Here is an 83077-nt window from a genome sequence, read left to right on the forward strand (position 1 = left end):
ACTTTTTCATATTAGTTATTTATGGTTTTAAATATATTCAAGTGTAAAAACTAAGTCGTTCCATTGCGCTACAGACGGTCGATGCGCCGGGGAGGAAGCTGAGCCTCCTCGGCACGCGCCTGCGGGGTCTCAGCCTTTCCTCTATTTCCCGCAGGAGTCGACCGTCCTCCGCTCCATTTCACTTCATTTTTAAACCTTTTTCTAAAATACAAATACGAACGATGATGTAAACCAACCGCATAATTGTTCGTGTTTACTGTTAGCTGAAATGTTTATATCCCAGCCTCTTTGTATTTTCCTATGCATAACCATCCTTTATCTGGTAACACTACTTACGTACATAAATGGGTTAAAGAAGAAAGGAAAGGGGTATTAGTAAAAATCCCTTAATACATTTATTTGTGTACATAAATGATTATTAATTCTTTTAGGCGTTAATTTCGGGACTTTTTAATGCCTCTCTTGTTTGTACATTAACTTTCCATCTATCCATCTAATATGTACATCCTTTCGTTTACTTATAAAGAATTAATTAACATTTATTGGATACAATTAATAAGGACTAATGACTAGGAGGTAATTTTTTTGAGTGATAACAAAGAAATGGAGAAGAAAAACGGACAAGATCAGGAACGAGAAACGTTGACGACACGTCAAGGTCATCCAGTATTAGATAATCAAAATATCCGTACTATTGGTGATCGCGGACCAGCTACACTCGAGAATTACCACTTTATTGAGAAAATCTCCCATTTTGATCGTGAAGAGGTACCAGAGCGTGTGGTACATGCACGTGGGTCTGGAGCTTTTGGTTATTTTGAAACTTACGGAAAAGTTGGAAATGAGCCAGTAGAAAAGTATACTCGCGCAAAAGTATTTTCAGGCGCAGGGAAGAAAACACCATTAATGGTTCGCTTCTCTACAGTTGCAGGAGCTAAAGATTCACCTGAAACAGCACGCGATCCTCGTGGCTTTGCAGTAAAAATGTATACAGAAGATGGAAACTGGGACCTTGTTGGGAACAACCTTAAAATATTCTTTATTCGTGATGCTATGAAGTTCCCTGATATGATTCATGCATTCAAAGCAGATCCGGCTTCAAACGTTCCAAACCCACAGCGAATGTTTGATTTTGTTTCCCGTACGCCTGAGGCTACACATATGATAACCTTCCTATTCTCTCCTTGGGGAATTCCTGCTACATATCGTCACATGCAAGGATCTGGTGTAAACACTTATAAATGGGTTAATGAACAGGGTGAGGCAGTTTTAGTGAAATATCATTGGGAACCAAAACAAGGTATCCGAAATTTAACACAAGAAGAGGCCGAATCCATTCAAGCTAAGAACGTAGGTCATGCAACACAAGATTTATATGAATCAATTGAGCGCGGTGATTACCCAGAATGGGAGCTTTATGTGCAAATCATGGAGGATGATTATCATCCAGAACTCGACTTTGATCCTCTCGATGACACAAAGCTTTGGCCAGAGGATAAATTCCCATGGTTGCCAGTTGGTCGTATGGTCCTCGATCGTAATCCAGTCGATTTCCATGCTGAAATTGAGCAAGCTGCTTTTGGAACTGGAGTACTTGTAGATGGAATGGATTTTTCTGATGATAAAATGTTACAAGGGCGTACTTTCTCTTACTCTGATACACAACGCTATCGTGTTGGCGCAAATTATTTAAAAGTACCAGTAAATGCACCAAAAGCACCTGTCCGTACGAATCAACATCGTGGGCAAATGGATGTACGTGACCCGAAAGAGTCTGGTGAAAATCCACATATTAACTATGAGCCATCCATGCTCGGAGGTTTTAAAGAAGCAGGTAAAGAAAACCGTGTTCCTCATCAGCCAAAGTATAATGCAGCGGCAATGAGTGCTCCAATAGACAGACCTAATAACTATGGACAAGCCGGACACACATACAGAAGTTTTGAAGATTGGGAACGCGATGAATTAATAAAAAATCTATCTGAAGCACTGGCAATCTGCGATAAAAAAATTCAAGATGCGATGATTGAACACTTTACACAAGCAGATGAAGATTATGGTAATCGCGTGAAGGCAGGCATCGAATCAAAAATGAAAGAAATGAAAGAAATGGCTAAGGAAAATGTACCTGGACGTGAAGCAGGTATATCAAAATATGGTGAAGGTACAATAGATGCAAATCAAGCTACCAAAGATGCAGTAAAGAAAAGCCATGAGGCAGATCCTTATTAATGGAAATACGCGTAAGAAGAGATAAAAGAAGGAAGAGATTTCGCAATTAATATCAGGCTAATTTGTGACACATTTCGCATAAGATTTGTGTCCTTTTTTGATGTCTTAACAAAAAGTTAGAGCTAGTAACAAACCAATGGTTTCTACCATTACAGATATTAATGTAATCAAAAATTTAATGCTTAGCCTTCTTTTTCTCTAAACATCCTAATAATTGACATACCTTATGAAATATGATATTAAATTAATAGATTAGCACTCACGAACTTTAAGTGCTAATATTATTACATAAGAATGAAGAGAAAGGGTGTATAAAAATGATCGAAACAAAGGAATTTAAAGCAGAATCGAAACGATTATTAGAAATGATGATTAACTCCATCTATTCACAAAGGGAAGTATTCTTACGTGAGTTAATCTCAAATGCTAGTGATGCAATTGATAAAATCTACTATAAAGCTTTAACAGATGATACCATTAATTTTGAAAAAGATAATTATTTTATTAAAATAACAGCAGATAAAGAAAAACGGACATTAACTATTTCCGATACTGGAATTGGGATGACAAAGGAAGAGCTGGAATCGAATTTAGGTACAATCGCCAAAAGCGGCTCCCTTGCTTTCAAAAAGGAAAACGATTCGAAAGATGGCCATGACATAATTGGGCAGTTTGGGGTTGGATTCTATGCTGCATTCATGGTAGCAGATGAGGTAACAGTAATTACTAAATCATTAAATAGTGATACTGCATATAAATGGATTTCAAAAGGTGCAGATGGTTATACCATTGAAGAAACAGAGAAATCGGCAATCGGTACAGATATTATCCTGACAATTAAGGAAAATACCGAAGAAGATCAATACGATGAATATTTAGAAGAATATCGCTTAAAATCGATTATTAAAAAGTACTCAGACTTTATCCGTTATCCAATTAAAATGGAAGTGACTTCAAGTAAATTAAAAGAAGGCACAGAAAACGAATACGAGGAAGTTAGGGAAGAGCAAATTCTAAATAGCATGGTTCCTATTTGGAGAAAGAATAAAAATGAATTAACAGATGAAGATTATCAAAATTTCTATGAAGAAAAACGCTATGGCTATGACAAACCGTTAAAGCATATTCATGTTAGCGTAGATGGTGCAATTCGTTATAACGCGATCCTTTATATTCCAGAAAAAACTCCTTTTGATTATTATTCTAAAGAATATGAAAAAGGTTTGGAGCTTTATTCAAATGGCGTTTTAATTATGGAGAAATGCGGGGACTTACTGCCCGAATACTTTAGCTTTGTAAAAGGTATGGTCGATTCAGAAGATTTATCTCTTAATATTTCAAGAGAAATGCTGCAGCATGATCGCCAATTGAAGCGTATTGAAAAGAATTTAACAAAGAAAATTAAAAGTCAGCTTCTAAGCCTACTAAAAGATGAAAGAGAAAAATATGAATCTTTCTATGAATCATTTGGTAGACAAATAAAATTTGGTGTCTACAATGATTTCGGAATGAATAAAGAAATGCTACAAGATCTTCTACTTTTCTATTCTTCAAAAGAGAAAAAATTAGTATCATTAGATGAATATGTAGAAAGAATGCCAGAAGATCAAAAATTTATATATTATGCATCTGGAGATTCTATTGAACGTATTGATAAGCTTCCACAAACGGAATTAGTTAGCGATAAAGGATATGAAATTCTGTATTTAACAGATGATATTGATGAATTCGCCATTAAAATGATTGCTAATTATAAAGAAAAAGAATTCAAATCAGTATCTAGCGGTGATTTAGGTCTTAACCAGGAAGAAGAAAAAGAAGAAAAAGAAGCAACAGAGGAAAATAAAGCATTGTTTGATTATATGAAGGATATTCTTTCCGATAAAGTGAAAGGCGTAAAAGTATCAACTCGTTTAAAATCACATCCTGTTTGCTTAACTGCCGAAGGAGAAGTCTCCATTGAGATGGAAAAAGTCCTAAGTATGATGCCAGATAATCAAAATATCAAAGCAGATAAAGTTTTAGAAATTAACAAGAACCATGAAATTTTCCAAGCGTTAAGAGAGGCTTTTGAGAATGATAAAGATAAAGTGGCCCTTTATACAAACCTTCTTTATAACCAAGCATTACTAATTGAAGGTTTATCCATTGAGGATCCAGTAGAGTTCACAAACAATATTTGTAAACTAATGAAATAGACAACGAAAACCGCATTTTCAATTGGAAAGTGCGGTTTTTCTTCTTTATATCCTTCCCAATTTTTCCATTTATAAAAAACATCTTCTTCCTGTTAAATTATGTTTTACTATTTAAAACGAAACCGCTATACTTATAAAAAAACAATCAGAGATGGGGAACAATTATATGGCAGAATTAAAAGGAATAGAGATATTGACGATTGAAAAAAATTCCTTTGTCATGCACCCAACCCTAATATGGGATGAAAAACAAACATTATTAATAGATACAGGAATGCCTGGATATATGGAAGACATAAATTTAGTTATGGCTAAAGCAAATAAATCATTGGAAGATTTAACAGACATCTTGTTAACACACCAGGATATTGATCATATTGGAAGCTTACCAGAAATATTAACAGCATGCACACAGCATTTAACCATATATGCACATAAAGAGGATATCCCTTATATAGAAGGAAATCAACCTTTATTAAAAGCAAATCCTGCTAAATTTAATGAAGAGCAATGGGAAGCATTACCAGACTCATTAAAGTTTATTTATCTACACCCACCAAAGGCCCAAGTTACCAATTCACTAGAAGATGGTCAATTACTACCTATTAATGAAGGACTTGAGATAATTCACACACCTGGCCATACACCGGGGCATATAAGCTTATTCCATAAAAAATCAGGGACCTTGGTTGCTGGTGATGCATTAACTGCTGTAAACGGAAAGCTTCACCTACCTAATCCAGTACATACGCCGGATATGAACCTTGCCATTCAATCGATTGAAAAGTTTCTAACCTATCCAATTACAAAAATTGTGTGTTATCACGGTGGAATTGTATCTGATAATGTGATGGAACAATTACATGGTCTAGTAAAGTTAAAAACAATCTAAAAAAAGATGCCTTATCTAAAATATCTCTAAAACCATAAATAATAGAGAATGGTTCAGATAGGCATCTATTTCAAATGAAGATTTTTATAAAAAGAATTGAATCCCCCGAATTCCAAAATAGCCGCCGAATAAAAGCAATATTAGACCTGAGATCTTGCTGATAAAGGTAATTAGCTGTTCGGAGACAACCGTTCGAAAGAAACTCGATAAAACCGAAACAGTGAGATCCCAGATGGCAACACCAAATAACATACAACCTGTATACAATAATAAGGTGCTTGTACTTAAATTATGTATAGTAGTGGCTAATATAGATCCATATATTCCTAGCCAGAAGATAATCGACAGCGGATTCATTATACTCATAAGCAACCCAGTTATAAACGATCGAAACATAGAGTTAGTATCCTTACTGCTTCTTGAGATTGTACTTGTTTTTGTCATGACTCCTTCTATACCTGTGTAAATGAGGACAAAAGCACCAAATAGCCACAGAAAGGTTTGTACAATAGGGATATTAGCTAATTTTGCTACTCCAAAATATACGAGAATGATGAAGAAAACGTCACCCAATAGAGAACCTAGTGATAGAACCCAAGCATGACGAAAACCATATCTAAGACCTCTGTTTATAACTGCAGCATTCACAGGCCCAATCGGTGCTGCCAATGATAAACCTAAGGCAATATAATATAAAATACTATCCATTAACGATCCTCCTAATATAAACGTCTATATTAAACGTATTCAAAAAAGGAAGCCTGTACCACTTATTCAGGAAATTTTTTTACATGAGCAATTAAGGTTTCCATCGGTTTGAATCAACAATATTAAATTGTGGGGTTAATCCCTTGATTTCAAAGTATTCTTTAAAAAATAGACGAATAATGATATAATAGTTAAATAATAGAAAATACTGAAAACACCCATTTGCCTATAATTATTCTTTAGTAGGAGACTTAACGATGAATAGTATGAAAGATAACGATACACCATCTAATGATTTTTTTCGTTTGCTGGTGGAGCATGTAAACGACTGGATTTGGCAAATTAATGAACAATGGGAATTTACATATTCCAATTCCATCGTAGAAGAGACATTGGGATATTCCGCTAATGAATTACTTGGAAAATCGATGTTTTCTTTCATTAAAATAAATGAAGTAGAATCAGTTCAAGCAATTGTCTTGAGCGCTATGGAGAATAATAGTTCCTTACAAAATCTAGATTTCACGATGATTCACCGCAATGGGCATGAAGTATTTATCGAGACAAATGCGAATCCCATAATAGATAATCAAAATAATACTATCGGATATAGAGGCATAAATCGAGATATCACCTTATGGAAGAAAAATCAAGATCGTCAACAACAATTGCTAGATATTATCGAAGCTTCTCCAGACTTAATTGCAACAGCGGATAGCTTTGGAAATACCACCTATTTAAATCCTTCTGCTAGAGCTTTTCTTGGCATTCCTGAGGGAATAGAAGAATTACATTCCGTTAACGCACAGTTATGGACAAATAAAATTGTTGACATAAACGAAAACGAGCTTTCTGCTGAGAAAAGTATTTGGAGGGGAGAAAACACTCTTTCTAACTCTATGGGGAAAGAAATTCCTGTTTCGCAAATAATTGTGACCCACAAGGCTAACAATCAAAATATTCATTTCCTTTCAACGATTGCAAGAGATATTTCGGAAAGAAAGGCATATGAAAAGATTATAAAAAGACAAGCTTTATATGATACACTGACAGAACTACCGAATCGACGGCATCTATATAAAACCATTTCAAGATTAATGGATAGTAAGGATAAGGAGAAAACTTTTGCTTTGCTATTCATAGATATTGACGATTTTAAACAAATTAACGATACACTAGGTCATAAATATGGTGATCGAGCACTAAAGCTTATTGCTGCAAGGATGAAAGGTTCTGTAAGGGAGAATGATTTTCTATGCCGTTTAGGTGGAGATGAATTTATTCTCCTAGTAGAAGGTATGAACACAAAACAAGAAGTCGAGGATTATGCAAAAAGATTGATTTCGATTTTTAACCATCCACTCAGAATGGATAATAAGCTACATTCTATTACTTGTAGTATCGGCATAAGCATCTATCCTGATCATGGGAAAGATATAGAAACATTAATGCAAAACGCTGACAAAATTATGTATCATATGAAAAAACAAGGGAAAAATGGCTTTCAAATAACACAAACTAATGGAGGATGATTCAATAGCACATGCTAATGAATCGTTTTTTATGTTTAGGTATATATTACTAACTGCTCAGCAGCTCCACTTAATAATTTTCTGATTCCCTGTGCTAAACCTATTATTTTAAAGGATACTTGCTACTATTTTCATATAATAAAAGTTGCAAAATTGTCCCAACTTGTCTAACTATTGAAGGATTTTGTAGAATATGATCGAAAAATAATCAAAAAGAATGTATAATAGGTACTTAGGAAAGTAGATTCTGAAAGAGGGAGGATCATTAAAATGGAATGGACCCTAGCCATTTTGTTTATTGCAGCAGCCATTTTGCTCATTACTTCCGTTATTAAAGCAAAACAAACGTCAAAATCAGAGCAACGTGAAATAGATGTAATTCACCTTTCTGTGATGGAAGAAATAGCACAGTTGCAAAAACAAATTCGTCATCTTGAGCTGGACATAGAAATAATGGAAAAAGAATCTGGCGTTCAACTTGCTTCTAAGGACCGTACGGTTTTAAGAGAAGTACTTGACTTGCATAGACGTAAGTATTCAGTTGAAAGTATTGCAGCTCAAAAGAAGCTTACTCAAACTGAAGTAGAAGAGATGTTAGCTCCTTACTTACTTGGAAAAGAAGAAAGGAGAAGTGTTTTACAATGAAACCAACGATAATCACAAGTTTCGCAGCAGGACTACTTTTAGCAACATCTGTTAGTGGAATTGTCTATTTCTCTACAAAAGATGATTCTGTAAAGGCAGAAGAAAACAAAGTGGAAAAGGTAGACAAAGTGACGGAAGATGTAGCAAATACACCGACTGTAGAAGAAATGAAAGAAATTTTAACAAGCAGCGGATATGTTGTTCAAACTTCAGAAGAAGCGAAACAAAAGGAAGAAGAGCAAAAACAAGCATCTGAATCCAATACTTCTGAAGAAAAGAAAGAGGACAAAGAAGAAGAGCAAGAAGAGGAAGTGAAGACAGTCACTGTTACTGTTTCAAGCGGTATGACTAGCTATGATGTAGGAAGCATTTTACATGATGAAAAAATCATTAAAGAAACTGCCTTGGAATTCTCACAAAAAGTAGATAAAAAAGGCGTTGCAGAATACTTAAAGCTTGGTTCATTCAAAATAAAAAGCGATATGTCAACAGATGAAATCATTTCCAAAATTTTCAAGAAACAAAGCTAATATATAAAGGGTTGTTCAAAAAGGGTACTCTCTTTTGGACAATCCTTTTTTATGTAATAAATGGTTCAAATTATTCTGTTTCTATAGATTGATTCCCCAAACCTTGTTTTTTATGCCTCATAGACTAAAGAGAAGGGAGAATCAAAAAAATGCAAAAGAAAAAAAGGAATAAAAATCCGATAAGAATCTGTCTGCCAGGTGGTTATCGCTATTGTGGACCGGGTTGCAGCGGTCCTGGTGCGCCAATTAATTATGTAGATTCCTGTTGCCAAAGACATGATCAATGTGTTGACACATACGGTTCCTGTCGATATTGTGATGAAAGATTACTGCACTGTGTCCAATCAAGATTAAGAGAACATAGTCAAGAAGGCAAAACAGCCAGATTAATTTCTGATTTTATGCGATTTCGACTAGAAATTAACGGGGGCTGGAGAAGGAATCGATAATATCTTCTTATTTACGATAATATACTGAAAATAAACGATCACAGTATAAAGGAGTAAGGAAATAAACTAATCCCATCTTCTAGAAGAAAAAATGAATGGAAAGACAATCGGATATAAATAAATTCCATCATTATTGTCTTTTTGGTGGTTTACTTGTCGTTTCCAGTTTGTATGAAACAAGAAAAAAATCCTGTTCTACAAAAACAATATCTCTACATGATCCCTGCATGAAACAAACAAAAAAAAGTCATCTTACTTTCCGAAGGCTCGTTAGTAAGATGAGTCTTTTTTAATGTTTCCATAATACATCTGTTATTTTACTATCAAATAGATTTGTATCTATATTACATGTTTCATCATCAATGCCATATTGCCAGCCATATGCAAGAGAACCTTCTGGAGCATCCACTTTAAATTCTGGTGCATCTTGTTCAGTAGTAATTCCAATGTTTGGAGAAGCAGACCATAGATACGTATTTTCCTTTATTTCTCCCTTATTTTCAACAGCCTCATTAAAAGCATTTGTAAGTGCCTCTCCTGAATCAAAGATACCGTAGATTGCAGGTTCGTAAGAGGAATTGCTTACTTCGTCATACCACCCCTCAATAAAGGCTGCATCGACTGGATAGTTTGGCTCTATGTCAGCAAAAATCGCAACACCATCAGGAGTACTTAGGTCATTAGCTAATGCAATCGCTTTTTTCGCTTCACTAACACCATTATCATAGCCAGTTGCATCAGTGAATCCGTTATAGATTAGAAGGATATCTGCCTCATTGGAGTGAATTAAATCAATTTGTTCCCCTGTTAGACCGTGTGAAACCCCATCATTTGTACCTAAATAGCGTGCAACAATTTTTGGGGTTCCAAAGTTATCTCTCACACAAGCATAGAAATCCTCCGTTGTTTCACTAGCGGAATCAATTCCCCATAAATAGGAAGTCTCCTCATTATTATCCGTATCTCCGTTATTATCGTTGCTATTTTCCTCATTATTGCTATCGTCACTATCATTTGAATTTTCATTATCATTATTTGTGTTTTCTTGTTTTCCATTTGTATTAAGCTCATTTGTGACATTTACATCAACTGTTAAATCTAAGTCATTTAATATTTTATTTGCTAATTCCGCTTTATTATTAGAAAGAATATTGTTTGTAATCGAGTTAGTTGTTGTACCATTTACCTGCCCTTTTAACAGATTCTCTATGGCATTATTAATGGTAACAGATGCGTCATCTTCTGTTTTATTATCAATTGTATTTTCAATCGATGCATTTGTATCCTCTATATCATTCGTTACTTTATTATCAATCGTTGCTTTCGCTTCACTGCTTACAATATTTTGAATATTATTTGTTACAGATATATTAACATTTCCTTGGCCGCTTTCCGTTGTAGCAGTGCCTTGTGAATCAACCGAATTACTTGGTTCTTTGTCTGCTTCCACACTCTTTGTATGAAAAAGCAATACAGTTACAATGCCGGAAAATAGAATCAAGAAAGTAGCAGCTGCTATGAGAAGGTATTTCTTCCAATCCATTCTGTCACACCTTTCCTAATTTACTTACCATATAAAGTATGTAAACTAGGCTGTTTGGGTGTGGGCTATTTAGAAGTTATGCAATACCATCCATAGCAGATCAAGAGAGAATGGTTTATTTATTAAAATGAGGTTTTAGAATATCTTTTAATATAGTCGCACTTTGATGAAATTTTTCTTGCTCATCTTCAGCTAGTTCCAATTCAACGACTTCACGTATTCCTTCTCTATTTATTACTGCAGGTACACCTATATAGACATCCTTTTCTCCATATTGGCCATCTAAATAGGCAGATACGGTTAATACACTATTTTCATTACTTAAGATTGCCTTTGTAATTCGCACAAGTCCCATAGCAATCCCATAATAAGTAGCACCTTTCCCTTCAATAATTTTGTAGGCTGCGTCACGCACATTCACAAAAATTTCGTCTAAATCCTCCATTTTATATTCAGCCGCTCTTTTCATTAGCTTATAAACAGGAATACCGGCAACATCTGCTGAACTATAGGCTGGCAGTTCACTGTCGCCATGCTCTCCAATAATATAGGCATGGACACTAGTTGGAGCAACTTTAAAGTAATCTCCAAGTAGAAAACGGAACCGAGCAGTATCCAAAATTGTCCCAGAGCCAACAACTTGATTTTTCGGAAGTCCACTATATCGCCAAGTTGCATAGGTTAAAATGTCTACTGGATTTGTTGCAACTAAGAATATTCCATGAAAGCCACTTGCCATCACTTGATCGACAATCGATTTAAATATTTTTAAATTCTTTTCCACTAAATCAAGACGTGTTTCACCAGGTTTTTGATTAGCTCCAGCACATATAACAACTAGATCCATCTCCGTGCAATCCTTATACTCTCCATATTTAATACTTATTGGGTTAGGAGCAAAGACTTTGCCATGATTCAAATCCATTACATCTCCAAATGCTTTATCTTTATTAAGATCAATTAACAATAATTCATCCACAATCCCTTGATTCATTAACGCAAATGCGTAACTAGATCCTACAAAACCTGTGCCAATTAAGGCTACACGGCTAACTTTATTACTAAGCATCCTTCATTCTCCTTTTGAACATATTTTAACTGTATCATTTGTTATTTTAACGGGAATTATGTATCCACATTAATGAGAGAGGGGGAAGGCAAATATTATCTGAACGAAAAAAAAGAAGCCACTTTAAAGTAAGCTTCTCTGAAATTCCTTAGCGTTTTCTTTTTTTAGAGTCTGCTGCAACGGCTGCTTTTTTTACAATCTTTTCAAATTCTACATTTGCTTGAAATACATCCTCTTTTAATTGAATAACCGATAGTATTTTTCCTTTGCGTCCTTTAATTTTTATTTCTTGTTCAACATTTGGGATTTCTTGCCGGAGTTGAGTTAATACATTTGTGCTATTATCAAAAAAGTGAACAGTTACCAAGTTATTTCACTCCTTTATTCGAATTTTTCTCATAATAAAATAAATATGATTTATGAAATAAATTAGAACAAAAACAATATTGTCTTATGGGACAAATTTGCTCCTAGAGGAAAAAGATTACGGACCAACTTCACTTGTTTTCGCTTATAATGAAAGAAGACTATATAAAGGTGAGGGACCCACACATGAAAATTTCCTTTCAAAAAACAGGAGATCCAACAGACCAACTGATTACCAGTTTAAACAAATGGGAGAATGATCCAAAGCTAATCCCATTAATCCATCCTTGTCGGAATAAAGAGGATGTAGAAAGCTATGTACGGATAACAAAAGAAGAAATCAATAAACGGTTAACAACATACCATATGTATGAAATATATCTAGACAATATACTGGTAGGGGAAATGAATTATACAGTTGACCCAGTCCATTTGTATAAAAAAGAAAGAGGGACTGCATGGATTGCTATTACAATAGGGGAAGAAATCGCTAGAGGGAGAGGAATAGGCTCCACTTCGCTTAGATATTTAGAAGAACAGATTAAAAAGCAGGGTCTAAAAAGAATAGAATTAGGGGTATTCGAATTTAATAAAAGTGCTCAAAAATTATACAGCAAACTTGGCTACCAAGAAATCGGGAAAAACAAACAATTTACCTACTATCAAGATAGAATGTGGGACGATATCCGCATGGAAAAATACGTATAAAAAAAATAGGGAATGTAATGCAAAAAGCTAACATTCCCTATTTTTTAATATTGACGATACACGTAAGGATCATCGGGCTCATTTATTGTTTTCCAATCTGTAACTTTAAGAATCGGAATGGTTTTCTTAAATGGTTGATAGTAAATGGTTTCAAGCTTTCCAGTTACCTGTAGCCACTGGTCATTGTCTTTTTTCATATCATCTGGAATATCCAGAAGCATGCCAAATACGCCAGCATCTGCAATGCAATGTATGATGCCAAATCGCAGCAAGAACAGCTGATTATTCATTAAATCTTCTTCCTTATACGAAAAACCAGTAATGGTAATTTCCCGATCCATAAATTGTCCTGGATAATTATAAATCGTTTCTAAATCATTTAAAAAATTATCTTCTCCCAAAGTAATTTCTTTTAGATTCTTTAATTTATCCAAACCCTTATCCATTACTTCTGCATAACCTTCTTTTCCATAATAACTGCTTGTATTAGGCTGCAAGAATTGATGCTGGCTATACTCATCTCCTTCATCATATGCAGGGAAATACAAACCTTTTTTTTCTACAATATTGGAGTCAAGGGTTGCTACTGGAAGCATTAACCCCGTTAGTATTGGCAGCATTAATGCTACAATTGTTAATCCACGTTTCCAAAAGCTATTTTCTTCATGGGAATGATCGTGTCCACAATGTTCACAAGAATCATGATCATGGTTATTTTTATCCTTTTTCATATAGTTATAGACACATATAATTGTAAAGAGTACAAATATATAAATGGCCGATTCTGATATATATGAATATTTCATATTAATATATTTTGAGATATCGCCAGTAGCATGTAAATGCAAAAATAAATAAGTAAAGCCGATTAACACAAATATACGAAGCATTTTTTTTCACCTCTTTATAGAAAAATGGTTACGAGAAACACGATGATGGTAATAAGACTTGTCAGTAAGATAACAAACTTAGCTTTAAACGTACTTAAGAGCATCAATGTATTCTTAATATCTAACATTGGACCAAATACTAGGAATGCAAGAATTGATCCTACTGAGAAGCTGTTTCTAAAGCTCGCTGCCACAAATGCATCTGCTTGGGAACAAAGACTTAGGATATAGCCGAGTCCCATCATAACTAGATGAGAGGATGCCTGCCCATGTCCTATTGATACAAGGGTAGATGTTTTCACAAATGTTTGTACAGCGGCAGCAATGAACGAACCAATCACTAAATATTTTCCTACAGAGAAAAATTCGTCTATAGAATGTTTAAACATTGCTTCGATTCGTCCTTTAAACGAATGATAGTGCATATGTTCTGGCACATGATTTTTTAAGGGCGACTGTTTCACTGTTTTTTGCAAAGCAAGTCCAACTAGAATCGAACAAATAAGCGCAGCAACCGACCGAAGAATCACCATTCTCCAGCTGTTTCCAAATGCAACATAGGTGGAAAAAATAACTACCGGGTTAATAATCGGGCCAGTGAGCATAAAAGCAATACTTGCTGGCAGTGGTACACCTTTTAAGATTAGCCTTCTTGTAATTGGTATTATTCCACATTCACATGCGGGAATAATGCTTCCAACTAATGAAGCAAATAAAATCGCAAGAATTGGATTCTTCGGCATGATTTTCGCAATAAATTCTTCTGAAACAAAGATTTGTATGATTCCAGAAATAAGAACACCAATTAATATAAAGGGTAGTGCCTCAATAATGATACTTATAAAGATCGTATTTAATTGTAATAGTGTTTCCACATTCATTTTTAAAAGAACACCTACTTTTTCGTTAGATTACATGAATTCATTATTATAAGGAACAATGATTAAAATCAGATGAAAACAAAAAATACCCATATCGCCGATTTTTAATTAGTTATTGCAAACGAATTCATAAACCCTTACATTAATAGTGATAGGATGAACGCCACAGAAGAGAAGGTGAACAAAACTGAAGACAAAGTATTTGCTCTATTTCCTTGTACTATTCCAGATGTTAATCATGGCTGCATGTAGTGCTCAGAAACCAAAAGAAGCAGGTGATCTTAACCAGAGTGAAACAAATCAAGAACAAAAAAATATCGATTTTCCTTCTGACTATTTAACGGATATAGTGGAAACAGCAAAAAAAGGAATGACAGATACAAGTCCCTTTAACGTATTTTCCAATACGATAGAACAGGTAGAAATGCAATGGGAAGAGCCAGTTAGAACAGACCATGTAGGGAATGGCTTTTACGCTACCTATGATAAAAAGAATACCGTGTTTGGTTTTACTGCAAAAGGAGAGATTTATGATATTCGTTCCTATAAAAAGCAATTACAGGTATTCTCCTTGTCTGATTTAAAAGAAGTAATAGGAGAACCAGCAGAAATAAGAACAGGTGAAGGGGAAAAAATAATTGTTTATAACCTTTCAAAGGAGATTCAGCTTAAATTTATCATCCTGAATGAAACAGATAAAGTGGACCATCTATCTGTTTATAATGAAGAGAGAGGGGAGCAAGCTGGCTATGTATTAGATTTAAAGGGAAACTCTGATCAGCTAACAAACAAGCAATGGCAAGCGATGCAAACTTGGAGGAGTGATATCGTGAACTTTAAAGAAAATCAGCCTAATTTATACATAAATGGACGAAATGAAAAGAAGATTTCTTTAACCTTTGATGATGGTCCTGATGAAATCATGACACCAAAAATAATTGAAATATTACAAAACCATCATGTGAAAGGAAATTTTTTCTTTATTGGCAGTGAAGCAGAAAAGTACCCACAAGTTGTTAAAAATGCCTATGAAAACGGTAATTTAGTATTAAGTCATAGCTATCATCATGTTGATTTGACTACTTTAAGCAATGCTGAACAAGCAAATGAAATAAACAATGCAGGGCTTGCTATTCAAACAATTATTGGGAAAGAGCCGGCGATGATTAGACCACCATATGGGGAAACAAATGAAACCTTAATAGAAAATGCCAAAGATAAAGGCTACTCTGTGATAATTTGGTCAATCGATACACTTGATTGGTCACAAAAGGATCCTGAAAATATTATCAAAAATGTCACAGATAATTTGCGAAACGGCGATATTATTTTAATGCATTCAGATTCAGAAAAAACAGAAACAGCAAAGGCATTACCTACAATCATTAAAGCCGTTCAAAAAAAAGGATTTGAAATTGTTGGCTTGGATGAATTGTTGGGGGTAGAGGCATATCAGTAATTAGAAATTATGTTAGTGGTAAAGGAAAGATGAAACTTTAAAACGAATGATTAATATAGTTTCTATTAATCATTCGTTTTAATAAAAGCAAACTCTGACACTTTCAATCATATAGAAGGGGACAGTATGATTACTGAAATCCTAAATGTAATAACAGAAGAGAGGCTAACGAAATGAAAGAAAAAGAAAGGCTTGCATTTATAAAAAGATATTTTCCCCATTTCGTGATTAAAGAAGTAAAAGTAAATAATAGGGGGTGGGACAACGATCTAGTTATTATTAATAATAACTTAGTCTTTAGATTTCCTAAATCGGAAGAAGTGGCAGCAAAAGTAAAAACAGAAGGCGAAATTTTAACAGCAGTAAAAGCGAGAAATCCACTGTTGGTAATACCTGAATTTGAGTATATGCATGAAGATGACAAAGTTAAAGGTGTAAAATATCCTCTGATTGAAGGGAAATCTTTATCTGAATATGCTCCTAATACCATTACTTGTCATTTTGAGAACGCCAGATTGGTTGGCGACTTTCTCACAAAATTACATAGTGTCGAAGTAGCACAATTAAACAGTAGTATGTTAACAAGCCTTCATAACCATTCTTATTGGGAGTCTTTCTACAAGAAAGTAGAACGACAAGTATTTCCATTTTTAAAGTACAAACAGCAAGAACAGATTGCCCATTTATTTGAGCGCTTTCTAGAAAGCTATGAAGACATACCCGCTAAGAAAGTTATCATTCATGGAGACTTAACGACCTCAAACATTATTTATAATGAACAGAAGGGGAGGATTAGTGGCATTATTGATTTTACAGATGCACAAATTGGAGACCCTGCTTTTGACTTTGCGGGTATCTATTGGGCATACGGTCCAGACTTCACGAAGAATGTATTATCCTGCTATCAATCTTCCGAAAAAACAGAAGCCATATTTAAAAGAGTAAGTAATTTTTACGGGCTACAGCCAGTATTTCATGAATTACTTTATGCACTGGAGAATCAGTATAATATAAATTGGGAAACTGCATTAGAGCGGTTTAATTGTCTCTATGAGTTTATTAATGCTAGATGAACTCCCTAAATTAGTAAAAATAAGATATAATAATGAAAAATGAAGAATATATGAATAACAAAAATGTTATTAACCATAGCATTTGATAGGAGGTTTACAAAAAATTGTGGAGATTAGTAAACGGTAAATTAATTCAAGAAACGGATCAATCTAGAGTCAAATTTAGAACAAACATTAGTAAAGAAATCATCGATACATTAAGCAAAATGGCTGAAGAAAATGATACGCACATAAATTATTTATTTGAAAACGGTCTAAGAAATTTACTAGCAAATAATATGATTCAATTCTCAAAAGAATCCAGACCAAAGGATCGAGTTCAATATAAAACAACTTACGATAAACAATTATTGGAGAATGCGAAACAATTTGCAAAATCAAATCATTTGTATTTGAACGATATTTTAGAATACAGCACGAAATTTATCGATTTAAATGATATTAAAGATAAACAGTATAAGAATAGAGTAGAGAGAATGTAGTCTTACTATATTCTTATATTTATTACAACGCCCCGAACATAATATATATTATACACAGCAATTCAAATATTAATAAATCTCATCTCAAAATAAAGTATACTTTAGATAGTGAGACAAAATAAAAAAATTATCGTTTATTTCGAACATTTAATCATTCAATATGCATCCAATACTACTCAGCTATTTTATTGTAGATAATAATATTATTATACATTTACTAAAACCATTTATCTATTAGTTGTTTAAATATTTAATATAAACAATTCTTAGCTTGCTATTTAAAATCAGCAATCATTCCATTTTCGCAATACTATATATAAATTTGGCTTATAGATGCTCAGCGGAACCATTTCTATACATCTCTTCTCTCGTCAAGTTTACATAATATTAGCATTTAACCTTTGCATATAAAAAAACAGAGAACAGATTTAGTTTCTGTTCTCTGGGTATCTCCATCAACAATCGCTTAGTTAAAGCGTCTTTTTTTCTGCGATTAATTTATGATAAAAAGTTGCATTAGACGTATAGATATACGGAGTTAACCATAAGAAACCGATTCCTAGAGACAATAGACATAAGAAGCCCCATCCAATAAAGCTTAAGTTTAACAGGAAGAACTTCCATTTGTAACCAACCATTCTTCTTCTGCTTTCTGTAATTGCTTCAAAAATGGATAGCTCTGGATGATCTTTTAAAATCATAAATGTCTGTGAATATGCTAGCCCTTTGATAATTCCCGGAATTAATAATAATAAAGACCATAAGAATGTAAATATACCTATCATGATAGTCGTACCAATGGATTTTAGAGCTAACCTTGCATCCGTATATATCGTAAAAACCTGCGGAATTTCAGGACTTTTCTCTCTAACGATATCGAGATAAAACCAACTAATTGCTATAGTTAATGGGATTAAAATAATACTAATAATGGCATTTAATATGGATGCTAATGGTGGTGTATAATCTTGATTAAACCAATTTAAAATGCCTCCACTAGCATAAACTTCAACAGAGAAATTTATTACCGTACTTAAAATGAAATATAGGAATGTAAGACCTACTACTTTTCCCCATTCCCCTTTTAATGATTGTCTTGCCTCATACTTAATTGCTGAAATTTTCAATGCATATCCCCCTTTATATATATGTAAAAAGACAGATGTACTTATTTGCTGTCTATTTTATTATAGTAATTATATTGGAATACGAAAATGTTTTTTTGACAAAATACCCCAATAATTAATTTTATATCTATTGATGCGCTGGCTTCTTCCCTCCTCTTTTTCTTTTGCACACACTTTTTCCATAAACTTCTATGTATGGTCCTGCCACCTCTCCTCCTTCTTATATACTTCCTCTATTTAATACGAACATTATAGAGAAAGGTTTCATTATTTTTACACCGTATTCAAGCAACTTGTTTTTAGTTAACTAACTAATTAGATGTATCGCTATTGTTCATACCGTAATTTGTCACCATAAATGAACTATTCCTTTGGGATATAAGATTGCTTTAAGCTTTTTTCTTGTATATATACTGAAATAAAAAGATAATTAAAGAGAAAAATTATATATATTTTTTAGGAGGATCGTACGATGAACATACATATTAGCAAAGCTGCTTTAACTTGGTTTAAAGAAGAAGTAGGGTTAGATACGGGAAGTTATGTGCGCTTTTATCCAATGATTTACGGAAATAGTCCCGTTCAAGAAAACTTTTCACTTGGCTTTTCCATCGAGGCACCTGTTGATGCAATAGCAAGTAGTGAAGCAGAAGGAATTCATTTTTACGTAGAGGAAACAGATGTTTGGTACTTTAATGGGCACGACTTATATGTAGAATTTAATGAAGCAATGGATGAAGTGGAATATCAATATAAATTACCAAAAATAAAAGGTTGAAATATATATAACCGCCGATAAACTGGCGGTTATATGGAATTACATATTAGATGATACAATTTCGTTTTACTAGTTAATTTTTTTAAATTCTTCTATCAATCTATCATTTGTAATCTCGTCAGAATGATGTAAAGTGATATTTGCTCCTAGACTATTAAAAGCTGCTACTGCATTGTCGTATCCTCGTTCAATATGTTCAATCCCAGTAATCGTTGTTGTTCCTTCTGCGATAACACCTGCAAGAATAAGGCATATTCCTGCGCGGACATCGGAAGCATTAACTAATGCTCCATGTAAATTTGATTTCCCTTTAATATGTGCAACACCATTTGTTACCTCTATACTAGCTCCCATTTTGTTCAACTGATATACATGATTAAATCGGTTCGGATATATAGTTTCCCGAAGTATACTTTTTCCAGTCGCTTGTGTTAGCAATACGGTTAAAGGCTGCTGCAAATCCGTAGGAAATCCTGGAAACATAGCGGTTCTTACTCTTGTCGCTCTAATTCGACCATCTAAAAAGGATGTAATATTATTTTCTTTTATTTCAATGCCTACACCAATCTCTTTTAATTTCGTTATACAGGAAGTAAGATGTTCTGGAATAATATCTTTTACTGTAATCGTGCCTCCCGTAATCCCAGAAGAAATCAGAAATGCTCCTGCAATAAGGCGGTCAGGAATAACGCTGTAGGTACAGCCATTTAATTGCTTAACACCTTTAATTTTGATTGTATCTGTACCTGCACCGATGATTTTTGCACCCATTTGATTTAAAAATAACGCTGTATCTGTTACTTCAGGATCTCTTGCGGCATTTAATAGAATAGTTTCCCCTTCTGCTAATACGGCTGCTAGCATACTATTAATTGTCGCCCCTGATGTAATTGTATCAAAATAGATTGTTGCACCTTTTAACTTAGAAGCTTCTACTTCATAATAATCTTTATAAAAAGTGAATGATGCTCCTAGTTTTTCTAATGACTTTATATGCTGATCAATTGGTCTGCTTACAAAATCATCTCCGCCTGGATATCCTAGTGATACTTTTTTAAATTTAGCGAGTAATGCTCCAATAAAATAATAGGCTGTTCTGAATTTACCAGATTTTTCAGGTTCAATTATTGTATTATTTATTTTAGTCGGGTCAATATGGACGTCTCCTAAACTATCTCGATTCATTACACATCCAATTTCATCTCCAATTTGACGAAGCACTCCAAAATCTGCGATGTTTGGGATGTTTTTTAAAATTACGGGTTCACTAGCTAAGCATGCTGCCGCAAGAATTGCGAGTGAGCTATTTTTCGAACCAGGTACTGTTAAGGAACCTTCTAGCTTAGAAGGTCCTTCTATGTTTATCCATCTCATTATAAATCTCCTATTCCACTCATTCTAATCAATGTAAATCCGCAAAAATGATTTGCGCTTTTTTCTTTTTTATCTCTTGAATTGTTTTTTCTGGAGCACCTAGATCTGTGATAAGAATATCTATATCCTCCATTGGTATGGATTGCATAAACATTTCAAGCCCTATTTTTTCATGGGGTGCAAGGCATACTACTTTTTGGGCAACACTTGATACTGTTTGGGCAAATGCTGCGGCTTCAGGAGTCGACGTACTAATTCCTTTCGCATTAACTCCTCCTCCTGTTAAAAAACAAATATCTAAAGAGAATTTACGCATCATTTCCATAGCAAGACAATCTATCATACTACCAGAAGAAACCTCCCTTAATTTTCCTCCGATTAGATAAGCACTTATATTTTCTTGTGTTCTAATATGTTCTGCAATCTTTAAGGAATTTGTGACGATTGTATAAGGGATATCCTTTGGCAAATACTTTAGCATTCCATAATGAATACCTGCTCCTCCAAGAAAAACAGTATCATTTTTTTTAATAAAAGAAGCTGCTAATTTTGAAATAGCATTTTCATGTGGAGCCCCTACTCCATATCTGATTGATTCTTTCTGTGGCATTGTTCGTACTTTAGGGGTTGGTCCATGAAGAATAGCACCACCATATGTTTTTTGAAGCAAGCCTTGTTCTTCCATAATCGTTAAGTCTCTTCTTATCGAATCAAGAGACATCTCAAATTGAATTGCTAAATCTTTGGCTATTACTTTGCCATCTCTTTCTATAAGTTCTAAAATTCTTTTTCTTCTTTCCTCCGCTAACATACTCTTCCCTTTCACATTAAGATATAAATATAAATTTATATTATTCCGTTTTATTAAGCATTGTCAATTTTATTATTCATTTTTCTTCTTTTTTATTACGTATTGTTCATTTTTCCCGCACCAAGAACATATGTTCCTAACTTTATTTAACAATCATGTTTATGTATTGCTATATAAAAAAATTGCTGCATAAAAGCAGCAATTTCAATCTGTAATGTTTCCCTGAATTAAAGCTCTATATCATATTCCATTCGCTTCGCAGTTTCTGTCATCAATTTAGTACCTACCAAACGCTTTCCAAGATGAAAAGACATATTTATTCCTGCGGAAATCCCTCCTGAAGTAATAATATTCCCTTCATCTACAAATTTAACGTTTTTCACTACATTTACTTCGGGATACTCGTTTTCTAACCTGTCTAGACTTGCCCAGTGTGTTGTTGCTTTTTTTCCATCTAACAAACCTGCTTTTGCTAACAATAATGCACCAGTACAAACAGACGTCATAAATTGTACCTCTTCCATTTGCTGTGATATCCAATGAATAACACTTTCCTTCTTTATTTCGCTCTCTCTTGCCCCAAGCCCTCCTGGAATAATTAAAATATTAAAGGTTGGCATCGTTTCGAAGCTAAAATCAGGGTGCACCTTCAAGCCATTTCTCGCATGTATCATTTGTCCGTTCTCTGAAATGGTATGCACAGAAAATGGTTTCGTCCCATCTTCACTTGTCGTGACAGAGAATACTTCAAATGGACCTGCAAAGTCTAGAACCTCCACATCATTAAATAGAAAAATGCCTACTTTCCACTGTTTATTTTCCATTTTACCCTCCCTAAATCTTTTCTTTCATCATTATAGCTAATAATCCCATTAAGAGGAGTAAATTCTAATAATAAACTTGATAACCTTCTTAATTTTTGAAAAAATAAAACTAACTAAAAGGAAGGCAGGCTACAGAATGAAACAACAAAAAAGAGTGAGAGATTACTGGATAACAGTTGGTAGACTAGAAACAGGCAGTAATAATGCCATTACAGATGTTGATGGTGTTACTGTTGGTCATGTTACATTAAGCAATGGTGATATACAGACAGGTGTAACGGCCATTTTGCCACATCAAGGAAATGTTTTTAAAGAAAAAGTAATCGCTGCAAGCCATGTGATTAATGGTTTCGGCAAAACGATGGGCACCATTCAAATCAATGAATTAGGGACAATTGAAACACCTATCCTCTTAACAAACACATTAAGCATTGGTACTGCTGCTGATGCACTCATTGAATATATGCTAAATCAAAACGAGGAAATTGGCAGATCGACTGGAACCGTCAATCCGATTGTCTGTGAATGTAATGATATGTTCCTAAATGACGTAAGAGCACGAAACATTACAAAAGAACATGTTTTCGAGGCTATCGCTAATGCATCTATTGAATTTGAAGAAGGTTCTGTTGGTGCTGGGAGAGGAATGCTTTGTTATTCATTAAAAGGTGGAATTGGTACATCCTCTCGGTTAATGACAATGGAGCATGGGACATATACAATTGGTGTGTTCGCTCTAACTAATTTCGGGATATTAAGTGATTTAACAATAGCGGGGAATCCAATTGGGCAAGAACTAAAAGAATATCTTCTCCAGGCAAAGAATGACAAAGATCAAGGTTCTGTCATTATTATTGTTGCGACAGACCTTCCAGTGTCAGAGAGACAATTAAGCCGCATCATTAAGCGGGCTGTTTCTGGTCTTTCCCGTACTGGCTCCATCATAACAACAGGTAGTGGTGAAATCGTCATTGGTTTTTCAACAGCAACAAAAATACCTCACGAAAAGCCAGCTTCAAGCGTTCCTGTTTCGACAATCCATGAAGAAGATATTGATTTAGCTTTCAGAGCCGTTGGTGAGGCTACTGAGGAAGCAGTGCTCAACTCCTTAATCACTGCAACCCATGTAACTGGTCGAGAAGGAAATGAGCGTCCTGCCCTTAAAGATTTAATCGATAAATATGCAATTAGTCTTAACTAGTAAAAAACCAGACGCCTGTTTTCATACACCGCGTCTGGTTTTTCTTATTTATATTTTCCTTCAAAGATTGTTTCGACTAACGGACGACGATTGGAAGGTAGCTCACGTGCTTGAAAATCTTCTGGCAATGCATCCTTCTCTCCTTGATATCCAATGGCAATTGCTACTTGAACATTATACTCTTCTGGAATATTTAATACTTCTCGTGCTTTGTCCTTATCAAAGCCACCAATTGCATGTGTTTTTAATCCTTCTTTGATTGCCTGTAAGGATAAGAATCCCCATGCAGTTCCACTATCAAATGCATCCATCCGATTTTGGTTATCTGATATAAGCACCGCTAACACAGGCGCATTTTTGCACCACTCTAAGTTTCTTTCAAAAATAAATGAATGAAATAGTTCACGTTCTGCTTGGGTACGAGCAAGGATAAACCGCCATGGCTGCGAATTATTAGCAGATGGAGCCCAACGAGCAGCCTCGAAAACACGCATTAACACTTCTTCTGGCACTTCTTTTTTTAAAAAAGAACGGGGAGACCAACGATTGATAAAAATGGGATCAATCTCATGGTCTGGTTGACGTAATTGTTGTATTTCTTTTTCGTTCATTAATAATCATCCTCAAAAATTTTTTCAGTTCCCTTCCATTTTAATTTTTTCAAAATTACAAATCAACTAATTGATTTCCCTATTTAATAATTACATGCTCATTTTAACAGGGGTTAGTCTAAATAAGCAGTCTCCTCTGGATGATGTAAATGTTTAAAAGCTAAATAAATTTGTGATTCTGTATTTCTTGGTATGGATAGACGCGGAAGTTCATTTTCCGCAAAAAAAGCCACGGAACTTGTTTCCATTCCTTCTTTCGCCTCTCCACCTATAATCTCACATTGAATAAACATCTTATATACATGGTATGGAGAAGGTGGATGAGGATGGCACTTCTTGTCTATTACCCCAATTAACTTAACAGCTTTCACATCGAAACCTGATTCTTCCTGAACCTCTTTTACCGCAACTTCTGCCGGAGTTAACCCAATATCTCCCCATCCTCCTGGTAGCGCCCAGGACTGATCTGTTTTTTCTTTTACCATTAAAATTTTCTCGTCTTTAAAAACCACTGCTCGGATATCCACTTTTGGAGTAGCATAACCTGTTTCATTTGCAAAAAGTTCACGAATGATTGACGTATCAACTTTTGTATATTCCGACATCATTTCTATACTCATTTTTCTAATCTCTTCAAATCGTTCTAAATCATATATATCTTTTGAATACGTCAAGCCTGCTTGAGCAATCGCTTGAAGTTGCTTTGCCCACTGTAACCATTTTTGTTCCATACTATGCCTCCCTTTTTATATTTTAGACAATACCAATCATTTCCTTTAACAACCAAACAATTGTATAAAATAAGATGATGACTAATAAAGCTAGAACGAGCATAATCCATACGCCTCTTTTCCTTGCTGAAAAATAAAAATCACGATCCATATATTTATTCATTAATGGATTATACTGACAGACTTTATCCCATAGAGAAAAAAGCCATCCATACATCATAAAGCAAAAAGCGGTAAAAATTGTTAATTTTAGCCACAAGGGTGGGACGAGAATAATAGCCCATGTTGTACTATTGATTAACATAAAATAGCCATATAAATAACTTGAATTTCGAACCACAATTTTAATAAACAATTCGATCAAGCCATTAATTGGAGTACGCTTTTTAAAAATTCGTTTGGAGTTCCGGAAAAGTAATGGTTTTTTTCTTCTTATCACCACTGGCTTTTCTATTTGCGGCGAAGCCATAAAGATAAATTGAGTAATACTCGATTTTCTTTCTTGCTCCATTTCAATATGTATGTCGAGTGAACCTTTTTTCCCTATCGCTTTCAGACTTAATAGAATCGACAAAATAAGTACTGAAATAGAAATAACATAAACTGGAAGATGATAACCACTATCTATAATACGATACATCCATTGACTGCACCAATTAAAAACCAGAAACAAACAAAGTGTGATGATACTTTTTCGAAAAGTAGAGACAACTTTTCTGATTGGATATTTCAGAAATAGGAGGCACGCTTGTAAAGAACGAAAATAAACAAATAAGACGATAATCTCCTGCCAGCTTAACAAATAATAATTAAGCAAAAAAGGTAGAAGACAACTAAACCCTGCACATATGACAAGCAATTGTTGAAGAAAAGAATAAAGATAAGCCCTTCTTTTTAAGCCACTTAGTAATTCAGGCTTTTTCACCAAAAATACTTTGTCCGCTTCCACAATAAAGGTCCGTATATTTCCGCTCCATGAAAGAAGGTAAAGGAAGAAAAACGGGATGATAAAAGGAATGTTATCAAGCCATTCAGGTAATTCCTTCCACCATGAAAAATATACTGCTGTACAAAAAATAACTGCAGGAATAAGAATATATAAGACTACCGTCCAATCAGCCACAGAACGAAAAACCTGACTTTGAAACTTCCAATTTCTTATTACACGATCATAAAATAGCTGCCTACTTTTCATTCTTAGTACCTTCCGCTAGCACATGAAAGCAATCATACAAGGAGCCATCTGGCAATTGGCACTGTCTTCGTATATCCTCTAGCGTGCCTTTGGCAACGAGGTGTCCATCATGAATCATAAGAAATCGATCGCATATCTTTTCTGCTGTATCTAATACATGTGTAGACATCAGGATTCCAGCGCCACGCTTTCGTTCCGCTTCAATCGATCCTAGGAAATGCTTCATCGCATTTGGATCAAGTCCCATAAATGGTTCATCAATAATATATAATAAAGGATTCGTTATCATCGCAAGAACGAGCATTGCTTTTTGCTGCATACCTTTTGAATATTTCGTTGGGTTTTCATGTGCATGTTTAGATAGCTTGTACTTATCCAATAACGTATTTGCCTTTTCCTTATAAGCTAGTTCTTCTAAACCTTCCATTGCCGCAACAAAATCAAGATGTTCCCATAAAGTTAATTCATCATAAAAAATCGGCCTTTCTGGTAAATAAGAATAAGTGATACCATCTTTGGATGAAATCTCTCCATCTAATTGGTCCATTAAACCAAGCAGACTTTTAATCGTTGTGCTTTTGCCAGCCCCGTTTGGTCCTATTAAGCCAACCAACTCCCCTTTTTCAATTGCGAAATGAATGTCTTTGATGATGTCTTTCTTTTTTTCATAGCCAGCTGATTCTATCGCTACACGTAAAAGAGACATGTCCACACCCTCCCTCTCTTGTTACAAGTACATACGAGTGAAAAGAGGAAAAAGTTTCTATATTGAATAAGAAAGATGTATTTTTTCCCATATAGATACAACTTGCCAATAGTAATAAAGTGGAATGGTTATACAATAATATTATGCAATAGTTCGTGTTTGGAAAGAATTATATAAAAAAGTCCGTTGTTATTACCCGCGGTCTGAATACACTCATTTTCCATGGGCTATGGGCTTTGCCTGTGGGGTCTCACCTTTCTCGCTGATCCTACAGGAGTTTTTGTGTATTCAGACTGCTCAGTTCTTCCATAGAAATAAAGTTTTTCTATTTCCATAATCGTTTATAGAAAAACAATCTAAAGTTCTATTACTTCTTTTTCTGCAATATGATTCTCATAGAAAGTAGCGTTAGCAGTATATACGTAAGGAACTAACCAAAGAAAGCCAATTCCGATGGAAAGGATACAAAGTAGTCCCCAGCCAATAAAGCTTAGACCTAACAAAAAGTACTTCCACTTGTATCCATCCATTCTTCTTCTACTTTCAGTAATTGCTTCAAAGATTCCAAACTCTGGATTATCCTTTAACAGCAACATCGTTTGGGAATAAGCTAACCCTTTAATAATTCCAGGAATAAGGAACAATAAGGACCATAAAAAGGTAAAAATGCCAATCATGATATTTGTGCCAATCAGCTTCACAGATAGTGCAACATTTGTATAAATGCTAAAAATTTGAGAAACTTGTGGATTTTCAGTACGTACTAAGCCAAGATAAAACCAAATAATGCCTACAGTTAAAGGAATATACAAAAGAGAGATGATAAAATTTCCAAATTCAGAGCCGACAGGAGAGTATTCCTGATAAAGCCAATTATGTATCCCACCACTAAATAAAATATCAACGATTGTTGTGAGAACCATACTAACAAAGAAATAAATGAAAGATATGAAGACACCTTTTCCCCAATATCCTCTCAGAGCTTGCCTTGCTTCTGTTTTAATTTGTTTTATTTTCATTTCTATTCCTCCTTATTCCAAATTAATGAAACCATCCTCCTGTCATTCCTAAATATAAATATGCGTAATATTCCCATTTATGAAAAGGAAAAAGGCTATGCTTAGCAAGAGAATAAAAAAGATAGATGCAGTTAGGTACATTACCTTTCTGCATCTATCTTTTTTTCTTTCATTTATACAGCTTGACTATCCATTTTCACAATCATTTTGCTTCCGACAAGCTTGACTAAATCTACCACTCGATTTGAATAGCCCCATTCATTGTCATACCATGCTAGTATTTTCACTTTATTGTGGCCGATAACCATTGTCGATAAAGCATCAATAGTTGCAGATTCGGTCGTTGTATTAAAATCAATAGAAACTAAAGGCTCCTCCGTAATAGCAAGAATACCTTTCAAATTCCCCGTTGATTCCTTCTCAAAGGCTCGATTAACTGATTCTCTCGTCACATTTTTTTCTAAATCAACGACTAAATCTACTAAAGAGACATTCTGTGTTGGCACTCTTAATGCCATTCCATGGAGTTTCCCTTCTAAGTGTGGAAGAATCTCTTTCAAAGCCTTTGCAGCACCTGTCGAAGTTGGAATAATATTTTGCCCACAAGATCTTGCACGCCGTAAATCATTATGTGGATTATCTATATTGTTTTGATCATTTGTAAAGGAATGAATCGTTGTCATTAATCCATTCTTTATCGTAAAATGTTTATCTATAACCTTAGCAATTGGCCCTAAACAATTGGTTGTACAGGAGGCATTCGAAATAATATGGTGTTTATCCATATTTAATACCTCTTCATTCACTCCCATTACGATGGTTGCATCAGCATTTACCCCAGGAGCTGTAAGCACTACTTTTTTCGCGCCGGCATGTAAATGCATTGCTGCTTTATCTCTATTGTTAAATTTCCCCGTAGCTTCTACAACGATATCAATATCCAGTTCACTCCAAGGTAATCTTTCTGGATTGCGATTATTTACTATTAGAATCTCTTGACCATCTATTAGAATCGAATGATCCTTAGTTACTACTTTTCCAGGGAATTTCCCATGAATTGTGTCATACTTTATTAAATGTGCTATCGTTTCAGAAGGATAACTGGCATTAATAGCAGTAATATGTATATTTTCATCATTAATAGCATTCCTAAGCACCATTCTTCCGATTCTCCCAAAGCCATTAATTGCTACTGATATTGTCATATAATCCGCTCCTTTTTAAATATGTTATACTAATAATAATTAATCTTCAATAAGTATAACACATATAAAGTAAAATACATCTTATTTATTGAAATAAGATGTATCATTCTTTCTTATTTGGTTTTAAGAGTAGATAAACATTACTATCTCTTTAGTCAACAACCCACGATTGAAGTCACGAGGATTCTCGGCTAAAGCCTAAATCACTCGGTGTTGTAGCTTCTTTGGTATTTCGAACAAACCAAGATATAATAGTAGTGCTATCACGAATATTTTTATTTTTGATGTCTTTTAACAAATAATAGACACTCTCTTGATTAGAAAATGTTTCAAATCCTTTAAAAATAGATCCTATCTTATGATAATCCGTATTGGGGCATTCAATTAGTCCATCAGTTGTAAGGAAGATATGTGTTATTCCTTTTCTCAATTCTTTCACACCTAGATTATAAGTGGGCACATCTTGATGAAAGGTACTATTTTGTCCAATCCATTCATAGAAGCTTCGATGATTTTGCTGGTATTCTCCCAATTTTGAAAACTCTGGATGATTTAATGCGAGTATGCAGTCGCCAATTGATAACCACCATAAATAGTTTTCTTTTCGCACAACGATTAAACATGCAGTTTCTCCTTGAATCATTTTGCATTGCTCTAGAAATTCCTTGCTGGCGAAATGGTTTAAGAAAAAAGAAGTAATTTGTGGGAATACTTTATTTAGTGGCAATTGTAGAATTGTTTTTAACTCCTCTTTTTTTTCATCCATGCTTTTTATCACTAAATCTGCGCTTTGTGCTGTATCATGTGCATCTAAAAGGGTCGCTAATTCCCAATCATCTTGTTCATTTATCCAGATTAAGCAGCCATCTTCATTTTTGTATTGACCTACAGAAGAATTTCCTCCAAATCTGCCTAATACTAGATTATTTTTTAGCTGAAGAATGTTAATCTCATCCATAAAATGTTTGTCACTACCTACCCATTTATATTCCATATAGTTCTTCCTCACATATAAAGCAACATATAGCCATTTCCCATTCCCCCTATGATAAAAATGGATAGAAAATCTAATGTCTCCTTGAAAGAATCAATAACCCTTTCGAAAAAATTTTTGATATGCAACTTTTTTACTCTTAACCACGAAAACCTTTCCCTGATACTCTTGATATTTTTTTAAAAAATCAGGCTTGCCCACTTCTTCAAAGTGTTTATTCCATTGAAACATTTTAAAGAAAATCTTAAAGGAAGGCTGATAATGTGCTTTTTCAATGCCTACCTTTTGCTTAATAAATCTTTTCATAATGCGATAGGTACGAATATAATAATTAGTATCCAAGAAAATAATGATATCCGCTTGTTGGAAACTGTTCTTTACCCATTCGTCATGATGAACTCCTTCGATAATCCATTTATCTGTTTGGACAATCCTATGTAATAATTTCTCTCGTTCCTCTTCGGTTCTTCTGCTATCTCCATTTTCCTTTCGCATCCAAACGACATTATCGAGTTCATAATATGGAATTTCTAGTTTCGTTGATAATTCCTTCGCTAATGTTGTTTTTCCACTACCAACAGAACCAATGATATGAACTTTAGCTGGAGCAGTTTTCACCATTCAACACCTCCCTATGATAGCCGATTATTATGCATGAGAGGTAAGTGGAAAAAGGATTGGTTCAAGGTTTTCAATCTTTCTCGCATGTCGAATAAATAAAACATCTGAACTCTCTGCAACTATATAATTTCCTTTGCTTTTTAAATCATCTGGTATAAAATGAAATATCACTTTATCCGTTGAAAAAGACTGCAGAAGAACTTCAAAGTCTACTTTATATGTGCTGATCACATCATATACATATAGTTTATTCTCTATTTTTTCACAGATAACAATCACTTCTTCTTTCTCAAAATAAAAAGTCATTTCATTAAAAACTTCGATTAAATAAAAGAATAGCAAATGGTTATTCTGTTTTACTCCACAAATAGTTGAAACTGGAATTCGATTTTCAGCAATTCTTTTGATTAGACGAAAGTCCTCGCTACTATTAACATCTAATTTTCTAGGATTAGATGGTCTTTCTTCTTTATTATAGAAATCAGCAGACATCTCCATATAAAAGTTGCTTTCCTGCATCCTGCCAAACCCAAATTTCGGATAAAAATCAAGAACAGATGGATTGGCAAATAAATAGATAAAATCATATAGGTTTTCATATTTTGCTATAATATGATTAATTAATTTTGCAGATAACCCTTTATTTCGGTAGTCGGGGTGTGTCATGACAGTACCAAGCTGCAGGGACTTATACATTTTATTATGGAGGATGATATCCATCTTATTAATCGAAACATTCGCTATCACTTTGTCACCATCTAAAAAAGAATAACAAATATAGTCATCATTCCAGCAACCAAGTTGATCCCATCTTGAAAAGTCGATTTTAAAAACTTGTTTAGCTAATTCAATAAAACTATTTTTATATATTTCGTTGTCTTTGTAATCAGATATTAATTGATATTTGCTCATAAAATGTCTCTCTTCTTATTTTATATTATTCAATACTTAAAGATACTTTCCCACTATCTCGGAAAGACGCATCTGCTACTTTTTCTACTATCATTTGTCCATCTTTCACAAGGATAACCGATACACAGCAATTGTCATGATGGGGGAATCCTTCACTATTTAAGAGGGACTTCATCAAAAAGCCAATAGTGACACCATGGGAAAAGACTGCAATATTCCCGCCAGTATCTTTGTGTGCAGCTATAATATCAGCTACAGCAGCGTTTGTTCGATTTAATAATTCAGTAAATGATTCTCCATCTTGCAATTTACTTTCCACATCTTTAAAGGAAAAGAGTCTCTCAAGAATATCTCCGTGCTCTGCAATAATATCTGCCTGTAGCATCGCTTCAAACATTCCAAAATTCATTTCCTTCAACCGTGCATCTTTCGTTAATTGGATATTTCGAGTACCTAAAGCGAATTTTGCTGTATCTAAAACTCGCTGACTATCACTTGCATAAGCAGCTATAAAGGGAATATCAACTAAACCAGCTCCTACAGATTTCGCTTGCAGTATCCCATTTTCCGTTAAGGGAGAATCACAAAATCCTTGCATCCTTTTCTCAATATTATATTGGGTCTCTCCATGTCTTATAAAATATAATCTCAATTCGTTATCCATTTCAAACATCCTTTCTTTTTATTTTTCGCAGGATAAAATCAAGAAAAGCGGAATTCTCTTCCGTCTTTCAAAATCTTCTTTTTGCTCAAAGTTCTCTTGCTTTGGCATACCTTCCCGTAAATCTGTTACTTTAAAGCCTGCTTCCTTTAACAGCCGAAAATATTCTTCGATTGTCCGATGATACTTAACTACATCTTCTCCTATCCATGGCTCTGTTCTTTCTCCCATTGAAAAATAATTATCCACAATCCAATTCGTTCTTTTTTTCGAGGAATCGGCGCTCTCAATTGTAGAAAGCAATAGTGGGTGTTGAACACTGAAGACAAATTTCCCATCTTCCTTTAACTGATTATAGATACCGTGAAAAATCGTATGTAAATCTTTTATATAATGAAATACTAAACGGGATACAACTATATCGACCTTGCTATTCATAAAATCCCAATCTTCCAGCTTAGAATGATAAACCGAAGCAGTTGTTCCATTTACATGCCGGGAAGCTTCGTCAAACATTCGCTTGGAGCCTTCCACTCCAATATAGCTTTCTGCACCTTTCCCTAAAAGCTCGAGTCCAAAGTTTGCATCTCCACATCCTAAATCTAGAATAGACTTTCCTTTCATGTCTCCCAATAGCTCATAGAAAATCGGCCTTTCTATACTATTATTGGGACTTGAATCTCGATTTCTTCTAGCTCGGTAATTTTCAAAAAATTGCACATTATCGTATACAGAAGAACCTTTATATGCCATATATCCACCTACCAAATTTCGCGAATTTTTTTTACAATCAAATCTACTAAAATATCATAGCCTTCTTCACCGAAATGAAGACCATCATTATGTATGCCTTTTAATTTATTCTAATAACCTTTGAAAGATCTACATGTTTCTATCCTATTTTATACCATTGAAAAGGATTCGTCTTATTCTTATAAAAATAAAATAGGATTCTTGTTCGGTTTGAAATAATGATAAATAAAGGAAAATATATGCTATGATTTTATAATAATAACAATAAGTCGGATAACTTATTGATGCTAGGATATTTTGATCTTTCTTGGAAGTTTGGTTTTGAAAGAATTAAGATGGACTGTATCCCAAGATTTGCAGCACTATCCAAGTTTTTTTCATAATCATCGATGAATACTGTTTCTTTTGCAGGTAGATTCATTCCTTGAAGTGCATGCTCAAATATCAATGAACTTGGTTTGTTTACGCCAAGTTCGAAATTAAATGTCAGCTGATCAAAATATTCATATAAACCTGCGTTTTTTAAGACTCTCACAATAGATGGATCTGTATCTGATATAACGCCAATTTTATATTTTTTTTTCAATCCTTCCATTGTTATTTTTGCATCTTCATAAATGACATAATTGTCATCGTTATATACTAATCACAAGCAATTATTTCTGCATGTTGTTCAGATAATTTAATTTCAGGTAGCATTTTACCAATTTTTTTATAAAAATTTATATATCTTTCAAGTTCCTCCACTTCCTTTTTGTATATTTCCGGTTTTAAACATTCATTTGCTTTTAAAAATGCTATATGAAGCTTTTCCTTTGGTATGGAATGAAGTAATTCTATATTTATAAATTCTAAAGCTTTTGCAGTTATTTTCCAATCACCAGTATAAGGACGAAAAATTGTCCAGCCAAGATCAAATAATATCCCGCGTAACGGTTTATTTATTATCATAGACAAACTCCTTGATAAAATAATAGGATACTAACTTCCCGCAACAATTACTAGTATTCCGTTTACTTCAAACGCAAATATTCTTATCTAATTTTAGAAAAACAACAAATTCAAATATTACAATTTTAAATCTGGTGAGAACTATCACAAAGGTTTCGAAAATCCTGTGCTCTCAGCTTTATATCCCATTTTTCTATAAAATTGGTGTGCATTTGCTCTTTCTTTACGATTTCCGCTATTTAAACCGATTCCAACTGCGCCGATTTTTTTCGCAAAACTTTCCACTTCATTTAATAATAGCTTTCCAATCCCTTTGTTTCGATAATTAGCGCCTACTACGAAGGCAATGACTCTAGCATAAATACCATCTTTATTGTATAGAATATCTGTATGAAATCCGATCATCCCAACCACTTTCATTTCATAGCAAGCTACTAAAGTATAATGATTGGGACTAGCTTCAATAGCATGTAATCGAATCCTCATTTGCTCAACGGTAGTCGTATAGCCAAGTTGATCCATCAATACAGCTAATTCCTTTATATCATTTAAAGTTGCTTCTCTTATCTCCATTCCCCTTTCCCCCTCATGATACATTTGACAGATAAAAGCTTTTTCAATCCATGAAATAAATTATTTGCTATACAAAAAGAAATACCGATAATTCACTTATCCTTTTCGCTCCTCTAAACGCTTTTCTGCATGTTGAAATCCCCATTTCATCATAATTGGCACACAAAACAAGATAAATAATAAACGGAATAACTGATAGGTTGTAATAATCGGCAAGTTAGCATGAACAGATTGTCCTAGTACTGCCATTTCCGCCATTCCTCCTGGCGCTAACCCAATAAATGCAGTTAATAAGGAGATATCGCTGTCTATGCTTATTAAAATATAACCAAGTAATAAAGAAAATAGAACAAGTAGAGTGGAAGTGACAGTGACAACACTTAAAAACTTTGCCTTATTTTCGATATTTCCGAATTTAATTTGTAATCCAAGATGAATGCCTATTAACGTTTGGGCAACACAGACTAAAGTAGTCGGAATTGCTGGCACATCTAACCCAGCAATGGATATCGTCGCAATAAAAAGCATCGGACCAATCATAAACGGTGCTGGAAACTTCCACTTTTTCACTAAGCTTGCGATAAGATAGCAACAGAAGAGGAGCAGAAAAATCATCCAATGATAGCTTACACTGCCTGTTGTAGTAGCTACTGATGAAGTTGCTTGATTTCCATATAAAATCGGGCTATAAACAAGGAGTGGAACGAGAATGATAACGGATAAGATACGGCTTATTTGAATAACTGTTACAACAGTTAAATCAATTCCTTTAATTTCAGAACTGATGGCAATCATTTGGGATAAACCACCAGGAATACTACCTGCAACAGTTGATTTTAAATTGCTGTGTGTTAACTTCGAAGTGATAAACGCAAGGATTAAACTAAAAGCAATCATGATAACAGTCATTAAAAGCATCGATGGTAAATGACTACCCATTTCTACTAATGTCTGTTTCGTGAATTGCTTTCCAATGAGGTATCCAATGACAAGGAGCCCGATATCTCGAAAAGAGAAAGGTAATTTAGGAGAATTTTTGGCAAGTCGAACATAAAGAATCGTACTGAACATGGGGCCAAGTAGCCAAGCAAGGGGAAGTTGGCATACTTGAAACACCCATCCTCCAAGTACAGCACTTAAACATAATAAAAGTAATGACATGATTTCGATCCCTTCTATAAAAATAAGTACTCTCATTATACTACTTATTTTCCCTTAAAATGAAGGACTACTTTCATTTTTTGATAATCATTAGTTGCCTTTATAGCTTATTTCCTTTACTTTTACTTTTTGCAGCACCCATTCTTGCTTATTCCAAGTCCACCAAGTTTCCAAGTAGCCAATGGTATCAACAGCAGCTAATCCACTTATCCGTTGTTTTCCCTTGATAGCAGTTTGATTATTTAGTCTAGTTACCTTTAACTCAGAAAATGGAGATAAGATTAACTCGGTCGGTTCATTTAATCTTCCTTTATGGTAAAGGCCAAGCTTTTCATAATGATGTCTGCGATCATATAAATCAAAAATATACATTTTTTCTTTATTTATCTTTAATTCTGCTTTATATGCATCCTTAAACTGGCTTTCTACTGATGCTAACTCTGGTTTTTGCAATTCTACTAATTTATTTCCTTGCAACTGAAAGAAATAAAAACTCTTCTCTGTTCCTCTTTCATTCGCAGATACAGATAGCAATAATTCTTTATGGTGATCATCATTTATATCCATTATATGTAATTTAGGATCAAAGCCACCTTCAACGGCTAACGTTGCAGTCTTATCTTTTTGAATAGAAACATCAAGAAATAATTCCTTAAAAAAATTACTATTTTCAGGTTGATCTGAAGCATCTCCCTTTAATTGAATCATTTCTTCTTGCCCATCACTTGTAATATCTGTTTTTTCTTCTAGGATAAGTTTATAGGTCTTCTCATCCTTCTCCATTGCATAAACACCAGTAATAGCAGTTAAAGTCATTAAAAAGAAAGCACTCAAAGCAACAAGTAATTCCCTTCTCATGCTAAAACCTCCTAACATCATAATAATTTTAGCATGTCCTTTTTTGGAAAAATCATGTAAGTAAGGAAAAGAATTTTTAAAAAATAACGGATAGTTGATTTTTTGATGCTGGATATGTGTATTGGTTTTGGATGGAGAGGCAGGAACGCTATTTTTCGCTTAACCCTAGTTAAAAGTGGTTTTCATTCCTTTGATGAACACCATTTTTCCCTTAGCTCTTACCGAAAGTGGTTTTGATTTCCCTGTTGAACATCATTCTTACCGTATCCTTCCCAACAAATTCTAGCTTTCATCACTTACTATATATCTCATAATCGCTCCCGCTCTATAATACAAGTATTTCAACAAATGAATGCCAATACACCAAACAAAAAAAGACTCCCAATCGCAAAGACACTTTGCAAATTGGGAATCTCTTTTATTAATTATGCTTCCTCTTGACTAGCTTTTTCTTCCCACAATTCGATAATCTTTCCTGCCTCTGTTTCATCGATAACAAAGGAGCCATTCGAATAGCGATCATTAAAGCGGAGCTCTGCAATTTTCACAGATTCTATCTCCCCTTTTTCTGTTTGTATGTAAACTGTATCTTTTGCTTTGACAACAGCCATACCAACAATTCGATGTGGGTTTGCTTTTAATTCACGAAGCATAATTAACCCACGTTTTGCTCTTCCAGAGAATTCAAATTCAGAAAGCTTCATTTTCTTGATAGAACCACGCTGTGTAATAATCACGATACTTTCTGTTTGCGGATTTGTAATTACCTTTCCAGCTACCACATAATCGTTGTCTTTTAGATTAATACCTTTGACACCTGCTGCTCTTGCTCCAACTATATTGATTTCTTCTTCATGGAATCGTAAAGAATAACCTATATGTGTGGCAATTAACACTTCTTTTTTGCCATTAGTAAGGTGAACATCAACTACTTTATCATCACCTTTAAGATTAATGGCTACTAGCGGTTTTGAATAGCGTTGTGCTCTATAATTAATCAATTCTGATTTCTTAGCCATTCCATTTTTCGTAAAGAAAAGCAGATATTGAGATTGTTCAAAATCCTTAATTGGCATAGCATTTATAATTGATTCGTCTCGGTCAATTGGAATAATATTAGAAACATGCTGTCCTAGATCCTTCCAGCGTATATCCGGTAATTCATGAACAGGTAAATATAAATAGTTTCCTTTATCTGTGAATAATAATACTACTTCTGTTGTGTTCACATCAATTTTAGAAAGAATTCTATCCGTATCCTTCATTCCGAAATCCTGGCCATTGCTTGCTGCGTAAGAACGTTGACTTGTTCGTTTAATATACCCATCCTTTGTGACAGTTACAATCACATCTTCACTCGCCACTAATACTTCAAGATTAATTTTGATTTCCTCAATTTCATCTTGAATCAATGTGCGTCTTTCACTAATAAAGCGTTTTTTTACGTCTTTTAGTTCCTTTTTAATAACAGAAAGCAATTTCTTTTCACTTGCTAGAATTGCGGTCCACTCTTCAATTTTTTCTGCTAATTCTGCAGCCTCTGCTTCTAATGCAGTTATATCTGTATTCGTTAAACGATATAGCTGTAATGAAACGATTGCTTCTGCTTGTGGCTCCGTAAATTGATAAGCAGCGATTAAGTTACTTTTCGCATCTCGTTTATCTTTAGATGCACGAATCGTTGCGATTACTTCATCCAATATCGATAGCGCCTTAATTAAACCATCAACAATATGTTGACGATCCTTGGCTTTTTGTAAGTCAAATTCTGTACGTCGTTTAATTGTTTCCTTTTGATGTTCAATATAGGCATCTAATAAAGCAATGATGCCCATTAGTTTCGGACGTTTGTTATGAATGGCAACCATATTAAAGCTATAAGTGATCTGCAAATCGGTGTTTTTAAATAAGAAATTTAAAATCCCGTTTGCATCTACTTCTTTCTTCAGCTCAATGACAATACGCAAGCCTGTTCGATCGGTTTCATCTCTAACCTCTGCAATTCCTTCTACTTTTCGATCTAATCGCAATTCATCAATTTTTTTAACGAGATTGCTCTTATTTAACTCATAAGGAACCTCCGTAATAACGATTTGCTGTTTGCCGCCTCGTAATGTTTCAATTTCCGTTTTCCCGCGGACAATAATTTTCCCTTTTCCAGTTTCATAGGCTTTTTTAATGCCTTCTACTCCTTGGATAATACCGCCTGTTGGAAAGTCCGGTCCTTTAATGTGCTTCATGATGTCTTCAACCGTACAATTTGGCGAATCCATTCGCTCAATCACACCATCAATTACTTCCCCTAAGTGATGGGGTGGTATATCTGTTGCATATCCAGCCGAGATACCTGTTGAACCATTCACTAATAGGTTTGGGAATTTTGCAGGCAGAACGGTCGGTTCGTTGGATGTATCATCAAAGTTTGGGATGAAATCAACGGTTCTTTTTTCAATATCACGCAGTAATTCAGCTGAAATAGCAGATAGCCTTGCCTCTGTATAACGCATTGCTGCTGGCGGATCACCGTCAATGCTTCCGTTATTTCCATGCATTTCAATTAAGACATTTCGAACCTTCCATTCTTGACTCATCCGCACCATGGCGTCATAGACAGAAGAATCTCCATGTGGATGATAGTTACCAATTACGTTACCGACTGTTTTGGCTGATTTCCGAAAATGTTTATCATGTGTATTACCTTCTACATGCATGGCATAAAGGATACGGCGCTGTACAGGCTTCAACCCATCCCTCGCATCAGGAAGTGCCCGCTCTTGAATGATGTATTTACTATACCGTCCAAAACGGTCACCGATAACATCTTCTAAGGGTAGATCACGATATTGTTCTAATGAACTCATGATGGACTTCCCTCCTCTGCAACCGTAATATTTTCATTTTCTAAAATGTTCCCTTCATCTTCTAATCCGAAGGCAACATTTGATTCAATCCATTTTCTACGTGGCTCTACTTTATCTCCCATTAATGTTGTTACACGACGCTCAGCCCGTGCAAGATCATCAATTTTCACCCGGATTAACGTTCTTGTTTCTGGATTCATTGTTGTTTCCCACAGTTGATCTGCATTCATCTCGCCTAGACCTTTATAACGTTGCAGGATATAGCCTTTACCGATTTTCTTAATCGCATCTTGCAGGTCATCATCACTCCATGAATATTCGATGACTTCTTTTTTTCCAGAACCTTTGCTTACCTTGTATAAAGGTGGTAAAGCGATATATACCTTCCCAGCTTCAACTAGTGGTTTCATATAGCGATAGAAAAACGTTAACAGAAGTACTTGAATATGAGCTCCATCGGTATCTGCATCCGTCATGATAATGACTTTATCATAGTTAGCATCCTCTACCTTAAAGTCCGCTCCAACCCCTGCACCGATAGCATGGATGATCGTATTAATCTCTTCATTTTTAAAAATATCTGCTAGCTTTGCTTTTTCTGTATTGATAACTTTCCCACGAAGAGGCAGTACCGCTTGGAAACGACGGTCTCTTCCTTGCTTCGCAGATCCACCAGCTGAATCCCCTTCCACTAAATAAAGTTCATTTTTCTGTGGATTTTTTGATTGCGCAGGTGTGAGCTTACCAGAAAGAACCGCTTCGCCACGCTTACGCTTTTTGCCGCTTCTTGCTTCTTCTCGCGCTTTTCGAGCTGCTTCTCTTGCTTGTGCTGCTTTAATAGACTTTTTAATCAAAAGAGAACTTACTTCAGGATTTTCTTCAAAGAAATAGGCTAGGTGTTCAGATACGACCGCATCTACAGCTGATCTTGCTTCACTTGTGCCTAATTTACCCTTTGTTTGTCCCTCGAATTGTAGTAAATCTTCTGGTACACGAACAGACACAATCGCAGACAGCCCTTCCCGAATATCAGAACCATCTAAGTTTTTGTCTTTTTCTTTTAGGAGGCTGACTTTTCGAGCATATTCATTAAACATACGTGTCATCGCTGTTTTCGCGCCAGCTTCATGGGTACCGCCGTCTTTTGTACGAACATTATTCACAAATGACAGAACATTTTCGGAATAACCATCGTTGAATTGAAAGGCATATTCTACTTCAATTCCATTGCTCTCTCCCTCTAGGCTAACAACTGGATGAAGAGAATCTTTCTCTTCATTTAAATATTCTACAAATGCTTCAATCCCATTTTCATAATGGAAAACACTTTGTTTATTGTTTCTTTCATCAATAATTTCAATTCGCAGTCCTTTTAACAAAAAGGCAGATTCTCTTAATCGCTCACAAAGTGTTTCATAATTGTACGTTGTTGTGGAAAAAATCGCTGGATCTGGCTTAAAGTGAATCGTTGTTCCAGTTTGGTTTGTTTTCCCGATTCTTTCAAGTGTCGAAACAGGTTTACCACCATTTTCAAAACGCTGTTCATAAACAAAACCATCACGCTTAATATTTACAACAACCCATTCTGATAACGCGTTAACTACAGATGCGCCTACACCATGCAGGCCACCACTTGTTTTATAACCACCTTGTCCAAATTTTCCTCCAGCATGAAGAATGGTAAAGATAACTTCAGGTGTTGGCTTTCCAATCTTATGCATTCCAGTTGGCATTCCACGTCCTTTATCCTTCACACTTATGGAATTGTCACGATGGATTTTTACAATAATCGTATCTCCAAATCCAGCCAGTGCTTCATCGACTGCGTTATCTACAATTTCATATACAAGATGATGCAAACCTCTAGAATCTGTACTCCCTATATACATCCCAGGACGCTTCCTTACAGCTTCTAATCCTTCTAACACTTGAATGGCATCATCATTATATTCGAATGCTTGCTGATTCTTTGCCACTGACATACCCCTTTCACTTCTACAAATCCGACATATTATCTTTCTATGTATCATGTCGAACAATTGTTTATGTATTCGTCTAAAAAATGAATTATCCTCTTAAATATTAAAATTTAATGGAAGAACTACTTTTCTTTATTAGACGACCTTAAAAGAAGGCTTCTCTTTCCACCTTCTTTTTCGCTTTCAAATTTATTGAATTTTTAATAAACAGTTGTTGATACTAATTCCAAAACAGAACAATTGTTCTTACATCGTATTGTAGCACATAATCTCATTTTTCACGTTCATTTTTTTCATTTTATCTTTCGATTTTTTCCCGGCAAAACCAATATTATACCAATCATCAAAAAAGCAAAAGTATTTTTTTAAAAGGTTTCCCTCTATTTATCTATATTATGTTAACACAGATTCTTAGGAAAAACGAATAAGTTTATTAAATCAGTTTCCATTTTTAGCGTATGATAACGTTTTATTTAATCAAATTACAGGAATGTTTTATGTATTCTTTGCATGTTGGAACAAAAAAAACAGAATGATTTTTTATAACCATTCTGCTTTTCACCCATATCCATTTAAATATAATATCCTATTTCGTCATTGCATGTTCCACTTTAATACAGCGATCCATGATCACTGTATAGCCTTTTTCTTTTAATTGATTAAATGTTTCTTCATGAACGAGACCTAATTGTGCCCAAAAAACATCTGCGTCAATTTTTTCAAACTCTTCTGCAACCTCTGGCAAATATTCAGATCTTCTAAATACATTGACAATATCAACATGTCCTTCAATGTCTGTTAATTTTTTTACAGCTTTAACGCCGAGCACTTCATCTACTGTAGGATTAACAGGGATGATTTCATAACCTGCATTCTTCATTGCTTCAGATACCATATAAGAGGTTCGTGAAGGATTATCACTTAAACCGACTACCGCAATTCTCTTTGCCTTTTTTAGAATAGCACCAATTTCTTCTCGACTCGGATTATTAATTGCCATTATATTCGCTCCTTTTCCAATCATTTTTTATACGTTTCCCCAAAGGCAGGAAGAAAAAACAATAGAATGCCATTAAAGCTTTCTTCCTTATACAATAGCAAATATTGCTATTTTCTGAAAGTTTGATCCATGAATTAAATATTGGATTATCATCACCAACATGCAACTTTGGTAGCTCTTGTTGAACTGTCTAACTGTTTCTTTACTCCTTCTTTAAATAGATTAGAAGTTCCTAAAAGAATAATTATTTCACTATCATCCAACTTTTAACAATCAATTATTCTCCTGTTCAAGTCGTAGAAGAGTCTACTTCTTCAACAGAAAATATTGCAAAGCTTATCCAAATCATTCAAAATGACACGGAAACGACCATCGATACGATGAAGAAAGTTTCTGAAGAAGTTCAATTCCTCTTTAGCGCTTGCTCAATTAGCAGATGAACTACAAAATATAGTGAAGTTATTTAAAATATAAAAAGACATGAAAAAAACCACTTTCCAATTTAAGAAAGAGGTTTTTTTCTGTTATTGCTCCTGCTTCTCTAACGTTAATGCTGTCCAAGCTGTTTCATTGGCAAAAGTCCGCGACCAGCTTCCAAGACCAGCTAAATTATACTTTTCTACTAATTCAGCTCTTTTCGCCAAGGATAATTCATCCTCTAGCCAAATTTTGTACGTTGATTTTGTTTCTTTATCAACATATTCCCCGTAGTTTTGACCACTAACTTCGTCATATGTTGGAGTAACATTATGCTCTTTTAACCATTCCTCCACACTTGCCATGGAAAGGGATTTAGAAGAAACTTCTCCATTTTCTTTCTCCTCCCACAATCGTGCATATAACGGTACTCCTAAAACGAGCTTATCACTTGGTACAACATCAAGTAAGGTTTCTAAATTTGCTTCCACCCAAGGGAAACTCGCAACACTTCCAGAAATCGGACTTGTTGCCCAATGTTCATCATATGCCATCACAATAAGATAATCGACTATTTCTGCCAAATGGTCTCTTTGCAGGAATGCAGAATAATTTCCGTCTGCAATAAAGGTAATATCCATCGAAACCGTAATGCCTGCCTCATGTAAATAGGGCGTTGCTTCTCGAACAAACTGTGTTACATATTTCCCATCTTCTTCGCGAACATTCTCAATATCGATATTAAGACCATCTAATTTATACATTTCACTGTAGACCAAAAGCTGCCTAATAACGGTCTGTCTTTTTTGATAATCCTTTAAAACTTCATGTGTTTTATCCGGATCAAAATCATTGGAGAATAACCCCCATACTTGATAACCCTGTTTATGTGCCCAATCTACATAGGGTGTTGACCCTAAATTTGATACATTCCCATCATTTCCAGAAAGCTTAAACCATGTTGGAGACACAACATTTACTCCGCTCATTTTTGGAATGCTTGAAGTGTCTGGATTTCTTGAATATACTGCTTCCCAGGTCAATTGAATTGGTCCATCGATTTTGTTCAGCTTTGGTTCAAGCTGTTCTAATTCGACCTGAACTACTTCTGATTTTCCTTTTTTCACGTATTTCTTTTTTACGAAACCTGCGATTCCATTCTCTTTTCTGACATAATAGAAATCTTCTACTTCATTTTCAATCGTTACCTGTTCACCAGGAACTAACTCATCCGTATAAGGAGCAGATAATGTTGCACCAGAACGCAATTTGGTGAAATCCTGCCTGACTTTTTTAGAAGTAAATGTTCCATCCGCTCTTTCTTGCCCATTCTCTTCCAAGAGTACTACTTGTTCTTTTTCTAAAATCGTATATTTAATCGGATAAAACGTAGCTAATGGATCTAATGCCACATAAATTGTCCCGTCCTCATCTTTTAAAGGCTGAAAGGAAAGCTCTGTATTCTTATCATTAACATAATAAGAAACAGAATCAGTTGGAAACTGAATAACTTTATCTTTTGTCGTCACAATAACAGAATTACTATTTTCATCATATGTGATACTTCCATCTATTTTTTCCTGCCAAATACTTAATGGTAAATATACTGTATCTTTATCAAAAATAGCATTCCCAATTTGTTCACCATTCAATAAAACTGGATTTTCTCCTTGAAAGTAATCCACTTTCTCCTTATTACCAAACGGATAGAGAAAAAGCAAAATAATGGATATAACTACTACTAAAACCGCTATAATAAGACCAACAATTACTTTTTTATTTGTTGGTTTTTTCTGAAACGAATAATTTATTTCTGTCATTTGTTCCTCCTTGGAGTTGTTCATGGAAAGTCGAGTTACTAGAATAATAGACGTAATGGGAATATTCCTAGTTTCATATTAACATATAATTCGACAAAAAAAGAACCATCCAACAGATGGCTCTCCTTTCCTACTAATCAAACTATATGTATTATACAAAATCATCTATTCCATTCAGCAAACGTTTTTCTAAATCCATAAAAAGGGCGAAAACCTTTGTTTTCATAATAGGTTTGAGAAGTACTAGAAGCAAGCATTTCTACTCTAGTAGTTGGATATAAGCTATGTACATAGTATAGGAGTTCCTGCCCCACGCCTATTCCCCTATAAGCTTGGTCAATGAGTAATTCGCAAATGAATAGAGTTATCGATTGATCGGTGATTCCTCTAATATAGCCTATTATTTTATCATCAACAGTTGCAACATAAGCAATATTCGAATGATTCCAAGCAGCTTTTGCATCATCCTTTTTCTTCACTAGATTGCTCCATGCTTCTTGTTCATTTAAGGTGTGAATCGACGAAAAGTCAGCTTCTTTATAGGAACTAATTTGAATTTCTATCCCATTTTTTAACGTAATCATCATATTGTTTTAACCTTCTTTCCGGTAGAGTCTTACTGGTTTAAGAGTGTGAAAAGCATTTTACTATCATTATTATCGATGCATTTCTTTCATCAACAGATTCTTTTTTGTAATATTATACCACAAAAAAGGCGCTCCCTCAGGAGTGCCTTTTGATACTTAATACGGACCTTATTTTTTCGCTATCCCATTTGATGGTCTATCAAGCACAATCCGTGGTGCTGAAATTAATAAAAGAACGAGGATTATAGAACATAGTATTGTTGCTCCTAAGTATGAACCACCGTTTACAATCAAGGAATTGATAAATGGTGACATTCCTTCTGGTGCATAGCTCGCCCAAATAGTCACACCTGCAATGAAATGCCAAATATAGCGAGTAAATCCACCAACAACCACTGCCAAAATAATTAAGCCAGTCGCTAACCCTTTTTGTTCCGTTTTTAAAGCATTTTGAATAGATGAAGCAAATAATCCAGCAAATCCAATACATGCAAAAGCAAATAAATATTCTAAAATTACTTGCCAAAAACTTAATGCCTGCAGATCACCGACAACTATTTGTAAAACGCCCCATAAGAAACCTGCAATAGTGCTAGCTTTAAAGCCCCAGCGAAAAGCTACGATAAAAATAGGTACCATTGCAAAAGAAATGGATGTGTTAAAAACGGGAATGGATGGCAATAAATCTAGAATAAGTGCAATGGCAGCCATGATTGCCACTTCTATCATGACAACTAATCTCATATTTTTCATAAAAAAAACTCCTTTTATTGCAGACCAAAAGGAGAACTAACGCGCGAAATGAATTATATAGCTTACTATATGAACTCTTCCCACATTCCTACGTTAGAATTAACTAACAGGTTCGAAGGGTCAGATCTATTGATCACTCTCAGCATTACGCTCCCCTTGTGGTTTGCTTATTATCAATTATAGTTATTATAGCATAAATTTTCATTTAAATAGGCCTTTTCCTTAAATAAAGAATATTCAAACTTTAAAGTTTGCAACAATAATAATAGTAGAATTTTATTAAATTATTTCTGTTATGTTCACTTGCTTTTTAGAATTAGTTTCTTTTTTAACAACATAACCCATTAATAACAACCCTACTATCCCAAATGAGAATAATCCTAAAGACATTGTTAAGGCGGATAGATTACTGCTTATCGTAATGGCTAGTCCAGCTAAAATCATTTGTCCTTGACCAATTAATCCATTTAAAGCTAAATAAGAACTTCGGTAATTTTCATTCACTAAATCTGCAAGGATGCTTTGATTAATCGGAACATACATTAATTCACCTATTGAAATAAACAGCATGATAATAATAAGCCATACTGGTGAAGAAATATAAGTTAGAATACAATAACTAACAACAAATAAACACATGCCAATAAAATATTGCTTATAGTCAGATAGTTTTTTCATCATCCAAGTAACCATACCCACACAAAAAACTACAAATATGGTATTTTCCGCATGAAGAATCCCCACCATATTTATGCCATTAACAGGAAGGATACCGAAGAGAATAGTATCTTCCATCGTATCTCTTAAGTGAATGGCGATATAATTCGTTAAATGATTCTCAAGAGAAAAGATAAGTAAACAGGAAAGTAAATAAAGCATAAAAGTTTGGTCCTTCCAAACATATTGATAATTAGACCAAATTGTAGATTTGGATGTATGAGCATTCCTTATATCATGCCTTTTCATTAGCGATTCTTTAATAAATAGATAAGTAATGAAGCTAGATATAATTGAAACAAGGCCGACTGAAAAGAAGAAATAGAAATGATAGTCCATAAAGAAAAAAGCCCCTGTAATGGTTCCAAGTGCTGTTGCTGAATTAGCTAGCCAGTACATCGCTGTAAAAACAAATTTCCGTTGCTCTGCTAATACTAAATCATGAATCATTGCAGTAGAAGCGGGGAAAAACATGCCATTAAGAAATAAATTAATCATAAATAAACCAGCGCTAATATATGGAAGATTAATCCATGGTGAATTAAAGGCTGCAATGACAAGATAGGTTATACCTACCCCTAGTTCTGCAATTATCATCATTTTTCTTCTGCCGATTCTGTCTGATAAGTAGCCACCTATTAATGCGCCAATTATACCAGATAAGATGACTATGATAACAATTACTCCGGTTATCGTAGTTCCAATTAATGAACTAAAATAAACAGAAATATAAGGGATTATTGCACTAGATGTTATAGAAGTAACAAATTGTAAATACATGCGAATACGAAGAGAAATATGCAATTGACTAAATGTTTTCATCATCACGTTTCCCTTCCATTCCAAATAAGCGATAAGCTTGATTTGTAAATGCACGCGTAAACATAGGGTAGGCTTGATCTGAATAGGTTAACCTTGCCCCCATTAAGAATGCTAGGTATCCATAACCAACCTCTTCAGGATTACTTTTTGGTAAAAAACCCTTTTCCATTCCTGTATGAACTATTTCTTGAATATAACCTAAAAAAAGTACGACAAATTCGTCTAGTGCATTAATTTCAGAGAACCTATCTGGCTGTCCAATCACATATTGGACAATGCGGAGTTCTTTTTCTGACTCCATAAATAAATCAAGATGTTTTCGAATAATATCTTTTAATTTTTCTTCGGTTAAATCAGTAAGTTCTTTCTTGGTTTCATTTATAACCTTTTTAAATAATTGCAGAGGTCTATTAACGCATTCTGTAAACAAAGCCTCCTTGTTTTCATAATAAGTAAATACGGTTCCAAAACTAACACCAGCTTCTGCAGCAATATCCTTAATAGTTGTTTTACTAAAACCATTATGTGAAAACAATTTTAACGCTGCCTTAAAAATATCATCTTTCTTTTGTTCAGATCGTGGTTTGGCCATATAAATTCTCCATTCTTTTTAATTGATTGATTAATCAATCATATTATATAAAAGAAAATATTGGTAGTCAATCTTTTATTAAATTTTCAATCTATTTACTCCCCCTCTAAACAGAGACAAAATGAAATAGAGAAGCTGTAAAAGACGAAGAATCTCTAATGTTGCTCTTAAATAAAGCTTCATTCATCTCATCTACTGCTGAGAATTTCTTTTTTTAAATATAGTCAAGTATAATAACCTAATTCGTTTTATTACGCTACAAACACTCGATACACAGGGGAGCAACTCAAGCCTCCTTAGCCACACAGATAGTGAAGAATATTCCGGCTAAGGGGAAAAATGATACAGCATTTTTAAAAACTAATAAAAAAACCAAACAATCACTTTCGTGTGATTTTTTGGTTTTAACATGGGGTGAAATACTTTTATCCAATCTTCTTTTTTTAAGGCTTTCGTTGATGCAACTTATATCACGAACAAGTCATTCAAGTCGATTTCGCCTTTTCTTAATGCTGGATACTCACCATTTGACGGTGTAATAATATAATCTTTTTTCCATTCTTCATGATGATTTATTATCTTTTTAATAGCCCCAACAATAAAATAGATATCCTCATTGCTCATTGTTGGATGAAGGGAAATTCGCACCCAGCCTGGCTTATGCGAAAAATCTCCGTCTTGTATTTCTTTGCTTATTTCTTTGGAATGTTCTTTTGTAATAGATAGTAAATAATGGCCATATGGCCCTGCACATGAACAACCACCTCTTACTTGAATACCAAAACGATCATTCAGTAACTGTGCGACTAAATCATAGTGAATATCTTCGCAAATAATGGAGATAATCCCTAATCTATCTTCGTTTTCTGCTTCAAGAATTCGTAGTTTTTTTATTTTTTTAAGTTCAGTCATTGCTAGCTGTACTAATTCTTTCTCCCTTTTCTCTATTCTTTCTATTCCCATCGCTTCTTTTAATTGAATACATAATGCTGTTTTAATAGCTTGTAGAAATCCTGGTGTTCCACCATCTTCTCTCTCTTCGTCCTCTTTTTTATAAAGAATATCTCCCCATTCATTTGTAAAATCTACTGTTCCTCCGCCTGGATGATCTGGTATATTCGAATAAATGAGATTCCTTGACATGACAAGCACGCCACTCGTTCCAGGACCTCCCAGGAATTTATGAGGGGAGAAATAAACAGCATCTAATCGTTCCTCTTTATTATCAGGATGCATATTCATTGCTACATACGGAGCTGAAGCAGCAAAATCGACAAAGCAATAACCTTTATGCTGATGCATAATTTTCGCAAGCTCATGGTAATTCGTTTTCCTTCCAGTAACATTGGAACACGCTGTAAATGCCCCTATTTTTAATGGTATGTCCTTATATTGCTCTAGCAAGGATTCTAAATGCTCTCTATTTACATCTCCATTTGCATTCGGCTTTATCATGATGACTTCTGCATTTGTCTCAAGCCAGGATAAATAATTAGAATGATGTTCCATATGTGTGACAAAAACTACAGCTATTTTTTCGTTAGTAAAACAAGTATTCTTTAAACCCATTATTCTTTGCAGTTTGTTGACCACTCCTGTCATACCAAAGCCATCAAATAATATAATATCATTCTCATCTGCATGAACATGCTTTTTGATGATTCGTTTTGCATCCGTATATGCTTTTGTCATATAAGTTCCCGTTATATTTGATTCAGTATGTGTATTGGCAACATACGGGCCAAGTTTTTTTGTAATCTTATCCTCAATAGTCTTATATAATCTGCCACTTGCTGTCCAATCCGCATAGAGCAGCTTTTGATTTCCATAAGGTGTAGAAAAGGTTAAATTATTTCCAATGATATTATGCTTAATTTTTGAAAAATAGTGCTCCAATTTAGTATGATATTGGTATACAGACTCACCAACTTTAATTCTGATCAATTTAAAAATCCCCTTTCTCTCTCCTTCTTTAACCTATGTCAAAATGAGAAGAGGGGTTATTGCATTTCGAATTGTTTGAAAAAAATTCATAAGAAGGATGGAACATAACAAATGATTACCTTGCCTGATTATGCACTTGATTATATGGAGAACTTAAACCAGTCTGGACGGAGCAAACTTACATTAAAACAGTATGAATCTGACTTAAAGAAATTCTTTAGCTGGCTCGATATATACAAAGAAAACACTAAATTCGAAACAATTAAAGCTTTGCGTGCCGATGATATTCGCGCTTACTTTCATTATTTAAAGGATAAGCAATTATCACAAGCTACTATTCGCCGCCTTGCATCTGTACTAAGCCGATTAATGATTTACCATCAATGTGTTTGCGCACATGAAATTCATAAACTAGCAGAAGCGTCTCCACTACGTCCTCTAACCACAAAAGACTTTATTACAAGCGAAGAATATAATAAATTATTGCAGCATCTGTTAATAAAGGATATAGAAAGCACCAAAAAATCAGCTAGAAATTATCTGCTATCAAGAAATTGGACAATCGTGGCTTTATTAAAAAACTTTGGACTAACACCTATCGATATATATCGTATCAAGATGAAAGATTTAAACTTAGCACAAGGAGAGCTTACCCTCAATAGAGAGGATGCTCCGTTAACTCTTCCACTTTCTCATGATATAATGACTAAATTACGAGATTACTATTTTTCTATACCGGAAGCGTTTCGCCCAAAATATTATTCCAATGATCCTGTATTTATAGCTTTCAACAATATCTCATATTCCTTCCAATATGATTATGATCGGCAAAAACCAAAAGCACTATCTGTCCGTGCAATCCAAGAAATGATTAAAGATGAAGTAAGAAGAGCAGGCTTACGTAAAATTTCTGCTGTCAATCTTCGAAACGCAGCTATATTAGAGGCATTAGCAACAGGAGCAAGTGATGAGAAGGTAATGCGCCAATTTCATTTAACAAGTGAAGCGGCACTAAGAAGGTATAAACAATATTTACTGAATAAAATGAATGATTGAATGAATAAAAAAGATGGTCCTCAAATTTAAGTGAAGATCCATCTTTTTTATTATTACTGCTGTGTTGCATCATTTTCTTCCCAATATACTTTGCTGAATATGTCAGCAAATGCTTCCATGCTTCGATTCAATTCTGCTTGTGTATTGTCTACTCCACCTACTTCTAAAAGAATAGCACGATCAGAGAAGTTTTGATTATATACCCCATTTCCTTCTTCTTTTCCTTTTAAGAATACACCTCTTGAAATTCCAGGATATTTTTTATCCAATTCAGCATGAAGCTTTTTCGCAAATTCCTGGTTTTTTTCATATCCTTTATTTGCATCGCCAATAATGAATAATAGTTTTGCATAGCTTTTTCCTTCAATTGTTGCTGTTGTCGTTTTTTTCCTAGCTGAATCTCGATGTATATCAATTAAATAGTTTAAATGTTTATTTTCGCTAACTGCTGTCTCAACCACTTCCTTTGATACGCTATAAGATGAAAAATAGTTCCATCCTCTATCAAGAAGTTTTTGGTTAATATTCGTTTTATCTAGTTGAACTCCAATTCCCTCATCTTGTAATAGATTACTTAGTTTATTACTTAATCCAACAACATTTGCTCGTTCATCGGAGCTTACAGCTTCATTTTCATTTGCATTCTTCAAAAGTGGCAAATATGCTTCTAGATTATGCGTATTATAAACTAAAACAGTTTTATTTTTAGGCTCTGTTACTGGTGCTTTATTCTCTGAAGGCTTTTCTTCCTTCTCCACTTTTTCCTCATCTACTTCTTTAGGGTTTTTCATAAGCTCTTCAGAAGGAGTAGACTCAAATGGTAGATTGGCAAGGCTTGTCCCTTCCTCTGCAACAACAATTTCGGTATGAAAAAAAGTTAAGGCAGGTAGTTCTCTTCCTAAAAGCGTTCGTGTGTCGTCTAAACGAATATTAGTGGCAATTTGGAACAGAATATTGCCTAATGAAAGTCCCTTTCCATCTGATTTTGGAAAAAGATGATTTTCACTATGAAATATTTCTGTGTAAATTTCCGTAGTATTGACAGACTTTAAAATACTGGCAACATTATCTGAAGTCAATTTGAAGGAAAAAATAGAAGTTGTAATTCCAGCAATAAGGATAAACATTAGGATGATTCCTAATATTGTTGTATTCAAATACTGGATTAATGTACGCGTTTTGGAGGTTTGCATAATAGGTACATCCCCTTTCTCATACAGATATATGCCTTCTTACTAGAAAATAGTCTTGTAATCTATGAAATATTTGATAGGGAATTGTCATTATTTTAAGGAAGGATTGGAATTTTTATAAATAAGTTGGATGCGTAAAATTATTTTATACAATAAATAAAGTCACTGCCCAAATACATATGCTCTAGGACAGTGACTTTATTTTTCTATTTTATTGAAATGAAAAAAGAAACTCCGCTTCGCAGATTAATTCTCCTGCTACCGTAGCTTTGCCCTTTGCTTTCGCAAAGCTATTTTTCACCTTTTCCACGATGACTTCCATACAAAGCTCATCACCAGGAAAAACAGGCTTTCGAATTCTTGAATGATTAATGCCTGCTAACAAGGCAAATTTATTACTATGCTTTTCTTCACTATGAATGGCTACTGCTGAAACTTGAGCAATAGCTTCAATAATTAGGACTCCTGGCATGATAGGATTATTGGGGTTTTGTCCATTTGCAAATGTATCTTCCTTATTAATTTGCTTTACACCTACAGCCAATTCCCCTTCTTTCAATTCTAATATTTCATCCACTAGAGGCAGAGGATACCGATTTAATATATCCTTCACTTTCTGTAGATTCATCATTTCTTACCACCTAGATTATTTAATTCATTTTGTAGCTCAGCCATAACATTACTTAATTCCGTTGTTATGTCTGCTGGATCTTTCTTCGTTCCGTCCTCATTTTTTAACGAAATAGGATCGCCAAATATGACATGAATTTTTTTACCGCTTAACAGTCCTTTTAAATCCGTTGGGCCACTATATGCAGCTGGTACTAGTGGAACTCTTGCCAAATTAGCAATAGTAGCAGCGCCTTTTTTCAAAGGCACATCCTCTGACGATCTTGTGCCGCTTGGAAAGATTCCGACTATCTTCTTTTCCTTTAATAGTTTAACTGGTGTTTTAATACTACTTGGACCAGGATTTTCTCTATCGACTGGAAAAGCATTAATGCTATGGAGGAATTTAGCTGCTTGCGGTTTAGCAAATAGCTCTTTCTTCGCCATAAAATGAATCTCATTCGGCAGTAAAGAAGTGCCAAGAGCAACCACGTCTATCCATCCAGTATGAGAACAGGAAACGACATAACCGGTGTCCTTCGGTAATTTATCCTTATTAATAACCTTTGTTCTTCCAAAGATTTTTAACACTACATTAGCAAATCGACTCGTAAATGCATACATTTTTTCTTTCTCCTTTTTGTGCAAAATAACTTAATTATCCCATCGGTTCTACTAACTAACAGCGGGTATGAAGGCCCCTCATTGCTAGAAGTTGCACTTTATGTAAAGTTTCCCTATATGAAAGTATTTTAAAAAGAGATAATACTCATTCCTCAAAAAACAGCCACTGATAAATTCAATCTTTTCAACATCTACTATTAGTAGTAGCTACTATATTTATTCACTACCAACTTATTATATCTCATTATTGCTAAAAAAAATAGTGTCTAAGTACTACAAATAGGCACTATCTATATAGTAATAATCATAAATAGAATTTTATATATCCCATTTAAAGGAAGTCACTCAAAAGGAAAATCAAACAACGCAAATGGATGATACATGTATTACCATTTACGTATTTTGCTTATTTACTTTCTAACCAATGAATTGTTCCATTTATTAATGGATGAAACTGACTAGTTGATGAAAATGTATGTTTTCCATTTTCAATAAGTAATGTTTCAACCGTTCCTTTTTCTCGCTTTAAATACTTATTTTTATACTCATCCATATAATAACAGGGGATATCCTGATCTGCTGAACCATGCGCTAATAGGACATCACCAGAAAAAATATCGGCGACTTCTAACGGACGAAAATCTGCTAATGATTCAAAATAGGTTTGATAAAAGGAATAACCATTAAAATCAACCACTTCTTTTTCTGCTAATTCGCTCAACCTTTCCGTACCAAATATTCTTCTTATATCAAAGTCTGGTTTTCCGACAGCTGCCCACTGAATTAAACGGCTAACTCGTGAATCATTAATAGCAGTAAATAAGGCAACAGCTCCACCGAGACTATGACCAAGCAAAATAAGTTCCTTTATCGAAAGCTCTGCATATGCAAATTGAATAATCGCTTCTGTTTGCTCTATTAAATCGGATAATCGATTACGACCATATTCACCACTCGATTCACCACAACCTTTATAATCAAACCGAATCACTAAATACCCTTTTTCAGTAAGCAAATTACTAGTCTTTACAAATAGCCGATCTACACCTATTCTACTGCCAATTAATCCATGACAAATAATCACCGTTTTATAGTCATTATATTTTTCTTTAGGATAATCGATAGAAAGTACGATATTGTCATCCTTCCATTTGATCGTCTTCACCTCAGTCATTTCTAGTTCCTCCTAATTACTATTTATAATTACTTATTATATATTATTCCTACCTGTTTAGTAAGTTTAAAACAAAAATTTTCTGAATTCTTTTTTCATCATCCCAAATATTCGCCTTTTTTCACCATTTATTTTATCAAAATATAATTATGATAAAATAGCTTTAGTGAAAAAAATATCTACTGACCAAAATAGACGGTCATCATAAAAGGAGATTTCTATGTATTATATTGATTATCATCATCATTCCAATCATTCATTTGATTCAAAAGCAATAATGATGGAAATTTGCGAAAATGCAATAAGCAAAGGAATAAATGAAATTTGTTATACAGAACATTTTTCAGTTAATCCAAATGCTCCAACCTTTGGGCATATGAATTGGACAAACTATCTAGCTGATATAAAAAAATGCCAGGCTGCTTATAAAGATCAACTTACAATAAAGCTAGGGATTGAATTATGCGAACCTCATTTAATGCGAGAGCAATATAAAGACGCATTATCCAGTATTCCGTTTGATTATATTCTCGGTTCTGTTCACAATCTTGATGGACTAACCCTTCGAAAATATATGAATGCACATCCTGAAGAGGATATTTATCTAGCATATTTTAAAGAAATGCTAGAATTAGTTACCTATGCGGATATCGATGTCCTTGCACATTTTGATTTAATGAAGCGCTATGCACATACGACTAGAGGACTTTATGCCTTTTCAGACTATGAAGATATCATTGCTTCCGTTTTAAAAACAGCTATTAAAAGAGGCATTGGGTTAGAAATTAATACTTCAGGCTGGAGAACAAGCTTAAATGAATCTTTGCCATTTATCGAAATATTAAAGCTTTATCGAGAACTAGGTGGAGAAATTTTAACGATTGGATCTGATTCCCATAGAAAAGAAGATGTGGGTGAAGGATTCATCCAAGCGCTTAATCTAGCAAAAAATGCAGGGTTTAGTGCTTATTATCTATTTGAAAAAAGAAACCCTGTTCGAATTGATATGTAAATAAGTGCAGAGGGATTATTACATTAAATGACCTAACCATTAATGAGAGTTTTCCTTCACACCATAGGGATGTGTCAGTCTATCGATTACCGATAGTATTTAATGGGAAAATTTTTATCGTGTGCGCAAATTTAACAATTAATAGAAAAGAAGAGTGTCCAATGAGACACTCTTTCGGTTTAAATAAAGGAAACAATAAGCTCTGCTTTCCCCTTTAATTCAAATGCACCAAATTTATTGGGAAGCAAGAAATGATCCCCTTTTTGGAATGCGTATTCTTCTCCACTCTTCGTTAGAGAACCATCTCCCTCTATTACGCTGCATAAAAGGAAAGCTTGATTTTGCTCTTTAGTTGCCTTTCCATCGAGTGACCATTTTTCAACTGTAAAATAGTCACATTCAACAAAGCTTGTAATCTCTATATCCCCTTGTTGTTCAACAGATGGAGAAGTTGCTGCTAATTGATGTGGAACGGTCGTAACATTGATCGATTGCTCAATATGTAATTCCCGAGTATTTCCTTCTGCATCACGGCGATCATAGTCATAAACACGATATGTTGTATCCGAATTTTGTTGGGTTTCAAGAATGATAATCCCTTCCCCAATAGCATGAATTGTTCCGCTTGGCACAAAGAAGAAATCACCTTTTTTAACAGGAACTTTATTTAATAACTCATCCCATCTATTTTCAGCAATCATTGCTGCTAATTCATCTTTTGTTCTAGCATGATGGCCAAAAATAATTTCTGCCCCATCCTGACAGTCAATAATGTACCAGCACTCTGTTTTGCCAAGTTCTCCATTTTCATGAACCTTTGCATAGTCATCATTTGGATGAACCTGTACAGATAAGTCTTGATTTGCATCTAATATTTTTGTTAATAAAGGAAAACGATCGCCTTCCATATTTCCAAAAAGCTCACGATGATTTTCCCATAATTGTTCTAAATTTTTCCCTGCTAATGGTCCATTCTTGACAACACTTTGTCCATGAGGGTGTGCGGAAAATGCCCAGCATTCCCCTGTTGATTCACTCGGTATTTCATAGCCAAAGCTACGCAATGCTGTACCGCCCCAAATTCTATCTTTAAAAACCGGATTAAAAAATAATGGCTCGCTCATTCGATTACGGAACTCCTTCTTTACAATATTTACTAGACTATTCTACCATATTCTCCATTAAAACGGATTTTATTTTCAAAAATAGAAAATGAAAGATCATTAGGAATGGCCTCTAGCTATCTAAAATAAAGCATACATTATTTCTACTAATACAAAAAATAAGACTCTCCTTATAGAAACTTTACCATTTCTTTAGGAGAGTCTTATTTTGTTATGCACCTGTATTGAATTGCTCTTTTTTCGGAATAATCGTTTCTTTTCTAATCGTTTTCCCATGCAAATAGTAATAAACTGCAATACCAATTAAAATATAGATACTACTAAAAGAATAAAATGCATTTAAGCCAATTGCATCCCCAATAATCCCAACTAAATAAGAACCGAAGCCAATCCCTATATCAAAAATAGATAAGAACGTTGCCGTTGCAAGTCCTCTTCTATGTGGTGCTGCTTTTTGAATGGCAATGGTTTGAAGACAAGGAAACATAGATCCGTATCCTAACCCAATTAATGCTGCTGAAAGTAAAAACATCCATTCAGATTCAGCCATGCCAAGCAAAATCATTCCAGCGGAGAATAAAACAATACAAGGATATACAATCTTATTTGCACCATAGCGATCAAACCATTTTCCAGCAAAAGGTCTTGCCATTAGCATAAAGATTGCATATACAACAAAGAAATAACCTGAAACACTAATAAAGCCTTTATCCTCTGCATAAACAGATACAAAGGAGAGTATCGACGAATATACAATTCCGAATATTGCCGCTACGATACTAATTTTCACTGCAGTATTTTCAATAATTTGATTGAATCGAATGCCTTTCTTCTCTGTATGCTCTATTTCTGACATTTCCATTTCTGGCGCATGTTCAATTTTCATAAATCCGCCTGTTAAAATGGCAAAGAATGCAAAAATAATTGCTAGAATAAATAGAGTGGAAGTTCCCCAAGAATTAATTGCCTGAAGACCAATAAATGGACCGATAACCATTGCTAAATTCATGCTCATGGAATAATACCCCATGCCTTCTCCTCTTCTGGAGCTTGGCAGAATGTCCGCAACAATTGTTCCTGTTGCAGTTGTTGCCATCCCAAATCCAATACCATGTAAGGCACGAACAAATAGTAAACCGCTTAGAGAGTCAGTAAATAAATAAAAAACGGAGGCACTTAAGAAGATAAGTAAAGATGTTAGGAAAATGGCCTTTTTCCCAATCTTTTGCATTAAATTACCAGCTATTGGCCGGATGAGAATAGCTGTAATAATGAAAACCGTAACAATTAGGCCAGCTGAAGACTGTTTTTGATTTAATTCGCGAATTGCATAAATTGGTAATGAAACTAATAAAAAATAAAATGTCATAAATAAAAAAAAGTTACTTACCCATATTTGGATAAATCCCCTTGTCCATAATGCTTCTTTTTTCACTTATTTTCCTCCTTGATTGCTAATGAATGGGACCAGCCTAATATAATTTGATGTAAATATTCCCATGATTCAGCTGGTAATTGTGCAAGTAAGCCCTTGTTTGCTTGTAAAACAGCCTCTTCCCATTTTGCGTATTCTTGTATTGCTATATCGGTTAGAAACACTTTATTTGTGCGTCTGTCTTCTCCTTTTACTTGGAGAACATAATTTTTTTCCACGAGCTTTTTAACTGTACGAGTAACAGGTGGAGCTTCAATCGATAAATATTCAGCAATTTCTTTTTGGGCAAGTGGACCGTTCTCTTTTAATACATATAAAATTGCCCATTCTGAACTATATATATCAAATGGCTCTAACGCTATATTTAATTCCTTCGTAAATTGTCGAGCAAGCTGTTGGATAGAATGGAATAAGTCATGAGTCTTGTTCATATCTTTCTCCGATCTAAAATTAATTACCTAGGTAACTATATCATAGTATATTGGTTGTAGGCAATACTATTTTTAAACATTGGTGTTAATCAAACGTTTGATTAAGAGAGATATCGCTTTCAAAAAAAGGTGCTTTCTATCCATATTATTACATCAAAAAAACTCCTAAGTAGTTGAGCTAACTAATTAGGAGCCATTCACATGTTAGGACAGTTTGTTTTGAAATGCATTTTGTGTTATAAAATGGTCATTTGATCACCAGTATAGATGGTTCCCGTCTGAATAACACGAGCATAAATGCCGAAATGATTATTTCTTTCTTTCACTATCTGCTTTAATAGCTGAGGCTGCCTTGTTCCTGTTATTGGATCAACCGTTATGATCATACATCTTTCACAGAATTGATTAATTTCGAGAATTACTTCTGAACCAATTTTAATTTGCTTCCCCATTATATCCTGTTCTTTTATGCCCATCTCTTTTCGATCATAAATAATATTTCCCCTAAATCGTCTCTCATCAATTGGTTCACCGTATGAGGAAGATAATTCTGCAAGAGCTTCTGTTGAGATAAGAAGAATATTGTCTACTTCAATCGCTGGGATTGGAACATTGGTTGGGGAATATGTAATGGACTCTAATGTTCGATTTGTTTCTTTTTCCATTCTTTCTACTAATGCTTTTTCATTCCAATCAAACTCTGCTCCATCACTTGCTATCACTTTTAGCTTAGGAAAAACTTCTATCGACTCTTCTCCTAAAAATTGTGCTTTGTATGTAACCATTTTAGGAAATTGCGTAATGGTTAAATGCTTGTTCTTATTTGTTTTATCAATAAATGCATGACTTCTATCCCCATAAATTCCGTATGACATAATTTTTGCCTTTGAAAGATATTCCCCTGTAAAGGATTTTACCGGATACCGCATAATTTTTTGGATAGTTCCAAAGATCATACCTTCCCCTCCCTTTCTCCTTATTCCATTAAAACAAAAAAACTCTCTAAAACCAATTACTTTAGAGAGTTTTTTGAAAATTATGGTTTGGTTTCTTCCATGTCGACAGATAACAAACGTTCGGTTCTTGTATCAAAGGTTAAGTTTACAAACACACCAATTTCTTTTTGATCATTTTTTACAATAAGCTTAAACTTTTCAACAGAAGTTCCCTTTTTATCTTCCTTGCCTACATGCAGATAATCAGTTACTTCACTATTAGGATATTTTTCTTGTGCTTTTGTCATGGCGATTCTTCCCCATTTAACATAGGAAGGTAGCCCTTCTGCTTCTGCATGGATTGGAATGTTTATCTGCATAAGGAATAAACCAACTAATAAAATATTTATGAATGGAAACTTTAATATTTTCATGTATGCATCTCCTTTCATTCTACATTTAGTATGAACTTTCTATAAAAAATTATGTATTTTTATATGTTAACTTTTTTAAAAAATTAGTTGACATATAAAAAGTAGAGAAGTATAGTTATTTTAGGAAATTATTAAAAGGAGTGACGACTTTGAAACCGTGGAAAGCTTTAGATATTACAATGATTGCATTATTTGTTGCTTTTATGGCAGTTGGTGCCAATGTAACCAGTTTTCTTGTTATTGGAGGAGTTCCTGTTACACTTCAAACCTTTTTTGCAATCCTTGCAGGTCTACTTCTAGGCAAAAGACTAGGAAGTTTTGCAATGGTAGTTTATATGCTCGTTGGACTTATCGGGATTCCTGTATTTGCGGAAGTATCTGGAGGACTCATTATTTTAACCAAACCATCCTTTGGATTTATTTTAGCTTTTATTCTTACTGCCTTTATTGTTGGCTTAGTTGCCGAGAAAAAACAATCGATTCCAAACTTTATTTTTAGTGCATTTATTGGCTTATTAATCAATTACATAATCGGTACAAGCTGGATGTATATGGCATATAAATTATGGTATTTGGCACCTTCTGGGTTTACTTATCAACTGCTTTGGTCCTGGATGGCTTTCCCTCTTATAAAAGATGTTATTCTTACCTTTATCGCAGGAGTAGTCGGTTACCGCTTATATAATTCAGTAATAAAGAAAAGCTCACTGCAAGTACATTTTCATTCAGATTCTACACATCAAAAATTTGACCAAAGAAAACTAAATAGATAAACTGAAAAGCCGAATATGAAAATCAATTAAAAAGCCAAACAATTACGATTTTATCGTGTAATTGTTTGGCTTCGTCTATGCCTGGAATACATATAACTGACACTCATTTTACCAAAACTGATAATTTCCTATCCGTTTCGCCATTTTACGACCATATACTCAAGAATCCTGTCTATTTCTGCGGTTTCCCGAGAAATATTCCATTATTCCATTCCCTATTTTTCCTACCATCAAACATTATCTAACTTGCATTTTAAAGGAATAATCAAGCGATTCTAATTCATCTGTTAAAACATGTATTTCTACTTCCAAATTTCCTGGCTGATTCAATAGAAGATTTTCTGCAAAGTAATGCCCCTCTTTCTCTTTTGTTAAAGGAAAGGATGTTTCATTTTCCCCATTGATTAAGCCTATCGTAATTTGTTCGATTGGATCAATCGGGTTTCGACTATTATCAAATACAAACACTTCATATTGATTTTGAACACCTGTTTTTTTAGGGGTAATAGATAAGCTAATATTCTCATTATACCCTAGTTCTGCTTCCTCATAAAATGGCAAATCAATTGGCAAGGTTGGTGTTTGGATTTGTGTAAAAACGCTTGTTACCAGTAATACCAAAATTCCAAGCGTAATCTCTATTTTAATCGATACTTTATAGAACTCTTTCTTTTTTAAAAGAAGCCTGCTAACTAAATGATAGGCTCCGAAAATTAGCATAAACACTAGTAAAGCCACCTTAATAAGCAAAACTTTCCCGTATGTCGTGCTAACTAATGAATGAAAATCTGGTATTAATAAAGAAGCGTTTATTGCTCCAGAAATACAGAGTGCAGCAACGGAGAAAAGGGCCCATAGCGAATATCTTTCCATACTAGACCAATATAAATCATGTCCTTCTCCTTCACTCGCAAAAATCCCTTCCCTTAAAAATAAAAGGATGACAAGCATCCCACCAAGCCAAATGGAAGCTGCGACCAAATGAGTAAAATCAAACAAAATCGCCACCGTTTCATATGGAGAACTAGACGGATGACCAAGAAATGCTTTTGAGAGCATTATGCCTAAAAACGCTAATCCAGGGATAGTCAGGCGCTTTCTGTCTGTGTATGTTTCCATTTTCCAAATGTAAAGATGGCTCAAATAGAGGATAACCAACAAGATTGTTTGCAGAATCCAGATGGTCCCTTCTTTCGTACTTTTCAGGGTTTCCAACAAATTACTGATGCTTAAGGATGCTAGTAAACCTCCACCAGCATAGCTTTGTGTCTGTATGAAAATGGAGCTGATAATACTGATTGCTAGTAATGCTATTGCTGTAATCGAGACAGTTTGGGTCCTTTTTATTAAACTATTGGATAATTTCTTGCCCTTATACCATATCAAATAGAACAATAATATCCCCATATATAAAGAAAATCCGATATAAAGGAAGCCTTTATTTATCATTGTACTTATAAATGTAAACATATTTCCATTTTCTTGTTGTGTTGGGAAAGCCGTTCCCTCAGGTAATTCTCCAATACTAAAAGGAATCATTCCTGAAACAGAATGTCCATCTGCTGATACTACTCTCCACTCAACTGTATAAATATCGTTAGGTAAATCTGGCTGTAAATCTACTGTCATTGATTTCTCTGTTTTGGGGTCTATCTTAACATTTTTCTGATCTACTCTCTCTCCAGATGAGTTTAAAACATTTAATATCGTAAAACCAGTTTGGATTTTTTCATTAAATTCTATGTAAACATTTTTCGGTGCTGTTTCTAATATTTCATTTTCATTAGGAGTGGAATTAGTAATATATGCATGGGCAGATACTGTATTAACTCCGATAAAATAAAATATAAGTGCAGCTAATTGTAACATTAGTAGCTTTTTCCATTTCACTTTTTTCATCACGTCCCTCTATGTTCATCCTGCACCACTCAATTATAGCGAATGAACCACAATTCGTACAAGGAAGAGATCGACTAGGCAATAATTCCGTTTATTCTGATATATGAAACTTCCATTAGTTGAATCAATTGTACCTATACGGTTAAGCGATCTCCACCTACTCTCATTCTCTTAAGAAAAAAACCTCTCACCTAATAGCTAGAATACAGTCGTTATTTGTCTAAATAATAGCATATTTTGCGCTTTCCCGAGAAATATATATTAATTTTTTTATATAAATATCGTATATTTTCCTTCATGGCGGTAAAGAATAAGAACAAAATAAAAAGGAGGTAAGTCAATGGATATTAGCATGACTGCTGATGAAGTAATGTTGGCTATTCAACAATTACGTTCAAATGGCATGAATATGAATAAAAAGAAGGTAAAGCAAAGCCATCCAGAATTAATGCGCCATGCGCTACATTATTTCCCTGATTGGAACAGTGCGGTTGAAAAAAGTGAATTAGCTTAATAGTTAACCGAACGATTGCTTCTTAGACCTACATATTCAAGATCGTGTAAATAACACCATAGACTTACGAAAAGGGACTTCTGTTACCCATTTTTACATACACAATAAAAGATATCTAAAAAGAAGAATACAGAAGCTCATCGAGGCTTTCCATAAACATGAAAACCATCTTTAACAGGCAAGATGGCCATTTATTGGAAAGCTCTCTTTTTATTTCCATTCCATAGCACTAATAGTAAGGAAGAAGGGTACTATATTACGATGAAGGAATTGATAATTTTACTTAAGAATGGGAATCGATCTGCTCTCCTTGCTGCACTCGTAAATACGATTATTTCCCTCTTAAAAGGAGTCGCATTTTTCTTATCTGGCAATGTCGCTATATTTGCAGAAACCATGCATTCCCTTGGCGATGCAGCCAATCAATTTTTAGTATTTATTGGATCGGCATTAAGCAAAAAAGACCCTACCAAGCGGTTTCCTGGTGGATTTGGCAGACTTGTAAATATTGTTTTATTATTTGCCGTCCTTATCGTCGGAATAATGGCATATGAAACAGTCAGAGAAGGCATCGACCATGTCATTAACCCCCAGGAATCAACCGCCTTTTTGCTTATTATCAGCGTTCTTTCTCTATCTGTATCTCTTGAGTTTATTGTGTTAACAAAGGCTATGAAAGAAATTGTCACAAATGCTGGGGTAAAAACAAGAGGTTTGAAACTTTATTCATCTAGTTTTACCTATTTAAAATCGGCAAAACCGGCAACAAAATTGGTTTTTTTAGAAGATTCTGTTGCAACTGCCGGAGGAATATTAGCAATCCTCGCAGTTGTTGTAACGGAATATACAAATTTTAAACAAGCAGAAGGGATCGTATCTATTGTTATTGGATTACTTATGTTTATTGTAGTTGGAAGAGTGTTCTTAGATAATGCAGCAGGTGCGATTGGTGAAGCTGATTTAGAAATGCAGGGGGTAATTGGTAACATCGCTATGAAAGATCCAGATGTAAGAGATATTCAAGGGCTTGCTGTATTTAAAGAGGGGGAAGATTTTCATGTAGAGCTAAGCATTGAAATTGATAGCAAATTAACGGTAGAACAAGTAGATAAAATAAGACAGCGAATTGAGAAACAAATACTAACAGAAAAAGGAGTTTCTGATATCATCATTGAATTTGATAAGGATGATGGAATTTTAAATTGGCCAAATTCCATTCATAAAAATGAAAAAAGAAAGAAAATGCTAGAAAAACATTCCTCTTGGAAAAATGTTGATTAATTCAATTGACGTAAATATCCTTCCATCGTTGTGAAATAATATATATGTGAAAAGGTCAGGATTATCCTCTTTCATTAGAACCCTGACCGAAAAATATGCTATTCATTTACCGCATCTTCAAAAGGTGCAAAAAAAACGCCTTTAGGGGCAAGGATATTTGTTTCTGATTCCTCTTCTCTTCCGTTAACTTCATAAACCCCTGCTGGGAAGTAATCATAATAGCCAGATTTCACGTGTAAATCGACGTAATATTCATCCAGTTCCCTCATTAATAGATGATAAGCTTCCCTATCGATAATTTCACCTAAATCATCCAATTCAAAATTCTCTTTTAGCGCTTCTATGAAAGGTTCATAAGAGTCTGCAGCAACATATAAATCTACATCACAGCATTCCATGCAGAGCAAGACCTCTTCTCCTTTTATATTTTCATATGCATAATCGACCATTTCTTTTAAAATCTGTTGTATTTTATCTTTATTAACCAAATTCATGGTTGTTTTCACTGCAATTCCCTCCAACTTTTTACAAAAGCTATACAATTAACCTATAGCTTTATCATACACAAAAATAAGTACAAAATGAAATGATATCCTTTTGTATTTGCAATGATTACATCACTATTTTTTTTACTATCTCATAGGAACGTAATCGATCTGTTTGGGAATAGACTTGGGTATTTATTATTATTTCATCTGCTTGCGTTTCATCTAAGAACGCTTGTAATTTTCTTGCGACCGTTTCCTCCGAACCAATAATAGAAGCTTTAAGTTGCTTCTGTACAATCGATTTTTCATAAGTAGTCCACAGTGCTTCCATATTTGGAACCGGCGGCTTTAGTTGGGTCGGAGTGTTTCGAATTAGACTTAAAAATTGCTGTTGTGAAGAAGTTGCAAGAAATTCTGCCCTTTCATCTGTGTCTGCCGCAATAATATTTACCCCCACCATTGCATAAGGTTGCTTCAATTTATCCGACGGTGTAAACGAATTATAATAGGTATTGAGAGCAGGCACTGTATAATCTGGTGAAAAATGGCTTGCAAAAGCAAATGGAAGACCAAGACTTCCTGCTAATCTCGCACTAAAATCACTGGATCCTAATAACCAAATCGGTATTGCCAATCCTTCTCCAGGAATTGCTCTTACAGACAATCTAGTTTCCTCATGTGATTTTAAGTACGTACTTAATTCCTCCACTAATTCAGGAAAGTCATTTCCATCACTTGGATAACGACGTAAAGCCCTTGCAGTCAACTGATCACTTCCAGGTGCCCTGCCTAAACCTAAATCAATTCGATTAGGATACATGGATTCTAACGTTCCAAATTGTTCGGCAATAACTAATGGTGAATGATTCGGAAGCATGATACCACCAGAACCAACTCTTATTTTACTTGTTCCTCCAGCTATATAGCCAATCAACACTGATGTTGCACTGCTAGCTATTCCAGGCATGCTATGATGTTCTGCAACCCAATAACGGTTATAGCCCCATTTTTCAACATGGCGAGCAAGCTCTAAACTATTTTTAAAGCTTTCTGTAGCATTACTGCCTTCTTTTATTGGTGCTAAATCAAGTACAGAGAACTTTATATCTTTCAGAGTTTTTCCCATAATCCCTCATCCCTTCCTTTATCTCCTTCCATACTATAACTGACTTTTTTAGTCTTCAAGTTTATTGCTTGTATAAGGATGTTTAGCCTCTCACTCTAAATGATTCAATAATTGCTTGCTATTCATATATTCCAATGTTTCTTTCTGATAATTTGACAGAATATATTCTATTTGTGGCATCGGAGACACAATCGGTATTTTTTTCTTTTTAATAATCCGGATAATCGGCTTTGCTGTTGATTTGGACTCCTTTATCATCCATTTATCTTTTTTCTTCTGAAGTGTTAAATCGATAATACCTAAATGATTTCCCCAATTTCCTGCTTGTACAGTTGGTTTTCCATTGATTAATCCCTTATCATGATTCACACCTTTCGGCCCCTTTGCCCCCTTTACCGGAAAGATGCCGTGGGTATGGCCATAAAGAATGACATCAATTCCTTCCACCTTACTAATATCTCGAACATTATTTCCTGATTTCGGTCTATAATTCTGATCAGAATACAATCCCGCATGTACTAACGCAATTATTATATCAGCACCTTTTTTTTTCATTTGAGGTACAATTTCTTCTGCTGTTTTTCGCATATTCTTTATAATTAATCTATTTTCAAAATGTTCCTTATCCCAAACTTGTGTTATTGGCGTAATAAGTCCAATTACTCCCACCTTTAACTTTTCCATTTCTCCATTTTCATTTACTACATCTTTATCCAGTAGTAAATATGGTTGAAAAAAATGGATGTCGTCTTGTTCATACTCATTGCGATCATCTACATATATATTCGCATTTGTATATGGGAAATCTGCCCCCCTTAATGTATTTAAAAGAAAATCAAGACCATAATTAAACTCATGATTTCCAACTGTTGCTGCATCATATCCCAATAAATTCATACTTTTATATGCAGGATGAATGTCGTTCGAATAAAACATCGGAGAACTTGCAACAAACTCCGCCAATGGACTTCCCTTTATAACATCTCCTACGTCAAATAATAATGTATTTCTTTGTTCTTTTTTTGCTTGCGTTATCAAACTTGCCACTCGATTATATCCATATTCAATCGTTTTCTTTTTTTTCTCATAATTATAATCCAGTAAATAAGAATGAATATCCGTCGTTTCTAATATACGAAGTTTAACGGTAGGTTCCTTCAATGTTTCACTAATTGCTTCTATTTGGATAACATTTAGTTGCATAAAAAGGATAAGTGTGATGGAAAGAATAAATAATAATTTCTTTTTCATTTGGCTATCTCCCCTTTTTCCCAGCTTTCCTTCGATTCTTTTAGTTTATACAGATGAGGTTAGAACTACACAGTAATCACAATCGGATTCTACAAAATGATTCCCTGTATTAGAAAAATCGGGAAAATTGTCAACAAATTAGAAGTTTTGATAGCTTTTGTCTTGTTGCAGGAAATTTCTTAACAGTTCTATAAATATTACGGTAGAGATGTTCTATTACGGTGATAATTACAAAGGAGAGAGAGAAATGAAGGCATATACGATAAGGGAAGCATCAAAAAAACTTACGACAACCCCAACAATGTTAAAACAATGGGAAAAGGACTTACAAGGAATAATCATGATACCAAGAACAAAAACAGGTGCACGTATTTATACAGAAAAAGAAATTACTTTACTTCATGAAGTCAAAAATTTATATAAAGAAAAAAGGAAAACAAAAGAAGTGAAGGAATCATTAACGATGCTAATTAATCGACCTAAAAAAGAAGAAAGTAAAGAAGAAGATAAAGCAGAGCAAAACGAAAATACTTCGATTGAAGTACTTAAAAAAAATACTAACGACACACTAGAATCGAATTATCCGTACACAGCGGAACAAAACTTCCGATTGCTGCTATCCTCCTTGGAAAATTATAAACAAGATTTTCTAGAAGAGGTCAAAGGGGAAATCAGAAATGGTATTAAAAAAGAAGTTTTAGAAACAATTACAAAGGAAATAAAAGCAGGCAATGAAGAAGCCATTCATCACATTACAGATACTGTGAACAAAACACAGGAAACAACGACTGAACATTTAGAGGAGTTTTCAGAACTATTACATACAAATACAGAAAAAACAGCGATAGAATATGAAGAAATTCGCTCTAAAATAAAAAAACTTTCACAAATATCAAAAGCAGAAAGAAAAACATATTCTAAACAATGGACATCAAATGTGTCTTCTACCAAAGAAATGAAATCAATGATTGAAAACCTTTCAAAATCTAATGAAGAATTAAATAAAACAGTTGAACAACTAAACGAAAATGATCAATATTTAATGGAAACACTTCGTTTAGAAAGAGAACAAATAGATAAAGAAATTAAACAAAGAGAAAGAAACTTTCAAGAATTAGTGCAAACCTTCCGTCATACAGCTGCCTCTCATGAAAAAAAGAGACAGTGGTGGAAAATTTGGTAATCTTATTTTATTAGACTATTTATGCAAAATCATTAAAGCTACGTAAAATTTCTTTAAAGAGTAAGCAAACTTTTTTCAAATTTGCTTACTCTTTTTCTTTTGGTCATTTTATATGATAGTATGGTAGTGAAGAAATGTATTAGTATGTATTAATTGGAGGTCAAGATGTCTACAAATTATAAAATTTTATTCCTTGATATTGATGGGACGATCCTCACACCGGATGATACGATTCAAGACTCAACCAAAAAAGCAGTTCAGTTAATGAAGGAACAAGGATTAGAAGTCTTCTTAGCTACTGGAAGACCATTACACGAAATATCTCATATAGGGGAAACACTTGCGATAAAATCATTCATCGGCTACAATGGCGCTTATGCTATACATAATGGTAAAGACGTATTTAGACAACCAATGAGTCCTGACTTAGTAACTAAATACTTAGAAATTGCAAATGATAAAGGAAATGAACTAATTTTATATACAAATACACATAACCTTCTTTCTCATCCTGACGAGGAGATGACGAAGCAATTTAGCAAGAAGTTCCATCTTAAGCAAAATAGAACATTTACACTTGATGAGAAAGAAAATATCCTTGGAATTACAGTTGTGAACTTAAAAGAAAAGGATATTGCCTTATACGAAGAATTTCCTGATATTCATTTATCCCAAGTAAATATCGATGGATTTAGACATTCCTATGATGTAATAAGTGATAAAGTCAATAAAGGATTTGCCGTGTCACTGATTCTAAAAAGATTAGGGATTGAGAAGGAATTCTCCATCGCCTTTGGAGATGGTCTTAACGATAAAGAAATGTTGCAAGTAGTAGGGGAAGGCTTTGCAATGGGAAATGCTCATGAAATGTTATTTTCTTATGCAAAACATAAAACAACTTCTGTAACAGATTCCGGAATTTATAATGGGTTAAAATGGCTAGGATTGATTAAAGAATAAAATTTTACATAATACTGCTGTCTAAAGACTTTTTCAAAATTTTAAAGGGTCAGACTCCTTATCCACTGGAGACTGACCCTTTTATTACACTTCCGAACTATTCTCGCCTACATTTTCGCCATTTAGATGCTGCAAAATTTTCTTATCGTAATATTCTTCATTCATTTTGTAAGAAATTTCAAATGCAGGCGTTGTTGCAAACTCTCTTTTTATAAAATAATAATTTTCTTCTTTTATTGGCTCTGTTAAATCAAGCATGATTGTAATCTCAAGTGAAATAAGATTTTTGTTTTTGGTAATTGTTACAGTTGGATTTGTGCTTCTTCCAACTTTATTTATTAGCTTCTTATTAAAAAGCATAGAAAAATATAGCTCATTGCCACTTTTATTCTTCTTATTCAGTTTCAGTAAATAGGAATCGCCTAGATCTACTAATTTCTCTTTATCCATATTTTCTATTGCTAAAATTAATCGTATGTACGTACCTTCTACTGGTGAAATGTTTATTTTTGTTGTACTCATTTGTAACCTCCTCTTACTTGAAACCGCAAAATTGACCCTTTTTATCATATGACAACATACCCTTTATTATAACGAAAAAAGTGTACCAATAAGATAACAGGATAAATCAATAATATTATTTCAATATATTTTTTCTGTTATAACAGTACTACCTTTTTCTCCTACCTTGTATATTCTTGTCTTTCTTAAGTTATATTGCAAATAAAATGCTTATAAGTTTTTCAAATCGAAAGTTAATGCTTTTAAAAGGAAAAAAATAAATCTAAAGTGTATAATAAAGGATATTACCTTATTAATAGTTAAAAGGAAAATTTAGGTTGAGGAGTTTTGAATATGAAGGAAATTAAAACAGTAGAAACATTTGAAGAAATCATTAACAATGGCGAAACAAATATCGTAAAGTTTTTTACCACTTGGTGTCCAGATTGCACAAGAATGGATATGTTCATAGGGGAAATTATGGAAGCTAATAACGATAAAACCTGGTATAGCCTTAATAAGGATGAATTACCAGAAATAGCTGAAAAGTATGACGTAATGGGAATTCCAAGTCTGTTAATTTTTAAAGATGGCAAAAAAACAGGTCACCTACATAGTGCCAATGCAAAAACACCAGAACAAGTAGAAGAATTTTTGACAGCACAAAAGTAAATTTTTTGATAGAAAAGACGAGAAGAATTCCCTTCTCGTCTTTTCTATTGCCTTTTCTACTCTATAATCAACCAGTGTTGCGTAAACCTGCAGCAATACCATTAATCGTTAGAAGCACTTGATTCATTAATTCCTTATCCGGTATTTCTTGTTCACGAAGCTGTTTAATTAACTCTACTTGGAAGAAATTCAATGGGTCGACATATGGGTTTCTTCTATAAACAGATTCTTGAATTGTCGGCGTATGATCAAGTAATTCTTCAATTCCCGTAATTTCGAGTAATATTGCCTTTGTCTTATCATATTCTTCTTTAATATTTTGATAAATGCGATTACCAATAGCTTCATTTTCAACAAGGGAAGAATATTCTCTAGCAGTTGTTAAGTCTGCTTTCATTAGAGCCATTTGTAAATTATCAATCGTGGATCGGAAGAATGGCCACTTAGCATACATTTGCTTTAAAATTTCAATATTGCCTTGCTTTTGATTTGCAAATTCAGAAAGACCAGTACCAGAAGCATACCATGCAGGTAGCAATTGCCTACTTTGAGTCCATGCAAATACCCATGGAATGGCACGTAAATTTTCAAATGTAGTTTTATTTTTTCTACTCATTGGTCGAGAACCAATTTTTAAGTTTCCTATTTCGTTTAAAGGTGTCGCTTCTTTAAAATAGGTCATAAAATCAGGATCATTAAATACTAGTGATTGATATTTTGCCAAAGAAATAGCAGATATTTCTTCCATGGAACTTTCCCAAAGGCTTCTTTCCTCTTTATGTTCACTAATATCCTTCGAGATATGAGCAATTGCCATTAACAATGTCGACGTTGCTTGTTCCAAGCTTCGATAAGCAATATCTTCCAACAAATAACGAGAAGATAATACTTCCCCTTGTTCTGTAATCTTTACTCCATCCCCTAATGTTTCAGCTGGTTGAGATAGAATGCTTTTATTTAAAGGACCGCCGCCACGACCAAGGGAACCACCGCGGCCATGGAAAAACTTCAAGCCGATTTGATAATTGCTTGCCATTTGGTGAATCTCTCGTTGTGCCTTAAATAGCTTCCAGTTCGCCGTTAATGTACCGCCATCCTTACTTCCGTCAGAATATCCTAACATAATTTCCTGTTGGTCATTATGCCGTCTTAAATGCTCTCTATATACTGGCATACGAAATAAAGTTTCCACAATTTCTGGACCTGCAATTAAATCCTCGATTGTTTCTAATAATGGTGCAACATTTAAATGACTTTCAACTGTTCCATCAGCATGTAAGCGATAAATTCCCGCTTCTTTTGCCAATACAAGCACCTCAAGAATATCACTTGGTGATCGTGTCATACTTATTAAATAAACATTAATTGCACGCTCACCAAATTTTTTATGAGCTTCCCTAATCATCGTAAAAGTACTAATCATTTCCTGTGTTTCTTTTGAGTAGTCTTCGTTTAGCAAAAGAATCGGACGAGGATCTTTTAAAACAGACTCCAATATACCTAATTTTTCATTTTCAGGTAGATTTTTATAATCATCTGTTATGCCAACTTTGCGCAAAATCTCATCGATTGCAGATTCATGTTCTCCACTATGGTTTCGAATATCCAATGTTGCTAAATGAAAGCCAAATAATTGCACTTGACGAATTAATTTTTGCAAATCCTTTTGCTGATGAGCTTTCGGCTGATGTAGTGCAAAGCTTTCTTGAATTATGTATAAATCTTCTAACAATTCTTCTGCTTTAACATAGCCTTTTTCAGATTTCCCATATTCTTTTAATCTTTCTAAAATAATTGAAAACTTTCTGCGGTATACTTCTTTTTCTACTGGCCATTTCTTTTCAGGAGTCAAATATAGCTGTTCTTCTTCCATAATCGTTTGAATTAGCTTCGAGCTAACTTTCACTCGATTAGTGGAATGACTAAATTTCTTCATTAATTCATCGACTGCACCGATGTATTTTTGAATTACTAATTCATTTTGCTTATGAAGTGTTTGCCATGTAACATCTGGAGTTACATTCGGATTACCATCTCTGTCTCCACCGATCCAAGAACCGAACCATAGAAAATTAGGTACTTTCCATTCAAAGTTAGGATAGTTTTCTTGAAGTGCATCTTGAACTTCTTGATGGATTTCCGGAAGAACATCAAACAAAGTTTGTTCAAAATAATACAGCCCATTTCTTACTTCATCCATTACAGTAGGACGTTCTTGACGAAGCTCATCCGTTTGCCACATGATGGTAATTTCCTCAAATAAATCATCATTGAAATGTTGTCGTTCTTTCTTTGTCAGCATCGGATTATCAAGTTGTTTTAAGATAGTTGCAATTCTTTTTTGGCTTTCTAGAATCGTACGTTTTGTTGATTCAGTCGGATGTGCAGTAATAATCAATTCTAATGAAAGGGTATTTAGCACCTCTTGAATCGTTTCTTCCGATAAATTCTTTTGTTTAAATGCCATAATTGCACGCTCAATGGAATATGGCTGGACGCCTTTTTCCTGACTTAATTGATATTCTCTTTTGCGACGAATACGGTGGTTTAATTCAGCTACATTCACCAAATGAAAATATTTGGAAAATGCTCGAATAACTTGTCGACGTACAGGCTTTTCTAATTGCTCCATTTCAAGCTTTAATTGATTATATGTATGTTCATTGTTTGTCTCGCGCAGTTCCTTTGCTAACTTACGTATGATCTCAACCTTCTCTAATAATTCTTGACCACCATGGTGGATAAGTACTTCACCAAGAATATTTCCGAGGTGTTTTACATCTTTTCGCAAAGGTAAACTACTCTCATTTCCTTTTATCTTTGTTGTCATTAGATTACCATCCCTTAATCTAAATTTTTAATTAACTACTCTATTATCATTAATCGTATCACTATTCTTTTAAAAATTCATTAACTAAAATCAATTATTAATAGATAGAAAAGATAGATTACAGATAATCCATCTAATAATTATATTATTCATTCGGAAATACACTTAAAATGGATTTATATTCCAATCGCTGGCGCGTGTAATAAGAAAAAATTGGTAAAATTTAATTTTGGGCTCCAAATCTATATTACATAATTTATATAACCTAAATAATTTAATGTGTAAACCCATTTTCAAAAAATAACTGAAAATTGACGGATTTTTTTTGGTACATGTTCCATTTAGAAGCAAATTATATCACATTTATAACAGGATGAAAACAAGCACTAGCGTTATGTGTTTTATTATAAAAAAAGAGGAAGTGTTTCCACTTCCTCTTTTTTTAATGATGATGATGTTCTTTCGCTGGGTTATAAATTGTAAAACCTGGTTGCGGAACATGAAAATATTGAATCCATACGCCATCCAAGAAATCAGCATCTCTTGTATCTAATAAGATCGGAATGTCTTTATCAGACTGAACAACTTCATCATGCTCGGTCTTTTGGTCCAATTTCAAATCATAATGTGCATGATTTCCATGATTCTCTGTTATGTATACACGAATCATTTCGCCTTCTTCCGCCTTTTCTAGCATTTGATTGAGTACTTTTACTGCGTGTCTGTTTATTTTGACTTTCATCTAAATATTCCTCCTAAAGCAAAACCTTGCCTTCTTCTAAATACTATTCCATTGTAATCTCCCAAAGAGATGTTTGCAAATATTCAAGCCTTTTTCAGCAATTTTCCTAAATGGTTCTTATTTGCATAGGAATCGTTAGAATGTCTTAGGTGCACTTAAAAAAAGCAAATAAAAAAGCAACCCATTAACAAACCTGGATCGCTAATAAAATGATACTAATTAAATCATTGCACGGTCTTTTTGAATGGCCTTTAAATCATTTAATTCTCTTGCAAATACGTCAAATTTCTCTTTATTTAAAACATCTAAAGACTCATTGACTTTATAGTCTAAATAATTCATTCTCAATTCCAGATCTAGTAATGAGGTAATCTTTTTATTTGCGATAAATTCTTCTATTTCATCAACAAACATAAAGAAACTATAATCATTTATCATAACGAGTAGAAGCCAACCAAGGGAATCTACATACTTTTTTTCTTCTGTAACTGTAATAATATCCCCTTTATGTAAATCAAGTATGAATGTATGTTCAGGTCTAGGACAGGTACATTCGATCATATATTGAAATGGAGTTAAAACAATGAAATCATTTTTCACTATATCTTACACCTTCCTAATCTTTTCTTTATATTATTTGTCTTTATTTTAAATGAAAATGATTATCACTGTCAATTATTTTTCTTATAATTATACTGAAAATACAAATATATTTTTCTAAGACCAGCAGCATGACTACACTTTGATTTCCATGGGGCAACCGACAAGCCTTACTCGCCATTCCAGGAAGGAGACAGCCTAAATAAAAAACCTTTCATATCTCCTTTAATTTTCTAATCGCAGGAAATTTATGAAAGGTTTTCTAAATTTCTGATTCTTAAACAGAATGTGTTTCTACAACCGTACTAGTTTCTACACTACCTTTGACTGTATTTCGGTGCGCTATTTTTTCCTTAAAAGTACTCATCATAAAGGAAATAATAAACACAGACACTATACTATATAAGCCTCTAACTATACCTACACTATATAGACCAATCAAAATAACAATTGTATCAAAAATAAAATTTGTCTTCCCCATATTCCAGTTAAATTGCTTTTGAAGAGTAATAGACAAAATCTGTGCTCCTCCTAATGAAGAGCCATTCATAAATAAAATAATCGTTCCTATCCCAATAATGAATCCGCCCATAATCGAACCTAATAAAGGATAAAAAGCTATGGATGGAAGAATAATTGGGAGTAAAGAAGAAAATAAAGTAACTAAGGATACGGCTAATATTGTTGAAAATGTAAACTTCTTTCCCATTTTAAAATAAGCCAGTATATAAAACGGGATGTTTATTAAGGTGAATAAAATGGAAAAAGAAATAGGTAGCAAATAAGATACACTTAATGCCAGACCTGCTGTTCCTCCTGTAACGATGGACGAGCCTTTTAATAAATACAAACCAAATGACGTAAGAAAACATCCGAACATCATAACTGTCATTTTTTTCAAATATAACACTCCTAAAGTAACGTAAAGTAAGTGGAATAGTAATTTGAGGATTCATGGGTGAAATCCTATAAAAATATGTGGTTTTTTTGTGGAATTCTTACATATATAATGATAGAATATATCGAAGCAATTTTACATACCAATCTGAATGTATTTACCCTGTACACCCTCAAATTCGCATAAATAATTATACTAATACATTCAATTTGCAAAAAGGAGCATTTATTGAAATGGATAAAGTTGACATACAATTACTTAAAATTTTACAGGAAGATGCCAGAATTACGGTTAGTGATTTATCCAAAAAATTAGCATTAAGCCGTCCAAGTGTGTCTGAAAGGCTGTTGCGACTGCAAGAAAAAGGAATTATTTTAGAGTTCAGTGCGAGAATATCGCCTGCAAAACTAGGCAGAGAAACCCTCTTATTCATTCAAATTAGCGAGCTTAAAGAAGAACCACATGTGTTTGAGGAATTCATCAAATCAGAAACAGATATTATTGAATGTCATCGGGTGACTGGACCTGTAAGCTATACTATAAAAGCAGCTGTTTCAGGAATAGATGGGATGAGAAACTTAGTTGATCGACTTATCCCGTATGGAGCGATAAATACATCAGTCATTTTAGCATCCCCAGTTCCTTACAGACATATATTGCCAAATGACCAACCAGAAGATTAAGGTGAAAAGTCTGGTAATCATAAGCATATTTAATCGCTTATGATTACCAGACTTTTAATCTTTCTTATTCAAAATGGGCAATAAATCATGAAGATCATGTATCTCATAAGTAGGCTGAATTTCCTTTTTTTCTACATGCTCCCGATTTATCCAGACTGATTTAATTCCCGTTTTATTCGCACCTTTAATATCTGTCATCAAATTATCTCCCACCATTAAACATTCCGACTTATCTACACCAAGTAGTGAAACAGCATGTTCAAAGATGGACGGGTCAGGCTTTCCTTTTCCAAAATCCCCAGAAATGACAATATGATCAAAATAAGGAGAAATTTCAGGCGTAATGGATAGCTTTGTATTTTGCAAATGAGGGGAACCATTTGTCAATAATAATAAGGAGTAATTTCCTTTTAATTGATCTAAAATAGAAAAGGTTTCCTCATAAACATGTGGCGATTGCTTTCTGTATTCTGGAAAAGCTTCTGCTAATTTCACTCCAAATTTCGGATCATCAATTCCTAATGCTAGCAAACCTTTTGTCCATGCCTCTTTTCGATAAATCGGAATAATCTCTCTCATTTTTGGAAATGAAGCATGCTCTTCAAGAAATTCTCCCCACAGTCCTTCGAATGGATTAATGCCAATCATTTTCGTAAAAGCATAGGTATCATATCCTTCATATAGAGCTCTTGCCTCTTTGCGAACCGCTTCTTCTAAATGTTCGGCAGAAATATTAAATTTTTCTTCTGCAAGCTTGCATGTCTTTAAAAAAGCGTCTTGCACACTTTTTTTATCCCATAACAACGTGTCATCTAAATCAAATAGAATTGCTTTAATTGTCATTCTCCACGTTCTCCTTTTTTATGTAAGCGATGATTTATTGAAAAATTACTTTTTCAAATAGAATAAAAGAAAAAGTTACCTTCTTTAATAGATTACAAACGTTTTACAATTACGTAAACCCTATATTTAAATAAAAAGGATTCTGCAATCTTTATGCAAAATCCTTTTAACAGTACCTATCCAGTACATTAATATTCTAAAATATCATTTGCGTTTTTTTATAAAAACGACTTTTAAATAATTACTCTCTTTTACATCTTTTATATTGGCAAAATCATTTGGTAAGCCAAATTGCTCTAAAATTTGATATCTGTCTTTTTGATGGGAAAAGGCTGCATCGATAAAGCTTTTGAATTTTTTCATATCAATAGTAGCACAATTAGTGGAAGCGACAATGATTCCATCATTATTAGTAATCGCAATTGCTTCCTTAAGTAAATTTGTATAGTCTTTTGCTGCTCGAAAAGTATGTTTTTTGGAACGAGCAAAGCTTGGTGGATCCAGAATGACCATGTCAAAGGAAAACTGTTTCTTTACTGCATACTTAAAATAATGAAAAACATCTTCTACTATAATGTTTTGACTCGTTAAATCTATTTCATTTAGTAAGAAGTTATCTGCTGTTTTTTGTTTGGAGCGATTCGCTAAATCAACACTTGTTGTTGATTTACTGCCACCAACTGCTGCGGCCACGGAAAATGCACCAGTATAAGAGAAGGTATTTAGAACGTTTTTACCATGCGCATATTTTTCGCGAATTTTTCTACGCACATCTCGTTGGTCTAAAAAGATCCCTGTCATAGCTCCTTCGTTTAAGTTTACCGCATATTTAACACCATTCTCTAATACAGTAATGGGAAACTCCCCTCTTTTGCCGCTCACAAAATCATCATCTTCTAAATAAGTTCCTTTTTGATCAAATCTTTTTTTCTCGTATATCCCGTCCACATCTAATAATTGTTGTAACGATTCTACAATCCAGCTTTTGTATTTATAAATTCCAATACTGTACCATTGTATTAAAAGATATTTGTTATAAGAATCCACAGTGAATCCACCAATTCCATCCCCTTCTCCATTAAAAATACGAAAAGCTGTTGTATTTGTATCTTTAAAATAGGAAACTCTTCTATCAATCGCTTTCTTCAATTTCCTTTTAAAAAATGAAGCATCAATAGGAATGTTTTGCTCTCTCGATAAAATCCAGCCGATTCCTTTATTTTGAATGGCATAATATCCTCTGCCAATAAACTTATTCCTTTTTGTTACGACATCGATTATTTGCCCTTCTTCTAGACTGTTGGTAGATGCAATAGCGTCTTTATATAATAAGGGATTACCATTTAGGAGGTTTTTTTCATACGGAGTTTCAATTTGTACTGTTACAATATCCATTTTGTCACCTTTTACTTTCAGAGCTGATATTTTATTTCTTTTTCTATTATACATGAAATGATGATAGACGCTAGTGCTAGAGGGTATTCACATAGATAGGCATCCTATAATTAGCAGGATGCCTCTGTTTCTTTTATTTTGCGGTAATGATTTCATCTACAATCCCATAACTTTTTGCTTCTTCTGCACTCATAAAGTAATCTCTTTCTGTGTCATGTGCTATTTTTTCAATAGACTGACCTGTTTTATCTGCAATAATCTGATTTATATGACTTTTAAGCTTCACTATTCTTCTGGCAGAAATTTCTATTTCTGTTGCTTGCCCCTTTGTACCACCTAATGGCTGATGAATCATAATTTCACTATTCGGCAAGGCATATCTTTTTCCTTTCGCGCCAGCAAGGAGCAATAACGCACCAAAGGAGGCTGCCATTCCTGTACAAATCGTACGAACATCTGGTTTGATATAGTGCATCGTGTCAAATATAGCAAAGCCAGCTGAAGTTGATCCTCCTGGACTATTTATATATAAGGAAATATCTTTATCTGGATCCTCGGCCGCGAGAAATAACAATTGTGCGACAATATTATTGGCGACAGCATCATTGATTTCATCGCCTAGCATGATAATTCTGTCCTTCAATAATCTTGAATAGATGTCATAGGATCTTTCTCCACCTGATGATTGTTCAATTACATATGGAATCGTGCTCATTTTTTTCGCTCCCATTTTAATAAAGTGTTTAAGCTGCCATAAGCATGGAATGATGTGACGGATATTTTTTCACTTGTTTCGCTAATACGCTTTCCTTATAGATGAAGTTAAACAATATAGCTGGATCTTCCTTTTTTAAAACTTCATAATAGAGGTAACTAAGTGCATCTCTATTTTCTTCTAGATGAAGTTTTCCAGAAGAGCCATCTTTTTTTAATTGAGTTCTTGCCCGAAATAAAACTGATTTAGCTGCAGTCTCACTCATATTTAGTTGCTCGCCAACCTCTTTCAAACGAAATTGAAATCCTTCCACAAGCATATATACGATACCTTGTTTTAATGTCAGCTTTTCAGCAAGATATTCAGCAAGTATCATGGAAGTTAAACTATTTTTTTCTATTCCTATTTCTTTTGCTTGGATGCCAATTAGGTCTTTCTTTTTTCTTTGCTTATCGATTCGCTTATTTCTGGCTATTTTTTTTAGTAATGCCGGTGTAATATCTTGCTCTTTATAATTTTCTATCGCTTTTAAAAGAGAATCTTGGATTAAATCTTCCCGTTCCCATTTGTCCATCGAAAGATATTGACAATAAAGGTCGAGTTTTCGATACAGTTCGTTTATATCTGGTAGTTCCCCTCTCATCCTTTCATCCCTCCTTTGGCTGTTTATATATTAAACGTTTGAAAAAGCAAAAAAGATACGGGGATAATACATTTATTTCTTTTCATTTTTGCTTTCTTCTAATCGATACTTTTTTCCATTCTCATTTTCTGCCGTTTCATCATCTAGGTTCATTGATGCAAGCAACTTTCTTGCTCGGTCTTCCATCATGTTATAGCTTTGCCACTTTACATCTCTTTTTTCAAGAAGTTCTTTTTTTGCGAGTAATACATGTTTTATGCTATTCATTTCTCGATTTCTTTCGTAATAATTCATTAGAACAGGAACTGTAGAAAGGGATAGTGATTCAATATATTGTAAATCGATTAAATTTGTCTCTTCAAATCGCTCTAAATTTTTACTAACGATAAATCGATCCACATCAATTACATTAAGCCCACAGTAATATAACAATGCAAGCAGCAAAAAAATGCGCATAAGCTGAATTTTTTCTATCCAAATCTTAATCATCGTAAAAGCAAATAACACTGCTAATAGGAAAATAAAGGAATGGGAAAACAATCGTAAATATGTGTAGCCGTAAGCCTGTTCATATAAGCTTAATCGCAAATGTGCAGATAAAAGAATTATAAAACTGAAAATAATTAGTAAGGATAAACTAGTTTTTATTAAGATGGTTCTACTTTTACTAAATCTATTGACTAATAAGGTGATTGAGATATTAATAATCGTTACAATAATCAACTCAAAAAATCCTCTTTTTGCATAAGTTGCATAGGTAAAACCATTCATTAATACATCATTAAAAAAATATTGAAACTCAAATATTGTATAAAACAAATACAATCCATTTATAGAAATTAAAATTGTTAATAAGGTCGCTTGTTCCCAACTCCTATTTATTTCCTTTTTATCTTTCAAAATTATAACTGACTTCTTGCTAATTGTTTTTATCCATAGTACTAAAAAAACAAATACTAAGAGGATACGGAGGAAAATACTTATTTTATCTATATTAAACGATACAAGATGTGTAATCATTTTTTCAATCAAAATGCTAAAATACTGGTCTGATGAACTTAAGAGAAAAATTAAGACAAATAATATTGGTAATACGATAACAATTCCTAATAATATTCTTTTTGCTATAGCATAATTCCTTTCATTCTCATATTCCTTTATCCTTTTTCGCACAAGTATTGAAAGATACCTACTAAATTTAAATAAGGAGGAAAATTTCTTTTGCATGTACCAAAGGAATTCAACATTGCTCCAACTAAGAAAAGATGGACTTGTGATTAGAATTGTATGTACACCTATTAACAGAAAGATGACCAACAGATTAACAGCATAAAAAGGTGGATTTGCAACGAAAACGAAAGACAAAGTTAAAGTCCAAATACATATAAAAATATAAATTCCAACGATTCGATGTGTATGAGTCTCCTTTTTCGTCATGTAAAAATAAAAAACATAATAAGCGACAACAAAAAAGCTAAGAGAAATACCAATTTTCTCTGTAAATAATGTCACTTCTGCAAAAATGGCAAGCAATAAACATCCGATAAAATAAAAACTATTTTTCTTATTCATTTCCATCTTCTCCTTTACATAGAAATTCTATATAGTTATTTAAAAAAATAACACCATTATACAAAGTAATTCTAGGTAGAATAAAGAAGAACAACTTAAATAGACTTCGTTGTTCCAAAGCGAAATGCGAGAAAACATATTGGGTACAAAATAATCGTAAATGCGATACAAATCAAGATAAATTCAGGTGTAAGTAATGGATCAAAAAAGGTTATGGGAATAATGTTGAAAACAACTGAGCACATTAACATAATATTCGGAATTAACGAGATACAAAACGTTTTCATTAATAATTTTTTACCACCAAGTCCAAATTCCTTCCCGACTTCATACCCTAGTAAGAGCCAAAAAAATAAATAGAGCACAATAAGAAAGAATGGAATACTAGTAAGAAATAACCATAATCTACTAATGATTGGATTCGAAATGTGATGGTAAATAATCGTTAAACCAATCCCACCTGTAAAGAATATTAAATTTGCCAAAAAGAAATTCCATTGCGTATTCTTTGCTGTCATGGTTAGTTCTTCTTGATATAATGCAGCAATTTCTTGAGGTGTGCCTAACTTTTCTACCGCGATAAGGATTGCTTCTTTTACTGTGCACTGCTCGCTTAATAGAATATCTTCTAGCAAATCAGTGAGATGATGCTCATATTCCATGCATATCTCCTCTGATTGATTATGGTTCTTTAATAACTCTCGAAGTTGTTTCATAAAGGAATCTTTTGAATAAATCATAGCCCTTTTCTTCCGATCACTTTATCTATGGTTTGCACAAAATTTTTCCATTCAGTGGTCTTTTGCTCCAAGATTTGAAGACCTGTCTCTGTTATTCGATAATATTTTCTCGCTGGCCCTTTTTCTGATTCTTTCCAAAATGATTCTACATATTCTTGTTTCTCCAATTTATGTAGGGCAGGATATAAGGTCCCTTCTTTTACCTGTAAAGAGTAGTCGCTTCTCCTCTCCATCTCTTTAACAAGTTCATATCCATACATTTCTTTTTCTGCTAAAAGCTGGAGCAGGATTAAGGAGGTACTCCCTTTTACCAATTCTCTGTTAAACATTTTTTCACCTACCTAGAATTAAAATGTACTATAGGTAGTATTTTAGCGTCCAAACCTATATAATGCAATATTTTGCTACAATTCCTTGTATGAGTAAAATGTTTGTGGGAGAATAAATATCCTTTTTGTCTAGTTGGGGGACTCGTCCCCCAACTAGACAAAAAGGCCACCAAGCGAGAGCGCGGTAGCTGGAAAAA

The 83077-nt window shown here is 34.0% G+C and carries 81 protein-coding genes, 1 pseudogene and 1 riboswitch; of the genes and pseudogenes, 22 read left to right on the top strand and 60 right to left on the bottom strand.

Features of this window, described 5'->3' with window-relative positions:
* Positions 1 to 603 precede the first annotated feature (603 nt).
* The 3 genes from ACTQ5K_RS12350 (at position 604) to ACTQ5K_RS12360 (ending at position 5322) form a co-directional block, all read left to right on the top strand.
* Entirely contained in the window at positions 604 to 2232 is a 1629-nt protein-coding gene (locus ACTQ5K_RS12350; protein WP_231512557.1) for a catalase, read from the top strand.
* A 320-nt stretch (positions 2233 to 2552) separates the two neighbouring features.
* Positions 2553 to 4430, top strand: coding sequence for a molecular chaperone HtpG (gene htpG / locus ACTQ5K_RS12355; protein WP_441131086.1), 1878 nt, complete (start codon positions 2553 to 2555; stop codon positions 4428 to 4430).
* A gap of 166 nt (positions 4431 to 4596) precedes the next feature.
* Positions 4597 to 5322: an MBL fold metallo-hydrolase gene (locus ACTQ5K_RS12360; protein WP_031537734.1), complete on the top strand. Its 726-nt coding sequence runs from the start codon at positions 4597 to 4599 to the stop codon at positions 5320 to 5322.
* A gap of 84 nt (positions 5323 to 5406) precedes the next feature.
* On the opposite strand, the gene ACTQ5K_RS12365 is transcribed toward ACTQ5K_RS12360, so the two are convergent.
* Positions 5407 to 6030, bottom strand: coding sequence for a LysE family translocator (locus ACTQ5K_RS12365; protein ID WP_031537736.1), 624 nt, complete (start codon positions 6028 to 6030; stop codon positions 5407 to 5409).
* 257 nt (positions 6031 to 6287) lie between these two features.
* Here ACTQ5K_RS12365 and ACTQ5K_RS12370 point away from each other — a divergent pair, with 257 nt between their 5' ends.
* The 4 genes from ACTQ5K_RS12370 to ACTQ5K_RS12385 all read left to right on the top strand — a co-directional run bounded on the left by ACTQ5K_RS12370 (position 6288) and on the right by ACTQ5K_RS12385 (position 9186).
* A complete protein-coding gene (locus tag ACTQ5K_RS12370) occupies positions 6288 to 7562 on the top strand; it encodes a diguanylate cyclase domain-containing protein (protein ID WP_031537738.1) in 1275 nt (424 codons plus the stop codon).
* Positions 7563 to 7832: 270 nt separating this feature from the next.
* Positions 7833 to 8207 carry a hypothetical protein gene (locus ACTQ5K_RS12375; protein WP_031537739.1) on the top strand — a complete coding sequence of 125 codons (375 nt, stop codon included), beginning with the start codon at positions 7833 to 7835 and terminating at the stop codon, positions 8205 to 8207.
* Entirely contained in the window at positions 8204 to 8737 is a 534-nt protein-coding gene (locus tag ACTQ5K_RS12380; protein WP_031537740.1) for a hypothetical protein, read from the top strand. The genes ACTQ5K_RS12375 and ACTQ5K_RS12380 overlap by 4 nt, the downstream gene beginning before the upstream one ends.
* 149 nt (positions 8738 to 8886) lie before the next feature.
* Positions 8887 to 9186, top strand: coding sequence for a coat protein (locus ACTQ5K_RS12385; RefSeq protein ID WP_031537741.1), 300 nt, complete (start codon positions 8887 to 8889; stop codon positions 9184 to 9186).
* A gap of 289 nt (positions 9187 to 9475) precedes the next feature.
* Here the strand turns inward: ACTQ5K_RS12385 and ACTQ5K_RS12390 are convergent, their stop codons facing one another.
* The 3 genes from ACTQ5K_RS12390 to ACTQ5K_RS12400 form a co-directional block, all read right to left on the bottom strand.
* Positions 9476 to 10729, bottom strand: a complete 1254-nt coding sequence (locus tag ACTQ5K_RS12390) for a glycoside hydrolase domain-containing protein (RefSeq protein WP_251628257.1) — start codon at positions 10727 to 10729, stop codon at positions 9476 to 9478.
* Positions 10730 to 10844: 115 nt separating this feature from the next.
* The gene (locus tag ACTQ5K_RS12395; RefSeq protein ID WP_284561680.1) at positions 10845 to 11798 is read right to left on the bottom strand and encodes an L-lactate dehydrogenase; all 954 of its coding nucleotides are present in this window, start codon (positions 11796 to 11798) and stop codon (positions 10845 to 10847) included.
* Between the two features lie 148 nt (positions 11799 to 11946).
* Positions 11947 to 12165, bottom strand: coding sequence for a hypothetical protein (locus tag ACTQ5K_RS12400; RefSeq protein ID WP_031537746.1), 219 nt, complete (start codon positions 12163 to 12165; stop codon positions 11947 to 11949).
* Positions 12166 to 12350: 185 nt separating this feature from the next.
* Here ACTQ5K_RS12400 and ACTQ5K_RS12405 point away from each other — a divergent pair, with 185 nt between their 5' ends.
* Positions 12351 to 12872 carry a GNAT family N-acetyltransferase gene (locus tag ACTQ5K_RS12405; RefSeq protein WP_031537748.1) on the top strand — a complete coding sequence of 174 codons (522 nt, stop codon included), beginning with the start codon at positions 12351 to 12353 and terminating at the stop codon, positions 12870 to 12872.
* A gap of 44 nt (positions 12873 to 12916) precedes the next feature.
* On the opposite strand, the gene ACTQ5K_RS12410 is transcribed toward ACTQ5K_RS12405, so the two are convergent.
* Positions 12917 to 13762 carry a TIGR03943 family putative permease subunit gene (locus ACTQ5K_RS12410; RefSeq protein WP_031537749.1) on the bottom strand — a complete coding sequence of 282 codons (846 nt, stop codon included), beginning with the start codon at positions 13760 to 13762 and terminating at the stop codon, positions 12917 to 12919.
* Positions 13763 to 13776: 14 nt separating this feature from the next.
* The gene (locus ACTQ5K_RS12415) at positions 13777 to 14643 is read right to left on the bottom strand and encodes a permease (protein WP_031537751.1); all 867 of its coding nucleotides are present in this window, start codon (positions 14641 to 14643) and stop codon (positions 13777 to 13779) included.
* Between the two features lie 238 nt (positions 14644 to 14881).
* Between ACTQ5K_RS12415 and ACTQ5K_RS12420 the strand changes: the two genes are divergently transcribed.
* The 3 genes from ACTQ5K_RS12420 (at position 14882) to ACTQ5K_RS12430 (ending at position 17657) form a co-directional block, all read left to right on the top strand.
* The gene (locus ACTQ5K_RS12420; RefSeq protein WP_349204971.1) at positions 14882 to 16102 is read left to right on the top strand and encodes a polysaccharide deacetylase family protein; all 1221 of its coding nucleotides are present in this window, start codon (positions 14882 to 14884) and stop codon (positions 16100 to 16102) included.
* Positions 16103 to 16275: 173 nt separating this feature from the next.
* Entirely contained in the window at positions 16276 to 17175 is a 900-nt protein-coding gene (locus tag ACTQ5K_RS12425; RefSeq protein ID WP_251628251.1) for an aminoglycoside phosphotransferase family protein, read from the top strand.
* Positions 17176 to 17279: 104 nt separating this feature from the next.
* A complete protein-coding gene (locus ACTQ5K_RS12430) occupies positions 17280 to 17657 on the top strand; it encodes an rRNA methyltransferase (protein WP_251628250.1) in 378 nt (125 codons plus the stop codon).
* Positions 17658 to 18127: 470 nt separating this feature from the next.
* Here ACTQ5K_RS12430 and ACTQ5K_RS12435 read toward each other — a convergent pair whose 3' ends face one another.
* On the bottom strand, positions 18128 to 18784 hold the full coding sequence (locus ACTQ5K_RS12435) for a DUF975 family protein (protein ID WP_031537756.1): 657 nt from the start codon (positions 18782 to 18784) through the stop codon (positions 18128 to 18130).
* 472 nt (positions 18785 to 19256) lie between these two features.
* Between ACTQ5K_RS12435 and ACTQ5K_RS12440 the strand changes: the two genes are divergently transcribed.
* Positions 19257 to 19562 (top strand): HesB/YadR/YfhF family protein, encoded by a 306-nt coding sequence (locus tag ACTQ5K_RS12440; protein ID WP_031537757.1) that lies wholly within the window; start codon positions 19257 to 19259, stop codon positions 19560 to 19562.
* Between the two features lie 69 nt (positions 19563 to 19631).
* On the opposite strand, the gene murA is transcribed toward ACTQ5K_RS12440, so the two are convergent.
* The 3 genes from murA to ACTQ5K_RS12455 form a co-directional block, all read right to left on the bottom strand.
* On the bottom strand, positions 19632 to 20936 hold the full coding sequence (murA, locus tag ACTQ5K_RS12445) for a UDP-N-acetylglucosamine 1-carboxyvinyltransferase (protein ID WP_031537759.1): 1305 nt from the start codon (positions 20934 to 20936) through the stop codon (positions 19632 to 19634).
* Positions 20937 to 20964: 28 nt separating this feature from the next.
* On the bottom strand, positions 20965 to 21747 hold the full coding sequence (locus tag ACTQ5K_RS12450) for a DeoR/GlpR family DNA-binding transcription regulator (RefSeq protein ID WP_031537760.1): 783 nt from the start codon (positions 21745 to 21747) through the stop codon (positions 20965 to 20967).
* Between the two features lie 227 nt (positions 21748 to 21974).
* Complete coding sequence (locus ACTQ5K_RS12455) at positions 21975 to 22571, bottom strand: DJ-1/PfpI family protein (protein ID WP_031537761.1); 597 nt, start codon at positions 22569 to 22571, stop codon at positions 21975 to 21977.
* Positions 22572 to 22707: 136 nt separating this feature from the next.
* On the opposite strand from ACTQ5K_RS12455, the gene ACTQ5K_RS12460 reads away from it, so the two are divergent.
* Positions 22708 to 23772: a DmpA family aminopeptidase gene (locus tag ACTQ5K_RS12460; RefSeq protein ID WP_031537763.1), complete on the top strand. Its 1065-nt coding sequence runs from the start codon at positions 22708 to 22710 to the stop codon at positions 23770 to 23772.
* Between the two features lie 44 nt (positions 23773 to 23816).
* Here ACTQ5K_RS12460 and ACTQ5K_RS12465 read toward each other — a convergent pair whose 3' ends face one another.
* From ACTQ5K_RS12465 to ACTQ5K_RS12585, 25 genes and pseudogenes are all read right to left on the bottom strand, one after another.
* Entirely contained in the window at positions 23817 to 24383 is a 567-nt protein-coding gene (locus ACTQ5K_RS12465) for a nitroreductase family protein (RefSeq protein ID WP_235251518.1), read from the bottom strand.
* 113 nt (positions 24384 to 24496) lie between these two features.
* Complete coding sequence (locus tag ACTQ5K_RS12470) at positions 24497 to 25114, bottom strand: NUDIX hydrolase (protein ID WP_235251519.1); 618 nt, start codon at positions 25112 to 25114, stop codon at positions 24497 to 24499.
* Positions 25115 to 25136: 22 nt separating this feature from the next.
* Positions 25137 to 26309 (bottom strand): ABC transporter permease, encoded by a 1173-nt coding sequence (locus ACTQ5K_RS12475; RefSeq protein ID WP_235251520.1) that lies wholly within the window; start codon positions 26307 to 26309, stop codon positions 25137 to 25139.
* Positions 26299 to 27015: an ABC transporter ATP-binding protein gene (locus tag ACTQ5K_RS12480; RefSeq protein ID WP_235251521.1), complete on the bottom strand. Its 717-nt coding sequence runs from the start codon at positions 27013 to 27015 to the stop codon at positions 26299 to 26301. Before ACTQ5K_RS12480 ends, ACTQ5K_RS12475 begins: the two co-directional genes overlap by 11 nt.
* Positions 27016 to 27371: 356 nt before the next feature.
* Positions 27372 to 28034, bottom strand: coding sequence for a DUF975 family protein (locus tag ACTQ5K_RS12485; protein ID WP_235251522.1), 663 nt, complete (start codon positions 28032 to 28034; stop codon positions 27372 to 27374).
* A gap of 173 nt (positions 28035 to 28207) precedes the next feature.
* Positions 28208 to 29239, bottom strand: a complete 1032-nt coding sequence (locus ACTQ5K_RS12490) for a glyceraldehyde-3-phosphate dehydrogenase (RefSeq protein WP_235251523.1) — start codon at positions 29237 to 29239, stop codon at positions 28208 to 28210.
* Positions 29240 to 29414: 175 nt separating this feature from the next.
* Entirely contained in the window at positions 29415 to 30233 is an 819-nt protein-coding gene (locus tag ACTQ5K_RS12495; protein ID WP_235251524.1) for a protein phosphatase 2C domain-containing protein, read from the bottom strand.
* A gap of 93 nt (positions 30234 to 30326) precedes the next feature.
* Positions 30327 to 30854, bottom strand: coding sequence for an AAA family ATPase (locus ACTQ5K_RS12500; RefSeq protein ID WP_284561094.1), 528 nt, complete (start codon positions 30852 to 30854; stop codon positions 30327 to 30329).
* A gap of 27 nt (positions 30855 to 30881) precedes the next feature.
* On the bottom strand, positions 30882 to 31766 hold the full coding sequence (locus ACTQ5K_RS12505) for a GNAT family N-acetyltransferase (protein WP_235251525.1): 885 nt from the start codon (positions 31764 to 31766) through the stop codon (positions 30882 to 30884).
* A 25-nt stretch (positions 31767 to 31791) separates the two neighbouring features.
* Positions 31792 to 32430 carry a histidine phosphatase family protein gene (locus ACTQ5K_RS12510; protein WP_349204970.1) on the bottom strand — a complete coding sequence of 213 codons (639 nt, stop codon included), beginning with the start codon at positions 32428 to 32430 and terminating at the stop codon, positions 31792 to 31794.
* An 18-nt stretch (positions 32431 to 32448) separates the two neighbouring features.
* Positions 32449 to 33180: a class I SAM-dependent DNA methyltransferase gene (locus ACTQ5K_RS12515; protein WP_235251526.1), complete on the bottom strand. Its 732-nt coding sequence runs from the start codon at positions 33178 to 33180 to the stop codon at positions 32449 to 32451.
* Between the two features lie 250 nt (positions 33181 to 33430).
* Positions 33431 to 33802 (bottom strand): annotated as a pseudogene (locus ACTQ5K_RS12520) (HAD family hydrolase); the annotation flags it as partial.
* Positions 33803 to 33822: 20 nt separating this feature from the next.
* Positions 33823 to 34131, bottom strand: coding sequence for a hypothetical protein (locus ACTQ5K_RS12525; RefSeq protein ID WP_235251528.1), 309 nt, complete (start codon positions 34129 to 34131; stop codon positions 33823 to 33825).
* A 144-nt stretch (positions 34132 to 34275) separates the two neighbouring features.
* Entirely contained in the window at positions 34276 to 34704 is a 429-nt protein-coding gene (locus tag ACTQ5K_RS12530; protein WP_031537782.1) for a GNAT family N-acetyltransferase, read from the bottom strand.
* A 96-nt stretch (positions 34705 to 34800) separates the two neighbouring features.
* On the bottom strand, positions 34801 to 35865 hold the full coding sequence (locus ACTQ5K_RS12535) for an AbrB family transcriptional regulator (RefSeq protein WP_235251529.1): 1065 nt from the start codon (positions 35863 to 35865) through the stop codon (positions 34801 to 34803).
* A 90-nt stretch (positions 35866 to 35955) separates the two neighbouring features.
* On the bottom strand, positions 35956 to 36723 hold the full coding sequence (locus ACTQ5K_RS12540; RefSeq protein WP_235251530.1) for a hypothetical protein: 768 nt from the start codon (positions 36721 to 36723) through the stop codon (positions 35956 to 35958).
* Positions 36724 to 37148: 425 nt separating this feature from the next.
* On the bottom strand, positions 37149 to 39584 hold the full coding sequence (gene parC, locus ACTQ5K_RS12545; protein WP_235251531.1) for a DNA topoisomerase IV subunit A: 2436 nt from the start codon (positions 39582 to 39584) through the stop codon (positions 37149 to 37151).
* Positions 39581 to 41560 (bottom strand): DNA topoisomerase IV subunit B, encoded by a 1980-nt coding sequence (parE, locus tag ACTQ5K_RS12550; protein ID WP_284561089.1) that lies wholly within the window; start codon positions 41558 to 41560, stop codon positions 39581 to 39583. Before parE ends, parC begins: the two co-directional genes overlap by 4 nt.
* Positions 41561 to 42149: 589 nt before the next feature.
* The gene (locus ACTQ5K_RS12555; RefSeq protein ID WP_031538642.1) at positions 42150 to 42563 is read right to left on the bottom strand and encodes a CoA-binding protein; all 414 of its coding nucleotides are present in this window, start codon (positions 42561 to 42563) and stop codon (positions 42150 to 42152) included.
* Between the two features lie 524 nt (positions 42564 to 43087).
* Positions 43088 to 44800 (bottom strand): glycosyl hydrolase family 18 protein, encoded by a 1713-nt coding sequence (locus ACTQ5K_RS12560; protein WP_441993967.1) that lies wholly within the window; start codon positions 44798 to 44800, stop codon positions 43088 to 43090.
* Between the two features lie 161 nt (positions 44801 to 44961).
* Entirely contained in the window at positions 44962 to 45387 is a 426-nt protein-coding gene (locus tag ACTQ5K_RS12565) for a GNAT family N-acetyltransferase (RefSeq protein ID WP_349204968.1), read from the bottom strand.
* A 168-nt stretch (positions 45388 to 45555) separates the two neighbouring features.
* Positions 45556 to 46140: an energy-coupled thiamine transporter ThiT gene (gene thiT / locus ACTQ5K_RS12570; RefSeq protein ID WP_031538646.1), complete on the bottom strand. Its 585-nt coding sequence runs from the start codon at positions 46138 to 46140 to the stop codon at positions 45556 to 45558.
* A gap of 68 nt (positions 46141 to 46208) precedes the next feature.
* Positions 46209 to 46307, bottom strand: a riboswitch (TPP riboswitch).
* A gap of 112 nt (positions 46308 to 46419) precedes the next feature.
* The gene (locus tag ACTQ5K_RS12575) at positions 46420 to 47682 is read right to left on the bottom strand and encodes an MFS transporter (RefSeq protein ID WP_349204967.1); all 1263 of its coding nucleotides are present in this window, start codon (positions 47680 to 47682) and stop codon (positions 46420 to 46422) included.
* Positions 47666 to 48271: a TetR/AcrR family transcriptional regulator gene (locus tag ACTQ5K_RS12580; RefSeq protein ID WP_235251536.1), complete on the bottom strand. Its 606-nt coding sequence runs from the start codon at positions 48269 to 48271 to the stop codon at positions 47666 to 47668. Before ACTQ5K_RS12580 ends, ACTQ5K_RS12575 begins: the two co-directional genes overlap by 17 nt.
* Positions 48272 to 48736: 465 nt before the next feature.
* Complete coding sequence (locus ACTQ5K_RS12585) at positions 48737 to 50215, bottom strand: aminotransferase class V-fold PLP-dependent enzyme (RefSeq protein ID WP_441993968.1); 1479 nt, start codon at positions 50213 to 50215, stop codon at positions 48737 to 48739.
* A 111-nt stretch (positions 50216 to 50326) separates the two neighbouring features.
* Here ACTQ5K_RS12585 and ACTQ5K_RS12590 point away from each other — a divergent pair, with 111 nt between their 5' ends.
* On the top strand, positions 50327 to 51271 hold the full coding sequence (locus ACTQ5K_RS12590) for a tyrosine-type recombinase/integrase (protein WP_235251538.1): 945 nt from the start codon (positions 50327 to 50329) through the stop codon (positions 51269 to 51271).
* Between the two features lie 53 nt (positions 51272 to 51324).
* Here ACTQ5K_RS12590 and spoIIP read toward each other — a convergent pair whose 3' ends face one another.
* From spoIIP to ACTQ5K_RS12610, 4 genes are all read right to left on the bottom strand, one after another.
* Positions 51325 to 52464, bottom strand: coding sequence for a stage II sporulation protein P (spoIIP, locus tag ACTQ5K_RS12595; RefSeq protein ID WP_031538655.1), 1140 nt, complete (start codon positions 52462 to 52464; stop codon positions 51325 to 51327).
* 211 nt (positions 52465 to 52675) lie between these two features.
* Complete coding sequence (gene fabZ, locus ACTQ5K_RS12600) at positions 52676 to 53095, bottom strand: 3-hydroxyacyl-ACP dehydratase FabZ (protein WP_235251539.1); 420 nt, start codon at positions 53093 to 53095, stop codon at positions 52676 to 52678.
* Positions 53092 to 53697, bottom strand: coding sequence for a lysophospholipid acyltransferase family protein (locus ACTQ5K_RS12605; protein ID WP_235251540.1), 606 nt, complete (start codon positions 53695 to 53697; stop codon positions 53092 to 53094). The genes fabZ and ACTQ5K_RS12605 overlap by 4 nt, the downstream gene beginning before the upstream one ends.
* A gap of 406 nt (positions 53698 to 54103) precedes the next feature.
* Complete coding sequence (locus ACTQ5K_RS12610) at positions 54104 to 54871, bottom strand: alpha/beta hydrolase family protein (RefSeq protein WP_349205255.1); 768 nt, start codon at positions 54869 to 54871, stop codon at positions 54104 to 54106.
* Positions 54872 to 55091: 220 nt separating this feature from the next.
* On the opposite strand from ACTQ5K_RS12610, the gene ACTQ5K_RS12615 reads away from it, so the two are divergent.
* Positions 55092 to 55883, top strand: a complete 792-nt coding sequence (locus tag ACTQ5K_RS12615; RefSeq protein WP_349205254.1) for a histidinol-phosphatase HisJ family protein — start codon at positions 55092 to 55094, stop codon at positions 55881 to 55883.
* A 179-nt stretch (positions 55884 to 56062) separates the two neighbouring features.
* Here the strand turns inward: ACTQ5K_RS12615 and manA are convergent, their stop codons facing one another.
* The 5 genes from manA to ACTQ5K_RS12640 form a co-directional block, all read right to left on the bottom strand.
* The gene (manA, locus tag ACTQ5K_RS12620; protein ID WP_349205253.1) at positions 56063 to 57007 is read right to left on the bottom strand and encodes a mannose-6-phosphate isomerase, class I; all 945 of its coding nucleotides are present in this window, start codon (positions 57005 to 57007) and stop codon (positions 56063 to 56065) included.
* A 211-nt stretch (positions 57008 to 57218) separates the two neighbouring features.
* A complete protein-coding gene (locus ACTQ5K_RS12625; RefSeq protein WP_031538665.1) occupies positions 57219 to 58442 on the bottom strand; it encodes an MFS transporter in 1224 nt (407 codons plus the stop codon).
* A complete protein-coding gene (locus tag ACTQ5K_RS12630; protein WP_031538666.1) occupies positions 58439 to 58873 on the bottom strand; it encodes a MarR family winged helix-turn-helix transcriptional regulator in 435 nt (144 codons plus the stop codon). The genes ACTQ5K_RS12625 and ACTQ5K_RS12630 overlap by 4 nt, the downstream gene beginning before the upstream one ends.
* Before the next feature lie 236 nt (positions 58874 to 59109).
* Positions 59110 to 59829, bottom strand: a complete 720-nt coding sequence (locus ACTQ5K_RS12635; RefSeq protein WP_031538668.1) for an MOSC domain-containing protein — start codon at positions 59827 to 59829, stop codon at positions 59110 to 59112.
* Between the two features lie 80 nt (positions 59830 to 59909).
* Entirely contained in the window at positions 59910 to 60242 is a 333-nt protein-coding gene (locus ACTQ5K_RS12640; RefSeq protein WP_031538670.1) for a DUF3889 domain-containing protein, read from the bottom strand.
* Between the two features lie 149 nt (positions 60243 to 60391).
* Between ACTQ5K_RS12640 and ACTQ5K_RS12645 the strand changes: the two genes are divergently transcribed.
* Entirely contained in the window at positions 60392 to 61015 is a 624-nt protein-coding gene (locus ACTQ5K_RS12645) for a biotin transporter BioY (RefSeq protein WP_048717931.1), read from the top strand.
* A gap of 237 nt (positions 61016 to 61252) precedes the next feature.
* Here ACTQ5K_RS12645 and ACTQ5K_RS12650 read toward each other — a convergent pair whose 3' ends face one another.
* On the bottom strand, positions 61253 to 62914 hold the full coding sequence (locus tag ACTQ5K_RS12650; protein ID WP_031538674.1) for a copper resistance CopC/CopD family protein: 1662 nt from the start codon (positions 62912 to 62914) through the stop codon (positions 61253 to 61255).
* A gap of 340 nt (positions 62915 to 63254) precedes the next feature.
* On the opposite strand from ACTQ5K_RS12650, the gene ACTQ5K_RS12655 reads away from it, so the two are divergent.
* Both ACTQ5K_RS12655 and ACTQ5K_RS12660 read left to right on the top strand, forming a co-directional pair.
* On the top strand, positions 63255 to 63428 hold the full coding sequence (locus ACTQ5K_RS12655; protein ID WP_349205252.1) for a hypothetical protein: 174 nt from the start codon (positions 63255 to 63257) through the stop codon (positions 63426 to 63428).
* A gap of 261 nt (positions 63429 to 63689) precedes the next feature.
* Positions 63690 to 64709, top strand: a complete 1020-nt coding sequence (locus ACTQ5K_RS12660; RefSeq protein WP_349205251.1) for a cation diffusion facilitator family transporter — start codon at positions 63690 to 63692, stop codon at positions 64707 to 64709.
* A 98-nt stretch (positions 64710 to 64807) separates the two neighbouring features.
* On the opposite strand, the gene ACTQ5K_RS12665 is transcribed toward ACTQ5K_RS12660, so the two are convergent.
* The 3 genes from ACTQ5K_RS12665 to ACTQ5K_RS12675 form a co-directional block, all read right to left on the bottom strand.
* Entirely contained in the window at positions 64808 to 65215 is a 408-nt protein-coding gene (locus ACTQ5K_RS12665; protein WP_031538679.1) for a hypothetical protein, read from the bottom strand.
* Positions 65216 to 65321: 106 nt separating this feature from the next.
* Positions 65322 to 66323: an LLM class flavin-dependent oxidoreductase gene (locus ACTQ5K_RS12670; protein ID WP_349205249.1), complete on the bottom strand. Its 1002-nt coding sequence runs from the start codon at positions 66321 to 66323 to the stop codon at positions 65322 to 65324.
* A 90-nt stretch (positions 66324 to 66413) separates the two neighbouring features.
* Positions 66414 to 67574, bottom strand: coding sequence for a metallophosphoesterase (locus tag ACTQ5K_RS12675; protein ID WP_035416573.1), 1161 nt, complete (start codon positions 67572 to 67574; stop codon positions 66414 to 66416).
* 247 nt (positions 67575 to 67821) lie between these two features.
* Between ACTQ5K_RS12675 and ACTQ5K_RS12680 the strand changes: the two genes are divergently transcribed.
* Entirely contained in the window at positions 67822 to 68757 is a 936-nt protein-coding gene (locus tag ACTQ5K_RS12680; protein WP_031538683.1) for a MerR family transcriptional regulator, read from the top strand.
* A 165-nt stretch (positions 68758 to 68922) separates the two neighbouring features.
* Positions 68923 to 69717, top strand: a complete 795-nt coding sequence (locus tag ACTQ5K_RS12685; RefSeq protein ID WP_251628224.1) for an HAD family hydrolase — start codon at positions 68923 to 68925, stop codon at positions 69715 to 69717.
* An 84-nt stretch (positions 69718 to 69801) separates the two neighbouring features.
* Here ACTQ5K_RS12685 and ACTQ5K_RS12690 read toward each other — a convergent pair whose 3' ends face one another.
* Positions 69802 to 70239, bottom strand: coding sequence for a hypothetical protein (locus ACTQ5K_RS12690; protein WP_031538686.1), 438 nt, complete (start codon positions 70237 to 70239; stop codon positions 69802 to 69804).
* Between the two features lie 333 nt (positions 70240 to 70572).
* Between ACTQ5K_RS12690 and ACTQ5K_RS12695 the strand changes: the two genes are divergently transcribed.
* A complete protein-coding gene (locus tag ACTQ5K_RS12695) occupies positions 70573 to 70890 on the top strand; it encodes a thioredoxin family protein (RefSeq protein ID WP_031536788.1) in 318 nt (105 codons plus the stop codon).
* Between the two features lie 67 nt (positions 70891 to 70957).
* Here ACTQ5K_RS12695 and ppc read toward each other — a convergent pair whose 3' ends face one another.
* From ppc to ACTQ5K_RS12715, 4 genes are all read right to left on the bottom strand, one after another.
* Positions 70958 to 73720: a phosphoenolpyruvate carboxylase gene (gene ppc / locus ACTQ5K_RS12700; protein WP_031536787.1), complete on the bottom strand. Its 2763-nt coding sequence runs from the start codon at positions 73718 to 73720 to the stop codon at positions 70958 to 70960.
* A gap of 442 nt (positions 73721 to 74162) precedes the next feature.
* Positions 74163 to 74462: a heme biosynthesis protein HemY gene (locus ACTQ5K_RS12705; protein ID WP_031536786.1), complete on the bottom strand. Its 300-nt coding sequence runs from the start codon at positions 74460 to 74462 to the stop codon at positions 74163 to 74165.
* Between the two features lie 219 nt (positions 74463 to 74681).
* Positions 74682 to 75062, bottom strand: a complete 381-nt coding sequence (locus ACTQ5K_RS12710; protein ID WP_031536785.1) for a hypothetical protein — start codon at positions 75060 to 75062, stop codon at positions 74682 to 74684.
* Between the two features lie 277 nt (positions 75063 to 75339).
* The gene (locus ACTQ5K_RS12715) at positions 75340 to 75954 is read right to left on the bottom strand and encodes a YitT family protein (protein WP_231512529.1); all 615 of its coding nucleotides are present in this window, start codon (positions 75952 to 75954) and stop codon (positions 75340 to 75342) included.
* A 239-nt stretch (positions 75955 to 76193) separates the two neighbouring features.
* Between ACTQ5K_RS12715 and ACTQ5K_RS12720 the strand changes: the two genes are divergently transcribed.
* Entirely contained in the window at positions 76194 to 76643 is a 450-nt protein-coding gene (locus ACTQ5K_RS12720) for an Lrp/AsnC family transcriptional regulator (RefSeq protein WP_031536783.1), read from the top strand.
* A gap of 54 nt (positions 76644 to 76697) precedes the next feature.
* Here ACTQ5K_RS12720 and ACTQ5K_RS12725 read toward each other — a convergent pair whose 3' ends face one another.
* The 7 genes from ACTQ5K_RS12725 to ACTQ5K_RS12755 form a co-directional block, all read right to left on the bottom strand.
* Complete coding sequence (locus tag ACTQ5K_RS12725; protein ID WP_251628222.1) at positions 76698 to 77486, bottom strand: HAD family hydrolase; 789 nt, start codon at positions 77484 to 77486, stop codon at positions 76698 to 76700.
* Positions 77487 to 77690: 204 nt separating this feature from the next.
* The gene (locus ACTQ5K_RS12730; RefSeq protein WP_251628221.1) at positions 77691 to 78881 is read right to left on the bottom strand and encodes a class I SAM-dependent rRNA methyltransferase; all 1191 of its coding nucleotides are present in this window, start codon (positions 78879 to 78881) and stop codon (positions 77691 to 77693) included.
* Between the two features lie 133 nt (positions 78882 to 79014).
* Positions 79015 to 79596, bottom strand: a complete 582-nt coding sequence (gene clpP, locus ACTQ5K_RS12735) for an ATP-dependent Clp endopeptidase proteolytic subunit ClpP (protein WP_031536780.1) — start codon at positions 79594 to 79596, stop codon at positions 79015 to 79017.
* A 28-nt stretch (positions 79597 to 79624) separates the two neighbouring features.
* Complete coding sequence (locus ACTQ5K_RS12740; protein ID WP_031536779.1) at positions 79625 to 80239, bottom strand: sigma factor-like helix-turn-helix DNA-binding protein; 615 nt, start codon at positions 80237 to 80239, stop codon at positions 79625 to 79627.
* 72 nt (positions 80240 to 80311) lie between these two features.
* Complete coding sequence (locus ACTQ5K_RS12745; RefSeq protein WP_031536778.1) at positions 80312 to 81811, bottom strand: DUF4153 domain-containing protein; 1500 nt, start codon at positions 81809 to 81811, stop codon at positions 80312 to 80314.
* 95 nt (positions 81812 to 81906) lie between these two features.
* Complete coding sequence (locus ACTQ5K_RS12750) at positions 81907 to 82551, bottom strand: hypothetical protein (protein ID WP_031536777.1); 645 nt, start codon at positions 82549 to 82551, stop codon at positions 81907 to 81909.
* Positions 82548 to 82880 carry a PadR family transcriptional regulator gene (locus ACTQ5K_RS12755; protein ID WP_235252140.1) on the bottom strand — a complete coding sequence of 111 codons (333 nt, stop codon included), beginning with the start codon at positions 82878 to 82880 and terminating at the stop codon, positions 82548 to 82550. Before ACTQ5K_RS12755 ends, ACTQ5K_RS12750 begins: the two co-directional genes overlap by 4 nt.
* Positions 82881 to 83077 lie beyond the last annotated feature (197 nt).

Source organism: Niallia sp. Sow4_A1, assembly GCF_052116745.1.
GTDB lineage: Bacteria > Bacillota > Bacilli > Bacillales > Cytobacillaceae > Niallia > Niallia hominis.

Coding starts and splice junctions, on each gene's coding strand:
- ACTQ5K_RS12350 (WP_231512557.1), top strand. CDS start 604: ATGGAGAAGAAAAACGGACAAGATCAGGAACGAGAAACGTTGACGACA.
- ACTQ5K_RS12360 (WP_031537734.1), top strand. CDS start 4,597: ATGGCAGAATTAAAAGGAATAGAGATATTGACGATTGAAAAAAATTCC.
- ACTQ5K_RS12365 (WP_031537736.1), bottom strand. CDS start 6,030: ATGGATAGTATTTTATATTATATTGCCTTAGGTTTATCATTGGCAGCA.
- ACTQ5K_RS12370 (WP_031537738.1), top strand. CDS start 6,288: ATGAATAGTATGAAAGATAACGATACACCATCTAATGATTTTTTTCGT.
- ACTQ5K_RS12375 (WP_031537739.1), top strand. CDS start 7,833: ATGGAATGGACCCTAGCCATTTTGTTTATTGCAGCAGCCATTTTGCTC.
- ACTQ5K_RS12380 (WP_031537740.1), top strand. CDS start 8,204: ATGAAACCAACGATAATCACAAGTTTCGCAGCAGGACTACTTTTAGCA.
- ACTQ5K_RS12385 (WP_031537741.1), top strand. CDS start 8,887: ATGCAAAAGAAAAAAAGGAATAAAAATCCGATAAGAATCTGTCTGCCA.
- ACTQ5K_RS12390 (WP_251628257.1), bottom strand. CDS start 10,729: ATGGATTGGAAGAAATACCTTCTCATAGCAGCTGCTACTTTCTTGATT.
- ACTQ5K_RS12395 (WP_284561680.1), bottom strand. CDS start 11,798: ATGCTTAGTAATAAAGTTAGCCGTGTAGCCTTAATTGGCACAGGTTTT.
- ACTQ5K_RS12405 (WP_031537748.1), top strand. CDS start 12,351: ATGAAAATTTCCTTTCAAAAAACAGGAGATCCAACAGACCAACTGATT.
- ACTQ5K_RS12410 (WP_031537749.1), bottom strand. CDS start 13,762: ATGCTTCGTATATTTGTGTTAATCGGCTTTACTTATTTATTTTTGCAT.
- ACTQ5K_RS12415 (WP_031537751.1), bottom strand. CDS start 14,643: ATGAATGTGGAAACACTATTACAATTAAATACGATCTTTATAAGTATC.
- ACTQ5K_RS12420 (WP_349204971.1), top strand. CDS start 14,882: ATGGCTGCATGTAGTGCTCAGAAACCAAAAGAAGCAGGTGATCTTAAC.
- ACTQ5K_RS12425 (WP_251628251.1), top strand. CDS start 16,276: ATGAAAGAAAAAGAAAGGCTTGCATTTATAAAAAGATATTTTCCCCAT.
- ACTQ5K_RS12440 (WP_031537757.1), top strand. CDS start 19,257: ATGAACATACATATTAGCAAAGCTGCTTTAACTTGGTTTAAAGAAGAA.
- murA (WP_031537759.1), bottom strand. CDS start 20,936: ATGAGATGGATAAACATAGAAGGACCTTCTAAGCTAGAAGGTTCCTTA.
- ACTQ5K_RS12450 (WP_031537760.1), bottom strand. CDS start 21,747: ATGTTAGCGGAGGAAAGAAGAAAAAGAATTTTAGAACTTATAGAAAGA.
- ACTQ5K_RS12455 (WP_031537761.1), bottom strand. CDS start 22,571: ATGGAAAATAAACAGTGGAAAGTAGGCATTTTTCTATTTAATGATGTG.
- ACTQ5K_RS12460 (WP_031537763.1), top strand. CDS start 22,708: ATGAAACAACAAAAAAGAGTGAGAGATTACTGGATAACAGTTGGTAGA.
- ACTQ5K_RS12465 (WP_235251518.1), bottom strand. CDS start 24,383: ATGAACGAAAAAGAAATACAACAATTACGTCAACCAGACCATGAGATT.
- ACTQ5K_RS12470 (WP_235251519.1), bottom strand. CDS start 25,114: ATGGAACAAAAATGGTTACAGTGGGCAAAGCAACTTCAAGCGATTGCT.
- ACTQ5K_RS12475 (WP_235251520.1), bottom strand. CDS start 26,309: ATGAAAAGTAGGCAGCTATTTTATGATCGTGTAATAAGAAATTGGAAG.
- ACTQ5K_RS12480 (WP_235251521.1), bottom strand. CDS start 27,015: ATGTCTCTTTTACGTGTAGCGATAGAATCAGCTGGCTATGAAAAAAAG.
- ACTQ5K_RS12485 (WP_235251522.1), bottom strand. CDS start 28,034: ATGAAAATAAAACAAATTAAAACAGAAGCAAGGCAAGCTCTGAGAGGA.
- ACTQ5K_RS12490 (WP_235251523.1), bottom strand. CDS start 29,239: ATGACAATATCAGTAGCAATTAATGGCTTTGGGAGAATCGGAAGAATG.
- ACTQ5K_RS12495 (WP_235251524.1), bottom strand. CDS start 30,233: ATGGAATATAAATGGGTAGGTAGTGACAAACATTTTATGGATGAGATT.
- ACTQ5K_RS12500 (WP_284561094.1), bottom strand. CDS start 30,854: ATGGTGAAAACTGCTCCAGCTAAAGTTCATATCATTGGTTCTGTTGGT.
- ACTQ5K_RS12505 (WP_235251525.1), bottom strand. CDS start 31,766: ATGAGCAAATATCAATTAATATCTGATTACAAAGACAACGAAATATAT.
- ACTQ5K_RS12510 (WP_349204970.1), bottom strand. CDS start 32,430: ATGGATAACGAATTGAGATTATATTTTATAAGACATGGAGAGACCCAA.
- ACTQ5K_RS12515 (WP_235251526.1), bottom strand. CDS start 33,180: ATGGCATATAAAGGTTCTTCTGTATACGATAATGTGCAATTTTTTGAA.
- ACTQ5K_RS12525 (WP_235251528.1), bottom strand. CDS start 34,131: ATGATAATAAATAAACCGTTACGCGGGATATTATTTGATCTTGGCTGG.
- ACTQ5K_RS12530 (WP_031537782.1), bottom strand. CDS start 34,704: ATGGAGATAAGAGAAGCAACTTTAAATGATATAAAGGAATTAGCTGTA.
- ACTQ5K_RS12535 (WP_235251529.1), bottom strand. CDS start 35,865: ATGTCATTACTTTTATTATGTTTAAGTGCTGTACTTGGAGGATGGGTG.
- ACTQ5K_RS12540 (WP_235251530.1), bottom strand. CDS start 36,723: ATGAGAAGGGAATTACTTGTTGCTTTGAGTGCTTTCTTTTTAATGACT.
- parC (WP_235251531.1), bottom strand. CDS start 39,584: ATGAGTTCATTAGAACAATATCGTGATCTACCCTTAGAAGATGTTATC.
- ACTQ5K_RS12555 (WP_031538642.1), bottom strand. CDS start 42,563: ATGGCAATTAATAATCCGAGTCGAGAAGAAATTGGTGCTATTCTAAAA.
- ACTQ5K_RS12560 (WP_441993967.1), bottom strand. CDS start 44,800: ATGACAGAAATAAATTATTCGTTTCAGAAAAAACCAACAAATAAAAAA.
- ACTQ5K_RS12565 (WP_349204968.1), bottom strand. CDS start 45,387: ATGATGATTACGTTAAAAAATGGGATAGAAATTCAAATTAGTTCCTAT.
- thiT (WP_031538646.1), bottom strand. CDS start 46,140: ATGAAAAATATGAGATTAGTTGTCATGATAGAAGTGGCAATCATGGCT.
- ACTQ5K_RS12575 (WP_349204967.1), bottom strand. CDS start 47,682: ATGATGAAAACATTTAGTCAATTGCATATTTCTCTTCGTATTCGCATG.
- ACTQ5K_RS12580 (WP_235251536.1), bottom strand. CDS start 48,271: ATGGCCAAACCACGATCTGAACAAAAGAAAGATGATATTTTTAAGGCA.
- ACTQ5K_RS12590 (WP_235251538.1), top strand. CDS start 50,327: ATGATTACCTTGCCTGATTATGCACTTGATTATATGGAGAACTTAAAC.
- spoIIP (WP_031538655.1), bottom strand. CDS start 52,464: ATGCAAACCTCCAAAACGCGTACATTAATCCAGTATTTGAATACAACA.
- fabZ (WP_235251539.1), bottom strand. CDS start 53,095: ATGATGAATCTACAGAAAGTGAAGGATATATTAAATCGGTATCCTCTG.
- ACTQ5K_RS12605 (WP_235251540.1), bottom strand. CDS start 53,697: ATGTATGCATTTACGAGTCGATTTGCTAATGTAGTGTTAAAAATCTTT.
- ACTQ5K_RS12610 (WP_349205255.1), bottom strand. CDS start 54,871: ATGACTGAGGTGAAGACGATCAAATGGAAGGATGACAATATCGTACTT.
- ACTQ5K_RS12615 (WP_349205254.1), top strand. CDS start 55,092: ATGTATTATATTGATTATCATCATCATTCCAATCATTCATTTGATTCA.
- manA (WP_349205253.1), bottom strand. CDS start 57,007: ATGAGCGAGCCATTATTTTTTAATCCGGTTTTTAAAGATAGAATTTGG.
- ACTQ5K_RS12630 (WP_031538666.1), bottom strand. CDS start 58,873: ATGAACAAGACTCATGACTTATTCCATTCTATCCAACAGCTTGCTCGA.
- ACTQ5K_RS12635 (WP_031538668.1), bottom strand. CDS start 59,829: ATGATCTTTGGAACTATCCAAAAAATTATGCGGTATCCGGTAAAATCC.
- ACTQ5K_RS12640 (WP_031538670.1), bottom strand. CDS start 60,242: ATGAAAATATTAAAGTTTCCATTCATAAATATTTTATTAGTTGGTTTA.
- ACTQ5K_RS12650 (WP_031538674.1), bottom strand. CDS start 62,914: ATGAAAAAAGTGAAATGGAAAAAGCTACTAATGTTACAATTAGCTGCA.
- ACTQ5K_RS12655 (WP_349205252.1), top strand. CDS start 63,255: ATGGATATTAGCATGACTGCTGATGAAGTAATGTTGGCTATTCAACAA.
- ACTQ5K_RS12660 (WP_349205251.1), top strand. CDS start 63,690: ATGAAGGAATTGATAATTTTACTTAAGAATGGGAATCGATCTGCTCTC.
- ACTQ5K_RS12670 (WP_349205249.1), bottom strand. CDS start 66,323: ATGGGAAAAACTCTGAAAGATATAAAGTTCTCTGTACTTGATTTAGCA.
- ACTQ5K_RS12675 (WP_035416573.1), bottom strand. CDS start 67,574: ATGAAAAAGAAATTATTATTTATTCTTTCCATCACACTTATCCTTTTT.
- ACTQ5K_RS12680 (WP_031538683.1), top strand. CDS start 67,822: ATGAAGGCATATACGATAAGGGAAGCATCAAAAAAACTTACGACAACC.
- ACTQ5K_RS12685 (WP_251628224.1), top strand. CDS start 68,923: ATGTCTACAAATTATAAAATTTTATTCCTTGATATTGATGGGACGATC.
- ACTQ5K_RS12690 (WP_031538686.1), bottom strand. CDS start 70,239: ATGAGTACAACAAAAATAAACATTTCACCAGTAGAAGGTACGTACATA.
- ACTQ5K_RS12695 (WP_031536788.1), top strand. CDS start 70,573: ATGAAGGAAATTAAAACAGTAGAAACATTTGAAGAAATCATTAACAAT.
- ppc (WP_031536787.1), bottom strand. CDS start 73,720: ATGACAACAAAGATAAAAGGAAATGAGAGTAGTTTACCTTTGCGAAAA.
- ACTQ5K_RS12705 (WP_031536786.1), bottom strand. CDS start 74,462: ATGAAAGTCAAAATAAACAGACACGCAGTAAAAGTACTCAATCAAATG.
- ACTQ5K_RS12715 (WP_231512529.1), bottom strand. CDS start 75,954: ATGACAGTTATGATGTTCGGATGTTTTCTTACGTCATTTGGTTTGTAT.
- ACTQ5K_RS12720 (WP_031536783.1), top strand. CDS start 76,194: ATGGATAAAGTTGACATACAATTACTTAAAATTTTACAGGAAGATGCC.
- ACTQ5K_RS12725 (WP_251628222.1), bottom strand. CDS start 77,486: ATGACAATTAAAGCAATTCTATTTGATTTAGATGACACGTTGTTATGG.
- ACTQ5K_RS12730 (WP_251628221.1), bottom strand. CDS start 78,881: ATGGATATTGTAACAGTACAAATTGAAACTCCGTATGAAAAAAACCTC.
- clpP (WP_031536780.1), bottom strand. CDS start 79,596: ATGAGCACGATTCCATATGTAATTGAACAATCATCAGGTGGAGAAAGA.
- ACTQ5K_RS12740 (WP_031536779.1), bottom strand. CDS start 80,239: ATGAGAGGGGAACTACCAGATATAAACGAACTGTATCGAAAACTCGAC.
- ACTQ5K_RS12745 (WP_031536778.1), bottom strand. CDS start 81,811: ATGAATAAGAAAAATAGTTTTTATTTTATCGGATGTTTATTGCTTGCC.
- ACTQ5K_RS12750 (WP_031536777.1), bottom strand. CDS start 82,551: ATGATTTATTCAAAAGATTCCTTTATGAAACAACTTCGAGAGTTATTA.
- ACTQ5K_RS12755 (WP_235252140.1), bottom strand. CDS start 82,880: ATGTTTAACAGAGAATTGGTAAAAGGGAGTACCTCCTTAATCCTGCTC.